This window comes from Parcubacteria group bacterium, assembly GCA_041660065.1.
Lineage (GTDB): Bacteria > Patescibacteriota > Minisyncoccia > Moranbacterales.
Genome location: JBAZXC010000001.1, coordinates 1 through 115,343 on the forward strand (window position 1 = coordinate 1; position 115,343 = coordinate 115,343).

The following is a 115,343-nucleotide window of genomic DNA, read 5'->3' on the forward strand; positions in this document are numbered from 1 at the left end:
TGTGATGATCCAGATCAACTCTACGCCGGTATCCCGCACACCACAACAGACATCATGAGACACACAACCTACAGCAACACCCACACAGACACAGAGATCTGCTACCGCATAAACGTCCCCAGTACACAGCTATCAGGAGAATATGAAGGATCAGTGACGTATACGGCGTCAGGCAGACCATAATAAAATCAAAGATCAAAAATATAAAATCAAAAGTTTCAGTCAAAGGCTGACCAGCCTCGGGCTGGAAAAGTAAAAAGTGAAAAGTGAAAGATCGCAGATCAAGGCTGACCATTGGTAGGCAGTGTGGATTGGTTTAATGGGGTAAGAATAGGGGGTGACTGATACACTGTGGATAACTTGCTATTTACAAAAAAATCATATTCTGTGGTATAATGTTTCAAGAACAATAAGAGACAATGATCCGTATTTAGTTTGATGATTGGTTGCCTATGAAATGCGGGGAGTCGAATGGCAAAACCGGCTTGGATCAAGAAATGTTGATCCTCTGTTTGTTTCTAGGGAAATGGTATAACAAAAAAATAATAAATAATAAAAAACAAAATATGCAAATGAAGAAAATTTTTGCAGTAACAGGCGCAATCGCATTGTCGCTGTCAATGACATCTGTTGCTTTTGCGGCAACTGATACAGATGGAGTAAATCTTTCTGTAACCGTGGGAGAGACAATGACTCTAAATTGTGGAGGTGATGTGGATATTGATGGAGGTGGAGCAAATGTGGTGACGCCGGGAACTCCTGTTTCCAATACGACAACATGTACAGTGACAACAAACGATGCAGAAGGATACAATCTTTCAGTGGCAGATGATCGTGGTGCATCAAATGCGTTATATCATGAGACACTCTCGGGAACGCTTGATGGGCAAATTGCAGACAAGACAGCGTGGGATCCAACTCTAAATGCAGGTGATGGGAATGCAGTAGCATGGAGTAGTACAGGATTGGGATTTGGCGTTCTTTCTTCTACTGCAACTAAGAATACGACATGGTGGGGAACAAGCACAACGTGTGATGATGCTGGTCAACTCTACGCCGGTCTTCCAAGTATAGATACGAACATTATGGAACATACAGCATATTCCAATGCATCAACAGATACCGTTGTATGTTATCGCGTAGATGTACCATCTACTCAGATTGCCGGAGAATATGATGGTTCTGTCACATATACTGCAACAGGTAGGCCGTAGTTTTGTAGGTCATGGATGCTCAGTGATAAGGGATTCGGGATGGCAGAATAAATTGCGATACATCAAGAACCGCTTACAGGCATATGTTAAGCGGTTTTTTGTTTAATATACTATAATTTTGTGCAGTATGGTATGATGATGTAGAGCAGATCCAATTGTAATTATTATAGAAGTTATGAATAAACCATTATTATTTTTGATCTCATTTTTCTTTTTGGTGTCTTGTTGGCACATAGCGAATGCTGGTGATTCACCAGAAGCGGGTGTACAGATATCTCCGATCAGATTTGATTGGATTGTGCGTGAAGGAGAGGAAAAGACGGATAAGATCTATGTACACAATTTTTCGGATATTTCACACGATGTGCATGTGAGCGTAGAGGATTTTTTGGTTTCGGATGATACGATGCAAGCGGAATTTTATGTACCGCAGGAGGAGCATCCTCTCAAAGCGTTTGATGTGATCAATTGGATTGATGCGCCGGATGATTTTACAATTGCTCCTGGGGAAACAAAAGAATTTGAGTTTCACGTAAAAATTCCTGAGGGACAACCGACCAATGGATATTATGGGACAATCTTTTTCAAAACCAGTGCGAGCAATGCGAATGTGGACAATGAGCAGGGTGGGAGCGTGCAATTGGGCGTGAACTATCGTGTAGGTGTCTTGGTCACGCTTGCGGTGCAGGGAGACGAACCGATGCGAACCGATGGTCGTGTTGAGGATTTTTCTCCAACACAAAAAATTTTTTGGGGTGATACGATCGGATTGAGTGCACGTTTGCGTAGCGATGGTAATGTGCACTATAAGGCAGGTGGCCATATGACGATTAAAAAAAATGGAAAGAAATATTCTGTGATAGAGATTGATCCAGAAGTGCTGTATCCAGGCAAAACGAGACTCTTTATTAAAAATACATCGTTTGGACCATGGGATTATGGTGTGTATAGTGCAAACTTGGATATGAAATCGGAAGATGGGTCAGTGATTTTTCAAGGGGAGATTCCTCGGTTCTTTGTCGTTCCGCTCAAGACTACTGTTGCAATTGCCTGTGGGGCGATATTTGGTACAATGGTTCTGTGGTGGTTTAAAAAGAAATTTGCAATTATCAGTAGAGAAAATCTTACAAATATCAAAAAAGACCACAAAAAATAATTTTGCGTCAATCATATGAAAATCACATTATATAATGTCATTATTGCTATTTTTCTCACAATCTCTCTTTTTCCGTCGTTTGTATGTGCAGAAAAGTTAGGCATTGCAGTTAGCGAGAGTAAGATTGCATTTGATATGGATATTGATGAAAATCAAAATTTTAATGTGAAGGTGACAAATGTATCTGATGAAACACAAAAGATCATCGTGGATATAATGGATTATGATATTGGTGATGAAAATTCTATCATTTTGCGAAATGACAGCGATGAGCAGAATGGGATCAAAGAATGGATAAATATACCAGAAAAAGAGTTTGATCTTCCTCCAAACGCGGGAAAGGACGTTTCATTTACAGTGCATGTGCCGGAAAATGCTTCTGTAGGCAGTCATCGTGGAGCAGTGATTTTTCGTATGGTGCCAGTCGGTGATGCTTCTGTAAAAGTTCAGGGTCAGATTGGAGTACACGTGTTGGTTAATGTAAAAGGAAATACACACGCGACGGGGACATTGCACTGGTTTGATGTGCCACTGTTCACAACGCATCAGATAATATATCGGGCGCAATTTGAAAACACGGGCAATATACACTATGTACCGCATGGAGATATTTTTTTGCGCAATATTGTGACAAATAAGAAATCAGCATATGATTTTAATGCGGAAGATCATTTTGTGATGCCAGGAAAGAAATTCACGTTTACATTCATGCAGGATATCCCATCTGTTTTTGGCGTATATTATGCGCGAGCGCGTTTTGTGGATGGTGAGGGCGCAATCAGGCAGAAAAGTGATATTGTGATGGGGTATATGTTTCCGGTGGAGATTGTAAGTGCATTATGTGTAGTATTTTTTGGTATACGGCAAATCAAGACATATAAAAGAAAGCGCATAGCGCATTAGTGCATGTTTGCAATTTTTGAGACTTGTGGCATAATGTGTGAGTTGCCATCTTAGCTCAGCTGGTAGAGCAGCACACTCGTAACGTGCAGGTCGTCGGTTCGAATCCGACAGATGGCTCATTAAATTATTTTTTTATGCGAGAGATCGTTGAAAAGTGTGATGTGATAAAAAATAAACTCCTGCAGCTGCAGGACTCTCTTTGACATTGCAGATAAGAAACATCAGATCGTTCAGCTGGAAATCCTCTGTGCAGAAGAGGGGTTTTGGAATGATCAAGGGCGAGCGCGCGGGATCATGCAGGAATTGGAACAATTGCGTGGTGAAGTCGATCAATTTGACACGCTTTTTCAGAGCGTGAAAGACATTGTGGAATTGTCGGCGATGGTCACTGACAAAAAGGAATGGGATGACATTGCTGTGCAAGTGGAGAATCTTGAAAGATCTGTTGAAAAATTGGATTTCCTTACGCTTTTTGATGGAAAGTATGATGTAAATGGTGCAATCGTAACAATTCATGCTGGCGCAGGCGGTGTGGATGCACAAGATTGGGCGTCGATGCTTCTCAAAATGTATTTGCGATGGGCAGAAAGAAAGAAATATACGGTAAAAATTTTGGATGAGGTGGCGGGTGCGGAAGCGGGGATCAAAAGCGCAACAATTGAAATTGATGGGCGATGGGTCTATGGGCACATGCGTGCAGAAGCCGGTGTACATCGATTGGTGCGTCTCTCGCCTTTTAATGCTGACAATTTGCGGCAAACATCTTTTGCGCGTGTGGAGGCGATGCCGATTCTCAAAGAGATCAAGGAAGTGCAAGTAAAGCCGGACGAATTGCGCATAGACACATATCGATCTTCTGGCGCAGGCGGACAACATGTTAATACGACAGATAGTGCTGTGCGCGTCACACATCTCCCCACAGGACTACAAGCACAATGTCAAAATGAGCGTTCACAAGCGCAAAATAAGGAAAGTGCGATGAAATTACTTATGGCAAAACTGCATAAGAATTTTATTGAAGAGGAGGAGAGGAAGAAAAAAGAATTGCGCGGTGAGATGGTGGAGGCGGGATGGGGCAATCAGATCAGATCATATGTTTTGCATCCGTATAAAATGGTCAAAGATCATCGGACAAAGCATGAAACGGTACAAGTAGAGGATGTCTTGGATGGGAATATTGATGATTTCGTGATCGCATTTCTACGACAGTAGAATTGTGCTATAATACGCAGAGGAAGGAGCGTTAAAGAGTTAGGTAAAAACTAAATGAACATGAAATTAATCAACTTGGAAAGAGTAACGAAAGAATATCCTGATGGTTTTGTCGCGCTCAGTGATGTGGATTTTGCAATTGATCAAGGTGAGTTTGTATCGCTTGTTGGTGCAAGCGGTGCTGGAAAATCAACATTGCTCAAAATGATCTATGCTGATGAGTTTCCAACGGGAGGTGCGGTATATTTTGGCGGGCGAGATATTGCGCAGACGAAACGACGGCTATTGCCATATTTTCGTCGAAATTTTGGCACAGTTTTTCAAGATTTCAAATTATTGCCACAAAAGACTGTTTTTGAGAATATCGCCTATACACTTGAAGTGCATGGCAAATCTGATGCACAGATCTATGATGAGGTGAGCTACATTCTACAGGTTGTAAATATGGGAGACAAGGGACAAAAATATCCCAATCAGCTTAGTGGTGGAGAACAGCAACGCATATCTCTCGCACGAGCAGTGATCCATCGACCGCGCGTGCTTATTGCCGATGAGCCGACAGGTAATCTGGACCCGATCTCTACATTGGAGATCGTGAAATTACTTCTCAAGATCAATGCATTTGGCACAACTGTGATCTTGGCGACCCATGACAAATCAATTGTGGACAAATTGAATCGACGCGTGATCCTAATGGATAGAGGGCGCATTGTCCGTGATGATCTGCGCGGTAAATACATTATTAGTGCACAAAATAATATATGAAAACAATTAAGCTCGCACGAGTTTTTCGTGAAGGTATTCAAAATTTTTATCGTGATAAATGGCTCACTCTTGCAACGGTCATCATTATGTCGCTGGCACTGTATCTCGTAGGCGTTGCTGTTTTTCTCGGTTTTGGAATTTTGCATGTTATTGATTCTGTCGAGGGACGGATCAATGTGAGCATGTATTTTGATTTTACTGTGCCGGAGGAGAAAATTTTGGAGATTAAAAAGCAGATTGAAGATCGATCAATTGAGCAAATTCAATCCATCACATATATTTCTCGTGATCAAGCAATGCAGGATTTTCTTGCACGAGAAGGGGATAGTGAAGAGATCAAAGAGGCATTGGATATGATCGGAGAAAACCCGCTACCGGCATCTCTTGTGATCGTTGCATATGATGCTGCGGCATATGAATCGATCAATGCGTATGCATTTCAGGAATACGCGGACTATATTATGGATACTAGTTTTGCAAAAAATAAGGCGGTAATCGATGAAATTCATAACCTCATTATTCTTGTGCGTAACATTGGATTGATTCTTGGAGGGATCTTTGCTGTAATTGCGATCCTGGTGACACTCAATACCATTCGCATGAGTCTCTATGCGCATCGTCAAGAATTTGAGATCATGCGTCTCGTAGGTGCGTCAAATCTCTATATAAAAATGCCACCGCTTGTAGAAGGCGTGTTGTATGGTTTGACCAGTGCGATCATTAGTTCGATACTTCTTGTAATCACAGTTTTTGCGCTTGCTCCATTTATCAAAAAGATTTTAGATAACGTGGATGTCTCGTCGTTTTATGGAAAAGATATCATACAGGTGGTAATACTTGTTATTATTGGGGGCACTTCTCTCGGACTCGTGAGCAGTTATATTGCCATTCATCGCTATTTGGAGCGATAGGTATGATATAGACGAATCTCAGCAGTTTGGCCCTTGTTTCAAGAAATAGTATATCTACCAGAAGAGTGATGAGACATATATCACTATTTAGTGTTGTTGTATTGGGTGGATTTGCTCATCTTTAGCGCTCATTGTGCAATGACAGACTTCTACACAATACCCTTTTTGTGCTGATAAAGATTGAACAGTGGTTTATTGAGTGTGTCATATTTCAAAAGAGTTTCAACTAATGGGAATGTGACACAGTTATTTGTTGATACGCAAATGTTTCATCTACGCAGATATCAGAAAAACATGAGGAATCAATCATTCAGAAGGTAAATTAAAAGTAAAAAGTCTCAGCTAAAGACCAATTCATGTCTACTGGTTGTACATCGTCAAAGCCTGCCTGTAGGCAGGGCTATGGTCGACAGAGCGCCGGCAGGCGGTCCGGACGGGAGAAGTGTACAAAAAGGATAAGTTTGTAATAATAATAAAAGGACGGTATATTTATAATATAAATAAGGAATAATATATAAAATATGAGAGATATGCAAAATGCGAGAAATACGCGGAATGTACATAGGGGTTCGAGTAAAAAAATGATGTGGCTTACGATATGTATCATTGGGATCATTATTTTGGTTTTTATCATGTGGTTGTGGCGCGGACATGGTGACGGGGTTATAAATGACCAAACAAAAGATGCCAAGTCACAAACAGGATCAATGGAAAGGGTAAAACCGGAAAAAGAGATGATCGAGCTTGATAGTAAAAAAGTTGCTGAAGGCATAAATATTCGTGTTACGTCGCCACATGTCAATGAAACAATTGTCAGCCCGCTTACAATAACAGGCGAGGCGAAGAACTGGTATTTTGAAGCATCTTTTCCTGTAAAATTAGTTGATGAAAAGGGTAATGTCTTAAGTGAGGGCATAGCACAAGCCAAAGGGGATTGGATGGTGGATGATTATGTGCCTTTTGAAGTGGAGCTAAAGTTTGATGCTAACGGAGCTTTGGGTGGCGATCTTGTCTTTCAAAAAAGTAATCCCTCGGGACTACCGGAAAATGCGGGAAGTTTTTCCTTTCCTGTTTTCTTTAAATAGTAAAATAAAAGTCACCCAAACTAAAGCTTGAGTGACGGGGTTGTTGGTACTTTTCATGTTAATGTGGCAGTTTCCTCTTTTTCGATCATGCAATCGAGAATTTCCCAATCCTCTTTGCGAAGTCTTTTGAAACCACGGACGTCGATTCCTGTGGTGCTGAAGAGACTTTTTTCAAGGAGTATTGCATATCGACTGATCGTTTGCGCGGGATCAGCATGAATTTCTTTTGAAAACAATCCTCCCAAGGACGCATCAAGGATGAGGGTATGCTTGGTTGCGCGCCAACGCAAGGGCATTTTTCCGATTACTTCTTCGTTTGGCTCAATGCCTTCCATGATCTCTTCTCTTAATTCTTTCAGTCCATATTCTTTCATCACATACCTCCCTAGTTTTATTGTGGTGAAAAACGTTGATAACAACATGCTATTGTATATCAAAAATGATCTGTTGTCAATCAGGGTAAAATGTGTCATTGATTCATTATAATATTATCATAACACGTAATAATCGAATGTGTTCATAGGAGCTGTGGGCATTTTGATATATACTAAAAAACATGAATACACAAGACATTGCGTTGATCAGGTTGGTCAATCAACAGATCACACGACATGAGTTTTGCACGCCAAAGGAAGTCGTCTCGTGGATGGGCGCGATGCAGGCACAGGATTTTGTTATGGCAAAAACTGCAATTGGCAAGCGTTTGTACAATGTGACTGATGCGATGATCCAATCAGCTTTTGATAATGGTGAGATCCTCAGGACACATGTTTTGCGACCGACATGGCATTTTGTTGTGGCGGAAGATATTTACTGGATGCTGGCACTCTCTGGAAAAAAAATTGAAACATCTCTCAAAAAAAGACATGCACAGCTACATATCACAGAAAAAATGATCACAAAAAGCTCGACGATCATGGCAAAAGTTTTGGCAGGAAATGTCCATATGACGCGTGAGGAATTGATCGGTGAATTTGAAAAGAAAGACGTGTCATGTGACAGTTATCAAATGTATCATATGCTCATGCTTGCGGAGTTGGATGGTGCGATCTGTAGTGGCGTGATGAAGGGGAAAAAACAGACATACGCACTTCTCAAAGAACGAGTGAAAAATCATAAAAAATATTCACGAGAAGAATCACTTGCACTGCTTGCGCAGAGATATTTTACTAGTCATGGACCGGCGACAGTACAAGATTTTGCATGGTGGTCATGGTTATCGCTTACAGATGCAAAAAAATCTATCGCATTGGCAGAAAGATCGTTGAAATCATACAGGGTTGATGATATTACGTATTGGTCTTCTGCCTCGCGAGATCAAATCCTGTCAGGAGATACCGTGCATCTTTTGCCAGCCTTTGATGAGTTTGTGATCAGTTACCGAAATAGGAAAATATTGCTGAAAGAACAAGAAAATAGCAAAGTGATCTCCAGTAATGGCATATTCAAACCGATCGTTGTGGCAAATGGACAAGTGATTGGTGTTTGGTCTCGCTCTGTGAAGAGGGCAAAGATCATTGTAAGGATCGAATTGTTTCGACCCATGAGTCAAAAGATCAAAAATCTCATCGCGCAAGAAGTCGAGGCGTATGGACGATATATGAACAAAATAGTGGAAATGGTGGTTTAATCAATTAAGAGTTTTCATTATGTGTATTATGAAAGAATGCAATTATGAAAAAATGATTATTAAGACTTCCGATTTGGTGCACGAAAAATTCAAAGTGATCTATGCGAAGAAAAACAATGGAACACGGGTAAAGATCACTACAGATCAAGAATGGATCAAATGTCATAAGACAAATCTAGCAGACCTCGCAAAACTTTGTTATGATGAATTGCCCGAAGACTGGAAAAAAGAGCGTTGGTGTGGAAGCAAGGCTGCACTCGATGAGGTTTTAGCGGCAACGAGAGAAGGAAGGGCTTTTGATGAAGAGTTCATTGAAAGGGCAGCATTTGTAGTCCATGAGGATTGGTTGATTCGGAACATAAACAGAGCCGAAAAAGAACACAGATTATCATATCAAGATCTTTCCGAGGATGTAAAAGAAAAAGATCGCATCTTTGTTCACGCAGCGATAGAAATTTTACAGGAAAATTTAACATGACTTTATTGACAAATACACAAAAAAATACTATATTGACTAGTTGTTGATAGATCGATTAGCAGCTACATCGTTGTTTAAAATAGTGTCTATAATAAATAGCCATCCGGTTTTCTATTTTATTGGGAGGAAATATCATGCAAAGAGTTGAATTGATGGGGTTTTATGAAAATAGCGGTATTATTAAAGATAGTATCGTGAGAACGATAAAGAAACATGGCATGTCGAATATTCTCATGTCGGCGTTTCCGAGTGCTGTTGTCAGTCATTTTTCCGATGATGGGAAGGAGAGTCTTATGCCGTATATCAAAATTGTTTCTGCGGAACTGTTACCGGCGCTTAGGATTCTCTCTGTGTTCAGGCGAGAAAATATTCATCAGAGCATGTGTATTATTGCTGGTGATGTGTACGCGCATATTTTTGCAAATGATTTTGGTAAGAATTGTGTGTGTCTGAATGATAAAACACATTTTCTCTGGGATCCCTGTGCGGATTTTATGGAGCTCATGGTTAATATCAGTGTCTATCTGCAGGAACCGGCCTCCATAAATTTCATAGAAATATGGGATGGTCGCATGGTAAAGATTGAGCCAATATCTGAAAAAGGTGATCTGGATTCTCCTCAATTTGGCACATCAAAACAGAACTTAGAGAAGTGTGTGAGAAACCTTCTTAAGGAAAGCAAAGCATTTTGTTGTGAGACACAACAGAGAGTGCACCATGGCGATCTCATAGTTCTCCGCAAGGTCAGCATTTCTGAATAGAGATCAAACATGAACAACGTAAGCCCGCTAGAAAAAGTATTTCTAGCGGGTTTTTAATTTTTTTCGGATAATAAAGATGAATCGATGGTTGGTTCTATCGGAGGAAGTTCGGACTTTTTTATGTACTGAATAGTATTTTTTGAAAAATATTCTTATATTGACACTGCATGTCACATTTCTTGACAACAATATTGTTTCGTGGTATATTTATACGATTTTTGGTTATTTGACAATATAAAAAACTACTCCACGGTGGAGTAAAATATCTGATGATAGGGGGTATGCTATGGGCCTACGATCAAAAATTGCTGTGATGATCATGGGGTTTCTTGTTGTGTTCATCGCTGCGAGCCATATGCTGCTCAACGCGATTTTCCAACCGGCGATCATTGTACATGAAAATGAGCATGTGGAGACAAATGTGCGTCGTATCACGGAGGTGTTCCAAAATGAAATGAAACACCTTGATCAAATGTGTGCGGACTGGTCGTCGTGGGATGCTTCATATGCATTTATGGTCTCACGCGATCAAAAGTACATTGATGAGAACATTGATGATAGCACGTTCACGAATGCCAAGTTGAATCTTCTGCACTTTGTGGACATGGAGCATCAAACGATATTTTCGCGTGTCTATGATTATGTGCAGAAAAGGGAGATCGATATTGATGAATTCTCACGTGACATGGTGAATGTGGATCGCTTTTTGATACCACGTACGCATGATGATCGTGCGCTCGTTGATCAGTATGTGTCCGGCGTCGTTGCAACGAGTCGCGGCATGATGATCGTGTCGAGTCGTTTTATCCTGACAAGTCAAAATCAGGGACCGGCGCGTGGTGTGTTGATCATGGGGCGGTTCATTGAGCCAATGATCGATCGTATCAAAAAACAGATCGATATTGATTTTGATGTTATCGTTGATTATGATCGTTTCTACACACAAGAACAGTTGCGCGCACATCCGTACATGGTCAAAAAAGAGGGTGATGAGATGTTCTCAGTATATCAAGGTGTGCAGGATATACGTGGTGATATTGCATTTGTCGTGCATTTTTTCATACCACGTACATACTATACAGATTCAATGCGACTATTGAAATATGCCCATGTATCAATCGCAGTATTTGCACTGGTGAACTTCTTTAGCGTGTTGTGCATATTGGAGATCTTGTGTTTTCGTCCTTTGTTGCGCCTCAAGAAGAGTATCGAGTATGCACGCGAGAATCGTGAATTTACAACACACATCACGGTCAAGTCACAAGATGAAATCGGATCTCTTACGCGATCGTTCAGTGCCCTCTGTCAGGTCATCGCACGGAACAATGCTGATCTGGAACGCCTTGCACAGACGGACATCTTGACTGGTGTGGCCAATCGTCGCTTTTTGGAAAAGTTTCTCTGTGCGGAGATCCAGAGATCACAAAGAAGGAGTTTGATATTTTCGGTGTTGTTCTTTGACATTGATCATTTCAAGCAGATCAATGACGAGTATGGGCATCTGTGCGGGGATCATGTATTACAAAAATTCGCGCAATTGCTCCAAGAAAATTCGCGCAAAGAAGATTTGGTAGTGCGATATGGTGGTGAAGAGTTCGTCATCGTCCTTCCTGATACTCATAAGGATGATGCGCTGCAACATGCCGAGCGTCTGCGACAATTAATTGCAAACGCATCGATCGCATGGGGCGATCGAACGATCGTCATCACATCAAGTGTTGGGTGTGCAAGTTATCCACAAAATGGCGATACAGCTGAGCGAGTTGTATCAGCTGCGGACAATGCCCTTTATGCGGCAAAAGATCGTGGTCGCAATAGGGTTGTCGTTGCGTGAGCAAGGCAAGAAGCCTCATATACATATACTATGTACATGAGGCTTTTGATTTGAAGAAGTATGTAAAATCTTTTGCTCATATACTCATGAAAAATGGGATTTTTGAATCGTGTTCAATTTTTGGAATTACTTGACATGCAAGTAAATTGCCACAAGACTGTGCTGAATTTTGTTGGCCCTATGTCTGCCTGCCGGTAGGCAGGGGACGACGTTCGAACTTTTAATGGAAAATACCCAATAATATGGGGTTTTTACAATATTGACAAATAATCAAATATATGATATAATATTATTCATACTAATGAAGCACGTAAATGTTGTTTACAAACAAGGAGATTATCATGAAAAAGGTAATGATTAGTTTTTTCGCAGGTTTTTTCGCAGGGATTATTATTCTTGTTGCTATCGCAAATATTTACACAGTGTCTAATGTTTCAGCAACCTCTCAAGTGGGTAAGTCTGCATTTGACATGGGAACCCCGTTGGCGAAGGAGAATGAGGATGGTGTTGTGATTGTGGCTCATTCAAATCCTGGGTATGGAGGAAAACAAGCTCAAGCTATCATCAATCGTCGGGAACTTCTTCATAAAAATGTTGTAGAGATGATGGAGAAGGATGGTTGGAACTCAGTTATTGAAGAAGTAAATCCGTTTGACCATACCAATCCCCGAGTGGTTTTTGCCACTGTAATAAAGATTGACTAGAAAAAAGAAGAGCAATCAACTCAAATGAGTTGGTTGCTTTTAAATTTGTCAAAAAATTGTTGGCCCTATGCCTGCCTGCCGGTAGGCAGGGGAAGAAGTTCGAATACTTTTAATGAAAAATACCCAATAAATACGGGCATTTTAACTATTGACAAATAATCAAATATATGATACAATATTGTCTAGTTATATGATTCAATGGGTGAATCATACTTCAACGCAACGCCACAATGTGGCACCGCAACGGAGGTTTTTACAATGGAAAACATAGCGCAAATTGTTTCAGAGGGAAGTTATTATGAAGTTCATGTGCAATTATCTGATGAATTGATTGGTAATATTGATCAATTAAAGTCATTGCTAAATGAATTTTTAAGTGGATCGTATATACATGCATGCATGTTCCGATACGGCACCATTATCAAATTTAAATCTTCTGGATTTGGTGGGTGGTCCGAACAAACTGCACAGGTAGTTCTGAAAAAAGCATCTGCTTGTTTGCCGGTATATGTGCATGATACAACACTTCAAAAAAGAAAGAGACAAGTACGCGATGCACTCAACAAATGTACTGATCTCGACACCATTGAAAAAATTGGTAATATTTTGAAAGTTTGATAAGACCAGTGACAAACGACCCAATCACATAACTGTGAGGGGGTCGTTTAATTTTATGATAAAAATTTGTTGGGCCGGTAGGATTCGAACCTACGCATCACGGGACCAGAACCCGTTGCCTTACCGCTTGGCTACGGCCCAAAGATATGAATTACTTTATGCATTATACACTATTTTATACTTTTGACAATTATGTACTGGACATCAAGAAATCTGCCTCTGCTGTTGATTTTTATGCAAAAATGTGGTATAATTGGACTTAATATATGATCACAATTTTATGGATGATCACAAAGAAAAAGAGCAGGGAATCGATGAGTTGCAAGGCAAGGTTGCTTATCTACAGAGTTTGACAGAAAAAATCATCGATTCAACGCGGACGATCGACAATCACGCCAATGTGATGGTGGGTCTCAATACGGCGATCTTTGCGCTTGTGATGTCGATGATTTCTGAAGCGGATCATTTGAAATTAACGATGGGTATTGTGGCTCTCTTCTCCTTATTATCAGCGATTGCGGCAGTTTTTGCCATTCGCTTGCCACGTCTTTTTTCACGAAAGAATTATCCGATGAGTCTTTTCCATACGCGGCGGATCGCGCAATTTGATTCTGCCGATCAATATGCGCAAGAACTTCGCACGATCATACAGTCAGATGGGAGTTTGTTTACAGAATATGCGCGTGAGGCATACAATTTGTCAAAATATTATTATACACCAAAGAGGCGTATGCTTACATGGTCTCGCTACTTCTTTCTTTTTGGCGTGATTACCAGCGCTCTCTTCCTTCTCTTGGAAAAGATCAGTTGGTTTACTGTATAAAATAAGTAGTGCGAAAAGCAGTAACTATTAACCTTTTTCCAATAAACAAAGATTGTGAACTTGTTGTTTCCTCGTCTTTGCGAGGAGCGAAGTGAAACGTAGCGACGAAGCAATCTCAGTCAGTGTTCAAGATTGCTTCGTCGTTCCTCCTCGCAATGACAAGAATATTTGTATTTTGCGCATCTTTGACAAGGTGCTTTTTTTGATCTACAATAGCGGACTGTTCGTTAAATGATTTTTTACCAATAAAACTCTTCATATAAGATGGAGGTGAGATATGCCATTGCACAAGATCGAGAAGATGCTCTCGTTTGCAGAAAATGAAAAGACGTTTTTTGAGCGCATTCGGAAATATCATTCGGTGTATTCTCCTGAATATCGTATGATCGAGCGCGCTTATGATAATGCTCTCAATGCTTTTTCGGAAACATATCGTGATGGAGGACAGCCTTACTTTACGCATGTGCGCGCAGTTGCAATTATTCTAATCGAGTATTTGCATATCTATGAACGCGCGGATCTGATATACGCTCCGCATGAATTGCTTATCACGGGAATGTTGCATGACAATCCGGAGGATCGGCCTGATATTTGGCCACTTAGTCGTGTTGCGCGTGATTACAATGAAAATGTTGCACTACTTTCGGATTATATCTCCAAAAGGCCGAAGGCAGAGTTTGGTGGCAATGAAGAAAAGCAACTGGCATTTTATCACAACCGATTCTCGACGGCGCCAAAGGATGTTTTTATTATCAAGCTCTCAGACCGTCTTCATAATCAATTGACGTTGTGGAGCTGTGATGAGCAGAAGATCCGGCGGAAAATGCAGGAAACGCAAGATATCTATCTGCCGTTGGCGCGTAAATGGGGGATATTGGTACATGAGTTGGAAGCGACGATTGATAGTTTTGAAGATCGTCTCAAACAGCATTTGCAAAAATGTGCAATTCTATGAATTATCACAGGCGATTGGAGAAATCCAGTCGCCTTTTTTAATGTAGTATAATGAATATATGGAAAGCAGTGAAGGATTTTATGTGATCAATAAGCCACTCGGGATGAGTTCCCAGCGTGTGGTGCAGGTCGTCAAATATTGGGCGCGAAAAAAAACCGGTAACAAAAAGATCAAAGTGGGGCATGGTGGCACACTTGATCCGCTTGCAACGGGTGTTTTGATCGTGGCAGTGGGACGGGAATATACCAAAAATATCAATGCGATCGTTACCGCGACAAAGGAATACGAAGCGAAGGTTTTTCTGGGAGCAACGAGCACAACAGATGATGCCGAAGGTGAAAAAACGATCCATGATGTTTTGCATGAGCTATCACAAAAGGATATCGAACGGGTGTTGCAAAAATTCATCGGGGACGTTGCACAGACACCGCCGGCATACAGCGCGATCAAGATCGCGGGCAAGGAAGCATATAAGCGCGTAAGGCGGGGCGAGGTTGTGGAAATGCAATCGCGCACCGTGCATATTGATGCGATCGAGATCATGTCATACACATACCCGATCGTGGACATTCGTGTGACATGTGGCAAGGGGACATATATCCGTTCGCTTGCGCGCGATATCGGTGAGTGTCTCGGTACGGGTGCATATATGGCGGGATTGGTGCGTACGCGCATTGGCGAGTTTATGCTTGCTCAAGCGCGATCACTTGAAGACTTTGACTACAAAAAACTATGAAAATTGCCGTACATACCAAAGAATTGGAAAACGCGCGGATCGATGGCACGATGGTGTATATTGCAAATGTTTTGCATGCAATGCAACATATGATCGGCGAGGATGACCTGTATCTCTATCATACGCGGCCATACAATGTACACGTGCCCATTGCGGAGCATCCGCAAATGCATGATCGCACTATGCCACACTGTCCGGTGTGGACGCAGACGCGATTTGCACGCGCGTTGTGGCAGGATAAGTGTGACGTGTTATGGATGCCATTGCACAACATGCCGTACTTGCGTCGCAAAAATATGCGTACCGTTGTGACGATCCATGATCTCGCATTCAAATTTTATCCGCAAACATTTCCTACGAAAGATCGTTTCCTCATCAATTTGTGCACAGATCATGCAGTGCGGGTCGCTGATGCGGTGATCGCTGTTTCGGCATCGACAAAAAAAGACCTCCTCGCGATTTATCCGTCACTGCGAGAGGATCAAATCCATGTCATCCATCATGGTTTTGATCCGCATGTGTGGCAGAAACATGTTTCTGTACATGATGCACATATGACGTTGCAACGTTACGGTGTGCGATCACGTGACTATCTCATTCATGTGGGAGCGATTCAGCCACGCAAAAATCTGACGGTGCTTATTGATGCCTTTGCACAAGTTAAAAAAGAATCTCCGCAACTTAAGCTTGTGCTTGTTGGCGGGGATGGATGGCTTGCACAAGGCATTCACGCACACATTGCGCGCAGTCCCTATAAAGGGGATATCGTTGTCACAGGTAATATTGCTTTTGCCGATGTACACATATTGATGCAAAACGCATCTGTTTGTGTTTTGCCGTCTCTTTATGAAGGTTTTGGCATATCGGGACTGGAGGCGATGGCGGCCGGGGTACCGGTTGTCGCGGCGGACAATTCGTGTTTTGGTGAAGTGCTCGGTGATGGCGCGATATATTTTGATGCAAAAAACGTTGCAAAGTGTGCGGAGGCGATCGCAACGGTTTTGTGTGATCACGACAAAAAGAATATCTTGATCGCGCAAGCGCAAAAAAGAGCCGACATGTTTTCATGGGAAGAATGCGCGCGCAAAACATTGGATGTGTTGCGTGCAAGATAGATAGTGGTCATCTTATGAGCGATGAAGTTCATGCTTGTAAAGCATGGAGAGGGCAAAAAATAGTAGGGTCATGCAAATGATCATCATACTTCCAAAAAATATTCCGTAGCGGAAACACGCGAGGCCAACCAATGCAATGAAAAAAACATATGCGCCCAAGAGGGGAAGCATTTTTGTTTTTTGTATCATATAATAGCGACCTTGTGTGCGAGCCATGTATGCAACGATGATGCAAATGGCAAAGAGTTTTGCATAGAGAAGTACGGGTGAGATGTGATTGCTGATGATGCCTGGAAGAATCGTCTCGCCAATCAGTATAATGGCAATGACGAAAAGACCTGCCCGCATGATATCCATGAGAAACAAAAAAATGAGAGGATGGTGAAAAAATTTATGGATGCGCGTCATGGTGTTGACAGATAAGATTTAGAGAGTTCTTTTTTGATGGATGTGAGGCGTTGTTCCAATGATGTGTGCGTCGGTGCTGTAGAAAGTGTAATACGGGATTTTTCAATGGTAACGTGAGGTACATCGATCATAAATTGATAAATATTTCCGGGGAAAGAAGTAGTCTGCTCAAACGGGATCGTGCAGGTATAGGTATTTTTACGCAAAAGCGCCGGAGATAAAATGCAGGTGTCAAACGCTGTGCGGGACAGCTCATCGACAATGATCGCGTTTTCTTTTGCACGAACAGTTGGTTCGATTTTATTGAGTTGGTCATGATCATAGATGTATGTGCGATCTGCATCTCGTGCATAAAAGATCGTTCCAAACGGATGTGTACTGGAAAGATCGAAAAGGCGCGCTTTTTTATGCAGACCGCGTTCTTCGTTTGTAGACGATCGCACGTTGGCAAAGTTGTATCCGAGAGCGGAAAAAACAAATTCATCCTGGATGGGGTGTTTGGTATCGCCATCAATAACAAATATGCCATCATTCGATTTGACGAGTGTGCCGGACGCAAACCCTTTTTTCTCTTGAGAGACTGTGGCGAGGAGATCAACGGCCGAAGATGCAGGGATAGCAGTGTTTTGCGCAAAAAGGTAGGAATCAAAAACATTCTGGCTAAGGAGGGGGTAGAGTTTTTTGTCAGTGCTGCTGTAGTATGTCCCATCGATTTCATAGGTTGTCACGAGATGATCGATATACTTTGTTGCGCCAACTGGTGCGAGGAATGCACGATAAGAATGGCGGAGAGAAAGGATGGTCTTTTTTGGAAGGCGTGGCGCATCGTCCGGAAGTGTGATCGTGATATGCGCTGTGGTAAATTCGCCGGAAGCGGTCAGATCAAATGTTGTGCCAAATTCTGTAATGTACGGACGAGAGATCGTGTTTGCGAGAGAATCCACAGCAGAGCGAAAATCAAAAACGTATGTCGGGAAAATCATTTCTTTGGCAAAATAACCGCCGATAAGCAAAAGCATGCAAAAAAGACCAATGCGAAAAGCATATAATGTCAAGGTTTGTTTTTTGGTGAGTGATATTTGTGATTGTGATGGTTGCATGCGTTTATTTTATCTCATAGATCATGTCGCGCAGTGTAGACGTTGTCTTTGTGGGATATTTTTGCGGGATATTTTTATCAGAGGCGAGATCAAGTTGTTCAAGTGAAAAATAATATGCGGTGAGAGGATGCATGTGGTCACCAAGTACATCACGATAAAAATTGATATTATCTTGCGGTACGATGAGGAGTATGCGATCAAATGGTGTGCGATCGATCTTTTGGATGTCGTAAGGGTTGAAAATATATACCGCGTGTCTGTTCTCCAAAAGTTGCAGTGGCAAAGTCATCATCGACCACCCATTGCCTGTGGAATTTTTGTCTACGAGGATGAGATCATTCGTGTGGAATCCTTTTGCCAGTGTGTGGACTTGGGGAAGGAGGGTGGTGTTTTCCGCATAGGGAAAAAAGAGGAAAAATGCAGGGAGATTTGCCAAAAGCATGATCATGAGTGCGCTGAAAACAAAGATTTTTTTGATCGTGTGATCAGTGCGGATCTGCGCAATACCAAATATGCCGATGAGGATCGTTGCCGGCACAAGGGCAAAAGCAAAACGACGCAGCATCCACGGATGATCACTGCTGATCTGCGGAAAGAAGTAATACAAAAATAAGGGTAACATGATCACAAATATGAGGAGGATCGGTCGGTATTTTTTGTGTTTTAGGGAGAGAAGTATCGTGCCACCTGTGAGTAAAAGCGGTATGAGTAATCCATACATGGTGTAAATGGAGAGGAGATAATAATACTTGTGGGCGATCTTTGCGGAGAGAGACGGTGCATCGCTGGCAATATCAAAAATGGCATGTGCGATCGTGATAAAAAACGGTTGATTCATGATGAGGATCATAAATCCGACGCACAGAAGTGTCGTTACCGGGAAAACGATATGCCACCATAGATCTTGCATGAGGAATGTGCGTATAGCCTTTTTGCGCAGCGTGAGGTAGGAAAGAATTGCAAAAAACCATATGCCTTCAATGCGCACAAAAGGAAGAAGTGCCAAAACGGCAAAAAATGTATAGTAGGATATTCTATCTTGCTTGTCACGCAGTGATATGTAGAGTGCGATCGCACTCCATAAAAGTGTGCCAGCCAAATTTTCACTCAATGTAAATTTGGCAAACCAACCAATGACAAAAGATGTCAGGAGCATCGCGAGAAATACAAGCACATAGCGATGACGGAAAAAAGATCGTGCGACGCATGTGATCGCAAGGATAAAAAGAAAAAGCAGGATGCTATTTGCAACGATCAATCCCGTTACGCCACAAATGCCAAAAAATCCGCCGAGAAATGCGATGTAGGGGAGAGAAAACTGTGTGATAAGTCCGCCGTCCGGAAGATAATAAAAACCGGGAAAGTTCAGGGCTTTGCCACGGCCGTAAATATCAAAAAATGCCGTACTCTCAGGAGAGTGACTGATGAGTTTTTTGTTTTGCGCCAATTGTATCGCAGCACCGGAAAAAGAGCCTTGGTCACGTCCTGCAAAAAGTGTGGGTACGGTGAAAGAAGCGACTGATAGCGTGAATAGTATTGCGATGATGATGTATAGCATGTACTCGTGTGAGGGATGGGGAAACTGTAGTATTTTCTTGTAAATAAAAAAAATGCATAATGCGATCCATGCGCCAAAAATGCCTACTGGATAAAAAATGCCCAATATTGTTGCCAAAAGTGCGATCCATACATACAAAACAACCATGAGGATGATGGTTTGCAGAAATGTTTTATCATTTTGTATGCAGGTATTTTCCACGTATTTATTATATCTTCTATCACATGTGTTGACAAATGTGGAGGCATCCGTGTCATCCATGTGTGAGAAGTTTGAAATTGTGTATACAAAATGGTAAAATAAAAGAAGAAATAAATATAAAAAGATCATGCATCAAAAAAGTTTTATCCGATGGTATATCGGTGATGGTTCACGGGCGATGTTTTCATTGTGGAAGCAGTTGGTTTTTTTTGTGCCACGGCATTTTTCTATGGCGCTTTTGTTTCGTACGCTTTTTGCGCCATGGCATCGTGACATCTCTCTCAAAACATGGCGCGGATTTAGTCCGTTACGATCTGTTGATCGACTGATATGGAATGTCTTTTCTCGTGTCATTGGTGCGATCGTGCGATTGGGTGTGATCACTTCCGGGTTGGTTTTGTGGGTGATCATTGGGGGCATAGGCTTTGTCACAGCGCTTGTCTATGTTTGCGCGCCGGGCGTTTTGGTTGTTTCTTTCGTATTGTTTTTTAGTGCGTTTCGATTTGTTGCTTTTGGGGTTTTTGTGTTTACTTTGTGTGTGATCTATGGCGCATACATTTTGTTTCGTACAAGTGGGCATATGCTGTATGAACGCATGAGCATGAAACAGTTGCATGAACAAAAATGGTTTTATCGTGTGTATGAACGCATCGGCGTAGAAGCAGAGGATATTCCCTATGATATTCTCAGTGACTTTCCCGCATTTCAAAAATTTCTCCTCACGAAAGACGTCACGGTTGAAGAGTTTGAATTGATCGTTGCATGGGAGATCGAACAACAAAAGCGTCGTGAACAAGATGCAAAACTTTTTTCAGAAGAAAAATTTCTTCGTCTGCGACCGATTGGTCTGCACTGGCATTTCGGATATACGGTGCAACTTGATCATTACGCGGAGGATCTTACAGCGTATGACCATAGTGATTATGCACGGTATCCTTTTCATGGATTTGATCAGGAAATGGGATTGATCGAGGTTGTTCTCGCACGACCACATGAAAACAATATCCTCCTTACCGGACAAGCCGGTCTTGGCCGACATATGATCATTCATGAATTGGCACGCAGGATCCGCACGGGATATTTTGAACGAAGTTTTATGCGGTATATGCGCTTCATGCAATGTGATTTTACAAGCGTCATGGCACAGGCAAAGAGCAAAGGTGAAGATCCGGAATTTATCGTGCACAGTCTGTTTCATGAGGCGGCGTATGCGGGCAATATCATTTTTGTGGTGGATAACTTTGAGCAGTATATTGATACAAATATTAGTCGCGGATTTTCTTTTACGACGATCATTGATGAATATGCGTCGATGGAATCATTTCGCATGATCGCAATTGCGACAGAAGAAGCATTTCATGAAAAAGTTGACGCGGATCAGATCGTGGGGCGGCATTTTGACGTGATCCCTGTGCATGAGATGGATGATGTGCATGCGATGAAAGTACTCTTTACACGCTTTTATGGTGAGACACATACGCCATTTACTTATCAGGCATTGCGACAAGTGATCACGGATGCGCAACGGTACACCAATACCGCGCCATTGCCGACGCGTGCGATCAGTCTGGCGATAGAAGTATTTTTGCAGTGGCAAAAGACAGGGGACGGGTTTATCACGGCACAAACTGTCGATGCATTCATCACACAAAAGACGGGCATCCCTGTGGGGAATATTGCACAGGAGGAACAACAAAAACTTCTTTCATTGGAGGACACTCTTCATAAGATGATCATTGGGCAGAGTGCTGCTGTGCAGACAGTTGCTGCAGCTGTGCGTCGCATGCGTTCCGGTATGGCACGACCCAACAAACCGGCGGGAACATTCTTGTTTTTGGGTCCGACGGGTGTGGGGAAGACGGAAATGGCGAAAGCGATCGCTGCGCAATATTTCGGATCGGATGAAAAAGTTGTGCGTATCGATATGAGCGAATATCAGGGACCGACAGCGGTGGATCGCTTGATCGGATCCAAAGAATTGAATCAAAAAGGCGCGTTTGTCTCTGCTGCGAAAGAGCATCCATATGCATTACTTCTTTTGGATGAGATCGACAAAGCAAATCCACGTGTTTTGGATCTGTTTTTGCAGATCCTTGATGAGGGTTTTGTGCATGATGCTTTCGGGCACAAAATCAGTTTCACATCGATGATCATTATCGCCACATCAAATGCCGGTGCACTCATGATCAAAAAGATGGTGGAAATGGGTATGGACCCGGCACAAGAGGAAGAAAAGATCGTCAATGGTATCATCGAGAGCGGAGTATTTCGTCCGGAGTTCATCAATCGTTTCGATGATGTGGTGATCTTTGGTCCATTGGAAGGAGAAAATGTGCGCACGGTGACACAACTACTTTTGCAAAAATTTGCCACACGTGTTTTGAAAGAACAAAACATCGATGTGACCTTTGCAGATGGCGTAGTGGATAGAATAATTGAAAAAGGATATGATCATGTATTTGGCGCGCGATCGGTCATGCGATACATTGATGACGGCATTGCGGACATCTTTGCCAAAAAATTGATCGCAGGCAACGTCCATCGCGGAGAAACAGTGCATTTTGCGACGAAGGATATGGAAGAGGTGGGCTCTTGATTTTTTGGATTCTTTTGGTATAGTGAGTAGCATTGTGATAGAAAGTTTGTGTTGAAAAATATGCAAAAGTGGAGGGCATTATGTCTATGGGAACACAATGTTTCTTGGCAGAAAGAGGTCTTTCAGCACAGGAAAAAGATAAGAAGCAATTTTTTTGTACGCAGTGTCAACAATTTCACTCAAAGTACAACGTGCGATATATATTCATCGAAGGAGGGAATGCGCACGCATCGTTTTTTGTTCCAGCAATGATCTATCCGATCTGTAGGCAGTGTTACAACAAGGTGAAAAAACAAAGTTCTTTGGCTATGACGTGTGTGTTTTTCGATAGGGAATTTCTGGCGTATCACATCACAATGCGTCGCGGAAGGTATCTTGTGGCAAAATTCGGCCATATGATCGAACTTACCGAAAAACAGGTTATGAAATACAAACAAGCCGCACAAAAGTTTATCACTGCGGCATGAGGGACAATTATATATAATTGTCCCTCTTCGATTTTGTGGTTTTTGAAAAGAAAAAAGTCGTTTCCACGTATATCATTGTGGAAACGACTTTTGGCCATCATCGGATGGCGGCGAACTCGTCGCACTTTTTATGAATTTTGTTGAATGCTTTTGGGTCTGACGTGTCCAGATTTACAATATCAAAAATAATTTTTTGCATGTTTCTGGCGTGAGTGCTGTGGCCGTTTTTGATCATTCTGCAGATAACTGCAAAAATATATCCGATCAATTGGGCAACAGTATCCCGCGTCTCTTTTGAGACATCCTCAGTTATGCTTTGCAACAGGATCATTTGTATTGCTAAGTCATATTCCTCCACATAACTTTTACAGATGTCCCAACCATCACTGGGTTTTACAAATACAGGCTCTAACTGCATGGCATACCTCCCATTGATAATTTGTGTAATGTCGCAGTGATGTAATGTAAAGATGACCACGACAATACGGTAAATTTTAGAGGGTACAATTACAACCGTCCATTATAGCAAAAAAATGCAATTTTGTCAAGAGTGGCGTTTGAGCGGACAATGAATTGTCATAAGGGAGAAAGTGTGATACCGTGAAGGGAGAAAAATAGGATTTTTTGTATTAATTGAGAGATTTTTGTGAAGATTTTAATGATTGCACCGACGCCGTTCTTTTCTCATCGCGGGACGCATATTCGCATACTGGAAGAGGCGCGAGCGCTTGAGTACTTGGGACATGACGTGGCGATCGTCACATATCATAATGGAGATGATATCACGCGGTATATATCCACAAAGATCGATGTGCGTCGGATCCGTCGATGGCTCTTTTGGTACAAAAAAACGGAAGCAGGTGCAGATTGGCAGAAGGTGCTCTTGAATGTATTTCTCATCAAAAAAACGATTTATATGACGCGGACATTTCGACCGGATGTTGTCCATGCGCATTTGCATGAGGGCATATTGATCGGTTGGATCGTCCAGAAGATCTTTTTTTGGCGAAAGTTTTTGCTCGTGGCGGATTTCCATGGAAGCTTGGTCAATGAAATGCGTTCACATGGCTATCTCAGTATGCCACCGCTCGGAACGATTTTCCGCATTGTAGAGAAGTGGATCAATGGTATGGGAGATCGTGCGGTGGTAAGTGGGGAAGAAAATGTGTCACTTATCAAAGACGCGCGAAAAGATCATTGTGCAGAATATGTCTGGGATGGTGTGAATGCGCGTACGTATCAGGGATTGCCAGATAGGAGCACGCTACGCAAGAAGTATCACGTTCCGGTGGATGCATTTATTGTTGTATATACGGGAGCATTGATCCAAAACAAAGGTGTACAACATGTTTTGGATGCGATCGCATCGACACGTGAACGCATTGCAGATGTTCATTTTGTTATCGGTGGGTATCCTGACGAATGGGTGCGTGCATTCATCAAAGAGCACGGATTGAATGACTGTGTGACGGTTATTTCTCCACTTAATTATTTTGCGCTTGCGGAAGTGAATAGTTTGTCCGATGTGGCAATCGATCCCAAAGACGCGCAAGTTCAGCAAGCTAGTGGAAAGATTTTACAATACATGGCAGCACATGTGGGCATTATTTGTGCTGACCGTCCAACCAACCATAAATACCTCTCTCCAGACAGTGCGCAATTTTTGTCGACGGTTGATGCGTATACTCTAACAGAGGCGATTATGCGGTTCTATGTGGATAGAGCGTTTTTGGATGTGTGTGCACAGCATGCATTTCGTGATGTGCAAGAGTTTGATTGGAGTGTGATCGGACGAAAGCTTGATGAAATTTATCACAGTGATGGATTAACATGTAATTTAGGGGCGTGATGTTACACAAAGTTGGCAATGACAACAATAAAGAAAAACAAGGGCAAAAAACGTGGAAAGAAAAATTCGCATTTGTTTTTGGGATTGTTGCAAAAAGTGTTTTTGATCTGGGGCTGGTCGCTTTGGTCGCTTTCTTTACGATTTTTTTATATGTGTATTACACCACGGTGCAACCGGATGCGTTGGTGCAACGAACGATCTCCGAGACGTCGATCATCTATGACAGCACGGGCGAGCACGAATTGTATCGCATGTATGGCGAAGAAAATCGTAAAGTGATCGCGCATGATGATATCCCTGATTTTATGCGCAGCGCGACGATTGCCGCAGAGGACGACAATTTCTATCATCATATGGGTGTGGATGTTTTTGGGATCGTGCGTGCATTGGAAAAGAATTTTATCGCCGGAAGTAAAGCGCAAGGAGGCAGTACGATCACGCAACAATTGGTGCGCAATACATTTCTCTCCAGAGAAAAAACGATCAAACGAAAGTTTATTGAGATCGTTCTCGCGATCAAAATGGAGCGACATTACTCCAAGGCTGAGATTTTGGATTTTTATTTGAATGAGGTGCCATACGGATCGAATGCCTATGGTGTACAGGCGGCGGCACAAAATTTTTTTGGCAAAAATGCGCGCGATCTGACATTGGATGAGGCGGCGCTATTGGCATCATTGCCAAAGGCGACGACGTATTATTCACCATATGGTAATAATATAGATGCGCTTAAAGAACGTCAGCAATCGATCATTGCACGATTGGGAGAACTGAGGTTGTATGATCAAGCGGCGATTGATGAAGCGCTAAAGGCGGACACGCTTGCGAAATTGCAGGAATTTCATGAGGAGATCGATGCACCGCATTTTGTATTTTATGTACGCGAGCAATTGGAGCAGATGTATGGCACGGACGTTGTGCAACGTGGCGGATTGAAAGTGTATACAACGTTGAATTATGATATGCAAAAACGTGCGGAAGAGGATGTGTCAAAATATGCCAGCAAATTACCACAATATAATGCATCCAACGCAGCACTTGTGGCATTGTCACCTAAGACGGGAGATGTGTTGGCGATGGTGGGCAGTGTTGATTATTTTGACAAAAAGAATGATGGTGAGGTCAATGTCGCACTCAGGCCACGTCAGCCGGGTTCATCGTTCAAGCCGATCGTTTATGCCGCGGGTTTTGACAAAGGATATCAACCGGAGACACTGCTCTATGATGTGCAGACAAGTTTTGGCAAGGATGGCAGTGGCAAAGATTATACGCCGCATAATTATGATGGACAAAATCATGGACTCGTTCCTGTTCGTAAGGCGTTGGCAGGGTCGCTCAATGTGCCGGCAGTCAAAATGCTCTATTTGGTAGGCATTGATAACGCAATTGATTTTGCAGAAACGTTGGGCATTACAACGCTTACGGACCGTAAACGCTATGGACTCTCTCTCGTACTTGGCGGTGGTGAAGTGAAGCTTTTGGAGGAAACGGGCGCATTTGCAGTCTTTGGCAATGATGGTGTGCGTGCACCGGTGCATGGGATCAATCGTGTGATCGACGCATCCGGTAAAGAGATCAGTAGTGCTCCACAGTCGGAACGTGTGATCGACGCGGAAGTTGCGCGAAAAATTTCCAGTATTTTATCAGACAATGATGCACGGTCATTCATTTTTGGTTCAAGTAGTGCGGTCTATATTCCCGGAAAAAAGGTGGCGGCAAAAACAGGAACAACACAAGATTATCGTGACGCATGGACGGTAGGATATACGCCGGAGATTGCTGTGGGTGTATGGGTGGGAAATAATGACGGCACGTTGATGCGCGCAGGAAGTGATGGATCATTTGTTGCGGCGCCACTCTGGCATACGTTTATGGCGCGCGAGCTTGAATCGTTGCCTGACACACAGTTTGAGCCATACCAAAAGATCGAATCACATATTCCCATGATCACAGGTAATCGTCCTGATGGTGTAAGTGAAGATGGGGGAAAGATCTATTTTAACAAAAACACCGGTAAGCAGATCTCTGCAGAAAAAGCGAGTAAAATGGATAAAAGTAAATTGGAGGAAAAATATGCGCAGTCGTACGGTGGTCACAGCATTTTGTATTATGTCAATAAAGACAATCCGTTGGATGAAACCGCAAAGCCAAATTATTCTGACCCGATGCTTGCTTTGTGGGATGCGGCATTAAACGGAAGTAATAAAGATGATAATAAGGATTGATTCACAATAAATATATGCCAGAAAAAATGTCTCCTGTCGGTCAATATAAATGGGTAAGAAAACCTTTTGAAGTGACGGAAGAAATGCGTGAGGGTGCACAGAAGTTGGAGGAAGAGGAGTCGATCCGTTCCGGCGACATTGGTCCGATACATGAAACAATGTGCCCGACAAAAAAACAAATTGCGCGTAACGATGCAATTTTGACAGAGGAAGGTAAAATGATAAAATCACACGATCATGAGAACAAATAATTACAATAATAGAAATAATAATAATAATGGCTTCTGGGTGAAAAAAACGGTCTGGTTTTTTGCGATCGTGATCATTATTGGTGGCGGTGTGTGGTGGTATCTGACATCGCACAAAGGCGCGGTTTTGCAAAAGACGATCCAAATGGCGGACAATGTGCTTAAATTGGAGAAATTGGACGATAGTACGCGTGCAAAATTTGGCGTGATCCAAGATATCGCCAATGCGATGCTTGTGCAAGATGATGTGACGCGCAGATATTTGGTGCTCCTTCAGAACAATTTGGAATTGCGTCCGGGCGGTGGGTTTTTGGGTCAATATGCTGTTGTGGAAGTAAAAAATGGCGGAATTCTTTCATATAACATCGAGGATTCCAATGTATTGGACAGCACATACCAATCCGATCGTTTGTTGTCGCTTTCTCTGCAGAGGTATTTGAGTGATACGAAGAAGATGAAATTTCGTGACAGTAATTATTCGCCGAATTTTCCGGAGAATGTGGCAGATGCGTTGCATTTCTATGCGCTTGCAGGGAGAGACGCTAATTTTGACGGTGTGTTTGCTGTGAATGCGTCACTGTTTGAAGACTTCCTTACGATCACCGGTCCGATCACGACGACAGAAAAAAATTATGAGGAGTATGGTGAATTTACGAGTGATGGTGGCTTGATGAAGTTGGAGCGTGTTGCAGAGGAGCCGTTTTTCCGCAGTGATGAGCGCAAAGCGTGTGAGAAAGATTTGCGGGAACGTGGCGTGGATGAAGAGCACATGGATGATCTGTGGAACGCATGTATCTATGATGCAAACGGCAAAAAGAAGAAATTAATGGATCATGGAGAGGAGGTTGCACGCAAAAATATTCTTAATGCAATTGCCAAGGAAATGATGCCAAAACTCATCAAGGTGGATAATATTGAACCGTTCATCATGATGGTGACTAAAAATTTGGCGGACAAAGATATCCAGTTATGGTTTAAAGATGAAAAGTTACAACAATTGGCACGCAATGAGAATTGGACGGGCGAGGTAGATCAGAATTGGGATGGGGATTATGTAATGATCTCGGATGCCAATGTGGGTGCGCTCAAGTCTGATTTTTATATGAAACGGACAATGGAATATAAAGTGGATTTCACCGGCAAAAGTGCGGAAGCAAATGATGCGGCAGTGGGACGTATGGTGCGTTATATTACTGATGATGTAAAGGCGCAAGTCATGGGTGGGACATTTGTGACGGACTTACCTCTTGCCACGGCGCGCATGACATATGAAAATACGGCGACAGAGGCAAGTTATTTCAATATGGATTATCATTCGTTTACGCGTCTGTATGTGCCGGAAGGAAGTAAATGGTATGTGCGCGAATGGTTTGAAGCGCCGGGACTTGATAATAATGTGTTTGGCAATAAACAAGTATACGGATATAAATTTGATGTATTACTCGGACAGACGATCCCGACGATGCTACAGTACACATTGCCAAGCAGGATCACTGAGAACGGATATAAGCTCAAGATTCAAAAACAATCCGGTATTGGCACAATACCGCTTACCGTGACGGTGATCGGATCAGATGGAAAAAAATATACCAAAGATGTGCAGTTTGAGCACGATATGATCTTTGAGCTTAAAGACACGGGTGGTGGCAAAGAATTGGTAGTCGTCGAGTAAAATGTCATTCCGACCGGAGCGGAGGAATCTTGCATCGAAGTTAATCAATGTGACTTTTTTATATGAAACAATATTACGTGTACATATTATCAAGTCGCACAAAGGTCTTATATATTGGCATGACGAGCAATCTCTGTAAGCGTGTGTGGGAACATAAGACAAAATGTGTTGATGGATTTACAAAAAAATATCATATTGATCAATTGGTGTATTTTGAACAAACAGGAGATGTGATCAGTGCTATTGCACGTGAAAAACAACTTAAAAAATGGCGACGAGAGAAAAAGATTTTTCTTATTGAAAAAATGAATCCTATATGGGACGATCTGTATGATAAAATTCAATGTTAAGTTTTTAGATCTCTCGACAAGCTCGAGATGACAAGCAGAGTGTCATTCCGACCGTAGTGTAAACGGAGTGGAGGAATCTCAGGCATGCCACCGAATTGACTGAAACGGAGAAATCTAAAAATGCGATACAAAAGAAAACAGGGATCGTTTCGTAGGAAACGGTCCCTGGTGGATTTTTAGGAGGAAATAGTGACGGGGTCACCCTCATGCGTCCATGTGAATAGCCATGCAGCATCAGACATTAGGAGACGAATGCATCCGTGTGATGCAGGTTTTCCTGGCATATTCTGGTGATGAAAAAATATTCCTCTTTCAGTGAGACGCTGTGCATAGAGCATTGGTGCGCCATATGATTCCGGATCATGGGAAAAATAATTTTTGTGTTTCGCCATGATGTGAAAGTTGCCGGTTTTTGTGGGATGCTTTCCGCCAGATGAAATGGGTCCCCAATGGATCAGCTTGCCATATTCATATGCACCAAAATATTGTGTATTGAGAAATACAAATGCTTTTCGCGCCTCATGCTGTGCATGTGGCATATTTTGTGGGACGGGACAATAATTTGGAATGTTATTGTGGTCTGCCGGGATCAAAATTTCATGACCAATTTGGATATTGGTCGGATCGATCCCGTTGAGTTTCATGATGATCGGCCAAGAGCCTTTTGGCGCGATCTTGCTCAGGGTGTCGCCTTCTTTTGTGACGTACACAACAAATCCTTTCGGTATTTCTCTACAGAAAGCGGATGATGTAAAAAAATCAACCCCAAAACCAGTCCCAAAAACAACATATTTTTCATGGATCCTCCTTTTGATAGAGTGTATTTTTTATTCTGTTTTTAAATAAACAAATTCCAGTCAGTATACGCGAGCATTTACGTTTTGTCAATATTTGTGACTTGGTGTGAGTTATCCACAATCATCGCAATAGTTCATTTTCAGTTCATCTCCATGTTCGTTTTATTTTATTTTTCATATATATAATACAAAACATAAAAAGAAATATATTATCATATGAAAAAGATCCTTTCGCGAGGGGTTTCTGTCATTCTGATCGTTTCCATCATTTTCAGTCCACTCCATATCGCATGTATTGATTTTTTACAGCACTTTGTCCAAGTGACGTATGCTGATGACTTGGAAGATCTCTCCATTACAGAAATGGTCACATGGAACAGTGACACGGATCTCAGTATGTACAATACAATATATGCAGAAACCAACGCAATTATCAATATTGAGCCTGGATCAACGATCAAAATACGCAATCTTATCCTATATGAAAATGCTATTATCAATGCAGTTGGCACATCTGAAAAACCGATCACAATCACGCAGTTGCCGATAAATGCTGTAGCGAATGGAGAATATGATGCAGAATGCATTCAACAACCTGCAGGGACGATTTCTCTTGAACAGGATCCGCTCAGTTTGACTGAATCTATTTTTTCCTATGTAACTTTTGAGAATATGGGCACATACATTGACATGAGCCCCGGTAACTACAATTGTCCTGCCATGGTAAGAAATGATCGCATCTTTCCTTCTCTTGCAAAAACTGCGTACGCGGCAAAACCTGCAGAATATTATGATCCATATGACAATGACCCGATCAAGTCATCGCCAGCCGTTTACTATGAGTCAGGTCGTGTAACCATGACAAATTGCACGTTTAAAAACAATGAATTCGCGGATGTCTTGGTAAATATGGAAATTTATGAAGATGCAGATCGTGACAATCATCTTACGATCAAAAACTCCAATTTTGGAGAAAATAAAAAAAATATCGCTGTACGGTCGCGTGTGGTGGATATGAATCGTTACTACGAATATTTTGATGAGCGTTACGCTCTATGTCTCGCAACATTTCCTCCAGGGTATCAGTGGTGGGAAAAATACGAATACTGCTCTCTTCGCGCAACAGGGGAAGCGGATGATAACGAAATGCTTTTTGATGATGGGAGAGTAACTTTGACGAATAATTGGTACGGTCATGAAAATGGTCCCGACACCTCACATATCGAATGGGGTGGCCAAGGTGACCGTGTGTATGGCAATCTCACATTGGATGGATTTCGTCTAACACCGGACATGGCGTCAAACGTCCTCTTCCTCCCGGGAATCAAAGCGAGTCGATTGTACAAAGAGAGAAGTGTTTTGGGTGTCGATAAATTGTGGCCGCCAAATAATTATGTGGACGTCGATGATCTCATGCTTGATGATGATGGAGAGAGCATGAAAAATGTTTTTACGGAAGATGTCATTGATGAGATTGGCGCGCCTATTGTCGGCGGTAATATTTATAAATCTTTTGTGGGCGATCTGCAGGATATGAAAGATGAGAGTGTTATCGCGGATTTTTCCACATATGCATATGACTGGCGGTATGATATGCAAGATATCGTACAAAATGGCACAGCGTATCCCAGCGATGAGACTAAAAATGTGATCAGTGAAATCGAACGCCTCGCACAGTCATCGATAAGCGGAAAAGTGACGATCGTAGCTCATTCCATGGGCGGTCTTTTGACAAAAGCGGCAATGCAGGAATTGGAAAGGCAGGGAAAATCAGCATTGGTCGATACGATCGTTCTCGTAGATTCTCCGCAAATGGGCACACCACAAGCAATTCCCGCTCTATTGCATGGCTATGATGAGGGATTGCCAATTCCGGGGCTCATGAGTGATTTCCAGGCGCGAAAATTTGCAGAAAATATGTCTAGCGCATATGGGCTCTTGCCATCGAAAGAATATTTTGACCGCACAGAAGAACCGGTCATTGATTTTGATACGGCGTTGGAACCGTATAAGAAGTACAAAGATGCATATGGAAATACGATTGGAAACTTTACGGAATTCAGGGATTTTGCATTGGGGAAAAAGGATGATCGTGAAAAACCGGACGTGGCAGATTTGGTGAGTGCAAACATTCTTAACGAAAAACTTTTTGACAAGGCAGCCGATCTTCATGATCACATTGATGCGTGGACGCCATCAGAAGACATTAAAGTGATCCAAATTGGTGGATGGGGATTGGACACGATGCGTGGTGTGACATATACGACAGTAAAAGAAAAAGTGTGCACCGAAGAATGGTCGCCGTATGTCGGAGAAGGAACGCAGAGAACGTGCGAGATCGTGGATACGCCAAACATCGAACCACAGTTTACCGTGGATGGAGATGCCGTTGTCACGACGCCAAGTTCTCTCATGTTGCCAATTGCGGATAATATTGAGAAATATTGGGTGGATTTATTCGATAAGAACTATGGATTAAGAAAAAACAGGGAGCATAAAGATATTTTGGAGGTGGAATCTGTTAGAGGCTTCATATCTGAAATTATTAAAACTCACAAATCTCCAGAAGTTCTTCCACAGTATATTTCTACAAAACGACCGGATGATTCTGCTATTGATGATGCTAATCCTCGTATTCGCATGTCTCTCTATTCTCCACTTGACATCCATCTCTATGACGAACACGGCAATCACACAGGACCCGTTACGACAACATTGGACGGAGAAGAGATCATCAGTATTGAAGAAAACATCCCCAATAGCTACTATGCGGTATTGGGTGAACATAAATACGTCGGATGGGGGACGGACGATGATGTGCGTGTAGAGTTGGACGGTTATGGCAGCGGGTCATATACGGTAAACGTGCAAGAGATCCATATCACAGACACAGGAGAGCGAGAAGGGGACAGTACTACATTTGAACATCTCCCCACAAGCGCTGACATGATAGTCAGTTTCACTGTGCCGAGAGGAGGCATCGCAGATATGAGCGATTTCACAGCAGACTATGATGGTGACGGTACGATCGATTATACGATCACACCACAAATAAACAGCAGTGCAACGCTGGAAGAGAAGGATCATTCAGAACCAGATGATGACGCGGATGCAGATACAGAAAACACCACAGAAGAGCAACCACAAAAAGCATCGATTGATTCATGGAAAGCGTATCAATACATGACGCAGCGCAAAAGTTGTCCGATCAAACTCATACTCACTCTCAACGGGAAACACTTTGATAAAGATGGTATAATACGCATAGGTGATGTGAAGGGTAAAGATATAAAACGTGATTCGCACAGAAAGATCACTGCAACATTCTGCATGAAAGATCTGCAAAGGGCAAAGACGAACTCTCTCAAAACGATCAGCATAGAAAATCCCGACACAAAACGTGACAAAGCAGATAAAAAGATCGATATCACAAAAATTCCCTGGAAAATCACAGCGGAGGAGATCCGATCTGCGAATGTCTACACTCCAGAAGGGATCATCGTTATACAAAAAGCGTTGAATAGTTTTGGTTATATGAGTGCAGGTCAGATCAATGATAATGATGATGAGGCAGCTCAAAAAGCGATCATGCAATTCCAAAAAGACCATGATCTGCCACAGACAGGATTCTGTGGGGAGATGACAAAAAAGAAAATTATTGAAGATATTAAAAAATGATTATCAATTTATGGTGAAAATAAATATGAAGAAAGTGGGAATATTAACAATAAGTGGAATTATTGCGGTCATCGGCATGGTGTATTATCAATATTTGTGTTCATCAATACATAATAAATTATGTGTAACAACACATTATAGTGCAACTGTTTTTGAACCACTGCTCTTGGCTGTCATTAGTATTTTTTCTGTTTCCATTTTCACTTTCTTTATCTCTGATAAAATCTTCAAAAAATGGACAACGTTTACGATCGTGTGGTTTATTTTTGATGCGATCTTCATTGTTCTTGCACCGACGAGCTCTCCTTATTTTTATGGGGGTCCGGACAAAGAATCCATTTCCATTTGGATGGGGTCTCTCTTTGTTATCATTAGCTTCCTCATGTTTATCATTGTGACGATCAAGGAACGAAGGAAAAAATAGGAAAAAAGATGTCTGTCTCCTTGTCCTTATATCGTTTGGCGTGATACCATGAGAGTGTTTATACATAAAGAAAAACTCGTTAATTCGGAAATGCTCTAATTCGTTAATTGTTTATTGTGAATCTCTATCTGATCAAATTAGGCAAGGCGTGGCAGGTGATCAAACGTGATGGCGTCTGCAGAGGTCTTCAGCGTGTTTTTGGAGCGCTTTTTTCGATGTTTCGCACCGTTGGTAGGGGGGATATCCTTTTTATTTCCGGTGGCATCGGGGACAGTGCACTCTACCGTACTGTGCATGTTGCCGAGGAATTGCGACTCAATGGATTCCGATGTTCAGTGACGATACAAGATAATCCGTTTCTCTCTTCGTATGTAGATAAATTTTCGGTTTTTGTCTTTCATCGTACGCTCTATACGGAGAAAGTAAAAAAAATGATCGATGCGATCAAAGCGCAGGATAAAGTGATCATTTTTGATACTGATGATCTCGTGTATGATCCCAAGTATTTATCTCTCATGGATTATTATCAAAAGATGAATTCTTTGGAAAAAAAGTTATATCAAAACGGTCTCGGAGGGGAGATTCTGCGAGATCAATATGTGAAAGTCGCCACGACGACTACGAGTTTTCTCGCGGAGAAGTTGCGTGCGGAAGGGAAGGAAGTTTTTATTGTGCCAAACAAACTTTCTGTCAAAGATGTGCGAGATGCAGAAAAAGTGTGTAAGATTCCGGATCACCTGCCCGCAGTGCATATGCATACACACGCATTGCAGGCGGGAGTCCGGAATGACAAGGGTATTATTCGATTGGGATATTTTAGCGGTACGATCAGTCACAATAAGGACTTTGCGACGATCACAGATGCATTGATGCGCATAATGGAAAAGTATCCGCATGTTGAATTGTTGCTGGTCGGTCCGCTTGATGTGGAAAGTATCCTTGTGCAAAAATTTAGAGAGAGGATCGTGCAATTGCCATATGCGTTGCGTGCCCAGCATTTTGCAAATGTTGCAAAATGTGACATCAATCTTGCGCCACTGGAGAAAGATAATCCATTCTGCGAAGCAAAGTCAGAGTTGAAGTTTTTTGAAGCGGGTATCGTTTTTGTGCCGACGGTTGCAGTGGCAAATCGGACATTTGCAGAGGCTGTGCAGGATGGTGTGGATGGGTTTGTCGCACATGGAACAGACGAGTGGGTGGAGAAATTATCACAACTTATTGAAAATAAAAAAATGCGCAAGAATATGGGTGAAAGAGCACACCGCACAGCAGTGGAGCGCCACACAACGCAAAATGCAAAAAATTTACAGTACTATGAATATTTGAGAGAAAGGATAGGGAAATAAAATTCCCCTTCATTTCCCTTTACAAAAGGGAAAAATTTTCTCCCTTTTGTAAAGGGAGATGTCCGAAGGACAGAGGGATTTACAACTTTCTATTTTGCAAAGGGAATTGCCTGCCCGCAGTACTTTTGCACGTGCAATGCAGGCGGGGAGGGATTGGGAACTCTCCCTTTCGTAAAGGGAGTTGGAGGGATTTTTGTAAAAACCATATGCTCAAGCATTATAATGCATATCTAAAAAGGAATGCACGAACCCTTCGTAAGAATATGACGAAAGCTGAGGTGATTCTGTGGAGTATAATTCGCAGGAAACAAATCTGCAATGTGCAGTTTTATCGTCAAAAACCTTTGGGAAAATATATTGTGGATTTTTATTGTCCTTCGAGAAATTTGGTCATTGAGATTGATGGAGGACATCATTATGAGGATGGAGAAATTATTGATGATGATCTACAAAGGGAAAAATTTTTAAGAACGGAATTACGTTTAAAAGTTTTACGATTTACAAATGATGATATTTGTAAAAATTTGACTTCTGTGGTCGATAAGATTATTGAGGAGTTGGGTCAGTAGAAAATCCCCCTAACCCCCTTTGCAAAAGGGGGAAATATTAAATCTCCCTCAGTCCCTCTTTACAAAAGAGGGAAGTTCTCAAATCTCCCTCAGTCCCTGCCTACCGGCAGGCAGGCCTCTTTACAAAAGAGGGAAGAAATTCTCCCTTTTGTAAAGGGAGATGTCCGAAGGACAGAGGGATTTACAATTCTCTATTGTACAAAGGGATTAAGAACCCCCCCTTTTTTTTGCAAAAGTGGGTTGCCTGCCTGCCACCTGCCTGCCGGTAGGCAGGGTAGGCAGGGGGGGGGATTGGGAACTCTCCCTTTTGCAAAGGGAGTTGGAGGGATTTTTCTATTCATGCTATAATAAAAATGCCTAAGACAAGGCTTTTTTGGTATGAACTTTAGGAAAAATACATGCATAAAGCACTAAAACAACACGAAAACTATAGGGAGTTGATCTGGATGCTTGCCAAGACGGATTTCAAATTGCGTTATCAGGGATCAATGTTGGGGTATCTTTGGGCGTTATTAAAGCCGCTCCTCACTTTTGCAGTGTTGAATTTTGTTTTTTCTGCCGTGTTTAATCCGCGCAACGCAACGGGCGTGGATACATATTCTCTAGAATTACTTGTGGGACTTATGATGTTTTATTTTTTCTCTGAGGGAACAAGCGCAGGTCTTAGCTCGCTTGTGGCAAAATCACAATTGGTGACAAAAATTTATGTGCCACGATGGACGATCATTCTTGCGTCCACGATCAATGCAACGATGATCTTTGCGATGAATTTATTGGTGATCGTCTTTTTCTTTACATTAAAGGGATTTATGCCGAGCATTGGTTCAATAGCATTATTTCTGGTCTTTGCAGTGTTTATCTATATCATTGTCTTATCATTTTCTCTGATTACGGCACCGCTCTACGTGAAATTTCGGGATCTCTCCATGATCTGGGAGGTGCTTCTCATGATCATCATGTATGCATCGCCGATCATTTATCCGCTTGTGACACTGCCGGCGCAATATCATCCATACATCCTCCTCAATCCACTGGCGTTTATCATTCATTTTACCAAAGAGTCGTTGATCCATGGACATTATGCCGATCCATATCAGTATATGATTTTTATTTTCATTGTTGCCGGAGGATTTGTGTTGAGTATTTTTTCATACAATAAATTTATTACAAATGTTGCGGAGGAGATGTAGAGATCAATTAAAAAATTAACGGGTTAACGATTTTACGAATTGGGGGAATTAAGAACTCCCCCTTTTGCAAAGGGGGTTGGGGGGATTGAGAACTCCCCCTTTTACAAAGGGGGTTGGGGGGATTTTTGATAATATTCAGAAAATCGTTTCATCATTGAAAAATTAGGATTTGATTCGAAATTTAAAATTCCTAATTCAAAATTAAATTTCTTATGAAAATATTGATCACAAACAATGCATTGGCATCTCGATCGGGCAGTGAGCTGTATGTGCAGGAGCTTGCACAGCAGCTCGTTTTGCGTGGGCATGATGTTGCGGCGTTTAGCACGCAAGTTGGCGATTTGGCGCAGGTAATGATGGCACAAGGTGTCGTGGTAGTGGACGATCTCGCCAAAATGCCATGGATGCCGGACATTATCCATGTGCAACATCATCTGGAGACGATGATCGCTTTGGCATATTTTCCACAAACGCCGGCAATCTATGTGTGCCATGGATGGAGACCGTGGCAGGAGACGCCACCATTGCATCCGCGGATCAGAGCGTATTTTGCCGTTGATATGAAGACACGTGACAAAGCGATCAATGAACATCATATTCCTGCTACACAGATCGAATTATTACATAACTTTGTTGATCTGGATCGTTTCGTTTTGTGTAGTCCATTGTCTGCAAAACCACGCAAAGCGCTTGTTTTTAGTAACTATGCATCCCAGGGAAAAATGCTTTTCTATATCCGTCATGCATGCAAAAAAGCAGGAATGTCATTGGATGTGATTGGCAGGTCATCCGGAAATCTTGCGGATAAGCCGGAGGAAATTCTCGGTAATTATGACATCGTTTTTGCTGCCGGTCGCAGTGCGCTTGAGGCAATGGCATCTGGAGCATCTGTGATCGTGTGTGGCGTATGGGGCATGGGTCCGCTGGTGACGCGTGATAATGTAGAGCAATTTCGTGATCAGAATTTTGGGTCCATGACAATAAATCACTCTGATTTAAGCATAGACACAATTTATCGTGAGATTTGCCATTATGATGCCAAGGATGCGGCGTTGGTCACACAATATTTGCGAGAGAGGATTGGAATCGATCAGACAGTTGACCGGCTGGAAAAGATCTACGAACACACGATAGAAGCATTTGAAAGTGTGCAATATGATCCGTCAGAAGAGCATTTTGCGTATGCACAGTATATAAGGAATGTCGCAATATTTCTCAAAAAACGAGACGAACAATTGAATGAAATACATGACAGCATTCAACAAAGAGAACAAAAAATGAAAGGGATACACAAATTGATCTTTTGGAAATGGTGTTGTGGTTGTGCGTGGTTAAAACGTAAAATATGTAAAATCTGATTTATGATGCCAAAAATAAGTATCATCATGCCGACATATAATCGCAAGTATTGTATCAAAAATGCGATTGATTCTCTTTTGGCGCAAACATATCAAGGTTTTGAACTTATTGTTGTTGATGATGGATCACGAGATGGAACAGACAGTTATGTGAAGAGTCTGTATAGTGATGAAGTAAAGAATGGAAAAATTAGATATATCAAATTACCTGAAAATAGAGGACAGTCATTTGCCAAAAATGAAGGTCTGAAGAAAGCGCAATATGATTGGATTGGCTATCTCGATACTGACAACAGGATGCATCCGGATTTCTTGGAGATATTTATGGAGAGTATAGATCGATATCCGGATCGTCAAGTATTTTATGCGCAACACAGAAGAGTATATAGCAAATGTGTTGTTGGCTCACCATTTAATTTGGACCTATTAGTATCGGGAAATTATATTGATATGGGAGTATTTGTGCATTCCAAAACAGTGTATCACGATCTGGGAGGTTTTGATTTCTCTTTGCATTGCCTCGATGATTGGGATTTGATCATTCTTTATACGGAAAAATATCATCCGGTATTTATTGAAAAGGTTTTACTAGATTATTCTGATGATCCTAAAGCTTTACGAGCAACATCGATAGGAAATCATAAAAATGAATATAAAAAAATCATTCTCAAATATTATCAGCGGATCCCAGAGGCGGATTTCATGAGTCGATATCAAAATTTGTTTGTAAAATATACTACAAAAGACAATACGACTAATGATTTGATTGAGACTATTTCTCATATGAAATCATCGAAATTTTGGAAGTTGCGGGAAAGATATATGTCTTTCAAAAAAATGCTCAAAAAACGATTCATTTGAGAAATATTAGTGGATTATTAAGGAAAATCACATAAAATGAAGGCACATCTGGGAAATTATGGGAAAATGGTATACAATTCACTAATGGATAAAATAGTGCTATCGCTGCGTATCTCTCCCTTTTGCAAAGGGAGCTGCCTGCCCGCAGTGCTTTTGCACATGCCGTGCGGGCGGGGAGGGATTGGGAACTCTCCCTTTTACAAAGGGAGTTGGAGGGATTTTAAAATCATTTATACTCGTTAAGAAACTACAACATATGTCAGATATTGCCATTAAAGTTAAAGATATTTCCAAAACCTTTCGTATTCCGCACGAAAAGATCACATCTCTTCGCGGTGCGGCGATTTCCGCATTCAAAAAAAAGACCTACGAAGAATTTAAGGCGTTGGATGGTGTTTCTTTTGAGGTGAAAAAAGGAGAATTTTTTGGCATTATTGGCAGAAATGGCAGTGGCAAATCAACTTTTCTCAAGATTCTTGCGAGTATTTATAAGCCGGACAAAGGAAAATTAAAAATAGATGGCATGATCTCGCCATTTCTTGAATTGGGCATAGGATTTAATCCAGAGTTATCAGGAAGGGATAATGTCTATCTCAATGCCACGGTTCTCGGCATGACCAAAAAACAGATCGATGAAAAATTTGATGATATTATCAAATTTTCTGAGCTGGAGCGATTTGTTGATCAAAAACTCAAAAATTACTCCTCTGGCATGAGTGTACGCTTGGCATTTTCTGTATCGATCCACGCAAATAGAGATATCCTCCTCATGGATGAAGTATTGGCTGTGGGAGATGCAAATTTTCAGAAAAAATGTATCGATATATTTAAAGATTATCACGCGAAAGGAAAGACGGTTATTTTGGTTACGCATGACATTAGTTCAGTGCGAAGATATTGCAGTCGAGCACTTCTTCTTCATGATGGAAAAATCGTGAAGATCGGTGATGTGAATGATGTGTGTGATGCATATATCATAAAAAATGTGACAGCTGATGCAAGAAAGGAATTATTGGAAAATGAAAAAATGCAAAAAATTGAGGATGAGCGAGAAGCAGAATTGAGTTCTAAGAATAAAAAACAATCTTAAAGAGCTGAGGAGCGTGTAGCGTTTATTCGTCCAAAGTAATTGGTTGGAGATTCTTTGTAATCGATCAATAAAATTAAAAATACTGTTGAACATGAATAAAAAAAATAATAACGGTTTGGTGATTTGGCTGACCGGGTTGCCATGTAGCGGAAAAACGACCTTGGCAAAAGAAATTGAAAAATACTTCATAAAAAGAGAAATGCCGGTTCAGCGATTGGATGGTGATGTTGTGCGAGAAACGATCAATAAAGATCTCAGCTATAACAAAGCGGATCGGGACAAAAATATTGAGAGAGTGGCACATGCGATACAAAAAATTTCTGACGATGGGATCAACGTTGTATCGGCTTTTGTGTCGCCGTATCAGAGGATGCGAGACTTCACGCGTTCTTTGTGCAAAAATTACGTTGAAATATATGTAAAGTGCAGTATAGAAGAATGTATGAGGCGGGACACGAAAGGTATGTATAAAAAAGCGATCAACGGAGAAATTAAAGATTTCACAGGGGTGCAGGATCCTTTCGAAATTCCACAAAATCCTGATATTGTGGTCGATACTGAGAATGAAACAGTGGAAGAGAATTTTAAAAAAATTATTGAATATATAGAAAAAACATCTGTCATTGATGTTGATGAAGTTATAAAAATTGTGAGAGACGCCGGTGCTATAGTGATGCGTTTTTATGATGTGGAGTATTCTATAGAAGAAAAAGAAAATAAATCACCGGTCACAGATGCGGATATGGCCAGTCATGATTTTCTTGTGAAAAAATTATCTAAATATGGATATCCTGTTCTTAGTGAAGAAGGTGATCATAATTTTATGCAAAGAAAAAACTCCAAGTATGTGTGGATCATTGATCCGCTTGATGGCACAATGGAATTTATCAAAAAAACGAAAGAATTCTCTCTCATGATCGGCTTGGCAGATAAAGAAGGGGAGTCAATTTTTGGCATAGTATATGCTCCGGCTCTGGATGAACTATATTTTGCTCAGAAGGGCGGGGGAGCATATATGACCAAAAATGACCAAAAAGTAAAATTGCATGTCAGTGATAAGGGAATAAAAAACGGTAAGATTTTGGTCAGCAGAAATCATTTGGGAGAATTTGAGCAAAAATTTGCTCGGAAAAATAACATGCAGCAAGTCCCGATGGGTTCAGCAGGATTAAAGATATGCCGTATTGCCAGAGGTGATGCCGAGTTGTATATCAACTCAAGTGATAAAAGTGGTATGTGGGATATTTGTGCAGCTGATGTTATTTTAAAGGAGGCGGGAGGTAAGTTAACTGATATGAATGAGAAAAAGATCTTTCACAATGTAGAGAATGTTTTTTTGATGGAGGGATATGTCGTTTCAAATAATTGTTTCGATATTCATAATAAATTGTCTGATGAATGATAAAAAAGTAATATGTGTGTTAGGGATGCATAGAAGCGGAACGTCAATGGTTACGCGCATTTTGAATATTTGTGGAGCATGTGTTGGTCCTGAGGAGGAGCTTTTGGGATCTGGAGATGGTAATGATTGCGGGCATTGGGAAAATCGTGAGATTTTAAAGATCAATGACGACATTCTAAGTATTTTTGGCGGCGCATGGAATGATCCTCCAAATTTTCCGTATAATTGGGAGGAGGATCCTCGTCTCGATCATCTTTATGAAGAAGCCAATATATTTGTGAAAAAGATGAATGCGATGGATAAAATATGGGCTTTTAAAGATCCACGCACCTGTTTGACACTTCCTTTTTGGAAAAAAATTATTCCCCATATGCTCTTTGTGATTCCTGTGCGAGACTCTATGGAGGTGGCAATGTCTCTAAGTAAAAGAGATAAATCCTCAATTGAAAGCGGTCTTTTCTTGTGGAAAAAATATTGGATGAGTATTTTGAAAAATACAAAAGGCGAAAATAGAATTTTTACAATTCAAAAGAACTACTTTGCTGATTGGAAAAAAGAACTTCAAAATGTTATAGATTTTATTGATTCCGTTGATATTGATATTATTGGAAACGAAAAGGAAATTAAAAATTTTATTTCCCCAAAGTTAAACAACAATAAGATTGTGGTAAGTAACATTCCCGATGAATTAAATGGTGAAAATATAACAAAGTACATATTGGATGAGGTTAGTGATATCTTTGACAAAATTGATGGTAAGATATTTTCCGAAATTCAAGAAAAAGGCCAAAAAATAACGGATTTATCCAATGAAATAGAAACCATGAAAGCATCAAAATTTTGGAAATTACGTGATCAATATATGCGTATAAAAAATAGTGTAAAATTCGCGCTACTTTCTTTTAGAAAATTTATTAAGAAATATTTAAAGATTTGATCATGTCAAGAGTTATTGTATCTATTCCACTATATAAAGACACAATGAGTGAGTTCGAAAGGATCTCACTGGTTCAATGTTGCAAGATCTTGCATGAGCACGATTTTTCTCTTGTTTGTCCACATGATCTAAGTATTGGGGCATACACAAGCATACTGGATTCTTACAGTATTGTTTATAAGATTGGAAGATTTTCCAATGAATATTTTGAAAGTGTGGGGAAATACAATCGCTTGATGATGGATAGTGATTTTTATAAAAAGTATACAGACTACGATTTTATGCTTGTGTATCAGCTAGACGCGTATGTTTTTAGAGATGAACTCGCATATTGGTGTAAAAAGAATTTTGATTATATTGGTGCGCCGTGGTTTGAAGGATTCAGCCTGAGCAATGACAAGTCCAGATTATTGGATGTGGCAGGAAATGGTGGTTTTTCTTTGAGGAAAGTTAGAAGTTTTATCAATATTCTCAATCATGAGAATGATGTGGAGATGATCATAAAACAATATATGGATGGCAGCCAAAATGAAGATGTATTTTTTAGCAGATATGCAAGGGAGATTGATAAAAAGTTTAAAGTTGCTCCTCCGCATGACGCGATGTTTTTTTCGTTTGAATGTCAGCCACGCAGATTATATAAAATGATGAAAAATAAATTGCCATTTGGGTGTCATGGGTGGGAAAGATATGATTTTGATTTTTGGGAAAAATATATTGATTTGATGGGTGTAGACTTTAAAAGGGAAAATAAATTGAATTTGAAAAAATTATCAAAAATGCGCAGTGCCTTGGATTGTAAAGTTGGTGAATATGAAAGCGTGTATCATAGGATGATTACTGCTGAGAAAGAACTGCGTAGTATAAAAGAGGAGGGCGTCCCTTTAAAAGACGATCTAAAGAAGATAAAAAATGACTTCAACCAGAAGTTCGCGATGGAGGCACAGAAAGTCAATAAAGTTCTTTTTCCAAATGGAACCTTGAGAAAAAAAGTTGTAATTTTTTTTATATATAGAATGAAAGGATTTTTGTGGTCAATATTAAAATTCAAGACCTCTATGCCTTTGAAATCAGATAATGATATACATAGCAATACATTTTTACATGAGAATCCATTGGTAACGGTAGTTACAATCACTTTCAATCTCATGCAAGCCGGCCGAGAGAAATATTTTCGTCAATGTGTCAAATCAGTTCATGATCAGACATATAAAAACATTGAACATATCATTATCGATGGTGCATCAAAAGATGGAACAGTTGAATTGATTAGAGAATTTGCTGATAAGGGGTGGGTTAAATATGTATCAGAGCCTGATAATGGAATATATGATGCGATGAATAAGGGCATTTTGCTTGCCAAAGGTAAATATGTGGTATTCTTAAATTCTGATGATTATTGGCATGGGATAGACGGGGTTATGGAGTCGGTAAAGATATTGGAGGAGAATGGAGCGGATTTTTCTTATGCTCCGGCCAGAATAGAAAAAGAAAACGGGCGTCCGTATAAGGGTAATCATCCATATCGCATGCCTAAAATTTCACACGTTTTTTTCTCAATGCCGTTTTGTCATCAAACCATGTTCACCAAGAAGGATATTTTATTGAAAGAAGCGCTATTCGATACGCGCTTCAGAAGTGCAGGTGATTATGACTTGATTCTAAGAATTTGCCTCAAAGGGTATAAAAGTATTTTGGTGGATAATGAGTTTACAACATTTCGATTGGGTGGATTTTCAGGAACTAATGCACAGGAAGGATTGAATGAAGTTTCTAATTCTTACTTTAATCATTTAAACAGACTAGTGAAAATATCAGAAGAAGATTGTGAAAAAATATTTGGAAATTATTTTAGCGGGATACCAAAAGAGTTGGCTCAAGAGTTAAAAAAATATGAACCCTATTTTGACTTCAGAGAATATGAAAATAGTTTTAAGATGAGAAATAGGATAAAGCGGATGATAAAAATCTTATCAAACAAAATGTGCTTTACTATTTTTTCTCCCAGAAAATTTGTAAAGAAATATGTAATAAAGTTAAGAAAACGAAATGAAAAAAACTAATATGGTTGCGAACATTATTTATAAAAGAGTTCTCATTTGGTTGGTAGTAGCAATTCTTTTTTCTGTTATACAAATACAACACTCTCTCAATCGAGGGCAACTAAGTTTACCGCCCAGTTATGATGATGTTTCTTATTTTAACGATGCCCTTGGTCGACTAAATATATTTTATGAGAAAGATTTTGGAGGTTTATTACTTGACTATGTGAAAAATCCACCCCATTCTCCTATAAGCACATTGTTAGCATTTGTTGGTTTTTTGATATTTGGAATACAGGATTGGGCGCCTGCCCTTATGAATTTTGTTGTTATTTTTGCAGTTTTGCTTTTTGTGGATTATTTGGGTACAGGATTGAATTATGGATGGAAAATTTTCGTTTCTTTATCAGGTCTTATATGGCTTCTCATGGGGCATGCGGTCATAGAATTCAGGCCAGATATATTTTGTGGAATAATAACAGCAATGGGTGTTATCTTGATCGCGGAAAAACCGTGGGTAAATATTTCTAATGTACGTCAAAAAATTATTGGTGCTCTGGTGGGACTTGCTCTTCTTATCAAACCCGTTATTTTTCCCGTTACACTTTTATTGATTTTTGTAGCTATATGTTTGCGAATATTGACTGATAGATTTATTTTAAAAATACCAAGAGATCTAAAAAAACTATTATTAGATAGTAAAGTATTTGTGTTGTATGTCATATTTGTTTCAGCCCCCTATTTTATTTTTGGGTGGAAAGATACGATTGAATACATATATCAAAATCAATTTGTCGACCTGGAAAAGGTGTGGGGAATGCATGCCCTTCCATTTATAGAGCGGATTAACTATTATGTGATGGGTGAGGGTGGTTCGATGATGATGAAAAACGATCTATACGTGTGGGTATGGCTCATTGTAGTTGCCTTCGTCATCATAGCTTACAAAAAAATGTGGAAAGAGATGGTTCATTTGCCTGCTTTGGTGGGCACGATAACTGTTGCATATGCAATAGTAACTATTTCCAGTCATAAGAGTCCTTTTCTGGGAGTTGTTTTTCCTTGTTTTATTTTTTTTACAGGGATGCAAATGTTGATTTTTTCCATAAGAAACGTCGCTATTTTTAATGGTTTTTATAAAAAATGCTTGATAGTTTCCATCATATTTTCTCTCTTGATCTCTTTGCGCTTTTTTGAGTGGCCGGCGTCCAATGATCTCGTTTCGCCAAATCCCAGATCAATTGCAGAAAGGAATTATTACAATGGACTATTAGGTAGGATTTATGATGACATTACGGCTGATGTTCGTTTGCGTATACAAAATGATGATGAATCATCAAAAAAGAAAAAAAATAATAGTAAGAAGAAAATATATTTAAGCTCAATGGCTCATTGGGTACATGAGGGTAGTCTTAAATATTATCAATTCAAGTTGCGTGAAAAAAAATTCGTTATAGATACGGGAACATTATCAGATGATCTGGATAAACAAATAAAAGATATAAACACTTCTGACTATATATTGGCCTTTGGTGTGCCTAGCTTGGACACGCCAAGTTGGCTTCCGAGTGCTAGAATAGAGGATCAAGTCTTGCGGTTTTTAAATGGTTCTCCAAAATTTGTGTTGGTCAATACATATACAAATCCCTATACAGGAGCAAAAATTTTCCTGTATGCTAATATTAATAATAATTAATAAAAATGCAACTTTCTATCATCATCTGCACCTACAATGTCGGACAGCGTTTAAAAAAAACGTTGGATTCGATATTGGCGCAAGGGGAGGATTGTTATGAGGTGATAATCGTTGATGGAGTATCAACAGATGGAACGATAAATGTCATTGAGAGCTATCAGGATAAGTTTGGAAAAAAATTGCTCTGGAGCAGTGAAAAAGACAGTGGAATTTACAATGCTATAAACAAGGGTGTAAAATTAGCTAACGGAGAATATCTCAACATTATTGGCGCAGGGGATTGGATGGAAAAAGATGTGTTGAATAAAGTGTATAAACGCATTTTGCAAAACAATAACCCAGATGTTGTTTACGGAAAGACGAGAGTGTGGAACGCTGAAATGACGACTAGTTATGTAAAACAGACGTTGCCGGAGACCTTGTCAAAAGAACCGATGCAACATCCAGCCATGTTTTACAAAAGAGAATTGCATGAAAGATTTGGTTTGTATGATGAAAGATATAGGATCGCATCTGACTATGCTTTTTGCTTGAAATCTCTCTCTGTTGGAAAAGTTGCTGTAAAAATAGTACCGGAAATTTTTTGTAATTTTGTTACGGATGGCATCAGTTCAAAAAGCAGGTGGCTCTCTTTGAAAGAAGTAACAAAGATCAAACAGGAATGTGGGATAGGGACAAATTTTTTGAAAGAAGTATTTTTATCGACAAGATTAGGGAAACGATTATGCCACAAATAAGTGTTGTGATCCCATGTTATAATCATGGGAAATATTTAGAAGAAGCTGTAATTTCTGTTAAAAAACAGACTTTTAGCGATTATGAGATCATCGTGGTCAATGATGGATCGACAGATGAGGAGACGATAATGGCGTTGGATCAGTTAAAAGAAAAATATACAGACGTGTTGTTTATCGATCAAGAGAATGGTCATCTCGCCAATGCGAGAAACACGGGCATACGGGTTTCTCAGGGAGAATTCTTTCTTCCTTTGGATGCTGATGACAAAATTGATTCTCAGATGTTGGAAAGATGTCTCAGAGAAATACAGAAAGATAATAGATTGGGTTTTGTATATACATATACGCAATTTTTTGGTGATTTTACGGCAATTTTACCAAGGCCACAATATGACTTTTATGAACTGCTGAGGAAGAACTATATTGTGGCGAGTGCTTTGATTCGAAAGAGCGCTTGGCGAGAGATCGGCGGTTATGACGAAAATATGAAAAGTGGCTATGAGGATTGGGAATTCTATATTCGCCTGGCAAAAAATGGATGGTATGGAAAGCTAATCAGAAAGCCACTGTTTTATTATCGTAAACATGGCAAATCCATGATCAGTGATGCAACGATAAAAAATGATATGAATGCAGAATATATCCGGACAAAACATGCTGATATCTACGCTCCGGAAAAACTGCATGCTATAAAAATCGAATGGAAAAAGAAAAACCGTGATCGTTACTGGCATGCCAGTTTTTATACGGAATCATTTTTGATGACCATTTTTATCTTCAAAAGATATGGCTTTGACGGATTGATGTCCAGAATAAAAAAATATCTTACTTTTTGATAGCGTTTTCTTGTTCCAAAAACCATTCATACGTTTTCCGAATGCCGTCTTTTAAGTCCGTCTCGTGTTTCCATCCGAGAGAATGAAGTCTGTCGACATTGAGAAGTTTTCGGGGGGTGCCATCCGGCTTGGATGTGTCGTGGATGATATTGCCGGTATAACCAATGATCTCTTTGATCGTAAGAGCGAGTTCTTTGATCGTGACATCTTCTCCGGTACCGATGTTGATGATCGCACTGTCAGAATACGTGTTCATTAGAAAAACGCAGGCATCAGCCAGATCATCGACAAATAAAAATTCACGCATGGGAAATCCTGTGCCCCACATAATGACTTCCGGATCATTTTTTATTTTTGCATCATGAAATTTGCGCAAGAGAGCGGGGAGGACGTGGGAGTTTTCTAGATTGAAGTTGTCATTGATGCCATAGAGATTTGTCGGCATGACGGAGATAAAATTTGTTTCGTATTGCGCGTTATATGATTGGCACATTTTGATACCTGCGATCTTTGCGACTGCATATGCCTCATTGGTTTTTTCCAATGATCCGGTTAGGAGATATTCTTCTTTGATCGGCTGGGGGCAATTACGCGGATAAATACAAGAGCTCCCGAGGAAGAGGAGTTTTTTTGTTTTGTGCAAATATGCGTTATGAATGATATTATTCTGTATCTGGAGATTTTGATAGATAAAATCGGCAGGGTAGGTTTCATTGGCATGGATGCCACCAACCTTTGCAGCGGCTAAGAACACATAGTCTGGTTTTTCATTTTCAAAAAAATCAAACACATCTCGTTCATTGAGGAGGTTAAGTTCTTGTCGCGTTTTTGCGATCAAATTTGCGTAGCCTTTTTTTGTGAGGTTTCTAACAAGGGCAGATCCAACAAGTCCATTATGCCCAGCGATATAAATTTTTGCATTTCTTTCCATGAGTTTGCTTTTATTTTGTAGCTGTTTCCTTTTTGAGATCAAACTCCATCATGACCTTTACCAATTCTTTGAATTTGGTTTTGGGTTTCCATTTAAGAAGTCCTGCTGCCTTGGATGGATCACCAAGAAGTAGATCGACTTCGGACGGTCGATAGTAGCGCGGATCTATGCGAATGATCACCTTTTTGGTTTTTTTATTGATGCCAACTTCTTTTGCACCTTTGCCTTTCCACCGGAAGTCTATACCGGCAATTGCACATGCCAATTCCACAAATTCACGTACGGAATGTGTTTCACCGGTTGCCAGTACGAAGTCCTCGGCTTTTTTTTGCTGGAGCATGCGCCACATACCCTCTACATAGTCTTTGGCATAACCCCAATCGCGTTTTGCATCGAGATTGCCGAGGTAGAGGCAATCATCTTTACCGGTCAAGATCCTCGCAAGCCCACGTGTGATCTTTCGTGTGACGAATGTTTCACCACGTCGCGGGGATTCATGATTGAAGAGGATGCCATTGCATGCAAAAATATTATAACTTTCGCGATAGTTGACCGTGATCCAATAAGAATACAATTTCGCACAGCCATAGGGAGACCTGGGATGAAAAGGCGTCGTTTCTTTTTGGGGTGTTTCTCGTACAAGTCCGAAAAGCTCACTGGTAGATGCCTGATAAAATTTTGTTTTAAATCCGGAGTCTTTGATCGCATCAAGTATGCGGAGAGTGCCAAGGCCGGTTACATCAGCGGTATATTCAGGGTTATCAAAACTGACCTTTACATGGCTTTGGGCTGCGAGATTATAGATCTCATCCGGTTTGATCTTCTCTATAAGGCGAGAGATGCTGGAGCTATCAGAGAGATCGCCATAATGGAGAAACAACTTCACATTATTGATATGAGGATCTTTGTAAAGGTGATCAATACGTCCCGTATTAAAGGAACTTGATCGGCGGATGATCCCATGTACTTCATAGCCCTTTTCCAGAAGCAATTCTGCCAAATACGAACCATCCTGACCGGTAATGCCAGTGATCAATGCTTTTTTCACTTTTTTAATTTAGGCTAGTTAATAAAAATGCTCTTAGTATTATAGCGTATGCTATATAAATAACAAGAAAACGAAAGAGCTGTAGTTAAGGAGGTGTTCAAAATTTGCAGTATTTTCCATTTACAAAAAATGATGATGTGTTACATTCCTTCCAAAATATCTTCCTGAATGCGACTTTTGCATGTTTTTTTGACGTTGGTGTCGGAAATACTATCGCAAATTGAGATGTCTTTTTTACTGATGGCTTGATCCTTTAGACAGTAATCCTTTGTCAGATCTTTGAGAGAATTGCAGTCGGAGCTGTCGGAAATTGTGTCATCGGATAGGCCACAAACGTTCTGGCAATATTTCAATTCTTTCTCATCATACTGATATGGTTCACATTCTCGCTCACAATCAAGCGGTGTGACGTGAATGTATATATTAGCATTTTCTTCTGTGGCGGAGTTTGTAATCTCTTCTGAATTTTCCTCATCGGATGGATTTCCGACGATGTTTTCCTGCTGGGTGTTGGTATCTTCTTCTATGGTGGATTTTTGAGCATCTTGTGCTGAGGGATCTCCATTTTTTATGAGATCACTTTCACGTTTTGTGAAAATGGTATAGGAAAAGTAGCCAACAATAATAAAGAGAATAATGAATGCTATTAGGAGATATTTTTTCATAAAACAAATTAACGAGTTAAATAGTTAACGGATTAACGAACTGATGACGGAATTTTTACAATAATTCTTTAACGCGTGAACTCGCTAATTCGTTAATTGTGTTTAATATAGTGGGTTTAATGAAATTCCCGTGTAATAATATTTCATGATCTTGTCGTATTTCCAGTCTTTGTCACGAGCGAGAACGAGCGATCCATTGGCGATGAGTCCAACCATGTGATTGCCTTCAGATTCGAGTGTTTTTGTGGATTTGTTGGGGTGTTTGCCATAAGGGTCATCCACGGATTTGCACCATGGGTAATCGGATGATCTCCAGCGTTCTTTGTAGCTACGTGTATGACCATCGCTCCATGAGCTATATGGTGTGAGAGCGATCTCATTTTTGTATTTTGCGATGACTCCACGTGTAGCTTCAGCTGCTTTTTTGATGTTGGGATATTTCTTTTCCCATTCATATCCTCGATAGATCTGCGAGCCGGAATCGCTACGGATCTTGAATCCAAGTGGTGCATATTTGGTCGCGTATTCGATATACCATCGGCCATATGTGCGGAAGATCGTGGTCATGACTTTGGTGTGATCCATATCACCTGTGCCAGTCGTTTCACCCATGCCCCATGTGTATTGCTCAAGTGGGAGAGTATTGATCACCCAGATCTGCGTGACAGTGCTCGAGGTGCCGGCGATGATGTTTTTGCCTTTGTAATAGCGTACGGTGATCTTGCCACGATATTCATCATAGGATGAATCCGGTCGGTGTACATTGAAAATAAGAGAAGCGTTGTCGTTATCAGCTGCATCAAATGTAACTGCAGTCTTTATTTTTTTGGAGGAGATAGAGCCATATACTTTGAGATAACCATCGCTGTCATAGGTAACTTTGGTGTGTGTGTTGCCACCAATCTGCGCTAACACATTGCCATCCTTGTCTTTGATGTTATAGGGTTTATTCGTTTCAATCTCAAATGGATCGTTTTGAATTCCAGATTTGTCATAATACCAGAGACCGACAGCGATATTTGGTCCCATACCGGAAGAGAGGAGATTATTTTTTTCTATCTCGTTAATAGTATAAATTTGATCGGTTCCATTATAAAAGTAGTAGACTGGCAAAGTATTTTCCGCTTGAGAAGGATATGCATAAAATGCGATGCCTTCATACACGTTTGTATTTGATTTTGTTAGTTCATTCTTCTTCTCCTCGTCAGCTGTATAAAAATGATCTCTTGTCTTTTTGTCATAAAAGCGGTAAATGGGAATCAGGTCGTCTGCTTGTGCAGGGTAGGTATAAAACGCGACTCCCTCGTATTTGTAAGTTGTTTTTGGCGTGGCGATGATGGTATTTTTTTCTTTTTCACTTGCAGTGTAGAGGTGGTCGCCGGTAATTCTGTCATAAAATCTATAGACAGGGCTGGAATTTTTTTTAGAGAGGTTGTTTAATTTTGCGGCCTCGAGCTCATCGGCCGTATAAAGGTGATCTCCGTTAGTCTTATTATAGAAACGATAAATATCCGATGTATCTGTTTTTTTTGTAGTGTATGCATAGAATGCGATTTTTTCGTAAGAATAGACTGATGCGAGATTTTTTTGCACGTTGGCCTTTTCTTTTTCATTTGCTGTGTAAAAGTGATCGCCATTTATTTTGTTATAAAATTGATAAACGGGTTGTGAATCGTTAAGTGTTTTTGTATACGCGTAAAATGCTATACCATCATAGGTATACGGGGAATTGGTTTGGTTTATCAAACTGTCTTTTTGTTTTTCATCGGCTGTATAAAAATGATCGCCGGTGGTTATGTTGTGAATACGATAAATAGGAACAGTATCCTCTTGTTGTGTTGTAAATGCATAAAACCCTGTTCCTTCCGGTTGATAGTCCGTTGCGGTGTAGCGATCTTTATACGCGTAGAATGATGTTTTTTCAAGGTTATAACCGGCGTGAGCTGTGGTTACATTTCCCAAAAAACAGACAGTGATGCCCAAGAGAACAAGAAAAAACGATAATATGTGATGATATTTTATTTGCATATATATTTTTATTTACGTGCCACCATTATATCACGGGATATATGGGAAATCAATGAAAAATATTCACGAGTTAAAGGGTTAACGAATTTTAGAGAATTAAAGTGTTCACGGAGTGCAGTTCGTTAACTCGTTAATTCCTTAACTCTTTAATTGTTTCTGCCACTCCCAGGCGTCTCGCATAGCGTCGGCAACGGTTTTTTGTGCCACCCAACCAATTTTAGAATTGATCTTTGTGACATCTGCCCAGCATGCGGAAATATCACCTTTGCGGCGCGGTCCGATCGTGTAGTTGATTTTGAGATCATTTATATCTTCAAATGTTTTAATCAGTTCCATGACGCTGGTACCTGTGCCTGTACCGACATTGAATATGTCAAAGTATGGGGTGGTTTGTGTCATGAGATAGGCGAGTGTGGCAACGTGCGCTTCTGCCAAGTCGGTGACATGGATGAAGTCACGGATGCATGTGCCGTCCGGTGTATCATAATCATCGCCAAAAACCGTGAGAGATTCGCGGATGCCGGCAGCTGTCTGTGTGATATAGGGAACAAGGTTGTTTGGGATGCCACTGGGCAATTCACCAATCAGATGGGAGGAGTGTGCACCGATGGGGTTGAAATAACGCAAGGGTATAGCTGAGATCTGCGCACCACTCCTGACGAGATCCTGCAAAATGTCTTCGGCGATGAGCTTGGTATTGCCATACGGGCAGGTTGCTTTTTTCCGCGGAGAATTTTCTGTAAGTGGGCAGTTATCTGGTTCGCCATAGACTGTTGCAGATGAGGAAAAGACGATGTTTTTTACGTTGTGTTTTTGCATGACCGTGAGCACAGTGAGAAGGGAATTGATGTTATTGTGATAATACATGAGCGGTTTGGCGATCGATTCGCCGACTGCTTTGTGTGCGGCAAAATGGATCACACCGCCGATGCCACGTTCTTTGAGGAAGACGGAATTGACGAATTGCGGGTTGTTGCAATTCCCTTCATAGAGACGGATCTTTTTTTCTGTGATTTGTTCAATGCGATCGATGATCCATTTCTCTGCGTTGGAGAAATTATCAATTATGACGGGCGTGTAACCGGCATCGATCAGTGCGACAGTTGTGTGTGATCCGATAAATCCGGCACCGCCGGTGATGAGAATTTTCATGAGAACAATTAAAGAATTAACGAGTTAATGAGTTAACGGATTAACGAATTATTTTTTGAGAAATTCTTTATTTTCTTTTTTCTTTTGTAAATACACTATGAATCCACCAACTTGTTTTGCGAGATTTTCTAATTTCGCATTCAAAATATCAAATTGTTCTTGCGTAATATATTTTATGATTAGCGCAATATATAATTAATCTCTTACTTCTCCTAGAGATCCCTTTGATATTTTTAGAAATCTGACAAATTCATTATTATTGTTTTTTTCAAAACCTTCAACAATATTTGAACTAATTGATACAATCGCTCGCCTGATCTGATCTTGTAACCCACGATCTTTTACAAAAAATCCTCTTGCCGTAGTTTCATAGATTTCTTTTGTGAGCGTCAAACTTTCTTTCCAAATATTTAATTCTTCGAATTTATTGATTTTCATACAAAATTTTTAACTCATTAATTCTTTAACTCGTTAATTTTTGTGATTATCCCATATTCCTCAGCTCTTTCCGGGTGGCAGAGGAGTTCGGTTTTGGTTGTGCGGAGAATTGTCGGGAGATCTTTTGGGGTGATCCAATCCAAGCTGGTCATATATCGCGTGGTGGAGAGTGTGGGAAAAGAGCGTAATATTCTTTTGTTGCATATATGCAAGATGGACAAGATCATGCTGATCAGTGATGTGCGTGGCGCGGGTCCGTGTGTGCCGCATCGAACAAAAGGGATGTGGTGTTTTTGCGCCAACATACATGATATACGGAAATATGGTGGGAAGAGGTGCGTGTGTTCATGGGAACTGATCCCGTTCGGTATTGTGCCGAATTTTTCGTGAAACAGTGTAATTTGTGACTCCCATTCTTTTGCGATCTTTTGCGGGGAGATGTGTCCGCACAAAAGATGAAAAAGGAAACGGTATCCGCGACGCATGGTTTTATCGTGGAGCTTCAACGTGTAATGTAGTGAGGGGATGTCGAGGTGAATGTCGATTTTAATATTGGCGTTTTTGAGAAGGACGATTTCTTCTGGAGAAATTGTACCTCGGATCATTACGCCAACACGGTCAACTTTGTGTTGTGCAACAAGGGTGAGAATTGCACTGTTGGCAGCGGGACTTGCACCGAGATCATCCGCTGTGATCAGTGATGCCTTTGTGAGAGGTGTCATTTTTTTGAAAGATTATAGAGGCCTTTGATATGATTCCACCGGATGGCAAAAAGTGCCCAAAACATATTGATTGGATCAAAAAAAAGATTGATGTGGCTTTTGCGCGGGTTACAGAGTGTAATGGGAAGTTCTTTGATATGTAGATTGAGTTTGCGCGCCAAAAAGATCACTTCAGAATCAAATGCAAACCGTTTAACGGTGGTTTGTGTAAAAATGCGCATCGCTGCATTGCGACGAAAAACTTTGAAACCGCACTGTGAATCACGTACCTGCCAATCATGAAGGATGATCGCACGTAAAAATCGGAAAACAAACTCCATGATCCTGCGATGAAGTAATATGGGTTCCAAAACATTCAAGCCGGGCACAAAACGCGAAGCGATGGCAATATCAATATCATTTGCATGTATCACATTGATGAACTTCTGCGTTTCTTCAATTGGGATGGCAAGATCGGCATCGAGAAACATGACGAATGTACTGTCGGGACTACTTGCGAGGATGCCTTTTTTTACTGCATCACCTTTGCCTGTATTGATAGGGTTATTGATGATCGTCAGCGGAAAGTCTCTGGTGCAACGTTCCAGCTCTGCAGATGTCTCATCCTTTGAGCCGTCATTGACGGCAATTATTTCAAATTGTGCAAAATGAGATAAGAGATAAGCATGAATTTTTGTGAGATTGCTGTAAATGCTTCGTCCTTCATTGTAGCAGGGAATGACAACGGAGATCTTTTCATTTTCCATAGAAAAATTAACTTCTTACTAACGATTTATTATAACATAAAATTCTATTTATGTTGAAATATGCAATTGATGAAGTATTTATATATACGCATGAAAACGAGTATTTTTTCATTAGGAGAATTGTGCTAGAATAACAGCAATGATTAAAATATCAAATGTGTTTTTTATGGTTCAAAAAAACAATCGAACAGTCTTCATGGCGGTTATCGTGATCTTTTGTGTAGCTTTTTTTCTTCGTTTTTATCATATTGATGTGACACCGCCGGGAATCTACCCTGATGAAGCAGTTAACGGGCAGGATGCGCTCAAGGTGTTGGACGGCGCGCCGTGGCAATGGTTTTATACGGACAATCAGGGGCGAGAAGGGTTATTTATGAATCTTGTGGCAATGAGTTTTGCACTTTTTGGTGTAAGTGTAATGTCACTCAAATTGCCAGCGATCATCTGTGGATCCTTGACCGTTGTGGGTACATTCTTTCTTTCACGGGAGATCTTTCGCAGTGATCGCATTGCACTCGTCGCAATGGCGTTCAATGCAGTTGCTTTTACAGCAGTCAATTTTAGCCGTATCTCATTTCGCGCTAATATGTTGCCACTCGTTTTGGTATGGTCATTTTATTTTCTTTATAAGGGTTTACATTCCCGAAAATATCTCGATTTTGTGATTGCTGGCGCAATCTTTGGAGTGGGAATGCACACATACATCGCATTTCGGATCGCACCGCTTATCCTTATTTTTTTGTTGCCATTTCTCATACTTGCACGTGAGAGTTTTTTGCGAGAGTATTGGCGCTTACTTGGCACATTTATGATGAGCTTTTTGATCGTTACTGCCCCGATGTTCTATACGTTTTGGGCGCATCCGGAATATTTCGATTCACGGGCGGAACACGTTTTTGTGTTTTCATCCGCGGTCAATCAAGGACATCCGATAAAAATATTTATGAGGAGTTTTTTGCTCAGCGTTGCCAAATACACTTTTGTCAGTGATTTGAATTGGCGGAATAATTATCCGCCGTATCCGCTTCTCGATCCAGCAACGGGTGCGTTTTTTCTCGGAGGATTCTTCTATGTGGTTTACAAAAGTGGTCGATCGATTTATCGCCGTGTGAAATATTTTGTGCGAAGTGATGATATGGTCATCTATCCATTTCTTGTATTTTGGTTCTTTGCGATGCTTGCGCCGGAATTTCTTACGTATGAGAGTAATCCACATGCATTGCGATCGATCGGTGCGCTTCCTATGGTGTATATTACTGCAGCATTGTGTACCAGTGTATTGTATGAGCATATGTTGCGTGCATATTCCGGGAAAAAGTTTACCATAAGGAAAGCGTTGTTATATGGTGCAATTGTCTTTGCACTGCTCTTCAATCCGATCAAATATTTCGGATTTTGGGCGTATCATCCGCTTACGGCGATTTATTTTGAAAAGGACATCACGCAATTGGCTCACGATATTCAAAAGGTTCCCACGGATCGTGACGTGGTGGTGATTTTGGGGAATATGCAACGCGTACCTGTGCGCATGTTCAACTGGGGTAGGCCGAATTACACGGACTTTAATCCGTTTGAGCTGGATAAGATCGTCTTATCTGATCCGCACAATACAACATTTTTCTTTTCTGATTTTCACAAGGAGGAGATCCTTGCAAAACTTATGGCGCAGTACCCGTATATGCAATTGCATGAGGTGGTAAATGATATAGGACAGAAGTATTATGTCTTGCAATGATTCTAAGGCGTGATATGCTGGAAGTAGTTAAAGAGTTAACGAATTAGTGAATTAACGAATTTCAGTATTGAGCTGAAAAATATCGATATGGATAACAACAATAGTGTAAAAGTAGATGTTTCTGTGGTGGTGCCACTGTATAATGAAGAGGGTAATGTGCGTGAATTACATAAGAAGATCGTGGATGCATGTAATGCGCTGGGAAAGACGTGTGAGGTCATTTTTGTAGATGATGGATCAAGTGATGGGACGGTTGCGCAGTGCGCAGATCTGTCGCCATTGACATTGATTCGGTTGCGAAAGAATTTTGGTCAGACGGCGGCATTTGATGCAGGATTCAAGCAGGCACAGGGTAGGGTGATCGTAACTATGGATGGTGACCTGCAAAATGATCCGACAGATATTGTAACGATCCTCGCAAAGATGGATGAGGGGTATGATGTTGTCTCAGGATGGCGGTTTGAACGCAAGGATCCACTTAGTAAAAAGATCTTTTCTCGTGGTGCCGACAAACTGCGCAAGATCCTTCTCAAGGATTCAATCCATGATTCCGGTTGCAGTCTCAAAGCATATAATGCCGAGGCACTCAAAAGTGTGGATCTTTTTGGGGAGATGCATCGATTTATTCCAGCACTTTTGGAGTTGGATGGGTACACGGTTGGCGAGGTAAAAGTCAGTCATCATCCGCGCATACACGGAGTGACAAAATATAATTGGAAACGTTCAGTCAAGGGATTGGTGGATATGATCTCGATCTGGTTTTGGCGAAAGTATGCATCGCGACCTCTGCATTTTTTTGGTGGAAGCGGGATCATTTTGATCGGACTTGGCTTTGTAATTCTTATGTGGATGGCTATGGAAAAGATTTTTCTTGATGCGTCGATTTCTGACCGCATTTGGCCACTCATGGGTGTATTTTCCATCATACTTGGTGTGCAATTCTTTGCATTTGGTCTTTTGGCGGATATTGTGATCAAAACGTACTATAAAGCGCGTGGACGCATGAATTACACGGTGCGAAATACGACAACAAAATAGCATTTTGCGCGTTTTTGTGATTTGTTCTATACTGAGCGGAGTTCTTTAAATGACTAAAGATCATGTATATTTTTGTTCTTCATGCGATATATCCATACAAGATAAAGGAGAGAAAAAATGAAGATCGTGATGATAGGAGCGGGATATGTTGGATTGGTGACGGGCGCATGTTTCGCAGAATTTGGCCATGACGTAAAATGTGTGGACACTGATGAGGACAAGATCGCACAGATCTTGCGCGGTGAAATGCCGATCTTTGAGCCGGGATTGGAAGATCTGGTAAAAAAGAATATTGCGCAAAAACGCCTGGGATTTGTTACTGATATGGCGCTTGTCGTGCCGGAAGCTGATGCGGTTTTTATCGCCGTTGGGACGCCGAGTAGTCGTCGTGGCGATGGTCATGCGGATCTGAGTTATGTTTATGATGCGGCGCGCAATATTGCAAAATATCTGCAGGGCTATACGGTTGTTGTTAACAAAAGTACGGTGCCGGTTGGCACAGCGGTGCAAGTAAAGCGGATCATTGGTGAGGTTGCGCCACAAGTACGCTGTGATGTTGCATCAAATCCGGAATTTCTGCGCGAAGGGGCGGCAATCAAGGATTTCATGCATCCTGACAGAATTGTGATCGGTGTGGATTCCGATCAAGCAGAACAATATCTGCGTATGGTCTATAAACCGATCAATTTGACAGAAACCCCTTTATCGGTAGTGGACATTGCCACTGCAGAAATGATCAAGTATTCTGCCAACGCTTTTTTAGCCGTCAAGGTCAGTTTTATCAATGAGATCGCGCGACTGTGTGATGAAGTTGGTGCTGATGTGGTGAAGGTTGCAAAAGGCATCGGCATGGATAGACGGATCGGTAAAAAATTTCTCCATCCCGGACCCGGATATGGTGGATCGTGTTTCCCCAAAGATGCAAAGGCACTTTGTGCTATTGCGCAGGAACATGGTGTGCCCTTGCGGATCGTTGGAGCGGCAATCGAGGCAAATAACTCTCAGAAAGCGCTCATGGTCAAAAAGATCCGTGATGCGCTTGGCGGAAGTGAAGCAGGTAAAAGGATTGCGATCCTTGGATTGGCATTTAAACCGGATACAGATGACATGCGGGACGCACCGGTATTGACGATCATTCCCGCGCTTGTGGAGAAGGGAGCGATCATTTATGCGCATGATCCGCAGGCGATGATAGAGGCAAAAAAGTATCTGCCTTGGGAGGTTGAGTATTATCCGGATCCCTATGAAACATGCAGGGGTGCACATGCTGTTGTGATTATGACCGAGTGGAATGAGTTTCGGGCGTTGGATCTGGAACGTTTACGTTTGTCTATGGAACCGGATCCGGTTTTTATTGACTTGCGTAATGTCTATGTGCCAAACGATGTGCGGATGTATGATTTCCGTTATGTCGGTGTTGGGCGCAATTAAGTGTTTATCCTCTACAATTACCGAGAACTGCAATGGCAGTTTTCGGTAATTTTTTTTTCATGTATAATGTATAATATGAAAAAAGTATTGTTTTTCAATTACGAATACCCGCCTCTTGGCGGTGGTGCGGCCAATGCGACCAAATATATCTTGCGGGAATATGCGCGTAGCAATGATGTGTCGGTTGACCTCATCACATCGTCGATTGGTCGGAAATATCACAGTGAACATATCGGCGGGCAGATCACGATCCATTTTTTGCCGATTGGCAAAAAAGAGGGACAATTGAATTATCAGACCAAATGGCAATTGATCACATATACATGGAGAGCATATTTTTTTGCGCGCAAACTGATGCACAAAAATGTGTATGATCTGACGCATAGTTTTTTCGGTGTGCCATGCGGTGTGATTTCTCTTCTCATTAAAAAGCAATACAAAATTCCTTACGTTGTATCTTTGCGTGGTGCGGATGTGCCGGGGTATAGTGAGCGATTTATGAACTTGTATAGTATTTTGACTCCGGTCATTCATTACGTGTGGCGAGAGGCAAAATATGTAGTGACAAATAGTAGGGGACTTACGGAATTGGCGCGAAAAAGTGCACCAGAGCAAAAATTTCTTCAGATCGCCAATGGTGTTGATACGCATTTCTATACGCCGGGCTTGCGCACTCTCGCTGATCGCAAAAAGGAATTCCGCATCCTTTTAGCGTCGCGGCTCTCTCGGAGAAAGGGGTTTAACTATGCGATTGACGCGTTTGTGGAACTTTTTGATCTGTATCCGCATATCCGCATGCGCATTGCTGGCGGCGAGGGAAATGCCATGGAAGAATTAAAGGCGCAGGTAAAAAAATATCGCTTGGACGGGCGCGTGGTATTTACCGGATTATATACAAAAGATCAATCGCCACAAATTTACTGTGATGCGGATGTATTTGTCATGCCATCGCTTAACGAAGGGATGAGCAATAATTTGCTGGAAGCTCTTGCTGCGGGATTACCTGTTCTGATGACGCCGACAGGCGGGGCGGAGGAGCTGGTACGCGACGGAGAGAACGGCTATCTCATCAAAATGCATGATGTGGCATCAATTGTTGAGAAATTGAAGATCCTTATCGAAAATCCGGAGGTGTGTGACGGATTTGGTCATGCGAGCCGCACAATTGCCGAACAAATGAGTTGGGAACACGTTGCAGAACAATATAAACATCTGTATCACACAATGTCATGAAAAAACGCATCAAAAAATACATAAAGATCATGGGAAAGATTTTTATAACCGGTGTCCTGGTTTATTTCTTGGTGAGAAATGTCGATTGGGCGGAAGTTTGGGGATATTTTCTTTCAATGGATCCGTGGCTTGTTATAGTATCCATAGTCTTTTATATTGGCGGACTTATGATCAGCGCGCAAAAATGGCGCGTTTTGGCCAGACATCTTTCTTTTGAGAAGGACTTTCTTTTTTATATGCAGACATATATATTTGGGACATTTTTGAATAATTTTTTCCCGTCATTCGTAGGGGGTGATACCTATCGAACATTTGCGCTTGGCAAAAAAGAAAAAAGGCTGAAAGCCGCTTCTGCGACCGTTGTTGTTGATCGCATCTCAGGATTATTTGGCACGATCATTCTGGCTGTTTTATGCAGTGCTTTCAGTATGCGAGAGATCATGTATGGTGTCGTCGTTTTTTGGATAGTGTGCGGTTTCAGTGCCTTCTTGGCAGTTAGCGGTTTTTTGATCATTTTTTATCATGCAAAATATGTGCAAGCTGTCATGCGTTGTATGCCACGCTATGTGATCGCGTATGTAAATATTTTGTTACGCTTTCGCAGGCGTCATATTGGAGCGATGTCACTCTTATATGTTTTTGCCTTTGCCTTTGTGGGTGTTGCATGTGCAAATTACACGCTTTTTCTCGCAATGGGCGTACAGTTGTCTTTTGTTAATTTTATAAGCGTTGTTTTTCTTACAAATATTATTGCTGCTGCGCCAATAAGTATCGGCAATATTGGTACGAAGGAGTGGGCATATGTTTTTTTGTTTGGATTGTTTGGTGTTTCCAGCAGTGCGGCAGTCGCTGTTGTGCTTTTGTCTCGTGTGATACAGATGATGATTAGCTTTGCCGGGATTCCATTTTTTTTGCAAGAGAGGAAAAAGATGCAGGAGGGGATTTGACAATTTACGAGAGAAAGCGTACGTTATCGTGTAGCTGTAAGTTCATTTATTATTGTATAACAAAAATCGTAGGTCGGAGATGCTCGTGCGTTGATTCTACAAAAACACACACGGAGGATACTATGGGGAAAAAATAGGCGTTTTTGTGTAGGAGATGTAATTGCAAATGGTGCAGATCCGCGACAGAAGAATTTCTGTTGCGGGAGCATTCGGTCTTTTGCGGATGAGGGCTATTGGGTTACAACGCCAGGCGGTGTTGGAGCTGGTACTGTCAGAGTGACAGACAAGGATGCGATCGATCTTACTGTGATTCTTTTGGAAAATTGTGACGTTGAGATTATCGCAGACATTCGCTATCTCAACAGAGATCATAAATTGTTTTTTGGCGGTGTTGTTGACCAAAAATTTTCCTCTCCTGGTAGAGTTTGTATTGCAAATGCTTATGGGAGTGCATACATTGATCGTGCGCATGCCATTGGAGGACAGGAAGCAATGCATATGATCTTTGGACGATGTCCGCGTTGATTTTTTGTAAATATCAAACCAGTCATAGAAATTGTATGACTGGTTTTTTTGTGATATAATCGTTGTGTAATAAAAAATAATCATTAAACAAAAAAACAATATGAAAAGCGGACACTATATGGCGATCTTTATTGTGATCGTTGTGATCGTTGCCGGCGCGATCATTTTTAATGCGCGAACGATCAATGATATTCCTAATGATGTGGCAACGATAAAGTCGCAACCAGAACAAAATGGGAAAGATGTTGTGGCAGAGCAAAAACCGATCAATGTCATGAAGGATGCTGATATAGAATTTGATGCAGAAGATACAGCTACTGATGAGAGTGTGGATTTCAGCGATGTGGAGAATGTGATGCCAGAAGAAAATGTTGCATTTTAATAGATCATTCAATTATTAAAAAATATTATATGAAAAAAACAATTATCATATCGGGCATTGCATTTTCGGCAATTATTGCAACGCAATCCGTGTATGCTGTTGCCGGCAATGCTGATGATCGTGCCGCTATGCGTGCAGACAAGCAAACAGAAATCGCCGATAAGAAGGCAGACAAGCAAACAGAAATCGCAGACAAGAAAGCGGAAAAGATCTGCAATAGGATCACCGCGCGCGTTGAGAATATGCGAGAAAAAACGGTAAATCGAGAGCAATTGGGATTGGAAAAAGTCACTGAGAAATTGGCACAGGTCAAAGAGCGACGTACCGTACGGCATGAAGAATTGGTACAACGTCGTGCGATGCGCGATGCACAACGCCAAAAATTCTATGACGCACTCATGACACAGGCGACAACTGCAGAGCAAAAAGAAGCGGTGAAGCATTTTGAAACAACGATAGAAGATGCAGTGACAGTGCGTCGTGCCGCAATCGATTTGGCGACCAAAAATATGCAAGATGCTGTGGATGCACTTGTTGTAGAGAAGCAAAATACAATTGAAAAATTGTTTGCAGATTACAAGACATCGGAGGAGGCGGCATTTGCAAAAGCGGAAAGCGCATGCAGCGATACATCGACAGAAACGGATCTCAAATCAATTGCAAAGACATTGAATGCGGAGTTAAAAGACGCACGAGAAACCTTTAAAGCCGGAGTTCGTGAAACACGCACGATGGGTACAGAAATTCAAAAACTTGCAGAGACCAAGAGAGTGGCTGTGCAAACAGCAGTCAACGCATTCAAAGAAGTCGTGCAACAAGCACGCATTGAATTGCAAAAAGTATTTGGCGGAACGATCAATGTGGATACTGATACCGATATGGAAGCAGGTGAATAGATCATTGTGAACAATGCCCAAACCCTTGTCTTTTCAACGGTTTGGGCATTTTGTATTTTATGGGAAATACAGAAAAATATTGTTTTTATAATAAGTATTTTATTTTTTTGCAAAAGGAATGATGATGATGTAGTTGTCCGGACGGTCGTTGATATTTAGTCGCCATGCCGGATGGGCAAATGTTTCCGCGCTGTAATAGAAATCTCGATCAACTTTTTTCTGAGAGTCGGTGGTTGTGATCAAGAATGGTTTGTGGATGACCCCACGGCGCGTAAAGACGAAATAACCAATATCCGTGTGATCCAGGTCGATCGTGATAGGACTGATGCACTTGCCGATAAAGAATTCACAAAGTCCGTCATGGTCAGACCACACGATCAAGTCACGCGCATTGGGCAGTGTATTGAGATACATCGCGGCCTCATATACGCCATATCCCCACGAATCAGTGACGGTGTATTTTTTTGGCAAGAGGATACTTTCGTAATTGAATAAATACGGTGCGCTGCCAAAGAGAGCAATGCTTTGCATGATGATAATGATAGCGAGGAGTATAGGAAATTCTTTTTTATTATGAAATTTTTGCGGTAAGACGTCGTGTAACATATGGGTCAGTATAATTGCAGCAAGGACAGCATAAGGCACATAAAGCATGAGACCATAGCGCACATTGACAAAGATGTCTGATAGTATACCACCACCGACAAATATGATTGTTGCAATAAACGGGAAATATACCATGGGTTGATGCGGAATTTTTTTGTTCCACAAAAGAAAAACGGCTGTACATATGCTTAGCAGAAGAACAAGCGGATGCAAAGAAAAGATCACGTTTTGCATTTGAATTGCAATTGCAAAAAGTGTGTGAAGTGGTTCACTGTATTGTGCCAATTGCGGAAATGATAGTTTTTCAAGTTGTTGTGATGATTCCTTGATGTTTTCAAGAGGAAAAAACGGGGTTCTTGTCCACGCATTGATCAGTGAAATACTGATGATCGCAATGTACAGTACAAGTATTGTCTTGAGGATAATGTGTGTCGTTTTTTTGAAACGTGTGGTGAGCCATGCACCGATGAAAGGAAGGATAATGGTCAAAATTCCAAAAACGATCATTGATAACAGGAAAAGAGGAATTGTGCGAAAATCATCTTTGGCGGTAAAAAAAAGATCGTGTGAATGTGAGAGGGAGATAAAAGGATTGGCGAGTACGGAGAGAACGGGGGAATAAATCGTGCCGTAGAGGAAGTGTGCGGGATTTTGGATCGTTGCCGGCAAAAAGAGTGCATAGAGCAGCCATGACGAAAAAGCAATTGTGGCAATCGCTTTGACATAGGACAGGAAGGAAATTATTTTTTCGCTGTAAAATGTGTGAAGCACAAATATGATCGGATAAAAAACAAAGAGTAAATTCGCAGTGTATTTTGAGAGTAATGCACATCCTGTCGCGACAGCACAGATAAAAACAAATTTCTTTTGTCCGTGTGTGAGAAATGCATAAAAACTGATAAGAGCAATAGCAGAAGTGCCCCAAAGGATCGCGTCAGGGTTGATGATTTGGCTGATCCCAATGAGTATGGGATTGAGCCCGATCAGAAGGATGGAGATCTGCGCAATGCGAATGCCAAAGGCTTTTAGTAGAAGATAAAACAAAAGCGGGAGAAGGATCAGCGCATTAAAAAGGAGGATTGGTGTGCGCAATGCGAAATTGATGCGTTCCGTCTGTTCTGTAAAAGAAACGTCATATAGTTTCACAGAATTTCCATCACTGTCAGTATATCGTGTGGACTCCTCCACTGCGATATTGCTGTGTCCTTGCGGATCCGGCGCAAAGGGTAAACCTAAACCGCTGAGCAGTGCAACGGTGATGCCAGGCTTGTCATTGATGCGGGTTTTTTTCCAATCATTTTTTGTGATGCCGTCGTGGAGTCCCGTGTAATATTTTTGAATGCGATCGTATTTCCAAAAATGTTCGTCAGTTGTTTCAAATTTTGACAAGTGAAAAAATCCAAAGGCAACGAAACCGATCATTGCAACAAAAAGTGGGAGTGTAGCGAAAATTTTTTCTTTATTGAGATGCATTGTTTTTATCTAAAATGACCAGATCATCTCCCGAGATGATGCGAATATAATTTGCGCGTCGATTTCCTGGGGAAATCTCATAGATGCTGTTCGGATAATCGTACAAACGATCCAGCCGGAGAGGATAGGAAGGGTCTGCTTCAAGTCGTTGTTCCGTAATGCGTTTCGTGCCATATTCACTGCCGCGAGAAATGACATAATAGTCATAATCAGTGCCATTTTCATCAAATTCATTGAGATGCACGCGACTATTGCAATAGCCGACAAAAAAGACGCAAACGCCGTTTTTGTCCGACCATATCTTGAGATCGCGTGCATGAGGCAATGTGTTGAGATATTCTGAAATTTCATAACTACCGTCACCCATATCTTTTGGATTGACGATGTATGCATTTGGCAAAAGCATGCTCGTATAGCTAAAATAAAATGGCTTAACTGTCCAAAGTGTGTATAGTGATGTCGCAGCAAACAAAAATGTGACGATGATAAAAAGTGTAGGAAATTTTAACTTAGTCCACATGTAGTGCCATCCATATGCTGCGATGACAAAAAAGAGTGGATAAAGAATGATTTGATAACGTGTTGTTGCCGCGATGAGGCTGATCGCTGAACCGGCATAAAATACAATAATAAAGAGCATCGTATGCCACAAAAAAGTATGATCAAATTTTTTGATCGTGCGATCAAATGATGCGATGATCGCACAAAAGACACCAACAAGTATAATGGGAGATATGGAATAGATCATCGCATAGAATCCGGAAGAAAAAACTGCAAGAATGGAAAATTGGGAAGTGCTCTTGGGTGCTGCGAGGAGTCTTTCAAAGTTTGTCAGAAACATATGTGCACTTGCGTTTACGATGACAGTGATCATGATGATCGCAAAAATCGTGGAAACTGTGTAGAAAAAAAATACACGATATTTTTTGCATAGTGTAATGATCCAAATGAAAATTTGTGAACGAAGAAAAAAGTGATCAGCCAAAAAAATGACACAAAATCCTAAAAATGGTTTCCACACAGGGGTAAATGCCTCGCTCCCGATCGTTGCAAGAAGTAGTCGATTCGGTATGAGCCATGTACCGGGAAAGAGAATATAAAAAGTTGTGAGTGCAAGAAATAATATGATGCCGATGTCAATGATCTTATTGCGGAGATAGGTATATGTGTCAATCGTATCTTTACTGAAGAGAAAACCTGAAAAGATCTCAAGAATAAAAAATACAATAAAAAGATTGGCGATGTATTTGGTGAGGAGGGATAATCCCAACAAAACACCGGTGCTGTAGAGCCATGAACGTGTCCGTTTTTTGAGATATAAAAAATAGCACAAAAAGGTCAATGGCATAAAAACCCAACTGAGTGCATCGGGATTGATGAGGCGTGATATGCCGATGAGAATTGGCGATAAGCCGATCATCAGCGTTGCAAGAGTCGCCGTTTTTTGTCCAAACAGTTTATGAATGAATATGAAAAATAATATGATCATGATCCCACAAAAAATGAGCGTTGGGAGTCGCATGATGTAGAGCATCTGTGCAAGTTTTGGACCGTTGTCAAAATTATGATAAAAATCAGATGGTGTGGTCCATAGTAAGCCAACACCGGAGATCATTGCCAATGTGACGCCGGGCTTGTCGCTTGGACGCGTATTTTTCCAGTCACGTTGTAAAATGTTCGGATAATACTTTTCAATACGGGATTCCTCACCGTATGTCCAGAGTTTTTCATCTACAAAAGATCCTTTGTTCAAACGAAATAGTCCAAAAAAAATGAAACATAACACGATTGCAAGTGTGAATGTTATATTGAATGGTGTGAATATTTTTTCTACATGTTGTTGGGACGGTATGTCAATGTCAGATGTGATCGTGCGATGCGTGTCGATTTGGTAGAGGAGATAACCGATTAGACCAATGAACCAGAGGCCAACAGAAAGATAAAAGATATAATGGATCGCGCCGGTAATAAAAAAAGCAATACAAAATGCACAAATGGATGGTGCAGTGATTGTAAAAAAAAGGAGAATCTTCTTGTGCAATGTGTAATAACAATAAAAAGATATATAGCCAGAAGTGATAAAGAAAAGTGCATAAAAGATCTTGAGTGAGGAAAAAATATGTAATGCACGTAGAGCGTCAACTTTATGCACAATAATGACCAGTGTGATAAAAAATAACAGTGCAGAAAGAACGATTGATCGAGGACTAAACCGTGGGATAGTTTGCATACTTATCCAAAAAAACATATTATTACAATACGTTCAGTATAGATGAAATATGGGTAAAATCAAGGATATCGCAAACAAAGCATCGCAGTATAAATATACATGTGTTTTATTGGGTATTATTTTCGCGATGGGTATTTTCTTGCGTGTTTTCCATTTCAGTGTGTGGATGCCATTTGAGCTTGATCAAGCGCGGGATGTTTTTGTGATCTATGATGCGGTGCACGGAGGTTTCGATCATTTGCCTCTTTTGGGTCCGCAAGCGCGAGGCAGGGAATTGTTTCTCGGGCCGATTTTTTATTATTTCGGATTTTTTGCGAGCATGATCTTTGGCGTGTCGCCGGAAGCCGTGGCTTTGCCTGATCTATTTTTTTCACTATGTGCGATCCCTTTATTTTATTTGTTTGCACGATTGTTCTTTTCTCGTTTTGTCAGTGTATCACTCACGGCAATTGTGGCGACGTCGTTATTTTTGGTGACATATGGGCGTTTTGCATGGAATCCAAACGGGATGTTTTTTTGGTCGCTTGTTACTTTTTATGGGTTATTGCGTGCATATGAGCAAAAAATTTTTCATGCAAAATGGCTTATTGTTTTTATCTGTGGCATAAGCGTGTTGACACAATTGCATTTCATCGGATTTATTGTTGCGCCGCTTGTTGCGATCGTGTATATGGTCATGACAAAAATGCGTATTCCATTCCGTGTGTTCATAATGGCAGTGTGTATCATTTCTCTTTTTTACATGCCGGTCATTATCAGTGAAGTGCATACGCATGGACATAATACGCGCATGTTTTTTTCTTCTGTTGCAATGAGTGAAGATGCGGAATCCGATGCAAATGTCGCATCGGATCTTGAACACGACATTGTGGAAAAAGCTTTTCGTTATATCCAGGAGTCAAGTACGTTTTACTGGAATATTCTCAGTGCGGATAACAATGGAAGAAAAAATATTCGTACAGACAAAAAGAATCACGGGTATTTCCCGTTGGTCTGTGATGCGCAGTGTAAAAAGGCTTTGCCACATCATATTTTTGCGCTAAGTTCTTTCGGTGTGTCGCTTTGTGTTTTTTTCTATACATTATATATTTTTTATCGCAAACCCAAAGAATTTGATGCGGAATATTTAGGAAAAAGAAAACGCCTTCTCCTGGTCTTTCTTTGGCTGATCTTTGGGAGTGCATTTCTTACATTGGTTGCATATCAAATTTCTCCGCGATTCTTTCTTTTTCTCGCGACGCCATTTCTTATCATCCTTGGTGTCCTTTTGGAAGCAGTGCTAGGGTGGGGAAAGTACGGGAGGATGGTTGTTGGCATGATCGTTATTGCTTTTGTTACGACAAATCTGACGATGTCGTGGCGGTATTTTTCCGCGATCGATCAAGCACAGACTATCGCTGATCCGGCAGAATGGCATGATATCGCGATGAATCGTGATGATATCGTGACATTGTCTCAATTGCGTATGGCAGGTGAATTCATTGAGTCTGCTAAGGATGCGCAGGAGTCATTTATGATCGTGGGCGATAATCGTTATGCGCGTGCATTGTATTATATCGTTACGATTGAACAAGGTGATGATCGGGCGTTATGTTACATGAAACGAGGCGGTTTTGATGTGGCGGATACACGCGGTATGACATATTTTGTTTTAGCAAAAATGGGATCTTCTATGCAACTAAACACAGAGATGCTTGCAACACACTCCATACAAAAACAAAAGGATTTTGGCACAATTGCTCTTTATAAACTTGTGCCGCATGAGCGTAGTACGATCGTAAATGATCTTTCTTCGCGATGTTTTGTGCGGTGATAATGCAATTGCAAAAAGGATCAAAAAACCATACAATGGATATATAATCATCTCATTATTTTATGCAAAAGATCATCGAAGAATTGACCGCACATCGTCGATTTTATATAGGGTTGTTTGGTGTGATCATGCTCGCGACGTTTCTGCGTTTATGGGGATTGGGTAATGTGCCATTTGTCGCTGATGAGTTTTTGGACGTGAATGCGACATATGGATATTTCAAGACGGGAGAGTGGCAGGCGTGGGATTTCAATCATGGTGAACCAAGTTTGCGTCTCAATGAGGCAAGTGATGGGCGTGCGTGGATCTATCGATGGCAAGTGGCGCAACTATATCATTATTTGCCACCGACTGAATTTACCATTCGTTTGGTCAGTGCGCTATGGGGAATTCTTACGACGATTATTTTATATTTTGTCACACTCAGTTATACCAAAAATCGGTGGATTGCATTTATAGCAGCATTTCTCTGGGCGGTAAGTGTGCCGGCGATCGAAATCAATCGTAAGATCAGGATGTACAGCATGTTCGCACCAGTCTTTTTGCTTTTTATGTGGAGTCTTTTCCAATTCATTGAATCCACGATCGTGTCCACGGTTCAATCTGGGGCTAGTCGTGGATTTATGCAGTCATTTTTTGCTGTGCGGTGGCCTTATATTGTGCCGGTGATCTTGTTTGGTGCATTGGCGATGCATTTGCATGCATTGACTGGAAACTTCGTTTTGGTAGTTGTTGTATATTTTGTTGTGATGATCTATTGCGGAGGTGAGGGTGTCATGCGACAACGATATATGGCATATGCTGGCGTCATTGGTGTGGGGCTTTTGTTGATAAAATTCGTGCGTCCGGCGGATTGGGTATATTTTATACAAAGTTTGTCCATTACGGAACATGTGAGTTATATGGGACATATTTTGCGCAACTATTGGCATCCCCTTCTTGGTGGAGCGGTAATGATTTTGGGTACATGGGTTTTAGTACGGGATAAAGAACATATGCGCGCGGGCGTGTGGATTGGATGCTCTTTTTTTGTCAGTCTCTTTATGGCGATGTTTTTTTGGTCACGCAATGTGGGGGCGCAATATATCTTTTTTGCACAACCGTTTGGACTCATCCTTGCATCTGCCGGTATCGTATATCTCGCGGAATATGCACAAAAGATCACGCAAAAAAGAAAAGTATTTTTCTTTGTGCTTTTTGCGTGTTGCGTGTTTCTGCCGAATTATGGGTATTTTTTGGAGGAAAACAATACATATCATATTACCGCGCAGGCGGATACGGTGGATTATCGCAAGGTGTTTGATTATGTAAAACGCAACTACACAAGTGGGGAGGTGCTTATTACGCGTAATTTTCGTAATTATTATTGGAGTGGACTTGATGCGCAGGTGTTTGATTTTGGCTCGGAGCGTGCGGAAGAACAATTGGTACAAGAGGGCAAGGTCAAAAAGATCACGTTTGCATACGTGCAAGAGATCGTGCAAAGTCATCCTGCAGGATGGGTGGTCATTGCTGACAACGATGAGACATTTATAGAAAAAGAAGCGCAAGAGTATTTTGATGCAAGCTTTGAGCGTGTAAAGGGCTCATCACTGCTCAATGGTGATGTGCGTGTGTATCGATGGGGTTCTAGGGATTAACGAATTAAAGAATTAAAGGGTTAATGAATTAAGAATTAAAAAATTAAGAATGAAAAATATTTTGTATAATAAAATATTTTGGGTCGTTTTGTTGATCGTGGTTGTAGGCGCGTTTTTGCGTACGTATCATTTTGCTGATTGGATGCATTATCAGTTGGATCAGGCGCGTGATTTTCGCGTGGTGCATGCGGCGATGGAATATGGTCCGGGTGAACTGCCTTTGCAGGGACCGCGAGCCGCGGGATCGTTTTTACGATTAGGTCCGCTGATGTACTATTTGGAATATGGTAGTGCACTTGTGTTTGGCGATACGCCTGCAGGGAGCGTGGCGATCATTCTTATCCTCAATATCTTGGCAATCCCTTTGTTTTATCTTTTTGTGCGACGATTTTTCGATCAAGGACTTTCTGTGGGACTTACCGGGATATTTTCTGTATCGATCTTTCTTATCACATATAGTCGTTTCGGGTGGAATCCGAATTTGATCTTGCCATTCACACTTCTTTTTGCATATGCGCTCTTGCGCACGAGTGGACAGCAAAACAAAAATGCAGGATGGTGGCTTGTAACAGCGAGTATTGCACTTGCATTTATCAGCAGTATGCATTTTGTGGCTTTTGTGACAATGCCTCTGATCGCAATCGTATATTTTACATGGGCGCGACCGTGGATCGCTGTGCGTTATTGGATATTGGCAGTTGCGGTATTCATATTTCTCAATGTGCCCCTTATTATCAATGACATCAAGACAGGTGGAGATAATTTTGTCGCATTTATCGATGTGGCATTAAATCGTAGCGGTGGTGAAGATGTTGAAGAAGGGGCGGAAGAAACGTCAAAGTCGCCGCATACATTATTGGATAAGGTTGTTTATAATATTGGGCAACATACGCAATTTTATTGGATGATTGTGACGGGAGATCAGTTGGCTGCAATTCCGGAACTTGATGGAAGCGATCTGCAGTGTAGTTATGATTGTCGCTATGGACTTGTACGCGGTGTCATTTCATTTATTATGATCTTTTGTGCTTTCGGGTGCTGGGTATTTCTTTATCGCGCAGAAGAAGATCGAGAACGAAAGAATTTTCTCCGTCTCATATTGATATGGTCGGCAGTTTTGTTTCTCGTATATACACCTCTGGCATATGATCTTGCTCCGCGATTTTTCCTTCTTAATGCGCCACTGGCTTTTGTGATCGTTGGGCTATTGCCAAAAGCAATTTCCGCAGAGCATCAAAAATCAGGTCAAATATTTGCTACTATTTTAGTTATGCTGTGTATGGGTGCGAACCTCTATTTTCTCGCGCAGTATTACCATGAATTAGCACGCGCAACAACGGACGCATCTCTCGTAATTGCACATCATGATCGTATTCTCAAAGAAAAAGTGCGTGTGACATATGCACAAATGATCGAGATCGTGGATTGGATGGAGACGAAATATCGTGCGAATGGGGAGCCGCTTTTTGTGCACGCGCAACCGGAGTACAAAAGAGCGTTTTGGGAACGTGTGGATTATCGTGATATTCCGCGTGATCATATTCCCGAAGATCTGAAGCCACTTTTCCGACAAGGTAATTATTTTATTATTATCCGTGCGCAATCAGAACAAAAAGATTTCTTGGAAAAATTTTTAGTGGGGTTGGATGTGGTTGAAACCAAAAATTTTGGGACGTTGACCGGATATTATTTGCGTGCGAAACCGGAATTTGTCACGGATGAAAAAAAAGTATTTCGTGAGAATGATAGGGATCCTGTGTTTGCAGATGGCGTACAAAAACGATATCTCTGGCGACAGATATTTGAAAAATAGCGATGTGGATGGGTAACGATATGTTGTGAGGGTAATCCGGAGATGTTATAATTGTGGATAATTAAATACATAACAAAAAAAATATGGAAAGATTGAAGAAATACCTCGTTATTCTTGTTGTGGCAATTGTCGTGTTAGCGGCGATTATTACAGCATTGCGTATGACGAGCAATTCTCGTCCATCCAATAATACTGTGGGAGTTACAAAGGGATTTGGTGCGCCAGGTGTCACGCGATCATCCGCACCGATGGACACAGTGATGTCTGCTACGAGTGGTAGGGATTCTATGGAGGGCATAGCTGTAGGGGAAATGGCACCAATGGCTGATGTGGAAAGTGTTCCCATAGAGAAAAAAGAGATCAAAAATGGCAGTTTGACGATGCGCGTCAATGATGTGGATCGTGCGGTAGAACAAATGACTGCAGTTGCTACAGAACACAAAGGTGAGGTCTATTCGTCAAATTTTTATCAAGATACGCAGGATATCAAAAGTGGAACCGTAGAGGTGCGTGTGCCGGTTGATCAATTTGGCAGTACGTTTGAGGCGCTCAAAAAAGTAGCGACGGTTGTGGTGGGCGAATCAACCTCTGGGCAAGATGTCACGCTGGCATATCGTGATTTGCAAGCACGGCTCAAGAATAAACAAGCTGAAGAACAATCTTTTCTCAAAATTCTTGAACAATCCGGTAAATTGTCAGATGTGATCGATGTAACGCGAGAGGTATCGCGTGTGCGCGGAGAGATCGAGCAATTACAAGCGCAGATCACATATATGGAATCACAAACAGACTATGCCACGATCACAATCTCTGTGACAGAGGATGAGAATGTGACTTTTTCCGATCAATGGCGACCATTGCAGGTGGCAAAAGAAACGATCAATGGACTACTGAGTGATATGCAGGGATTTGTAAATTTTGTGATCGTTTTGGTCATTCGTGTGATCCCGATCATGATCCTCTATGGATTTATCGCATGGGTTTTTTATGTTGTTGTCAAAAAGATCATTCACGCACTGAGGGGTAAGAAAAATGATGTAAGTGTAAACAATCAATAATATAAGTTTTTTTCTATGGATTTCTCCCAAATGAATGAAGAGATCATTGCAACGGCGCAGGGATATTGTGACACGTATAGTATTGAACCGAGCAAAGAATTTGCCGTACTTAAGCTTTATGAAGAAGTGGGGGAGTTTGCACAGGCGTTTTTGATCCATGAGCGCATGAGTCGTCCGGAAAAATTCATGGACGAGAAGGATTCGCGGGAACGTATGGCGCAAGAGTTGGCTGATGTTGTCGGCATGTCACTTTTTGTGGCACATGTGCTGGGCATTGATATGGAGAAAGCGCTCCAAAAGAAATGGACCAACCGGGTTTGATTTATCAAAATGTAATTTATTAAACGAAAAAATATGGACATCAAGTCGACCACTATTACCAATATATGCTTGATCGCGATCGTCATCTGTGTGGCATATATGATCTTTGCGGGAAAAAATATCACCGTGGATATGAACCAGTCTTCTCTTGAGCACACGATCTCTGTCGATGGTAAGGCAGAAACATTTGTAAAGCCGGATACGGCAAAAGTGTCATTTGGTGTAACGTCAAAAAATATATCAACTGATGTGGCGACAAAATCTGTCAATGAACGGATGAATACACTGGTGGGGGAGTTAGCAAAAAATGGTGTAGAGGAAAAAGATATCAAAACGGTCAACTATGAGATCTCTCCGGAATATTCATATAATGACGGTGTACAGAGATTTGAGGGATATCGCGTGTCACAGCGTGTAGAAGTGATCATGCGCGATTTGGAGAAGGTTTCCGATGTGTTGGGTGTTGTAAATAGTGCTGATCTCGATAATGTGTCACAACTGACATTCTTTGTGGATGACGATGAATCGATCAAAAAGGAATTGCGTGAGCAAGCAATTGCTGATGCTGAAGAAAACGCACAGAAAATTGCAAAGAATCTCGGTGTGCAGATCGAAAGTGTGGTGAGTTTTTATGACTATAGTAACGATACGCCACCGTCGGAGCCTATGTATGCGATGGAAAAATCCGGTATGGGTGGCAGTGACGTGGCATCTGCGCCGGTTGTGCCGGAGGGAGAAAATCAATTTGTGTCAAAAATTTCTGTAACGTATAAGATCAAATAGTATTTTTGGGTGATAGACAGATCATACGTAAACAAAAAGCCACTTTTTTTAAGTGGTTTTTTGTTGCAACCGAATTGTATTGACTAGCATCGTGGCGATTGCCGCAAGGAGAAATGTCCATTGCAAACCAACAAATATGGCCATGACCATCGCTGTAGCATAAAGGAAAATCCTTCCGATGTTTATAGCCATTTCTTTGATGACGGTAAATTCATCCACATAATGTCCTTGATCGGCTGAGAGATCATAGGTGATCGCGTCAAGGGAATTTTGTGAGAGAGCTTTGGTGAGTTTGTGGTAGGTATCTGCAAGAAAAATGTGAAAGCCGGTGATAATGAATATTTTGACGAGCCATCCGAGTGCATAAAGGATGGAATTGATCTTTAGCATTTTTTTCCTTTTGTGGTGGGTATCGGCGTATCTACCGATGAACATTTCCAATAGCACTGTAACCCCGATCGTGAGTGCTGAAATCATTCCAATCGACATATAATCGCCATTGAGAAGATTGAAAATAAATATTGGCCAAATGATCGTACCGACAGAAGATTCTGCACTATCGGCAACATATGCGATCATCGCAGGGCGATACTTTTTCGCGCAGAGGTTTCTCCATGTTTGCATATATGTCCATGAAAATTTTTCATGAACATTGGAAAGCGAGAGAAGAGGAATGAGTGACGTGGCATAAACGATTATGCCAACGATAAAGAGTAGTTGATAGGATGCATATGCAAGGATCACACCCGCGATCAGTGGTGCAATGATGCCAATGATATGCATAGTTGCCATAAATGTGCTGACCTCACGCATGCGGTTGTTTTGATCGGAGAATGTAGCAAACATGGTGTGATACGGCAGCCAGTATAATAAGCGAAATGCAGTGATAAAAAATAAGGCGATGCCGATCGTCTGGTGGATGTTTTGAGGTGTGGTGATGCCGAGAATGAGAAGAAAAAGGATGTCCGCGATCGTTGCAATATAGAGAGAGCCTTTTAAACTGAATTTCTCAATATATTTTGTGGTAAGTGGCAAAGGAAGCAGATAGAGAAAAGAGCCAATGAGATAGAATAATAGTACTTTTTGGATATTGTGTCCAAGCATTTCATACAAGAAAATTGGCACAAAGATCGCAAAAAATCCATTTGAGAAAAAAACAATGGTGCGGCTAATATAAAGATATGTGAGGTCATGAGAAATTTTTCCGGTAAAATATTTGAAATTCATTTTTGTTTTTTTATTGCGCGTAGTAAATTATATGGATGTCACATTCTTTTTTTGCGCTTCAGGAACAGTGCGATATCATGATCTGTAAGTTGTCCCGATATGCGTAGTGTCCCAAAATAGATCACACACAGAATAATGCTGGAAATGATGAAAGTAAAAGTGCCTGCAGGGAGAAATATGGAGAAAAAGATCATTAGGATCGCGGCAATGATCGACATGATCCACAGCATGATCGGCATGTGCACGGCAAAGTGTTTTTTGATATAGATGAGTGATCCAATCATAAGGAAAAGTGAGGTAACAACAACGGAAAATGATGCACCGATGAGTTCAAATTGTGGGATCAATATAAAGTTTAGCGTAACATTGAGAATAAGTCCCCACAGTGTGAGCCACATAGGGATCTTGACCAATCCGGCGCCGTTCAAAACAAAGCTAAGCACATAAAAAACCGTGAGAAATCCGGCACCGATCACATAAAGACTCATGGGGTACACCGCCTCAAGGTAGTCTTTGCCATAAATGAGGAGAATGGTTTGTCTGCTGTAGAGTGCGAGAAGTGTGACAAGCGGAAAAAGAACAAAAAGCATCAGGCGGAGAGATTTATTGATTAGGCTGGAGGTCTCTGTTTCTTTACGTTCGGCTGTTGTTTTGGAGATTGCCGGTAAAAGGATGATGGTAAGCGCGTAGAAGAGAAAATACGGGATCCGTCCGGCGGTGAGTGCGGCATTGTAAATACCGGTCAAGTGGTCGCTGTGAAGGAGTGATTTGACGAAGTAGAGATCAATTGTCGAAATGAGTTCATAGAAAAGCAAAAAGAGAGTTAATGGCCATGCGTAGTTGAGGATTGTCTTGGCAGAAAATGTTTTTGCTGTGCTCATGGGATGATCTTTGATCGCGGGAAAATAGCGATGTGTGATGATGATGTCGCAAATGATCGCAACGGAAAAAACAAAAAGTGGCGCGACGATATAACCTGAAATCGCACCCTTCACGCCAAAGAAATATGCGAGACCGATGATAAAAATCACGCGACTGGTTGCGCGCACAGTCTTGAGTATGGATTGCAGACGAAAGAAATGCAATCCGGTGTAAAAATAAAAATAAAAGGATGCTGCGGCGAAAGCGGGAATGATGAGGGCGGAGAGTTGAAAAAGCGGTGTGAGTGATGAATCGCCAAGGAGATAGGCAATGACCGGTGCGAGGATAAAAAATACAACAGTGACACTTGCCATGAGAAGTGCTTGCATTTTCATGCTTTTGCGTTTGATCGGTCGAATCTGTTCCGGATCGCTTTCGATGATCTCGCTTAAATATTTTGACATGGCGGTGGGGATGCCATTGCCAATCAAAATCACGATCATAGTGGTGAGTGTGATCACGAGACTGTAGCGACCATAATCATCCGGCTCAAGGATGCGTCCAAGTGCGCTGTGGATGACATAACCGGCAGCGTTAAAAATGATTTCCGATATGGTGAGCCAGACGAGTGAACGGGAAAAATTTTTCATAAAACAGAATGTCAATCAATTACTTTTGTGTAAAACAGTTTCCAAAATTTGTGTGGCAATGACGGAACGATCGCGATCGCCGTCCAGGGACACAAAATGGAAAAGATCATTGTATGTGTTGTATAAATTGTTTTTGTCGATAAGGTATGACACGCCTTGCGCAGGCGCAATATTGCGTTGCATGATCTTGTAGGGATCAACAGCGAGATAAAATGCATGGTCTGGCATGATCAGCATATTTTGAAAAAATGGGATGTATTTTTTACGGGAAAGATATGCGATGTTGACGATCATATCAAAAAAGTATCGGTCGGATAAAATATAGTCATACTTTTGCCGAGAAAGTCGTGTGACCAATAAGCGAAAGCGCATCAGATCGATCACGAGTGCGATCTTGCGCATGCAGATCGCGATCCATGACGCATGTGAGACATCATACGTCTTACCGTCGGACGATCTTTTTTTACCTGCGTTGAGGATATTGGCAACAGAAAAGGTGATCGCATGGAAATAAAAAACCTTATGACCGCGATTCTCAAGTTCTTTTTGCAATAGATCGATTTGGGTGGATTTTCCTGATCCGTCAAGGCCGGAAATTGAGATGATTTGCATGAGAAAATGGTAATGATTATGCGGATTTTTCTGTACTCAAGTGTAGCACAAAATAGCATGAAATGGTAGTAATTTTACTGTGTTGATTATTATTCTTCAAGCAGGTATTATTATGGTAGGTTTGCAGATTGTTCTTTGGCAAAAAGGCCGTGTTTGTTTTTTTATGCTTTTTTGAGAGGTGATCTATGGAAAGTGTAGGGTGGGTCGTTCTTTGTGTGGCTGTTGTGATATTCACATTGCGTAAGAGAATTTATGAGAAGGTACAGTATTTGCTGTATAGACTTGGCTTTTGAAAATCTGATGATCGGGAGATCCACATACGGATCTCCCGGAATTTTTTAAATAGTGTATCAAAGATATATGGCAGATGAACGTATAGATATTTGCGATGAGACTAATCATCTGACAGGTTTTCAACGGATGAAAAGTGAAGCGCATGAAAACGGTTTATGGCACAGAGTGGCGCATGTGTGGATTTATAATACAAAGGGAGATATCCTCATACAATTACGCGCAAAGGAGAAATTGCTGTATCCGAATAGGTGGGATGTATCGGTTGCAGGACATGTGGGTGCGGGGGAAGAACCTCTTGCATCGGCACTGCGAGAAGTACAAGAAGAGATCGGACTCACGGTCAAAGAAGATGATCTGCAATTTTTTATGATCAGGAAAGTCGCTATGGTCTATGAAAATATACACAACAATGAATTTTATTACGTGTATTTCTTACCATTTGATGGAGATATTGCACAGGTGAAACTGCAAAAGGAAGAAGTGCAAGAAATTCGATTTGTCTCTACGCGGTGGATCACAGCAGATCTAAAAAATAATCCCGATAGATATGTGCGGCATGGCAAATACTGGAATGATGCAATAGATGGAATTGAAAGTATTTTGCATAAGAAATAAATAATTTTGTGAAAAAATCAATCGTAAAAAGAGATTAAATCATTATCGAATACACATGGACGAAATTCAAACACGAGATATTATCAAAAAAGCACGTGAGATTTTTTATGTGATGGTTGATAATTTTGGATCAGATCCATACGGATTGCTTTCTCATGTGCCAGAAATGGAAAAATGGGCACATTTTATGTTACGACGATATCCAAATGCTGATGCAGAAGTAGTGTTATTGGCAGTGTGGTTGCATGATATCGGACATTACCCGGTACCAACAGAAGAGGATCACGCAGTGCGTGGAGAAATACGGGCGCGCGATTTTTTTGAAAAAGAAAATTATGCGACAGATCGTATGCACGCAGTATTGCATTGCGTGCGGGCGCATCGCTGTCGCGATGTTATGCCGGAAACCGTGGAAGCAAAGGTCGTCGCATTTATTGATTCTGCCAGTCACATGACAGATGCAATGTACTTCAATATGATGAAAGAAGATAAAGAAAAAAATGCACAGTTCAGGGTATACGCAAAAATGGAACGGGACTATCGAGACCTGGGTTTCTTTCCAGAGATGCAAGAGGAATTGAGAGGTATGCATGATGCGTGGAAGAACTTATTGCAAGAATATGAAAAAATTGACGTGTAGGAAATGTGATTGCACAGCATGTGGTATATAAATGTTAATGAAATGTTATGAGTAGAAGCACCCTGATCATTGTATCCGGTCTTCCCGGGACGGGAAAAACAACTTTGTCCAAAAGGATCTCTGATCAATTCGTCTTGCCTTTGGTTAGTATGGATGCAGTCAAAGAAACGATGTGGGATACCATGGGACATAAATTTGATTTTGAATTCAGTGACAAGATCGGTCGAACGGCATTTGAATTGGTGTTTTATTATATCAATGAAGCTTTGTCTAAGGGCGTCTCTTTGGTGGTCGAGGCACATTTTAGTCCGAAAAGAAATAATGAAAGAATAAACAAATTAAAAGAAATGTATGATGTCAATCTCTTGCAGATCCATTGTGACTGCGAAACAGAACCTTTGCGAAAAAGATTCAAAGAACGAATGAAAAAGGACAGCTATCATAAAGGACATAAGCACACCATAGATCTTTATGGGGAAGAGAGAATCTTGCATAGTTTGGGAATAAAAGACAAACGATTGGATATCAATGGCGTTACGTATGACCTTGACACTACAAATCCGGAAGCAATCAATTATGAGAAATTATTTGGGTTTATAAAAGAACATATAAAATAGACAAAATTAGTATGACAAGATTATGCAGTGCCTGCTTACTTGGTGTGCCGTGTCGCTATAATGGTGCGAGTAAGCCAAATGAAAAAATTTTAGTATTGGCAAAAAATGAAATGCTAATTCCCGTATGTCCGGAACAACTTGGTGGTTTGTCTACCCCACGCAAACCGGCAGAACGGTGTGGCAAATGTGTTGTTGCACGTGACGGAGAAGATGTGACAGAGCAATTTATGCGTGGAGCACAAGAGGTTTTGAAAATCGCAAAACTTTATGATATAAAAAGTGCAATTTTCAAACAATGCAGCCCGTCATGTGGGTGCGGACAGATCTATGATGGCAGTTTCACAGGAAGGATCATTAAAGGGGATGGCATTACCACGCAATTATTAAAAGAAAATGGTACAGAAGTTTTAAGCGATGAGGATGTGTGATAACACAAGTATTTTTTGAACGAACCTTTACATCTTTTCATTTTTTTGTTAGACTTGGCACAATAAATTTTTTGCTCTTTAAACATCAATGAAATCGTAATTTTAGATTGTAAAAAAATTAGAATCTGGAGGTGTGCTTATGGGCTGTCCATTTTGTGATGTAGTCAATATTAGTAAAATTGTGCTTTTCCAGACGGATTTTGCAATTGCGATCATGAATCTTTACCCTGTGACACGAGGACATTTGCTCGTAGTGCCGAAGTTGCATGTGAGTTCTCTATCTGAATTGGGATATTCCTCTTGTTGTGATTTGATCACATCAATACAAAAGGTGACAAATATCGTTAAAATGCATTTAAAACCTGAGGGTGTAAATGTTTTTTTGAACGAAGGGAAAATCGCCGGACAAACTCTCGAGCATTTACATGTCCATGTTGTTCCAAGATATATTGATGATAATCTAAGAAATTTTGAGAGAATGAATTCTGAGCGCATCCTATTGTCAGAAAATGATAGTGCTAGGCTTAGAGAGATTTTTGGTCAATAATCATTTTGCAATTAATATGCAGATGTATCTAGGAGCTCGATCAATATTGCATTGGGCTCTTTTTGTAACCAATGTATCCGAGTATAAAATAGTATTTTTTGAAAAATCAGTTATTATATATAGCAAGTTTCATTAATAGTAAATTTTGGATAAAATATGATTTTTTTAGAAAAAGGCGAGATTTTGAAAAATAGAGAGTTCTATATTAATGAAATAAAGAATGGCAAGGTTTTTATATATCCTACTGATACGTTGTTAGGACTTGGGGCTGATGCTACAAATAAGAAAAGTGTGCAGAGGATTTTTTCTATCAAAAATCGCCGGAAAAAACCATTACTTGTTATTGCGCCGTCATTTCAGTGGATCAAAGATTCCTGTGTTATTTCATCATCCAATCTTTTGATGTTGAAAGAAAAACTTCCTGGGCCATATTCTTTTATTTTGACACTGAAAAATAATAATGCTATTGATGCGTTGGTAAACGCTGGGAAAGATAGTATAGGGATCAGGATGCCGGACTGTTGGTTTACGGATCTCGTTTGTCAATCAGGTGTTCCGTTCGTGACAACTTCTGTAAATGTATCCGGACAAGTTTCCATGCTAAAAATAGCTGATATTCCACAGTCTATGGTGGATCAGGTTGATTATGTAGTTGATGATGAAGCATCATTAAGCGGGGTGGCTAGTACGATCATTGATATAAGAGGAGAGGAAAAAGTGTTGCGCTAAGTTAGTCCAATATAGTACAAAAAAATAATATAGAAATGTTAAAAAATTGGAATGCAAAATGTGCTATAATACAAACATAATTTTTTCTTGAAACATCTATGCAGATCAAAGAATTATTGAATCAAGGGCGTGATATATGGGGTGATCAAAAATTAACACTTTCGCAGGTCATTGTGCGTATGGGCAAAGTTTTTGGTGATCTGTGTCGATGGGAGCGTAATGCTAGTAAAGATCGGCAAATGCATACGGATGAAGAAATCAAAAAAGAACTTGGCAATATCATCTTTTCAACTATTCGCTGGTGTGACGATCTGGGATACGATCCGGAAGAATGTGTGCAGATCGCAATCGATTGTCAGAAGAAATTTCCTAAATTATAATAGACCATTTAATTTCTATGTCATCCTGAACTTGTTTCAGGATCTCGCAATTATATCTTGTATAGATGCTGAAACAAGTTCAGCATGACAAAATCCTGTTTCAACTATTTCTTGAGTAAAAAGAAAAAATGACATTTATATTACCTAACTATTAAGTGGTTACTATGAAACATCGTATTCGTGCTGCAGCGATCATTATAGATGAAGAAAAGATCTTACTCATAAAACATGTACATCCCGTGACTCAATTTACCTGGTGGGTCCCGCCAGGTGGCGGTGTTGAATTGGAAGACGCATCAATTATTGATTGTGTGAAACGTGAAGTATTTGAAGAAACAGGATTGCAAGTGGATGTAGAATCAGATCTCAGATTTATACGAGAATTTTTTGATAAGACGTATGATACGCTCAATATAGAAATCTTTTTTGACGCACGCGTCGTCGGTGGCAATTTATCGATGGAACATATCGCAGGAAATGGCGTTGATGAAGACTTTATCAAGGATGTAAAATGGTGCACGATCGCAGATTTGCAAAACGTCATTGTTTATCCCGAAATTCTCAAAGACAATTTTGGCAGAAATGCAAAAAATATTTATCTTGGCAGACAAAGGGGTTAGCTTTTTTAGGGAGAGAGGTGTGAATATTATTGATTGATCTGCAGTTTGATCGATTTTGCGTAGTCGAGAAGGTGTGAAGAGAATGTTGCTGTCGTGGCATTCTTTTTTTTGTGTTTGTCCAGAGCGAGGTTGATGAGTTTTTGCAATAGCGTGTGAATATCTGTACCGCTTGCTTTCCATAAATGATGATACAATGTGCCGGGCATCGTGTTGATCTCATTTGCATACAATGTCGCATTTTTTTTGTCGTAGAGAAAATCAACGCGTGCGATGCCACTACATCCGAATAGTTTGTAAATTTCTACAGCCATATCTTGTACGGTTTTGGTCGTTTGCTTGTCGATGCGCGCAGGGATCACGATACTGCTTTGATCGTTGCCGAGCTGTGCGCCACCGTTTTCGAGATATTTTGCTTCATAACTGAAGTGTTCTCCGGCAAATGTGGATTCTTGTACGAGAGAGGGAACTGGTTGTGCATTTCCGAGAACCGCACAGGTGATATCCATGAGATTTTCCACGCTTTCCTCCACAATGATGCGTGTGTCATAATGTAGTGCGACTTCGCATGCATTGAGCAATTCTGCATCATCATGTGCTTTTGCAATACCGATGGACGAGCCAAGTCGTGCGGGCTTGATAAATACCGGCCAGTGTAAATTTTTGATCTGTGCAAGCACGTGATCTCTGTCGGCGTCCCAATCATCCTGTGTAAAATATGTAAATGCTGTTGTGGGGATCTGTGCGCTTTTGTAGAGTTGCTTGGTGATGATCTTGTCCATGGTCATCGCGGAACTTGCGACATCGCAGCCGACGTAGGGGACATTGCTCAATTCAAAGAGGCCTTGGATCGTGCCGTCCTCGCCATTCATGCCGTGAAAAGCCGGAAAGGCCAGATCAATGACTGTTTCTTTGGAGAAAAGACTTTTGGTTTTGATGATTAGGGTATTGTTCTTTGCATTGCAGAGAATCTCGCATGGAGGCATGTTTTTCAGCGTATCGGTAAAATCTTTCTGCGTAAAAAATTTGAGCGAACCGATATCGTCATGAGAAAACCATGTGCCGTCCTTGTCTATATAGACAGGCACGACAGTATAGTTGAGTTTTTTGAGTTCGGCAATGATCATTTGCCCGGTGATGATGGATACATCATGCTCGGGGTTTCTACTGCCAAAAAATACGCCAATTGTTAAATTTTGAGACATAGTGTGTATGATTAAAAATAATTATCAGTGAGGTCATTTTGAAAAATGATCGTGTCGCCACGACGGAGCACATTTTGCAGGTCATCGTGGGCGGCCTGTGTTGTGGGATATATTTTGTAATTTGTAAATCCGTTTTTTTTCAAACTGTCGATGATGTATTGTGTTGCTGTGTTTTCGATCAGCAGTACGAGGTCGACATTTTTTGCATAAAGCTCTCCAATAGTATTATGCACTGTTTTGGCATACGAGCCAAGCTCGACAAGTCCCGGCGTCAACACCACTTTTCTCCCAGTTGCTCTGCCCAAAACAGCAATTCCGCTCTGGATGCCATTGATATTTCCATTGTAACTGTCATCGATAACCATGATATCGGTTGTGGTGTTGTGGATCGGTTGCAATCTGTGAGGAATGTGTTCGATCTTGGATACACCGCGTTGCATATCTTCGAGTGATAGTGAGAGTTCTTGCGCGAGATGGAGGCATAAAAGGATCAACGTGACGTTGTGTTCTGCGAGGAGGATTGTGTGAAATGGCGTACCATGCCACGAGAAATTCCAACCGCCAAAGTTTTCTTTTGCGCAAATGTTTTGTGCTTCTGTAAGGGAAACGGTGAGAGTATTTTTGAGAGAAAAGCGTTGAACGTTTTGTTTTATGATCGCATCATCAATGTTTAGCACGGAGAGACCGCTCGTGTTTTGTGGTAACTCGAATTTCGTTTGAGTGATCTTTTCGATACTGCCAAATCGTTCGATGTGGGATTGATTGATGCCGGTGAGAATAGAATATTGCGGTTGGACTATGTGGCAGATCGTCGCAATTTCTCCAGTGTGATGCGCTCCCATCTCGATGACAAACACATCGTATTTTGCGAGAGCGTCTTTGTTTTTTATGATAAAGTCGGCAATCCCGATGTCGGTATTGATATTTTCCGGTGTTTTCAATACGGTGTATTTTTCTGCAAGGATCGTTGATAGAATTTCTTTTGTGCTGGTTTTGCCATAGCTTCCTGTGATGCCGATCGTGATGAGATTGCTTCGTGCAATGATGCGCTTTGCCTTGTTTTTTCTTGCATATTTCACTAGTGTGTCACATGGCTTCATGACAAAAAGTGCCATGCAAAGAATGATCGGCAGTATGATGATGAGAATGGGGAGGATAAAAAGCCATTGCAGTGCGTAAATGTATAGTGGCATGATGAATACACCCCAAAAGAGCATGACTGTTATGATCCACAAAACAGAGGCTTTTGTCGTCCAAACGATTTTTTGTCTTTTTTCCAACTGCCACCACAATGGATGTGTGTATGCAAAATTCAAAAACCGCTTACAGTCGTAGTTTTCGCTTTGGAGGATGTAAATGAGGTTTTTGAGGATCATACAATTGCAGTTAAAAATAGATCGTCAAAAGCGTCAGAATTGTCGATAAACACATAATGCCCTGCATGAGGAATGACGTGCAATTGAGAATTTTTGATCAGTCGCTCCATCAATTTGCCGTTTTCGAGCGGTGTTTCCGTGTCATTTTCTCCCCAGATCAGCACTGTGGGTACAGTGATCTTTTGCAGGCGTTGTGTCAGGTCGTCAGTAATAATTTTTTGATATGTTTCGGTCAGTACGCCTGCGTGCAGATAATCCTCGGAGTCAATTTTTTTGTAAAACCATTTTCTCACGGAGTTTCTTAGTGTGCGCATACCCGGCAATGCAAATGGGATCTTGAAAATTTTTGCGATGATATAGAATCCGTATTTTTTTATATTTTTTTTGCGGATGCCGGCACTGCCGATCAAGATCAGCTTCTTGACGAGATTGCCGCGCGCGCAGTAGACGATGCCGATACTGCCGCCAAAAGAATGTCCGGCGATGATGGGATTTGTGATCTGCAATTTCTCTATGAAATGTGCAACAAAATCGACATAGTCATCCAGCGACCATGCTGTGGATGGCGTGTCACTCTCGCCAAATCCCGGCAGATCGACTGCGATCGCATTGGGACATTTTTGGAGCGTCTTGGCGAAGTGTGATGCTTGTGATTGCCACCCATGGAGAAAGAGCAATGTATCTTGCGGATCAAAGTTTTCTGTGTGATAGTAGGTTGCACACATACCATTAATGATGATTTGTCGCTTGTTAAGCATGATCGTAATGATTTATAAGCTCTCTTCATGATGCCATAATTTGTTGTGCGGGTCAAAAGAAAAAAATGTAAATAATCATCTTTCTCTAAAAAACACCTTTAAGATTTCGTCGTTTTTCCTCGCAAAGACGTGTATTTTGTGAGATAGCTGATTGGCTTTTGGAAAAAAGTGAATAATTACAAAAAAATTCTCCCACAAAATGCTTTTTGTGGGAGAATGTGATGAATGATCTGATCATTCCGGGGAGCCGTTCGGATCATGCTTTTTGTAAAAGATTGCAATGACGATATCTCCATCGGCGCTCCTTCTTGTCATGAGTCTCTGTGTGACATAGATTTTGTTGCCCATTTTTTTGAGCCAAATGTTGATATCTGACATAAGATTAAGCAAACTACCATTTTCAAAAATCATCATTTGTTCCATGAAAGAACTCCTTTTTAGTGTTGGAAGAGTATTTACATACAATCTCCGCAGAATGGTTCGAGGATGTGCAGAGGTACCAATTCCAATGTAACGGGTTTTTCATCCGTAAGGGGATAGAGCATGGGACCAAAACAGCCGGATTGAGAAATGGTCGTAATGCATTTTGCGCCGTCTTCGTGTTCAAAATATACTGCGAGGCGATCTGTAGTATCCTCGATCCTAATTGGTCTGCATATACGCAATCCTTTTTCCAATGTACCGCTGCATACGATGAGTGATTCATTATAATCCGTGAGCATCATGAACAAATCATCCGTCTTGGGATGTTTCGCCAAGAATGCACAGATTAGTTCCGGATCCAATTCTTTTTGCAACACGTAGACCCCGTGCTCGCTCTGTGTGAGAGGGTATACTTTATTAAAAAGATCATTAGGCATAGAGACCTCCTTATTATTGAGTGAATGGATGAGATATAACGTTGTTAAAGAATCACTGTACTGTACTACAAAACTATGGATTTGGTCAAGGTTTTTTTATATATAAAATAAAAGGAGCAGATTATAAATCTGCTCCTGCAAAATTCTCTAGCCGTCTAATACACGATCACGCTCACCGGTTGCATCTTGGCGACGACGTGTGCGATGCCGTTTGCTTCGACGCCTTCGATGACGCGATTGATGTTTTTGTACCGTGCGGAGTCCTGGTTGACGACGATGGATGATTTGGCGTTATAGAGGCGTACGCCTTTTTCTTCCATTTTGGCAAAGAGCTCTTCTTTGTTGGTGATGGATTTTTCATTGATATTTTTGCCTTTGCCGGTTCCGTGCGGTGCGGAATAAAAACTTTCTGCATTACGGTCTGTGCCGACGCATATGTACGCATCAGTGCTCATGGACGAAGGGATAAATACCGGCTCGCCTGTGTCACGGTAGACGGGATGGTGTTGCATTTTGCTCGGACCATAGGCGCGGGATGTATTGTTGCGGTGTACCCATACGTCTTTGTCAAAGTGGTTTTCACGCGTGATCGAAATGTGAGGGAGATCATAGATGAGATCCATCTGTGGATCACGGTTGAGCGTTTTTTTGATCGTTTGGGAAATATTGTGCGCAATCACGGCACGGTTTGCCGTGCCAAAGTTTGATGCGGCGGCGCGTGCATTCATATAAAGCTCGCCGTCAGGTCCACATGCATCATAGGTGAGCAATGATTGGTCGCCGGACATGTGTCGTGCGACTTTCTTTTGCATCTTTCGGTAGATCTCTTTTTTGGTCGAGTTGAATGTCATGCGACCGAGTGCGACCATGATCGCTTGTGAGAGATGTTCGCGTTTTTTTGCGGTGTGGGTGTACATGGTGTATTGACCCAAGATGCCGGAACCCGTATGGATCATAAAAAGATATTGTCCTTTGGCGATGCCGAATTTTTCTGCGATTGTTGGGTCGATGATGTCGGTCACTTTCATGAGATCGAGGAAATGATTGCCGGCGGCGCCGAGAATACCGAGGCGATATTGCGCAAAATGTAAATAGAGGCGGGGAATCGCGTCAAAAATATCTTGTGCCGTCATTTCTCTATCAAAGAAATTCCCGCCACTTTGTGTATTGGACAATTCATTTCGTGTGGTGATGCCAAAGTGATCGATCGCAACCGATGTGCCCTTGCGGCAGATGTCCACGATCGTATCAAATGGCGCATATGTGCCAACGAGTTTTTTGGTAGGGACTGTCTCAACGAGCTGTTCAAATAGCATCCGTATCTCTTCCGGTGATATATTGTCTTCGGTAAGAGATGTCTTGAGCAGGCGCATGCCACAGTTTGGGTCGGAGTCATTGACTTGTGGGAGGATATATTTATCCGATACGATCGTTGTGCCGGAAGCGTTCTTGCGCCCGGGCTTGGAGCACACATCAGGCAGTGCGACTGTGTAACGGAAGAATATGTCTTTATTTGATGCGATGTTTTCGACTTGAATAAATGTTTGTTCTTCCGGCAAAATATCTTCGCTCATGAAAAATTGCGCCGGAACGGACATTTTTTCTGTCTTGAATTCGTGTAAATGTTCGGATTTTTTAGTGCAATGTGTTGACATGATTTTAATTTTATGATAAAAATATTCATTGGCTTCTTTATGAGATTTATGGTATCACAATCATAGCGAAAAACCAATGACAGATGATCATTTTTCACAAAATTTTATAGGAGAAATTTATGAAAAAATCATTTTTTGTTCTTTTTTTCCTTCTCAACCTCTTATTCTCTCAGGTGTGCGTGGTCACGGCAGAAGAGATCCCTCTCGGTAAAACGGGGGCGTTTCAGATCAATGATGAAACGTGGCGCGTTCATTTCAAAAAAATGGAAGGCCGTGTCTGCCGTGTCGATCTGCAAAAAATCGATGGGGAGGCAGTTGTTTTTTCTGAACCTGTCACATTTGATTTTGCGAGAGAGGAACGATATATCTGGAAGTCGGGCGTCAAGCTCACGATCTTCTATGTCCAAAAAGGGGTGATCGTTCTCGTGAATGGGGAAGAAGTGTGATGTATGAACAAGAGGATGTTTTCCGGCAGTATCGGAAACATCCTCTTTTAGTTTATAAAGTTGAAAGTCTGTGAAGTCCATAAAGTAGAAAGTCCATAAAGTCAAAAGTCCGTAAAGGTAAAAGTTTGTAAAGTAGAAAGTCCATAAAGTCCGTAAAGTTATAAAGTTTTTTCGCAATAGGTAAATAGGTCTTGCTTTACGCGTGGTGAAGTTGTTCGATAGACTGAAAAATTCTTGTCATTCCCGTGAAAACGGGAATCCAAAACCATTCTATTTACAGTGTATTATAGAGTGTGATGTATTCTTGGGCGGATTTTTGGATGTTGAAGTTTTGGTGTGCGTATGCGGAAGCGTTTTTGCCGAGCGTTTCTCTTTTTTCTTTGTTCTCGTACAGGTCAATGATGGCAGTAGTCAATGCTTTTGGAGAGTTTTTTGGGATCATGACAGAATTTTTATCATTGGAAAACTCTTGTAGGATCGGCAGATCGGAAATAATGACCGGCTTGCCACAGGCCATTGCCTCGATCACTGCCAGAGGGATATCGAATTTACCGCGCATGTCTGAGACCGGGAATACGCTTATGTCCGACAAGTTATAGATGTCACTCATCTTATATATGCCACTGTCATGAAATGACACCTTGTGGAGGAGGTTGTTTTCTTTGAGTTTTGCGATCACCCTTTTTTTCTTTTGGGCATCTCTTTCGTTCTTTACGCGGACAGCGAGGGAGAGGCGGGCGGAGGGGATCTTTTGCGCTACGCTGATAAAGCTCGTGATCACCGTGTCCATCGCGCCGAGGCGGATGTATTCTCCGGTAAAATTGATGATGAAATCATCTTTCGTAAAACCGGAACTTTCCAGCAAAGTGTGATCTTTTTCTCGCGGTTGATAGTCGGTGAGATCTATGCCCGGGTAGATTTTGTGGACATTGACCAGTCCCAGCGCTTTTAGTTTATTTTTCGCATAGTCCGAATATGTGGTGATGATATCGCCAAACATCATTTCTTTCATTTCCATATCGCTAAACAAGTCTTCGCGGAGCGTGGCGACGGTTTGGATGGTTTTGGATCGGCCTTTCAACAAATTTTTGATGACCCATGAATTGCTCTTTGTGGGGGTAAAGAAATAGTGTGTGATGTCAAAGGTATTTTTGTGGAAAAATTGAAAAAACAACGAGCGTATCTTGTCGGAAAGTTTAAAGTCTTTTTGTGAGTATTTGTAGATCCTCTCTTGGATGACAGTGGCGGGTAGTTCCGGCAGTTGTTTTGCTGTTATGAGATGGATTTCTGTGGCGGGTGAAACAGTGCCGATCTCTCTGGACAAAGCATAGGCAAAATTCTTGCTCGCCTCATCCCACGGGGGCGTGATCGGGCGGGAAACATAGAGGATTTTTCTAGGGTTTTGGGTCATTGACATGTGATTAAATTTATGCTATAATAAACAGTTGTTCGTTAATATATTTGAAAAGATCAATTGAATCCATTATAGCACATAGAGTGTGCAAGGGAGGGATTATGTTTATACCTTATGCTATATTAAATCTGATAATGTTCATTGTTTTTACGGTCACTGGAAATTGTATTATTATTCTCTTAAACTTCGTTGTCGTTGTATTCGGTTATAGAGAACTTCCGTACGAATATCTCAGTTCTTATGTCACTTCTATTGCACTCTGTTTGATAATGGCGGTGGATTGTGTTCTCATGAGCCGCTCCGTGAAACCTGCCATAAGAAGTGGAAATTTAAAGAATGAAGAAAGCTTCTAATTAGACTTTCTTCAAGAACGACCTTATATTCATATATGAGGTCGTTTTTATTTTTTCTCGAGTCGTTGCAGGAGCAGGTTTTACAACCTGTTCCTTTTGTTTATGCAAAACAAATAGGAGGAGCGCAGTACAACTGTGCTCCTGCGAATTCGTTTTTATTTTTTCTCGATCATTTTTTCTTTGCCATCTTTTGTGACAGTGATCGTGATGGGATTTGTTGTTTTTTCCACGGTGATGATCTGGTGATTATCTTTTGTGATGAAAACATCTTCAGAAACAAGTGTGATTTCACCAGCGATTGCAGTATAGTGAAATGTTGCGTCGGCGGAGTGATTGTCGATCGCGAATGAGTGATTGTCCTGAGCAAACGGATCGACAAAGTAAATGCTCCAGAAATTCTCATCGTGTTCACGTTGGGTTTTTTCGGTGTATGCCAAGAACAGTATGCTTGCGCTGAGGCAGATGAGGATGGTTGCGATGATCATGATCTGATTTTTCATAATAGAGAGTTTATAAAGTTATAAAGTCTCAGCCAAAGGCTGACCCGCCTCGGGCGGGATAAAGTTGAAAGTTTTTAAGGTTATTGTTTTCTGATGAATAGGCTGAGTTTGTCATTTTGGTAGATGCGGGAGAATTGATCGTTGTGGAGGAACTGTCCGGCATCTTGTTCTGTGGAGACCAGTACTGCGCCAATGTGGAGGTTGTCATAGCATTGCACTGCCGTGGAGGAGTCCGGTGCGGTGATCATATCCAGTGTGCATGTCTCGCGATCCGGATTGGTTTCATAGCGTGCAAGGAGTGCGCGGGAGAGAGGATACGAGTAATCATAGGCGAAAAAGATCTTGAGCCACGTGTCTGCGGTGATGTAGTTGTGATCTTTGATCATCCAAAAATCGTTTTGGACAAGTTTGCTCTTGAAAACGGTGCTGGCGTATTCACCGGCGTGAAAGGTTTGGAGTGCATCGTTGGTCTGCGGCGCGTTGTTCATCGATGTCGCGTTGTCGCGCAGTCCTGTGGTGCAGATGAATGTGAGGATGAGCAGGCATGTGGCTGAGAGCATCCACTGGGGTACAGCGAGAGAGTCTTTGTTGATCAGTCTGTCAAAAAGCCATGTAACGGCAAAAGCAGTGAGAATTGCGAGAGGAAAAATATTGTACGTGGCGATACGGCTGGAGATGATATTGATGTAAAGCGTCTGCGGTGCGAGACTCATGAGAAGTATGGATGCTCCCCATCCGATAAAAAAAGCACAACCAAAAATATTGATACGCACAGCATCATGTCGCACTTTTGCGCTAAAGAGATATTTCCTGCCAGCAATCGCTGTGAGGAGAAATAATCCGATCACGCCAAAGACGAAGCGTGCTTCGCCGGTCATGGCAAGTAAGTCTGCGAATGGTGTGCCGGTGCGTGATGACTTGCTCGGTGCACCGACAGAATCAGCAATGACGGAGCTGTCGAGATATGCGGGTGGTGCGATCACAAAGAGCATCGTTGCGGCAATGATGATGAGGGGAATGATGTAATAGTTTTTGAGAAGTCCAAAGATCTTTGTATAATCCGACCAGCGATTTCTTTGCAAAATGATAAAAGTGAGCAAACTAAAGATAAATACATAACCAAAAATGAGTGTGCTCAAGTGATGTGTATACGCAAGTGCGGTGGTGAGGATCACAGCGGGCACAAGAAGAAGGGCTCTCTTTTCGGTGAAAGCACGATAAAAGAAATAGATGATCGCAGGAATGAGGAGATTGCCGAGGAGATTGCCGATCACACCGCCACTGACAAATTTTGCCTGCGCTCCGCTGATCGCCCAGAGCGGTCCGATCACGAGGAGGGTGACGATGGCGATCAATGCGCCACGGGGATGTTTTTTACATACTCTGCGTACGAGGACAAACATCATAAGTGCTGTGAAAATATTGATCACGAGGAGAAACAGTGATGGGAATGTGCTGATGACGGATAGATGGGTGAGAATTGCGATCACGCCGAGAAAGATATGCTCGCCGACGATAAAGTCTGCAATTTTATGTGGTGCTGTAAGTTGGGCTGGATCGGAACTCGTGTCAATCTCGATCTTTTGATAATCAGGCAATGATTTGTCAACGGCAATTTTTTCTACCCAATAGAGATGATGACCGAGGTCGGTCGCTGTGGGGAAGATCGCATTGATGAGAAAGATCGATTTTATGCAGATCATGAAAAAAATGAGAAACGCGATCACAAAGGTTTGTGTGTGAGAAAATGTGAAGATGTCGGTGTGTGTCTGTGTCGTTTTTCTGTGTAAAAATAATGATGCAATGAGAAGCGGGACAATGATGCTCGCAAAGAGTGTCAAGAGATGTGCGGGCGTGAGGGATATGTTGAAATGATCGATGCCGATCACGGACAATGTGATGAGCGCAAAACCGATCGGCACGCTGAGCACGAATTTTTCCAACAATGCGAATTGGTTGCGTGCAAAGAATGCACGAAGAAAAAGCCATCCCGGCACGATCAGTAATCCAAGTGTTACGCTGATAAACAGGATCTGCTGTACGAAAAAATCATCTATGGACATAAGAGGTCAATTAATTCTTCTCCCATTAGCATAACATAATAGTGTATTATAAAACAGATGCGTTTTGATGAAGAAAAAATCATCGCTTGCGATTTGTATGTGTATCAGTGGCAACTGTTGCAGGATCACAGTTAAGTGGTGCTTTATGTGTAAAAAATGAAAGAAGCAGGTTGTAAACCTGCTCCTGCAAGAGGACTACTTATTTAAATTCACCCGTTGTTCATTGTCTAAGAAAAAGCTATACTGACAATATATTTTTATATCAGGAGATAATAGCTCTATGAAGTTTAACATTGCTGTTGTACAATTTGAAACCATACGAAAATCTCCAAAAGAAAATTTGCAAAAAGCGGAGCAATTTATAAAAAAAGCAGCATCGTCACATGCAAATATTATCGTCTTTCCTGAGAATTTCATCGCTGGATCAATGGAAGAACAATTCAAATATTTCTCCGATTCACGTGAATATTGCACGTATTTTCAACGTCTTGCCAAAAAATATGCAATTGATATCGTTCCGGGTTCACTTGCCGAAAAAAGCATGTCCAATCTTTATAATACTGCCTATTACATTGACGCAGAGGGAAAGATACGATCACGATATCGAAAGATCCACCTTTGGCATCCCGAAAAACCGGTCTTTCGTTCGGGAAAAAAAGTTTTTGTTTTTGATACAAGGTACGGAAAAGTCGGGCTTATCATTTGTTGGGATCTATTTTTTCCTGAAATGTTCAGGAAAATGTTAAAAATGGGGGTTTCGACCGTTATTTGTCCGAGTTATTGGAGTTATGGAGATGCTGGGAAAGGCTTGAAGTATAACAAAAATTCTGAGGCTACACTAATTGATTCGCTTTGTATTGGTAGGGCATTTGAAAATGAAATTATTTTTGTGTATTGTGGCGCTGTTGGAAAAATAGATACAAATAAAAAACAAGATCTATTGATAGGACATTCTCAGATAACAGTACCATTCAAAGGAGTTTTAAAGAAGTTTGACCACAATCGAGAACAGATGTTCGTTCAAGAAGTGGACACTGCTATCCTTGATGATGCTGAACATGTGTATAGGGTTAAGACTGATCTATCTTAAAGCTGATATGAGGTTGATAAAAAAATAGCTATCATTCGTTTATGTAAACGAATGATAGCGATCGTAGTGTGAACGGGAATCTATTGCAGGATCACAGCTATACCGTGCTTTATGTTTTTGTTATGTGTAGAAAAACGAAAGAAGCAGGTTGTAAACCTGCTCCTGCAAGGTCTGAAAATTCTCTCTTAAGAGGAGAAGGTGTAATGAGGTTTATAAATTTTTCAGAACATCGAGATATTTTTGGGCGATCTTTTCCCAGCTAAAATGTTCAATGGTATAGAGACGTGCATTTTTGCCAAAAGACTCTCGATCGAAATCATCTGAGAGAACTTCGATGATCTTTTTAATCCACATCTGCGCATTCTCGTGTTCGATGAGAAAGCCGTTTTTGCCATCGTGGACGGCATCTTTGAGTCCTTGAAAATTTGATGCGATGACGACACGTTCGCATGTGGCGGTTTCGACGGCATTGATGCCAAAGCCTTCCATAGATCCCGGGATGTCAATATTGGGAGAGATGACGAGATCGACGGTGTTGAAGAGGATGATCTTCTCCGCGTCTGGACGATTGGGGAGGAGAAAGACGCGATCATGGAGGTTGTGCTTTTCTACCATTTTTTGCGCAAGCGGGAGGACATTGTCATCGCCGGCGGTTGTGTTTGATACAGCGCCACCCATTGCGACAAAGATGATATCTCGCGGGAGAAATGGCATCACCTGATCCAAAAACCATGCAACGCCTTTGTGTGGCACAAAACGACCCATGCGCAAGATCACTTTTTTGTCTGTGAGGTCGGTATGTAATAATTGTGCCAATTCTTCGCGCGTATGGGTGAAGAAATACTCCTGTGGGTCAATGCCGTTTGGGATGAATGTGCATCTGTCTCTGTCGATCTCAAATCGTACAGCCTCCGTGATCGTGTGCGTGCCGACGGCGATCAGTTTGTCCATGTGGCGCAATGCGGGGATGTTGACGGTGCGATAGACTTTGCCGAGGAGAGAGTTCTTTTGCGCATAGGTGATATCAAGTCCGTGCACGATGGAGATAAATTTTTTGTGCGGATAAAATATGTGTGCGATGCGACCGAGCGGGGATAATACACCATCGCCAAAAAGCACCGCGTCATGTCGTGGCAGGAGAAAAAGCATTTTGCACAGTGCATACGGCAAAAAGAATGGCAAAAATTTCTTGCCTTTTGTGTTGGCGAGGATCGTGGTCGGCGTGATATCCTTTAATGCGTGCGCGATGCCGTAGTTTTGATTTTCGATCCCGCCAAATACCGGTGGATACGCGCGTGAGATGAATAAGATGCGCAAATCCTTATCGGATAATGTAGACATGGTTTTATAAAATTACTTTGAAGTTATATTTTTGTTTACGCATACGGTACATGGTTTCCTCTGTGAGTTGGCGGTTGGTCTTGATCATATCGGCGATGAGTGCAAAAACGAGAAATTGCATTCCGACAAAAAACAGTACGATTGATACGAGGAGATAGTTGCGGTAGGGTGTGATCTGGAGTTCGGGGAGATAGAGCGCGAGGAATAAGATAAACACGAGCACTGATAAAAGGACGACAAAAAGTCCCGGGATGCCAAAAAACTTCATCGGACGCACATCGCGTATGGCTTTGATGATGATCTTTGCGCTGTTGTTGACAAAATTCCACACACCTAAAACGACGCGCGATTTGCGACCTTCAAAATATTGGACGGTTACGGGGACCCATGTGAGTTTGAGATTTTTGCCGATGGCATCGATGATCGTTTCTTGGGTATAAGTAAAGCCAATCACAGTATTGAGTCGCAAGAGCGCTTCGCGATTATGTGCGCGGAATCCACACGTGAGATCGTGGATCTCGACATTGAGAAATGCGCCAACAAGCTTTGCGGCGAATTTGTTGAGAACTTTTTTGATCAGAGGGATACCGTTTGCTTTACCGGCTTTGAATCGATCGCCAATCGTCATGTCTGCATCTCCATCCAGAATTGGTTTGAGCATGGCGCCGATCTGTTGGGGATCGAACTGACCATCTGCGTCAATGTTGACCATGATGTCAGCGCCGTTCTCCAGTGCACTGCGTACGGCGGAGTTAAATGCAATGCCGAGACGGCGGTTGGTCTTGTGGACGACAACAATATCTGCGCCGGCTTCTCTGGCGGCATCTGCCGTGCCATCGCGTGATCCGTCATCGACCACTTGGATAAGTACCTCGGAAATGCCGTCAAAAGAGCGGGGGATTGCGCGAATCGTTTTGCCAATGGATTTTGCTTCGTTGTATGCCGGCATGTTGATGATCAATTTCATAATGTTTTATCAGCGTTAGTATTTAGGATAATACATGATATATGTTTCCGTGAGATTTGTCTATATTATACACTATAGGACGTCCTCTTGACAAAAAAACATTTTTCCCCTATAATCACCTTAATATTTAAACCAGTTCCTTAATTGAAAAAGTGTGTGGTGACCGCCTACGGCAACACCTCCATGTCAATGCTTCCCGCTCGCGATACACCTCCTTTCTCTTCGCGCACAAGACCGTATTTTTATGGTTGCCACACACTTTTTCTTCTTTTGCAGCTTCGATCATTCGAGGCTGTTTTTTTATGACTTTTTGCCATAATTGTAAAAGTGTGCAAGAATACGCGGTTGAATGTCTGTGTGTGCGGGTGTATAATGATTGCATACAAAAAAACATTCATTGATCAATGGAAAGTATATAAATATTTTTGGTAAGGGGCATTATATATGAATATTGGTATCAACGCATCGTTCATGCGAAAGCCCGGTACGGGCATTGGACAGGTGACGACGCATTTTCTTCATGAGCTCATTCGACGGTCACATACTGATCGATCGTTCAAAAATCATAAATTCTTCATCTATAGTGAAGAGCTGATCGATATGGATTTCCCCAAGAATTTTACGTGCAGACATTTCTTGCCACATTACTATCGACGGGATGATCTTTTCCGCAGACTGTTGTGGGAGAAATTTTCTTTACCGTGCTGTGCGCATCGGGATAAATGTGATGTGCTCATCAGTTTGTATCAGTCGGCGACTGTGATCAAGTACACGGACATGCGTCACATCATGGTGGTACATGATGTGATCCCGCATATTTTTGCAGAGTATTTGGACAATATGCGGAAGAAAATTTATTGGAAATATGTTGAAAAAGGGATGTATGGATCACATAAGATCATCGCTGTATCCGAGTATACAAAGATCGATCTTGCAACGCGACTCAATATCAAAGAACAAAAGATTACCGTTGCGCCAATTGCTGTGGATCCGATTTTTAGCAATATCGTGTCACAAGAAGAGATGGATCGTGTGATGGATGTATATAAACTTGAAAGTAAGAAGTACATATATACAGGTGGCGGTTTGGAGTTGCGCAAATGTGCGGATCGTACATTGCGTGCATACAAGATGTTGCGTGAACGGATACCTGATGCGCCGACCCTTGTCATTTCAGGAAAACTGATGCCGGAGCTTGCCCCGCTTATTGTTGATGTGGAACAAATCGTTTATGATCTGGGACTTGTGGATCACGTGCGCATCATCGGATTTGTACCGCAGGCAGATCTGCCGGCACTTTATAAAGGCGCAGTTTGTTTTGTCTTTCCGTCATTGTACGAAGGTTTTGGCATGCCGGTACTGGAGGCAATGAATATTGGCACACCGGTGATCACGTCAAGGGATTCCAGTTTGTCGGAAGTTGGTGGTGATGCGGTTGTGTATGCCGAGCATGATGATGAAGCGTTGTGTGAAAAAATGCGCGAGGTGATCCTCGATCACACATTACAAGAAATGATCAGTGCAAAAGAAAAAGAACAAGCACAAAAATTTTCTTGGCAATCTTTTGTTGAAAAGATTTGGGAAACGGTTACAATGTAGATATGAAAAGTCTTTTGGAGAATACGAAGATACTTGCTGTGGTCACTGCACTTTTTGGTGTGTGTATGATCATGATTGGTCGTGCGGATTTTTTTGCCTCGATGCCACTTTTTGTTGTGGGTGGCGTTTTTTGCGTTGCAGTCGGCATTGCTATTTTTCGTCCGGCATTTGGCTTTGCGTTGTTTATTTCTGCATTGCCTTTTGAGATCATAAGCGTCTTGCCCGAGAATGTCGGATTGTCTGTCCGTCCGTATCAACTATTGGGTGTGGCATTGTGCTGTGCGATCCTGTGGATCTATGTGCGCAGAGATGTGACTATTACGGATGTGCGAGCATCCATTATGGATTTTTTGGTCGGTATTTTTCTTTTAGTGAGTTTTATGACTGTGCGATGGGCTGTCGATCCGTCGCTGGCATTGCAACAGACGATCATTCTTGCGTCTTTTGTTGTGTTGTATTTTGTGTCGCGATTTTTCGTCACGGATGTGCATCGAGTGATTGCGGTCTTGCCGATCATTGTTGTAAGCGGAGGTGTAATGAGTGTCTATGCGATCGTACAAAATATTCTTTTTTTGCAAGGAGGCGATCATCAAGAATTTATGCCGGGACGTCCAAATGCGTTTTTTGCGGAGCCGGATTGGCTGGGAGTATATTTCGTCTTTGTCTTTGCGGCATGCATTGCATACCTTTATTACAACGCGCATCACAAACATGTGTGGCGGTTTTTCGATGTGTCTTTGTGGAGCGTAACGACTACAGTTGCGGTTGCGATGATCCTGACGGTTGCGCGGAGTGCATGGGTGGGCGTTGCGTCTGTGAGTGCTGTATATTTGCTCGTTGTTTTTCTCTCGCGGAAGTATAAAATGTTTGCACGGCATGCTCTGTGGCTTGGGAGTGTCGCGGTTGTCAGCATGGGGGTCGTGCTGTATGCACCTGTGACGAATTTTGAATTGGACAATCGTATCCAAAGCACAACTACGGGATTGCAAGAAATTACCGTGTCATGCACACAAGAGAGTGCGGGTGCACAACTCAGTGCACAAAAAGAAATTGATGATGTTGCGGAACTTTCTGCATATGGCTGTCGTCATATTGATCTCGAAGAAATTGAGAAGGAAAAAATGACGGGGCATACGGTTGTAAAGGTTTTGCGCAATGATCCCAATGTCGCTGTGCGTGCAAAGACTTATGATCATGTGATCCAGCTTGTCCGTGCGCGTCCGTTTACCGGTTATGGGTGGGGGAGCAGCGGTGATTTGCTTGGCAATGATGAACAGGGCACACCACTCAATGCGAGTAATATCTTTTTGGAGACGGCGTTGTCGATCGGTGTGATCGGTCTGGGAGTGTTGGTATTGTTTTTTGGTGCAATTGGTGTCCGTGCGCTTCATGTGATGTATTGCGCGCATGATGAAGTGACGCGGAGCGTGGCTGTGTTTAGCGTGATCGGACTTGTGGCGATCATCGTACCAAATCTTTTTAATGCGGGATTGTTTTTGGGTTTTGTGTGGGTGTATTTTGCACTGGTTGCACCTTTGTTCAAAAAGATATAATATCTATTTGAATGAGTTGCATGATCGATCAATATCAGAATAAAGGAGAAAAAAGCATGGCAGAGAAGATCAATATGTTACACGGCAAAAAAGTCATCGTGGCTTCCTGTGACGACAATGGCGATCGTCAATGTACGATTCGATCGGGATGTGAAAAACCACATCCATTTGAAGCTGTTGATGATAAAAGTGGCACTGTAGTACACGCATTTCCGGCGTATGTCGCCAAAGAGTTGCGCGAGAAAGGATGCACATCAAATATGATGCTTGTATAACACAGCGCATCATCAATCCAAACAGGATCGTTGCGACGATCCTGCTTTTCTTTTTTTTGTAAAAGCTGGTATGATGGATGATATAAATATTTGTATGTATGAAATTTGTATTTTCGTATGAAAATCGCGATCGACATTCGTAATATTGGCAAAGGGCGCACCGGTGATGAAGTGGTGTTTTTTGAACTTGTGCGGCATCTCGCGCAGATCGATGCACAAAACGAGTATCATCTTTTGATCGATATGCGTGCAGATGATGCATTGCGTCGCATTGAAACGCAATTGGACATCACGGGCAAAGAGAATTTCCAATTGGTTCCATGTGGAACGGGTAACAAATTTGTCTGGAACGCGATTACAGCGTCGCGATATTGTCGCCGGAAGAAAATCGATATCTATCACACACAATATATCATTCCATTTTTTATGCCGTCATGGACAAAGATTGTGACGCATATCCATGATGTGTCATTTTGTGCCCATAAAGAATTGATCAAAAAGAGTGATGCTTTTTTCTTGAATATCCTAATCCCCCGCGCGATCAAAAAATCGCATGCGGTGGTCGCTGTGTCGCAATTTACTAAAGACGAGATCGTGCGATATTATCATTGTCCGCAGGAGAAGGTGTGTGTCATACCCAATGCGGTGAGTATGTACTGTGATCCGCTTTTGCGCGCAGAGGATGTGCGTGCAAAATATCATGTGCCGGAGATGTTTATCATGGCGCTTGGGACAATGCAACCGCGCAAAAATATTTCTTTTCTTATTGAAGTGTTTGTCTCTCTTGCACAGGAGCGTGGCGATGTGTCTTTGGTTTTGGTGGGTAAAAAAGATCACAATTTTGATCTGATGATCCAACGTGTGCTTGGGAGTTATCCACAGGTCGCAGATCGTGTGATTTTTACCGGATATGTGTCGGATGCGGAAAAATGTTGTTTGTACAAAATGGCACGTGTTTTCGCTTTCCCGTCAATTTACGAGGGTTTTGGCATCCCAATCCTTGAGGCTTTTTCTGTCGGGACGCCGGTTGTTGCCAGTGATATTTTGCCACATAGAGAGGTGGCGGGAGAGGGCGCTTTGTACTGTGATCCACAGAGTATTGACCAATGGAAAAAAATGTTGTATGATGTTTTGGATAATGATAAAATGCGGAAAGATTTACAAAAAGGATCACAAGAACAGATAATAAAATTTTCATGGAAAGAATCAGCTCAAAAACTCGTATCACTCTATAAGTCCCTTTGTGGATGATAATTATGATAAAGAATGGTTGGAGCACAAGGGGGATTTTTGTTTTATATAACTAATTTTAAGATATGATGAGAAACAACATGACGTCGCGACAATCTGTCGATAATAATCCTGTGGCAAAAAAGAGAAGCAAGAAAAAGGTTGTAATTGCTATAGCTGTTGCTGTGCTTTTATTAGGTGGGTGCGCATTCGCTGCAAACACAGTACTTAACAAGGTTGCGCCAAATAGCAATATTTTGAGGAGTTTGGTCAAAAATTTACCTTTGGTGGAAGATAGATTGGATGGCGAGTCTGATGGACGCATCAACATCGTTCTTTTAGGCATGCGTGGCAAAGGTGTCACGGGCGGGGGCACGCTTGCTGATACGATCATGGTGTTGAGTATTCGTATCGCAGAAAATGCAGAAGGAAATAAAGAATACAAAGCATCAATGATCTCAGTGCCACGTGATCTTTATGTGACGATTCCCGGCACAACAACCAACACGAAGATCAATGGTGTGTATGCATATGGAGAAGAGAAAGGAAAGGGTCGGGGCATGGAGGCGATGAAGCAGATATTGCAGGATATTTCCGGTCAGCCGATGCAATATGCAGTGGAAATCAATTTTGAAGGGTTCAAGCAGGTTGTTGATGCGCTTGGTGGCGTGGAAGTGAATCTCGCACAAGACTTTATCGAGCCGGTGCAATTTCATGAGGCTAAAGTGTGTGATCCAAATGTGTTTACGGTGAAAAGCGGACAATATGAGACAAAGATCGATAAGGATCATGGAGGTAAGATTGTAGCGCAATATCCGCTTTGTTACAATGCACATGAAGAATGTGGTGGAGTGTTCAAGGTGCCGGCCGGCGTGTCTATTCTCGATGGAGAAAGAGCGTTATGTTATGTACGCGCACGCTATACATCCAGTGATTTTGATCGCGCGCGTCGTCAGCAGGAAGTGATCGGTCAGATCAAACAGAAAGCTCTTTCTATGGGTGTATTGACTGATTTTGGCAAAGTACAAGGAATCTATAGTGCCTTGAGTGATAATGTCAATACGGATATGGAACTCTGGGAGATGCAACGATTTTTTGATCTGTATAAAAAGATGGGTGACGATGTGGTGATCACACACAAGGTCTTGGATAACTCGGAAGAAGGATTGTTATATTCTCATGAAGGCGATGAGCGTGGATACATTTTGATTCCGCGCGGTGATACATATGATCGCATCCGAGAATTATTTGCAAACATTATCTAGGGAGTAGGTGGTGGGGAGTAGGTTGTAGAAAACAAGCATTCCACATCCTGCATTCTCTAGTCTAAATTTCATGCCAAAAGTTTCTATTGCTGTACAAAGTTACAAAAATCCCGAGATGCTCTCGTTGTGTTTGCGTTCTGTTCGTGAACATTGCGCGCAGATCGATTACGAGCTTATTGTTGCGGATTGTGCAACGGAAGAGGTGACGATCGCGATGATGCGTGAGGATTTCCCCGAGGCAACATTCATTCCGCATGAGGAGAATGTCGGTTTTGGTGCAATGGTCAATGCGTGTATTGATCATGCACAAGGAGAATATATTTTCTTTATCAACCCGGACACGATCTTGGAGACGGAAACTGTTCCGCGGCTGATCACATTTATGGATGCGCATGCACAAGTTGCATTGTGTGGTCCGCGACAAAAGAATTTCAATGGAAAAATAGAAAATACACGGTTTCGGTTTTATCAACCGATGACGATCGTTTATCGGCGTACGTTTCTCAAAAAGTTTGCATTTGCCAAAAAACATCTTGCACACTTTGAGATGAAAGATGTTGAGCGAAATGAACCATATCCTGTGGAATGGGTGATTGGCAGTGCGATGTTCGTGCGTCGCAGTGCGATGGAAGAGGTTGGCAAGATGGACTCGCGGTTTTTTATGTATATGGAGGATGTGGATTGGTGTCGACGATTTTGGGAGAAGGGGTATGTCGTGTGCTATAATCCACAAGTGACGATGTATCATTTCTATGGTAAGGGTAGTGCAAAAGGCGGATTTTTTAGAGGATTGCTTTTTAATCGCTTGACGTGGATTCATATCGCAAGTGGGATCAAATATTTTCGTAAATATCGCAATCGTCCGTTACCGGATATTGCACAAAAAATTTAACAAAAAAATTCATGAATGAAGAAATAATCATTGGGGCTGAAAAGGATGTAAAAAAACAAAACAAAATCATTATGCGTGTCATGACAATTTTTGTTGCGTTGTTTTTTTCTGCGATCTTTTTTATTTTTGGATATGGAGTTGGGCGTGATCATCGCGTGAAGGATGTGCCATTTGATTTTGCCACGATAGAAAATAAAACAGGCGAGGAAAGTGTTGATTTCTCGTTGTTTTGGGATGTGTGGGATCTTGTAAGGGAAAAATACGTCGATCATGACAATCTTAAAGCGCAAGATATGATCTATGGTGCGATCAACGGTATGCTTGCGGCAACAGGTGATCCGTACACAGTATTCCTCAATCCGGAAGATAATGCGGCACTTAATGAAGAATTAAGTGGTAGCTTTGAGGGCATTGGTGCGGAAGTGGGCATAAAGGATAGTATTGTGACGATTGTGGCACCGCTGGAAGATTCACCGGCACAAAAAGCGGGACTTCGCGCGGGAGATAAGATTGTGGAAATTGAGGGACAGACGACAGCGGAGATGACGATCGATGATGCGGTAAAACTGATGCGTGGACCAAAAGGTACAGAATTACATCTTAAAATTTTCCGCGTGGGTGATGGAAATAACACGGATACACAGGACATTGTTGTTGTGCGCGATACAATTCATCTCGACAGCGTGCGTGTGGATTTCTTGGAAAATGACAGTATTGCACATATCAAGATCTTGCAATTTGGGGATGATACGATCCGTGAGTTCAATCAGGTCGTTTCCGATGTGATGAATAAGCATGTGAGCGGCATCATTGTGGACGTGCGTAATGATCCCGGAGGAATTCTTCATACAGCTACGGTGGTTGCGAGCAAGTTTTTGCCAAGTAACGCCGTTGTGGTGATCGAGGAGGATGCACAGGACAAGCGTACCAATCTCTACACAACAGGGGCGCATCCTTTTTTGGATGTGCCGGTAGTCGTGCTTATCAATGAGGGGAGCGCAAGCGCATCGGAAATTTTAGCTGGAGCATTGCGTGATAATCGCAGTGATGTCGTTTTGGTTGGAAAGAAATCGTTTGGCAAAGGATCTGTTCAAGAGTTGATCCCGACAAGTGATACGACAGCGGCAAAGATCACTGTGGCAAAGTGGCTTACACCAAAGGGTGACCAAATAAATCAAAAGGGCATTACGCCTGATGAAGTAGTTGAATATACAGAAGAGGATTATAAGAATGATCGGGATCCGCAACTCGATAAGGCGATCGAGATCATGAAAATAAAAATTCAGCAAACAAAAAGGTAGGTGTGTACAAAGGTGATTTTTTCTGCAGATATTCGAAATAATGTTTTGGTGATTAGCACTGTACTTGACCGAGTGCTAATTATTGATATAATGAGAGAGGATCATACGTAAAATGTTATCAGTAAATTGTAAATACTATGAGTACGAAAATTACACCACTTGGTGAGAATGTTTTGATCAAAATGGCCACGCCAGAAACAAAAACAGCATCGGGAATTTTTATTCCGGAATCGGTAAAAAATGAACGATCGCAAAAAGGTACTGTAATTGCAGTGGGAGAAAGCAAAAAGATCACAGTAAAAAAAGGACAGGTTGTCATGTTCAAAAAATATGGTGGCGAAGAAATAACTGTTGATGGGGTGGATCATGTAATCGTGAAGGCAGAAGAAATCATCGCAGTTGTAGCATAAACAACATATGACAGAAAACCCGAATACATGTATTCGGGTTTTGATGTGTAAATTCAATATTAAACAGTTGCATTGTAAAAAATCTGTGATTGTTTAAGCAGTTTTTGTTATATGGATGTAAAAAACAGTGGGTGTACAATATTTGCATAGAGGGCTAAAACGTGGTATGATAATCACGTTTTATGAATTAATCTATATTATATCTACAAAAACCGCGTAGTCTTGGACATGTAGGATAGGAGCGGTGTATGCGGATGATTTTTAAGAGACACAAAAAAATATGATTGAACAAAAGGAGCAGGAAAGCATGAAAGATTTTATCATCGAAGTGGTCAAGATGTTTTTTTTGGCACTTGTGATCATTGTGCCGGTGCGCATGTTTCTCGTACAGCCGTTTATCGTGCGTGGAGCAAGTATGGAGCCGAATTTCCATGAAAAGGAATATTTGATCATCAATGAATTTGGTTATAAAAATACACCAATCAATATTTTGGGAAAAGAGATCGTGACGGTAAAGCCACATAAAGACTTTGATCGTTTGGATGTGATCGTCTTTCGCGCACCACACGATGAGAAACAATTTTATATCAAGCGCGTTGTAGGGTTGCCGGGTGAGACGGTTTTGGTTGATAATGGTGATGTAACAATTATTAATGTGGAACATCCGGAGGGATTTACTCTTTCTGAGGGAGCATATCTTCCGGAAGGACGAAAAACAAATGGTTCGCAGAAAGTCGTTTTGAAAGAAAATGAATATTATGTATTGGGAGATAATCGCCCGGCAAGTAGTGATTCGCGTGTTTTTGGTCCGCTTAATAAGGATGCAATAATCGGCAGAGTATTACTTCGCGCATGGCCGGTCAGCCAAATTACGATGTTTTAAATGCGGTGACACAAAAAATACAAAGTATCACATAGTTTCTAAAATCATTTATTTATAATAATTATGACTCGACAAGTATCGGCAAAAAAGACGGTAAAAAAACGCGAAACAACAAAGGCGGAAGAGCAATTGGTGTTGCAAACAGTGCGCGGCATGCGTGATATTTTGCCCGGAGACCAGCCATATTGGCAGCAAATCAGGAAAGTGTTGGAAAAGCGATCGATCGAGTACGGGTTTTCTCGTATTGATACGCCGTTGGTGGAGTTTGAAAACATTTTTACACGTCCGATCGGTGAGGGTACGGATATTGTCGATAAGGAGATGTACACATTTCGTACGAAGGGTGGAGATCAGGTGTCGTTGCGTCCGGAATTGACGGCGTCGATCTGTCGCGCATACATTCAGCACGGCATGTCTATTTTGCCAAAACCAATCAAGTTGTTTTCTCTGGGACCGGTATATCGATATGATCGACCGCAAGAGGGGCGATATCGTGAATTTTATCAAACAGAGTTTGATATTTTTGGAGAGATTGATCCGATCTTGGATGCACAGGTGATGCAAATCGCACACCGTGTTCTCAAGAGTCTTGGCATCAACAATGTGCAATTTAGTGTGAATTCTATCGGAACAGTAGAGTCACGCAAAGAATATTTGCGTTTGCTCAAGGCGTATTTTCGATCAAAAAAAGCCAAGCTTCCGACGCGATTTCGTGATATGATCGAAACAAATCCATTGCGCATTTTTGATGCAAAAGATGATAAATGTATGCAGGTATGTGCTGGTGCACCACAGGCGATTGATCATTTGGACAAAGAATCACGTGATCATTTCAAGCATTTATTGGAATATTTGGATGAACTGGATCTGCCATACACTATTGATCCGCAATTGGTGCGGGGGTTGGATTATTATACGCGAACAGTTTTCGAAATTTATGCAAATGACGGTGAAGGTAAGCGCCATGCTCTTGGGGGTGGCGGACGATTTGATGGTTTGATCGATTTGTTTGGTGGAGAATCGACGCCGGCAATTGGTTTTGCTTTTGGTATTGATCGATTAATCATGGAGATGAAACGTGTAAAAGCAAAAAAGTATCAAACGCCTCAGCCGCATGTCTTTATGGCGCAATTGGGTGATTTGGCAAAGAAAAAAAGCCTTAAATTGTTTGCAGAGATCGAACAGGCAGGCATTCTGGTTGCGGAAAGTTTTGGACGCGGCAGTCTCAAGACGCAATTGCGTCATGCGGGGAAATTGGGTGTGGATCTTACATTGATCATCGGGCAGCAGGAGGCATTGGACGAGACTGTCATTGTCAAAAATATGATGACAGGGACACAAGAGACGGTTTCTCAAAAGAAGATCGTTAATTTTGTCAAAAAGAATTTGAAAGAATCTGCAAAACTTGTAAAATCAAGGTAATCATGGTACCATGGAAGACTGTATTTTTTGTAAAATTGCACATAAGGATATTCCCACAAAATTTTTGTATGAGTCGGAGCGTGTTGTGGCATTTCGGGATACTCATCCGATTGCGCCGGTGCATGTTTTGGTCATACCAAAAAGGCATATTCCTTCAATGAATGATGTGACCAAGGATAATGCGGAATTATTGGGGGAATTATTGCTTGTCGTACAAAGTGTTGCAAAAGATCTGGATATTGCACAAAGTGGATATAAAACACTTATCCGCACAGGGAAGCACGGTGGACAAGAAGTGCCCCATATCCATGTGCATCTCATTGGCGGTGCGCGACTATCGGAAAATATTCGTCCGATTGCGTAAAAGTGATGACGTAGAGCAAATTCAACACAGCGTTTGTTCTATCGTCCACATTTTTGTGGAGGCATTAGTAGAAAGGAGAGTGACCTTATGGTTTACGTATACAAGAAAAATGATCGTGAAACAACTGAAAATTTGATTAAACGCTTTACGCGACGTGTGCAGCAAAGCGGTGTTTTGATGCATGTGCGAAGGAACCGTTTTGCTTCTGATGAAAAAAGCAAGATCGAACGCCGACAAGAAGCATTGTATAAGAATAAGATGCGTAAAGAAGTTGGAAAACTTAAAAAACTTGGACGTTTTGACGAAGATTCTTTTAAAGAATTGAAGAAAAAAATTAAAGGTTAAAAAAGACGTCGTGGTGTTTCATGCACAAAATATTTTTGTGCATGTATACAGATTATGTCTTGAATATATATAAAATTTAAAAAAAGCATATGTTGCTACGCAAACAAATCCTTGAAGATCTCAAAACTGCGATGAAAAATGGAGAAACCGATATTCGTGATACATTGCGCGTTATCGATAGTATGATCAAAAATGAAGAAATCGCACAAAAGAAACGAGAGGATGGTTTGGATGATGCAAATACGATTGCGATTGTAAAGCGTGCAATCAAGCAAAGAAAAGATAGTGCGCAACAATTCCGCCAAGGTGGCAGAGAGGATCTTGCGCAAAAAGAAGAACGCGAGATCGCGATCGTTGAAAAATATTTGCCACTGCAGATGGGTGAAGAAGAGGTGCGTGTAGTCGTCAAGAAGATCATTGAAACCGTTGGTGCGTCTTCAAAGGCCGATATGGGTAAAGTGATGGGGCCAGTGATGAAAGAAATTGGCGATACGGCAGATGGTGCTGTCGTGCGAACAATCGTGGAAGAATTTTTGTCATAAGCAGCAGTTGTTTTATGGGAATCAAAGTCGAACTTAACGCTGGTGAATATACACGTTGCTATAGTCGGAAATTATTGCAATGCATTGCACGTAAGACGGTTGATGCATCACAGAAAGTGAATAGCAAACTCAAAAATATCACTATTAGTGTTGCAATTGTAGATGAAGATGAAATTCAGCGTGTCAATAGAGAATTTCGTGGTAAAGATCGTGTAACGGACGTGATTTCTGTCGGAGATTATAGCGATGATCGTGATATAACATCAGAAAGGGAAAAAGAGATTTTTCTCGGGGAGGTGATTTTGTGCTATAATTACATTATTAGATCTGCGCAAGAGAACGGTGTTTCTGCAGATGAGGAGTTTTTTTCTGTCTATACACATGGTATACTACATTTACTCGGTTTTGTGCATGGAAAAAAGATGTTTCTATTGCAGGATGCGATTGTGGGAGATGTTAACTCATGTTTAGTGTCTTTATGAAAGGATATACAATTGTAGGGAGTATAAAAGCCGCTATGCGAGGATTGATTTATGCCTTTCAACGTGAAAGGAATTTCCGTGTAGAAACATATGTTGCTGTGGTTATTATTGGTGCGCTTTTTGGCTTGCATGCGTCATTGATACATTCAACAATTATTGTCACAATGATTTTTTTGGTTTTTATGATAGAATTGATGAATACTGCTATCGAGCGTGTTGTGGATATTTTAAAACCGCAGAAACATCCATATGCGGGTGTAATTAAAGACGTGTCAGCTGCCTCCGTGCTTGTTCTCAGTATTGGTGCAAGTATCGTTGGCGTTATGATCTTTGTGCCACTGATTATTGCGGCAATAAAGTAAAAAAACAGTATTATGAAAACAAACATCATTACAAGTATTGATCTCGGATCATCAACAGTGCGATGTGTCGTTGCGGATGTGTCGCAGGATGATGGACAGGTGCGTGTCTTGGGTGCCGGTATTGTGCCATCTGCCGGTATGCGACGAGGTGCAGTTGTAGACATCAATGATGCAGCGGATGCAATTGCTTCTGCAGTGGAAAAAGCAGAGCAGATGAGTGGAGAAAAAGTGAGAAATGCTATTGTGAGCATTGGTGGTGTTGGTATTATCGTTAAGGAAACACAAGGCGTCATCGCAATTGGACGTGCTGATGGAGAAGTGAATGAGGATGATGTTGTCCGTGTGATCGATGCTGCACAAGCGATTTCTATCCCAACAAACAATGAGATCATCCACGTCATTCCCCGATCTTTCCGTCTTGATGATCAGAGAGACATAAAAGACCCTGTAGGATTGAGGGGCGTGCGTTTGGAAGTTGATGCGGTAATTGTGGAAGCGCCTGGCAATCATGTAAAAAATCTTACAAGCGCAATGGAGCGTGCGGCTGTCGGCGTGGAGGACTTTATCATTGAGCCGCTTGCAGCTGCTGAAGCGACGTTGACAAAAAAACAAAAGGAGCTTGGCGTTGTCATGATCAACTTGGGAGCGAGCACGACATCACTCGCTGTATACGAGGAGGGAGAGTTGATTCACACATCAGTTTTGCCCGTTGGGTCTGATTTTATTACACATGATATTGCTATTGGATTGCGCACAGAAATTGATATTGCTGAAAGGGTGAAATTTGAGTTTGGGAGTGCTGACATCAATAGTGTTGACAAAAAGAGTATGATCGATCTCTCGCATTTTGATGATCGGGAGAAAGATCTGGTGTACCATCAACATGTTCTAGAGATCATCCAAGCACGTCTTGATGAAATTTTTGATCTTGTCGTGAAAGAATTGGAAAAAATTGGCAAAGACCAGTTGCTTCCGGCGGGCGCGGTACTGACAGGTGGGGGAGCGCACTTGCCGCATATCGTTGACTTCGCAAAAGAAAAATTACGGTTACCCGTATCAATTGGGCAGCCGGCACATTTACTTGGTGTCGTGGATCATGTAGATGATTCATCGTACGCGACAGTCGTAGGCCTTTTATTGTGGGCTTTGCATGAAGGAAATCATGGTGGCTCACATTTTGGAACAGGCGCAATCAGTTCACTTGGCGGAAAAATCAACGACATGTCGGCGAAATTGCGTAGCACTTTTGGCAAATTTTTGCCATAATGTACAAGCTGTGTATATTGTTCATATTGACAGTAGTCTTACACGCATGGTACAGTGAAAAACTGTAGGATATAGTTAATTTTTTGTGGACTTTCTAACTACTATAATTAATGTTATGGCGGAAGTAAAAACGGATATAGAAACATTTTCACGAATTAAGGTGATTGGTGTCGGTGGAGGTGGTGGAAACGCGATCACGCGCATGATTGATGCAAATCTTAAGGGTGTGGAGTTTGTTGCGATCAATACCGATACACAAGCATTGCATCACTCTCGTGCGGAAGAAAAGGTGCATATCGGCAAGAGTCTTACAAAGGGATTGGGTGCCGGAATGAATCCTGAAGTTGGAAGACAGGCTGCAGAAGAAAGTCGAGAAGAAATTCAAAATGTGCTCAAGGGTGCAGATATGGTTTTCGTGACGTGTGGCCTTGGTGGTGGCACAGGAACAGGTGCGGCACCAGTGGTTGCGGAAACGGCAAAAGAACTTGGTATTCTTACTGTTGCAGTTGTGACAAAACCATTTTCTTTCGAAGGGTCGCGCAGACGGGCGATTGCAGAAGAAGGTCTTGCTGCGTTGAAAAAAAGAGTTGATACGATCATCACAATTCAAAATGACAAGATTCTCTCGATCATCGATAAGAAGACAAGTCTCGTGAATTCTTTCCGTATTGTTGATGATGTTTTGCGACAAGGTGTGCAGGGGATCTCGGATATTATTTGCAATAGTAGTTCGGAAAGCGTTAATGTGGATTTTAAAGATGTGGAGACAACGATGTCAAATAGCGGAGATGCCCTTATGGGTATTGGGATTGCTACGGGAGAAAATCGTGCTTCTGAAGCAGCAAGAGCTGCTGTGAACAGCCCTTTGCTTGACCTCTCAATTGATGGAGCAAAGCGCGTGCTTTTCAACATCACAGGAAGTAGTGATATCACAATGTTTGAGGTTGAAGAAGCATCAAACGTTATCACAGAATCAGTGGATCCTGATGCGCGTATCATTTTTGGTACGGTTATTGATGATAATTTACCAAAGGGTGAGATACAAATCACTGTCGTGGCTACAGGTTTTGACGATGATGATGGATTTCAAGAAGATGCGGAGATAAAAAAGAAAGAAGATGTGGCAAGTACTAGAACTCGTGGTTTTGGCGTTACTGGTCGTGCTGCTGTTGCGGCGGGTAATGAAGAATACGATGGGTCATATGAGACAAAAGGGGACTATGATCAGGAGTCTCGCTATAGGGAGCCTGTACGAGCCTCATTCAATGGCACAAGACGAGGCGTTGGGAGCGTCAATAGTGATATGCGGTCCAAGATAACGAATGATATCGATATTGCGTCACAAAATTCCATGAAGCCAAAGATGATCATTGAGGAACCGATCAATATATCGCCACGTGCAATGACGCCTTCTATAAAAAACATTATTGCAGAGGATGACACGGATTTTGACATACCAGCATTTATCAGAAAAAAAATGAAAAAAAATTAATGATCTTTTTTACACTCGCAATACCAGCGAGTGTTTTTTATTTAGCTTTTTTTAACATGTTGACACAAGCATTAATCTTTTTGGAAGGTGAAAAAACTCTTAAAATGCACAAAACCTCCGGATCGCTGCCGGAGGTTTTGTGTTAAGAAGGTACGCATGATATTTTAGATATGCATTTTTTGTAAAATCGGCTATAAACCGGTCACATGTTGTGCATATGTGTTGAGATGCTCAAGTTGTCTATCGTTGAGCGTTCGCGCTTTCATGATCGCATCGTTGATTGATGTATTGGAGAATGAAAGGGATGTTTCAGGATGAATTCTCTGGGTCGTTTGTATGCGACGCAAGTAGTCTTCGATATAGATTTTGTGCGCAGGGGTGAGGTCGGTAATATTGTTTTGTGCAATATGTTGTGCGACAGCCTTGCGCGCAAGTGTCGTTACGCTATCTCCTGGTACTGCTGTAACCGTAATAACACCATCTTTGCTTTGGGATTCAATGACTTCTTGCACGACATCTTTTGCTGATTTCTTTTCTGGTTCTTGTGATGTCGCTGGTTCCTCAGTGCTTTGTTGCTCCGCGGCAATTTCATTTTTTGTTGTTTCTTGCGCATCAGGTATGACTGCGGCGGAATTTTCTTCCTGCACTGGCGTGTCCTTGCCTACGGACATGGCGGTTGTATCGCTGGTAGATTTTTGTTTTTCTTCATCCTTTATTTCATCAATGATCTCATTGACCTCACTATTTTTTTCCGTACCTATGGCAACGTCTTTTAGCTGAGAGTCGTCAATTACAACATTGGAATGAGAATTTCTTTTTGAATAAGAATAAATTGCAAAAACCAATAGTATTACAATGCCGATACTTATGATAATGCGGAGATTGTCTTGAATCCAGTGGGACATATTGTTATCTTCAGTCATTGGATATAACACCATCCTTTCTAGTTTTAAATTGTTAAATAGCTTGCGTTGAAGCCGTCCGCCATAGGCGGACAACGAAATTCTTTATTAATTGTACAGTCATTATCAGTAGCGTCAACATAGACAAACAGTAGTTAATTTGGTCTAATAAGGAGATGGTAACATAGTGATAATTATTCGTTTATGTCAATATCTGCGATTTTGCTGTTTATTATGGTCGTTGTGTTTTTTATTGTGGGTCTTTTGGGTATTTTTCTTCCGGTTATTCCAAGTTTGCCTGTGGTGTGGTGTGGTATTTTTT

General features: G+C 41.4%; 111 protein-coding genes, 2 tRNA genes and 1 pseudogene (1 of these 114 running past the window's edge). 82 read left to right on the top strand and 32 right to left on the bottom strand.

Annotated features, from left to right (window positions below; genetic code table 11):
- From WC819_00005 to WC819_00045, 9 genes are all read left to right on the top strand, one after another.
- Nucleotides 1-183, top strand: a 183-nt coding sequence (locus WC819_00005; protein ID MFA5985714.1) for a hypothetical protein, incomplete at its 5' end; no start/stop codon positions are given.
- Nucleotides 184-566: 383 nt separating this feature from the next.
- Nucleotides 567-1,214, top strand: a complete 648-nt coding sequence (locus WC819_00010) for a hypothetical protein (GenBank protein ID MFA5985715.1) — start codon at nucleotides 567-569, stop codon at nucleotides 1,212-1,214.
- A 175-nt stretch (nucleotides 1,215-1,389) separates the two neighbouring features.
- Nucleotides 1,390-2,370, top strand: a complete 981-nt coding sequence (locus WC819_00015) for a hypothetical protein (GenBank protein ID MFA5985716.1) — start codon at nucleotides 1,390-1,392, stop codon at nucleotides 2,368-2,370.
- Nucleotides 2,371-2,385: 15 nt separating this feature from the next.
- Nucleotides 2,386-3,273, top strand: coding sequence for a DUF916 domain-containing protein (locus tag WC819_00020; GenBank protein MFA5985717.1), 888 nt, complete (start codon nucleotides 2,386-2,388; stop codon nucleotides 3,271-3,273).
- Between the two features lie 44 nt (nucleotides 3,274-3,317).
- Nucleotides 3,318-3,390, top strand: a tRNA-Thr gene (locus WC819_00025).
- 17 nt (nucleotides 3,391-3,407) lie between these two features.
- Nucleotides 3,408-4,485, top strand: a protein-coding gene (prfB, locus tag WC819_00030) for a peptide chain release factor 2 (protein MFA5985718.1) whose coding sequence is annotated in 2 segments (ribosomal slippage) — nucleotides 3,408-3,473 and nucleotides 3,475-4,485 — 1,077 coding nt in all. Because the reading frame shifts where the segments join, the coding sequence is not laid out codon by codon here.
- A gap of 60 nt (nucleotides 4,486-4,545) precedes the next feature.
- Entirely contained in the window at nucleotides 4,546-5,250 is a 705-nt protein-coding gene (gene ftsE / locus WC819_00035; GenBank protein MFA5985719.1) for a cell division ATP-binding protein FtsE, read from the top strand.
- Complete coding sequence (locus WC819_00040; protein MFA5985720.1) at nucleotides 5,247-6,161, top strand: permease-like cell division protein FtsX; 915 nt, start codon at nucleotides 5,247-5,249, stop codon at nucleotides 6,159-6,161. The genes ftsE and WC819_00040 overlap by 4 nt, the downstream gene beginning before the upstream one ends.
- Nucleotides 6,162-6,691: 530 nt before the next feature.
- A complete protein-coding gene (locus WC819_00045) occupies nucleotides 6,692-7,246 on the top strand; it encodes a Gmad2 immunoglobulin-like domain-containing protein (protein ID MFA5985721.1) in 555 nt (184 codons plus the stop codon).
- Nucleotides 7,247-7,299: 53 nt separating this feature from the next.
- Here the strand turns inward: WC819_00045 and WC819_00050 are convergent, their stop codons facing one another.
- Nucleotides 7,300-7,620, bottom strand: a complete 321-nt coding sequence (locus WC819_00050) for a hypothetical protein (GenBank protein ID MFA5985722.1) — start codon at nucleotides 7,618-7,620, stop codon at nucleotides 7,300-7,302.
- A 182-nt stretch (nucleotides 7,621-7,802) separates the two neighbouring features.
- On the opposite strand from WC819_00050, the gene WC819_00055 reads away from it, so the two are divergent.
- The 6 genes from WC819_00055 (at nucleotide 7,803) to WC819_00080 (ending at nucleotide 13,271) form a co-directional block, all read left to right on the top strand.
- Nucleotides 7,803-8,876 carry a winged helix DNA-binding domain-containing protein gene (locus tag WC819_00055; protein MFA5985723.1) on the top strand — a complete coding sequence of 358 codons (1,074 nt, stop codon included), beginning with the start codon at nucleotides 7,803-7,805 and terminating at the stop codon, nucleotides 8,874-8,876.
- Between the two features lie 28 nt (nucleotides 8,877-8,904).
- Nucleotides 8,905-9,354 carry a hypothetical protein gene (locus WC819_00060; protein MFA5985724.1) on the top strand — a complete coding sequence of 150 codons (450 nt, stop codon included), beginning with the start codon at nucleotides 8,905-8,907 and terminating at the stop codon, nucleotides 9,352-9,354.
- Nucleotides 9,355-9,488: 134 nt separating this feature from the next.
- Complete coding sequence (locus WC819_00065; GenBank protein MFA5985725.1) at nucleotides 9,489-10,115, top strand: hypothetical protein; 627 nt, start codon at nucleotides 9,489-9,491, stop codon at nucleotides 10,113-10,115.
- Between the two features lie 286 nt (nucleotides 10,116-10,401).
- Complete coding sequence (locus WC819_00070) at nucleotides 10,402-11,949, top strand: diguanylate cyclase (protein ID MFA5985726.1); 1,548 nt, start codon at nucleotides 10,402-10,404, stop codon at nucleotides 11,947-11,949.
- Between the two features lie 341 nt (nucleotides 11,950-12,290).
- On the top strand, nucleotides 12,291-12,653 hold the full coding sequence (locus WC819_00075; GenBank protein ID MFA5985727.1) for a hypothetical protein: 363 nt from the start codon (nucleotides 12,291-12,293) through the stop codon (nucleotides 12,651-12,653).
- A 198-nt stretch (nucleotides 12,654-12,851) separates the two neighbouring features.
- A complete protein-coding gene (locus WC819_00080; protein MFA5985728.1) occupies nucleotides 12,852-13,271 on the top strand; it encodes a hypothetical protein in 420 nt (139 codons plus the stop codon).
- 69 nt (nucleotides 13,272-13,340) lie between these two features.
- On the opposite strand, the gene WC819_00085 is transcribed toward WC819_00080, so the two are convergent.
- Nucleotides 13,341-13,412 (bottom strand) — tRNA-Gln (locus WC819_00085).
- A gap of 139 nt (nucleotides 13,413-13,551) precedes the next feature.
- On the opposite strand from WC819_00085, the gene WC819_00090 reads away from it, so the two are divergent.
- The 4 genes from WC819_00090 to WC819_00105 all read left to right on the top strand — a co-directional run bounded on the left by WC819_00090 (nucleotide 13,552) and on the right by WC819_00105 (nucleotide 16,900).
- A complete protein-coding gene (locus WC819_00090; protein MFA5985729.1) occupies nucleotides 13,552-14,094 on the top strand; it encodes a Pycsar system effector family protein in 543 nt (180 codons plus the stop codon).
- A 277-nt stretch (nucleotides 14,095-14,371) separates the two neighbouring features.
- Nucleotides 14,372-15,049 carry an HD domain-containing protein gene (locus tag WC819_00095; protein MFA5985730.1) on the top strand — a complete coding sequence of 226 codons (678 nt, stop codon included), beginning with the start codon at nucleotides 14,372-14,374 and terminating at the stop codon, nucleotides 15,047-15,049.
- Nucleotides 15,050-15,107: 58 nt separating this feature from the next.
- Entirely contained in the window at nucleotides 15,108-15,785 is a 678-nt protein-coding gene (gene truB / locus WC819_00100; protein MFA5985731.1) for a tRNA pseudouridine(55) synthase TruB, read from the top strand.
- Nucleotides 15,782-16,900, top strand: coding sequence for a glycosyltransferase family 1 protein (locus WC819_00105; protein MFA5985732.1), 1,119 nt, complete (start codon nucleotides 15,782-15,784; stop codon nucleotides 16,898-16,900). Before truB ends, WC819_00105 begins: the two co-directional genes overlap by 4 nt.
- A 12-nt stretch (nucleotides 16,901-16,912) precedes the next feature.
- On the opposite strand, the gene WC819_00110 is transcribed toward WC819_00105, so the two are convergent.
- The 3 genes from WC819_00110 to WC819_00120 are packed head-to-tail and all read right to left on the bottom strand — an operon-like array spanning nucleotide 16,913 to nucleotide 20,227.
- Nucleotides 16,913-17,257: a hypothetical protein gene (locus WC819_00110; GenBank protein ID MFA5985733.1), complete on the bottom strand. Its 345-nt coding sequence runs from the start codon at nucleotides 17,255-17,257 to the stop codon at nucleotides 16,913-16,915.
- 47 nt (nucleotides 17,258-17,304) lie between these two features.
- A complete protein-coding gene (locus WC819_00115) occupies nucleotides 17,305-18,408 on the bottom strand; it encodes a hypothetical protein (protein ID MFA5985734.1) in 1,104 nt (367 codons plus the stop codon).
- A 4-nt stretch (nucleotides 18,409-18,412) separates the two neighbouring features.
- Complete coding sequence (locus WC819_00120) at nucleotides 18,413-20,227, bottom strand: hypothetical protein (GenBank protein MFA5985735.1); 1,815 nt, start codon at nucleotides 20,225-20,227, stop codon at nucleotides 18,413-18,415.
- A 67-nt stretch (nucleotides 20,228-20,294) separates the two neighbouring features.
- On the opposite strand from WC819_00120, the gene WC819_00125 reads away from it, so the two are divergent.
- Both WC819_00125 and WC819_00130 read left to right on the top strand, forming a co-directional pair.
- Complete coding sequence (locus tag WC819_00125; GenBank protein ID MFA5985736.1) at nucleotides 20,295-22,763, top strand: AAA family ATPase; 2,469 nt, start codon at nucleotides 20,295-20,297, stop codon at nucleotides 22,761-22,763.
- 86 nt (nucleotides 22,764-22,849) lie between these two features.
- Nucleotides 22,850-23,230 (top strand): hypothetical protein, encoded by a 381-nt coding sequence (locus WC819_00130; protein MFA5985737.1) that lies wholly within the window; start codon nucleotides 22,850-22,852, stop codon nucleotides 23,228-23,230.
- Between the two features lie 97 nt (nucleotides 23,231-23,327).
- Here the strand turns inward: WC819_00130 and WC819_00135 are convergent, their stop codons facing one another.
- Entirely contained in the window at nucleotides 23,328-23,648 is a 321-nt protein-coding gene (locus tag WC819_00135; GenBank protein ID MFA5985738.1) for a hypothetical protein, read from the bottom strand.
- Nucleotides 23,649-23,876: 228 nt separating this feature from the next.
- Here WC819_00135 and WC819_00140 point away from each other — a divergent pair, with 228 nt between their 5' ends.
- The 5 genes from WC819_00140 to WC819_00160 all read left to right on the top strand — a co-directional run bounded on the left by WC819_00140 (nucleotide 23,877) and on the right by WC819_00160 (nucleotide 29,574).
- Nucleotides 23,877-25,079 (top strand): glycosyltransferase, encoded by a 1,203-nt coding sequence (locus WC819_00140; GenBank protein MFA5985739.1) that lies wholly within the window; start codon nucleotides 23,877-23,879, stop codon nucleotides 25,077-25,079.
- Nucleotides 25,079-27,304 (top strand): PBP1A family penicillin-binding protein, encoded by a 2,226-nt coding sequence (locus WC819_00145; protein MFA5985740.1) that lies wholly within the window; start codon nucleotides 25,079-25,081, stop codon nucleotides 27,302-27,304. The genes WC819_00140 and WC819_00145 overlap by 1 nt, the downstream gene beginning before the upstream one ends.
- A 14-nt stretch (nucleotides 27,305-27,318) precedes the next feature.
- A complete protein-coding gene (locus WC819_00150) occupies nucleotides 27,319-27,555 on the top strand; it encodes a hypothetical protein (GenBank protein MFA5985741.1) in 237 nt (78 codons plus the stop codon).
- Nucleotides 27,542-29,224: a DUF4012 domain-containing protein gene (locus WC819_00155; GenBank protein MFA5985742.1), complete on the top strand. Its 1,683-nt coding sequence runs from the start codon at nucleotides 27,542-27,544 to the stop codon at nucleotides 29,222-29,224. Before WC819_00150 ends, WC819_00155 begins: the two co-directional genes overlap by 14 nt.
- Nucleotides 29,225-29,286: 62 nt before the next feature.
- Nucleotides 29,287-29,574, top strand: a complete 288-nt coding sequence (locus WC819_00160) for a GIY-YIG nuclease family protein (protein MFA5985743.1) — start codon at nucleotides 29,287-29,289, stop codon at nucleotides 29,572-29,574.
- 176 nt (nucleotides 29,575-29,750) lie between these two features.
- Here the strand turns inward: WC819_00160 and WC819_00165 are convergent, their stop codons facing one another.
- Nucleotides 29,751-30,284, bottom strand: a complete 534-nt coding sequence (locus tag WC819_00165) for a L,D-transpeptidase family protein (protein MFA5985744.1) — start codon at nucleotides 30,282-30,284, stop codon at nucleotides 29,751-29,753.
- Nucleotides 30,285-30,587: 303 nt separating this feature from the next.
- On the opposite strand from WC819_00165, the gene WC819_00170 reads away from it, so the two are divergent.
- The 14 genes from WC819_00170 (at nucleotide 30,588) to WC819_00235 (ending at nucleotide 48,537) form a co-directional block, all read left to right on the top strand.
- A complete protein-coding gene (locus WC819_00170) occupies nucleotides 30,588-34,049 on the top strand; it encodes a peptidoglycan-binding protein (GenBank protein MFA5985745.1) in 3,462 nt (1,153 codons plus the stop codon).
- Between the two features lie 25 nt (nucleotides 34,050-34,074).
- Complete coding sequence (locus WC819_00175; GenBank protein ID MFA5985746.1) at nucleotides 34,075-34,473, top strand: hypothetical protein; 399 nt, start codon at nucleotides 34,075-34,077, stop codon at nucleotides 34,471-34,473.
- A 116-nt stretch (nucleotides 34,474-34,589) separates the two neighbouring features.
- Nucleotides 34,590-35,819 (top strand): glycosyltransferase, encoded by a 1,230-nt coding sequence (locus WC819_00180; protein MFA5985747.1) that lies wholly within the window; start codon nucleotides 34,590-34,592, stop codon nucleotides 35,817-35,819.
- Nucleotides 35,820-36,025: 206 nt separating this feature from the next.
- On the top strand, nucleotides 36,026-36,388 hold the full coding sequence (locus tag WC819_00185) for an endonuclease domain-containing protein (GenBank protein ID MFA5985748.1): 363 nt from the start codon (nucleotides 36,026-36,028) through the stop codon (nucleotides 36,386-36,388).
- 398 nt (nucleotides 36,389-36,786) lie between these two features.
- On the top strand, nucleotides 36,787-37,578 hold the full coding sequence (locus WC819_00190; GenBank protein ID MFA5985749.1) for an ABC transporter permease: 792 nt from the start codon (nucleotides 36,787-36,789) through the stop codon (nucleotides 37,576-37,578).
- 212 nt (nucleotides 37,579-37,790) lie between these two features.
- Nucleotides 37,791-38,936, top strand: coding sequence for a glycosyltransferase (locus WC819_00195; GenBank protein MFA5985750.1), 1,146 nt, complete (start codon nucleotides 37,791-37,793; stop codon nucleotides 38,934-38,936).
- Nucleotides 38,937-38,939: 3 nt separating this feature from the next.
- Nucleotides 38,940-39,797 (top strand): glycosyltransferase family 2 protein, encoded by an 858-nt coding sequence (locus WC819_00200; GenBank protein ID MFA5985751.1) that lies wholly within the window; start codon nucleotides 38,940-38,942, stop codon nucleotides 39,795-39,797.
- A 256-nt stretch (nucleotides 39,798-40,053) separates the two neighbouring features.
- Complete coding sequence (locus WC819_00205; protein MFA5985752.1) at nucleotides 40,054-40,887, top strand: ABC transporter ATP-binding protein; 834 nt, start codon at nucleotides 40,054-40,056, stop codon at nucleotides 40,885-40,887.
- A gap of 91 nt (nucleotides 40,888-40,978) precedes the next feature.
- Entirely contained in the window at nucleotides 40,979-42,289 is a 1,311-nt protein-coding gene (gene cysC, locus WC819_00210; protein ID MFA5985753.1) for an adenylyl-sulfate kinase, read from the top strand.
- A complete protein-coding gene (locus WC819_00215; GenBank protein ID MFA5985754.1) occupies nucleotides 42,282-43,226 on the top strand; it encodes a sulfotransferase in 945 nt (314 codons plus the stop codon). The genes cysC and WC819_00215 overlap by 8 nt, the downstream gene beginning before the upstream one ends.
- Nucleotides 43,227-43,270: 44 nt before the next feature.
- Nucleotides 43,271-45,289, top strand: a complete 2,019-nt coding sequence (locus tag WC819_00220; protein MFA5985755.1) for a DUF5672 family protein — start codon at nucleotides 43,271-43,273, stop codon at nucleotides 45,287-45,289.
- On the top strand, nucleotides 45,276-46,964 hold the full coding sequence (locus WC819_00225; GenBank protein MFA5985756.1) for a hypothetical protein: 1,689 nt from the start codon (nucleotides 45,276-45,278) through the stop codon (nucleotides 46,962-46,964). The genes WC819_00220 and WC819_00225 overlap by 14 nt, the downstream gene beginning before the upstream one ends.
- Before the next feature lie 5 nt (nucleotides 46,965-46,969).
- Entirely contained in the window at nucleotides 46,970-47,701 is a 732-nt protein-coding gene (locus tag WC819_00230) for a glycosyltransferase family 2 protein (GenBank protein MFA5985757.1), read from the top strand.
- Nucleotides 47,689-48,537, top strand: a complete 849-nt coding sequence (locus tag WC819_00235; protein ID MFA5985758.1) for a glycosyltransferase family A protein — start codon at nucleotides 47,689-47,691, stop codon at nucleotides 48,535-48,537. The genes WC819_00230 and WC819_00235 overlap by 13 nt, the downstream gene beginning before the upstream one ends.
- Here WC819_00235 and WC819_00240 read toward each other — a convergent pair.
- The 8 genes from WC819_00240 to WC819_00275 all read right to left on the bottom strand — a co-directional run bounded on the left by WC819_00240 (nucleotide 48,527) and on the right by WC819_00275 (nucleotide 56,267).
- A complete protein-coding gene (locus tag WC819_00240; GenBank protein MFA5985759.1) occupies nucleotides 48,527-49,468 on the bottom strand; it encodes a GDP-L-fucose synthase in 942 nt (313 codons plus the stop codon). The two genes, WC819_00235 and WC819_00240, sit on opposite strands and share 11 nt — an antisense overlap.
- 10 nt (nucleotides 49,469-49,478) lie before the next feature.
- Nucleotides 49,479-50,516 (bottom strand): GDP-mannose 4,6-dehydratase, encoded by a 1,038-nt coding sequence (gene gmd, locus WC819_00245; protein ID MFA5985760.1) that lies wholly within the window; start codon nucleotides 50,514-50,516, stop codon nucleotides 49,479-49,481.
- Between the two features lie 140 nt (nucleotides 50,517-50,656).
- Nucleotides 50,657-51,181 (bottom strand): hypothetical protein, encoded by a 525-nt coding sequence (locus WC819_00250; protein MFA5985761.1) that lies wholly within the window; start codon nucleotides 51,179-51,181, stop codon nucleotides 50,657-50,659.
- Between the two features lie 102 nt (nucleotides 51,182-51,283).
- Nucleotides 51,284-53,209: a SpoIID/LytB domain-containing protein gene (locus WC819_00255; GenBank protein MFA5985762.1), complete on the bottom strand. Its 1,926-nt coding sequence runs from the start codon at nucleotides 53,207-53,209 to the stop codon at nucleotides 51,284-51,286.
- Nucleotides 53,210-53,347: 138 nt separating this feature from the next.
- A complete protein-coding gene (gene galE, locus WC819_00260; GenBank protein MFA5985763.1) occupies nucleotides 53,348-54,361 on the bottom strand; it encodes a UDP-glucose 4-epimerase GalE in 1,014 nt (337 codons plus the stop codon).
- 195 nt (nucleotides 54,362-54,556) lie between these two features.
- Complete coding sequence (locus WC819_00265; protein ID MFA5985764.1) at nucleotides 54,557-54,799, bottom strand: four helix bundle protein; 243 nt, start codon at nucleotides 54,797-54,799, stop codon at nucleotides 54,557-54,559.
- A gap of 17 nt (nucleotides 54,800-54,816) precedes the next feature.
- Nucleotides 54,817-55,521: a ChbG/HpnK family deacetylase gene (locus WC819_00270; GenBank protein ID MFA5985765.1), complete on the bottom strand. Its 705-nt coding sequence runs from the start codon at nucleotides 55,519-55,521 to the stop codon at nucleotides 54,817-54,819.
- Nucleotides 55,518-56,267 (bottom strand): glycosyltransferase, encoded by a 750-nt coding sequence (locus WC819_00275; protein ID MFA5985766.1) that lies wholly within the window; start codon nucleotides 56,265-56,267, stop codon nucleotides 55,518-55,520. The genes WC819_00270 and WC819_00275 overlap by 4 nt, the downstream gene beginning before the upstream one ends.
- Nucleotides 56,268-56,433: 166 nt before the next feature.
- Between WC819_00275 and WC819_00280 the strand changes: the two genes are divergently transcribed.
- The 8 genes from WC819_00280 (at nucleotide 56,434) to WC819_00315 (ending at nucleotide 64,454) form a co-directional block, all read left to right on the top strand.
- Entirely contained in the window at nucleotides 56,434-58,002 is a 1,569-nt protein-coding gene (locus WC819_00280) for a glycosyltransferase family 39 protein (protein MFA5985767.1), read from the top strand.
- A gap of 87 nt (nucleotides 58,003-58,089) precedes the next feature.
- Complete coding sequence (locus WC819_00285; protein ID MFA5985768.1) at nucleotides 58,090-59,040, top strand: glycosyltransferase family 2 protein; 951 nt, start codon at nucleotides 58,090-58,092, stop codon at nucleotides 59,038-59,040.
- A 117-nt stretch (nucleotides 59,041-59,157) separates the two neighbouring features.
- Nucleotides 59,158-60,471: a UDP-glucose/GDP-mannose dehydrogenase family protein gene (locus WC819_00290; protein ID MFA5985769.1), complete on the top strand. Its 1,314-nt coding sequence runs from the start codon at nucleotides 59,158-59,160 to the stop codon at nucleotides 60,469-60,471.
- 75 nt (nucleotides 60,472-60,546) lie between these two features.
- Complete coding sequence (locus WC819_00295) at nucleotides 60,547-61,704, top strand: glycosyltransferase family 4 protein (protein MFA5985770.1); 1,158 nt, start codon at nucleotides 60,547-60,549, stop codon at nucleotides 61,702-61,704.
- Complete coding sequence (locus WC819_00300; protein ID MFA5985771.1) at nucleotides 61,701-62,651, top strand: lysylphosphatidylglycerol synthase transmembrane domain-containing protein; 951 nt, start codon at nucleotides 61,701-61,703, stop codon at nucleotides 62,649-62,651. Before WC819_00295 ends, WC819_00300 begins: the two co-directional genes overlap by 4 nt.
- A 90-nt stretch (nucleotides 62,652-62,741) precedes the next feature.
- On the top strand, nucleotides 62,742-63,176 hold the full coding sequence (locus tag WC819_00305) for a hypothetical protein (GenBank protein MFA5985772.1): 435 nt from the start codon (nucleotides 62,742-62,744) through the stop codon (nucleotides 63,174-63,176).
- Nucleotides 63,177-63,276: 100 nt separating this feature from the next.
- Nucleotides 63,277-63,558 (top strand): hypothetical protein, encoded by a 282-nt coding sequence (locus WC819_00310; protein MFA5985773.1) that lies wholly within the window; start codon nucleotides 63,277-63,279, stop codon nucleotides 63,556-63,558.
- A 29-nt stretch (nucleotides 63,559-63,587) separates the two neighbouring features.
- Nucleotides 63,588-64,454, top strand: a complete 867-nt coding sequence (locus WC819_00315; protein MFA5985774.1) for a hypothetical protein — start codon at nucleotides 63,588-63,590, stop codon at nucleotides 64,452-64,454.
- A 99-nt stretch (nucleotides 64,455-64,553) separates the two neighbouring features.
- Here WC819_00315 and WC819_00320 read toward each other — a convergent pair whose 3' ends face one another.
- Complete coding sequence (locus WC819_00320; GenBank protein MFA5985775.1) at nucleotides 64,554-66,533, bottom strand: glycosyltransferase family 39 protein; 1,980 nt, start codon at nucleotides 66,531-66,533, stop codon at nucleotides 64,554-64,556.
- The gene (locus WC819_00325; protein ID MFA5985776.1) at nucleotides 66,520-68,763 is read right to left on the bottom strand and encodes a glycosyltransferase family 39 protein; all 2,244 of its coding nucleotides are present in this window, start codon (nucleotides 68,761-68,763) and stop codon (nucleotides 66,520-66,522) included. Before WC819_00325 ends, WC819_00320 begins: the two co-directional genes overlap by 14 nt.
- A 49-nt stretch (nucleotides 68,764-68,812) precedes the next feature.
- Between WC819_00325 and WC819_00330 the strand changes: the two genes are divergently transcribed.
- The 6 genes from WC819_00330 to WC819_00355 all read left to right on the top strand — a co-directional run bounded on the left by WC819_00330 (nucleotide 68,813) and on the right by WC819_00355 (nucleotide 76,191).
- Complete coding sequence (locus tag WC819_00330) at nucleotides 68,813-70,576, top strand: hypothetical protein (GenBank protein MFA5985777.1); 1,764 nt, start codon at nucleotides 68,813-68,815, stop codon at nucleotides 70,574-70,576.
- Between the two features lie 62 nt (nucleotides 70,577-70,638).
- Nucleotides 70,639-72,216 (top strand): hypothetical protein, encoded by a 1,578-nt coding sequence (locus WC819_00335; GenBank protein MFA5985778.1) that lies wholly within the window; start codon nucleotides 70,639-70,641, stop codon nucleotides 72,214-72,216.
- A gap of 49 nt (nucleotides 72,217-72,265) precedes the next feature.
- Complete coding sequence (locus tag WC819_00340; protein MFA5985779.1) at nucleotides 72,266-74,029, top strand: glycosyltransferase family 39 protein; 1,764 nt, start codon at nucleotides 72,266-72,268, stop codon at nucleotides 74,027-74,029.
- A gap of 83 nt (nucleotides 74,030-74,112) precedes the next feature.
- On the top strand, nucleotides 74,113-75,087 hold the full coding sequence (locus WC819_00345) for a DUF4349 domain-containing protein (GenBank protein MFA5985780.1): 975 nt from the start codon (nucleotides 74,113-74,115) through the stop codon (nucleotides 75,085-75,087).
- A 15-nt stretch (nucleotides 75,088-75,102) separates the two neighbouring features.
- Nucleotides 75,103-75,408, top strand: coding sequence for a MazG-like family protein (locus WC819_00350; protein ID MFA5985781.1), 306 nt, complete (start codon nucleotides 75,103-75,105; stop codon nucleotides 75,406-75,408).
- A gap of 33 nt (nucleotides 75,409-75,441) precedes the next feature.
- Entirely contained in the window at nucleotides 75,442-76,191 is a 750-nt protein-coding gene (locus tag WC819_00355) for an SIMPL domain-containing protein (protein MFA5985782.1), read from the top strand.
- A gap of 48 nt (nucleotides 76,192-76,239) precedes the next feature.
- Here the strand turns inward: WC819_00355 and WC819_00360 are convergent, their stop codons facing one another.
- From WC819_00360 to WC819_00370, 3 genes are read right to left on the bottom strand one after another with little or no spacing between them, the layout of a single operon-like run.
- Nucleotides 76,240-77,418, bottom strand: coding sequence for a hypothetical protein (locus WC819_00360; GenBank protein MFA5985783.1), 1,179 nt, complete (start codon nucleotides 77,416-77,418; stop codon nucleotides 76,240-76,242).
- Between the two features lie 38 nt (nucleotides 77,419-77,456).
- Nucleotides 77,457-78,929: a flippase gene (locus tag WC819_00365; GenBank protein ID MFA5985784.1), complete on the bottom strand. Its 1,473-nt coding sequence runs from the start codon at nucleotides 78,927-78,929 to the stop codon at nucleotides 77,457-77,459.
- Nucleotides 78,930-78,944: 15 nt separating this feature from the next.
- Entirely contained in the window at nucleotides 78,945-79,541 is a 597-nt protein-coding gene (locus tag WC819_00370; GenBank protein ID MFA5985785.1) for a hypothetical protein, read from the bottom strand.
- Nucleotides 79,542-79,901: 360 nt separating this feature from the next.
- Here WC819_00370 and WC819_00375 point away from each other — a divergent pair, with 360 nt between their 5' ends.
- From WC819_00375 to WC819_00410, 8 genes are all read left to right on the top strand, one after another.
- On the top strand, nucleotides 79,902-80,450 hold the full coding sequence (locus WC819_00375; protein MFA5985786.1) for an NUDIX domain-containing protein: 549 nt from the start codon (nucleotides 79,902-79,904) through the stop codon (nucleotides 80,448-80,450).
- Nucleotides 80,451-80,505: 55 nt separating this feature from the next.
- Nucleotides 80,506-81,090, top strand: a complete 585-nt coding sequence (locus WC819_00380) for an HD domain-containing protein (protein ID MFA5985787.1) — start codon at nucleotides 80,506-80,508, stop codon at nucleotides 81,088-81,090.
- 47 nt (nucleotides 81,091-81,137) lie between these two features.
- Nucleotides 81,138-81,707 carry an AAA family ATPase gene (locus WC819_00385; GenBank protein MFA5985788.1) on the top strand — a complete coding sequence of 190 codons (570 nt, stop codon included), beginning with the start codon at nucleotides 81,138-81,140 and terminating at the stop codon, nucleotides 81,705-81,707.
- An 11-nt stretch (nucleotides 81,708-81,718) separates the two neighbouring features.
- The gene (locus WC819_00390) at nucleotides 81,719-82,135 is read left to right on the top strand and encodes a DUF523 domain-containing protein (GenBank protein ID MFA5985789.1); all 417 of its coding nucleotides are present in this window, start codon (nucleotides 81,719-81,721) and stop codon (nucleotides 82,133-82,135) included.
- Between the two features lie 139 nt (nucleotides 82,136-82,274).
- Entirely contained in the window at nucleotides 82,275-82,682 is a 408-nt protein-coding gene (locus WC819_00395; protein ID MFA5985790.1) for an HIT domain-containing protein, read from the top strand.
- 156 nt (nucleotides 82,683-82,838) lie between these two features.
- Nucleotides 82,839-83,411 carry an L-threonylcarbamoyladenylate synthase gene (locus WC819_00400; GenBank protein MFA5985791.1) on the top strand — a complete coding sequence of 191 codons (573 nt, stop codon included), beginning with the start codon at nucleotides 82,839-82,841 and terminating at the stop codon, nucleotides 83,409-83,411.
- A gap of 98 nt (nucleotides 83,412-83,509) precedes the next feature.
- Nucleotides 83,510-83,791 (top strand): hypothetical protein, encoded by a 282-nt coding sequence (locus tag WC819_00405; protein MFA5985792.1) that lies wholly within the window; start codon nucleotides 83,510-83,512, stop codon nucleotides 83,789-83,791.
- A 164-nt stretch (nucleotides 83,792-83,955) separates the two neighbouring features.
- On the top strand, nucleotides 83,956-84,411 hold the full coding sequence (locus WC819_00410; GenBank protein MFA5985793.1) for an NUDIX hydrolase: 456 nt from the start codon (nucleotides 83,956-83,958) through the stop codon (nucleotides 84,409-84,411).
- Nucleotides 84,412-84,437: 26 nt separating this feature from the next.
- Here WC819_00410 and WC819_00415 read toward each other — a convergent pair whose 3' ends face one another.
- From WC819_00415 to WC819_00440, 6 genes are all read right to left on the bottom strand, one after another.
- The gene (locus WC819_00415; protein ID MFA5985794.1) at nucleotides 84,438-85,613 is read right to left on the bottom strand and encodes a D-alanine--D-alanine ligase family protein; all 1,176 of its coding nucleotides are present in this window, start codon (nucleotides 85,611-85,613) and stop codon (nucleotides 84,438-84,440) included.
- 11 nt (nucleotides 85,614-85,624) lie between these two features.
- On the bottom strand, nucleotides 85,625-86,989 hold the full coding sequence (murF, locus tag WC819_00420) for a UDP-N-acetylmuramoyl-tripeptide--D-alanyl-D-alanine ligase (protein MFA5985795.1): 1,365 nt from the start codon (nucleotides 86,987-86,989) through the stop codon (nucleotides 85,625-85,627).
- The gene (locus WC819_00425; GenBank protein MFA5985796.1) at nucleotides 86,986-87,747 is read right to left on the bottom strand and encodes an alpha/beta hydrolase; all 762 of its coding nucleotides are present in this window, start codon (nucleotides 87,745-87,747) and stop codon (nucleotides 86,986-86,988) included. The genes murF and WC819_00425 overlap by 4 nt, the downstream gene beginning before the upstream one ends.
- A gap of 234 nt (nucleotides 87,748-87,981) precedes the next feature.
- Nucleotides 87,982-88,170 (bottom strand): hypothetical protein, encoded by a 189-nt coding sequence (locus tag WC819_00430; protein ID MFA5985797.1) that lies wholly within the window; start codon nucleotides 88,168-88,170, stop codon nucleotides 87,982-87,984.
- Between the two features lie 32 nt (nucleotides 88,171-88,202).
- A complete protein-coding gene (locus WC819_00435; protein ID MFA5985798.1) occupies nucleotides 88,203-88,607 on the bottom strand; it encodes a hypothetical protein in 405 nt (134 codons plus the stop codon).
- Between the two features lie 155 nt (nucleotides 88,608-88,762).
- Nucleotides 88,763-90,181, bottom strand: a complete 1,419-nt coding sequence (locus tag WC819_00440; GenBank protein ID MFA5985799.1) for an RtcB family protein — start codon at nucleotides 90,179-90,181, stop codon at nucleotides 88,763-88,765.
- A 200-nt stretch (nucleotides 90,182-90,381) separates the two neighbouring features.
- Here WC819_00440 and WC819_00445 point away from each other — a divergent pair, with 200 nt between their 5' ends.
- The gene (locus tag WC819_00445; GenBank protein MFA5985800.1) at nucleotides 90,382-90,708 is read left to right on the top strand and encodes a hypothetical protein; all 327 of its coding nucleotides are present in this window, start codon (nucleotides 90,382-90,384) and stop codon (nucleotides 90,706-90,708) included.
- Between the two features lie 274 nt (nucleotides 90,709-90,982).
- On the opposite strand, the gene WC819_00450 is transcribed toward WC819_00445, so the two are convergent.
- The 3 genes from WC819_00450 to WC819_00460 all read right to left on the bottom strand — a co-directional run bounded on the left by WC819_00450 (nucleotide 90,983) and on the right by WC819_00460 (nucleotide 95,038).
- The gene (locus WC819_00450) at nucleotides 90,983-92,119 is read right to left on the bottom strand and encodes a glycosyltransferase family 4 protein (protein MFA5985801.1); all 1,137 of its coding nucleotides are present in this window, start codon (nucleotides 92,117-92,119) and stop codon (nucleotides 90,983-90,985) included.
- A 511-nt stretch (nucleotides 92,120-92,630) separates the two neighbouring features.
- Entirely contained in the window at nucleotides 92,631-92,975 is a 345-nt protein-coding gene (locus WC819_00455) for a hypothetical protein (GenBank protein ID MFA5985802.1), read from the bottom strand.
- Between the two features lie 80 nt (nucleotides 92,976-93,055).
- Complete coding sequence (locus tag WC819_00460; GenBank protein ID MFA5985803.1) at nucleotides 93,056-95,038, bottom strand: hypothetical protein; 1,983 nt, start codon at nucleotides 95,036-95,038, stop codon at nucleotides 93,056-93,058.
- Nucleotides 95,039-95,318: 280 nt separating this feature from the next.
- On the opposite strand from WC819_00460, the gene WC819_00465 reads away from it, so the two are divergent.
- Nucleotides 95,319-96,128, top strand: coding sequence for a carbon-nitrogen hydrolase family protein (locus WC819_00465; GenBank protein ID MFA5985804.1), 810 nt, complete (start codon nucleotides 95,319-95,321; stop codon nucleotides 96,126-96,128).
- 210 nt (nucleotides 96,129-96,338) lie between these two features.
- On the opposite strand, the gene WC819_00470 is transcribed toward WC819_00465, so the two are convergent.
- Both WC819_00470 and WC819_00475 read right to left on the bottom strand, forming a co-directional pair.
- On the bottom strand, nucleotides 96,339-97,469 hold the full coding sequence (locus WC819_00470; protein MFA5985805.1) for a glycosyltransferase family 4 protein: 1,131 nt from the start codon (nucleotides 97,467-97,469) through the stop codon (nucleotides 96,339-96,341).
- Nucleotides 97,470-97,473: 4 nt separating this feature from the next.
- Nucleotides 97,474-98,436 carry a glycosyltransferase family 2 protein gene (locus tag WC819_00475; protein MFA5985806.1) on the bottom strand — a complete coding sequence of 321 codons (963 nt, stop codon included), beginning with the start codon at nucleotides 98,434-98,436 and terminating at the stop codon, nucleotides 97,474-97,476.
- 444 nt (nucleotides 98,437-98,880) lie between these two features.
- Here WC819_00475 and WC819_00480 point away from each other — a divergent pair, with 444 nt between their 5' ends.
- The 17 genes and pseudogenes from WC819_00480 (at nucleotide 98,881) to ftsZ (ending at nucleotide 113,747) form a co-directional block, all read left to right on the top strand.
- Nucleotides 98,881-100,035, top strand: coding sequence for a glycosyltransferase family 1 protein (locus tag WC819_00480; GenBank protein MFA5985807.1), 1,155 nt, complete (start codon nucleotides 98,881-98,883; stop codon nucleotides 100,033-100,035).
- A 2-nt stretch (nucleotides 100,036-100,037) separates the two neighbouring features.
- Nucleotides 100,038-101,588 carry an O-antigen ligase family protein gene (locus WC819_00485; protein MFA5985808.1) on the top strand — a complete coding sequence of 517 codons (1,551 nt, stop codon included), beginning with the start codon at nucleotides 100,038-100,040 and terminating at the stop codon, nucleotides 101,586-101,588.
- Nucleotides 101,589-101,644: 56 nt separating this feature from the next.
- Entirely contained in the window at nucleotides 101,645-101,863 is a 219-nt protein-coding gene (locus WC819_00490) for a hypothetical protein (GenBank protein ID MFA5985809.1), read from the top strand.
- A gap of 117 nt (nucleotides 101,864-101,980) precedes the next feature.
- Complete coding sequence (locus WC819_00495) at nucleotides 101,981-103,114, top strand: glycosyltransferase family 1 protein (GenBank protein ID MFA5985810.1); 1,134 nt, start codon at nucleotides 101,981-101,983, stop codon at nucleotides 103,112-103,114.
- Between the two features lie 80 nt (nucleotides 103,115-103,194).
- Nucleotides 103,195-104,358: an LCP family protein gene (locus WC819_00500; protein MFA5985811.1), complete on the top strand. Its 1,164-nt coding sequence runs from the start codon at nucleotides 103,195-103,197 to the stop codon at nucleotides 104,356-104,358.
- A 70-nt stretch (nucleotides 104,359-104,428) separates the two neighbouring features.
- Nucleotides 104,429-105,250, top strand: coding sequence for a glycosyltransferase family 2 protein (locus WC819_00505; protein ID MFA5985812.1), 822 nt, complete (start codon nucleotides 104,429-104,431; stop codon nucleotides 105,248-105,250).
- A gap of 11 nt (nucleotides 105,251-105,261) precedes the next feature.
- Entirely contained in the window at nucleotides 105,262-106,551 is a 1,290-nt protein-coding gene (locus tag WC819_00510) for a S41 family peptidase (protein MFA5985813.1), read from the top strand.
- A 137-nt stretch (nucleotides 106,552-106,688) separates the two neighbouring features.
- Complete coding sequence (locus WC819_00515) at nucleotides 106,689-106,961, top strand: co-chaperone GroES (GenBank protein MFA5985814.1); 273 nt, start codon at nucleotides 106,689-106,691, stop codon at nucleotides 106,959-106,961.
- A 280-nt stretch (nucleotides 106,962-107,241) separates the two neighbouring features.
- Complete coding sequence (gene lepB / locus WC819_00520; protein MFA5985815.1) at nucleotides 107,242-107,844, top strand: signal peptidase I; 603 nt, start codon at nucleotides 107,242-107,244, stop codon at nucleotides 107,842-107,844.
- Nucleotides 107,845-107,907: 63 nt separating this feature from the next.
- The gene (hisS, locus tag WC819_00525; GenBank protein MFA5985816.1) at nucleotides 107,908-109,266 is read left to right on the top strand and encodes a histidine--tRNA ligase; all 1,359 of its coding nucleotides are present in this window, start codon (nucleotides 107,908-107,910) and stop codon (nucleotides 109,264-109,266) included.
- Nucleotides 109,267-109,276: 10 nt separating this feature from the next.
- Nucleotides 109,277-109,630, top strand: a complete 354-nt coding sequence (locus WC819_00530; GenBank protein MFA5985817.1) for a histidine triad nucleotide-binding protein — start codon at nucleotides 109,277-109,279, stop codon at nucleotides 109,628-109,630.
- An 87-nt stretch (nucleotides 109,631-109,717) separates the two neighbouring features.
- Entirely contained in the window at nucleotides 109,718-109,975 is a 258-nt protein-coding gene (locus tag WC819_00535) for a hypothetical protein (GenBank protein MFA5985818.1), read from the top strand.
- Nucleotides 109,976-110,064: 89 nt separating this feature from the next.
- A complete protein-coding gene (locus WC819_00540; protein MFA5985819.1) occupies nucleotides 110,065-110,517 on the top strand; it encodes a GatB/YqeY domain-containing protein in 453 nt (150 codons plus the stop codon).
- Nucleotides 110,518-110,531: 14 nt separating this feature from the next.
- Nucleotides 110,532-110,999 carry an rRNA maturation RNase YbeY gene (ybeY, locus tag WC819_00545; protein ID MFA5985820.1) on the top strand — a complete coding sequence of 156 codons (468 nt, stop codon included), beginning with the start codon at nucleotides 110,532-110,534 and terminating at the stop codon, nucleotides 110,997-110,999.
- On the top strand, nucleotides 110,996-111,361 hold the full coding sequence (locus WC819_00550) for a diacylglycerol kinase (GenBank protein MFA5985821.1): 366 nt from the start codon (nucleotides 110,996-110,998) through the stop codon (nucleotides 111,359-111,361). The genes ybeY and WC819_00550 overlap by 4 nt, the downstream gene beginning before the upstream one ends.
- Nucleotides 111,362-111,373: 12 nt before the next feature.
- Nucleotides 111,374-112,627, top strand: coding sequence for a cell division protein FtsA (gene ftsA / locus WC819_00555; protein ID MFA5985822.1), 1,254 nt, complete (start codon nucleotides 111,374-111,376; stop codon nucleotides 112,625-112,627).
- A 115-nt stretch (nucleotides 112,628-112,742) separates the two neighbouring features.
- Nucleotides 112,743-113,747 (top strand): annotated as a pseudogene (gene ftsZ, locus WC819_00560) (cell division protein FtsZ).
- Between the two features lie 563 nt (nucleotides 113,748-114,310).
- Here the strand turns inward: ftsZ and WC819_00565 are convergent.
- The gene (locus tag WC819_00565; protein ID MFA5985823.1) at nucleotides 114,311-115,024 is read right to left on the bottom strand and encodes a hypothetical protein; all 714 of its coding nucleotides are present in this window, start codon (nucleotides 115,022-115,024) and stop codon (nucleotides 114,311-114,313) included.
- Nucleotides 115,025-115,225: 201 nt separating this feature from the next.
- Between WC819_00565 and WC819_00570 the strand changes: the two genes are divergently transcribed.
- A protein-coding gene (locus WC819_00570) for a DUF456 domain-containing protein (protein MFA5985824.1) crosses the window boundary here: on the top strand, nucleotides 115,226-115,343 show its 5' portion. The gene runs 371 nt beyond the window's last position; the window shows 118 of its 489 coding nt (coding positions 1-118); it begins with the start codon at nucleotides 115,226-115,228; its stop codon lies beyond the right edge, outside the window.

Coding starts and splice junctions, on each gene's coding strand:
- WC819_00150 (MFA5985741.1), top strand. CDS start 27,319: ATGCCAGAAAAAATGTCTCCTGTCGGTCAATATAAATGGGTAAGAAAA.
- WC819_00290 (MFA5985769.1), top strand. CDS start 59,158: ATGAAGATCGTGATGATAGGAGCGGGATATGTTGGATTGGTGACGGGC.
- WC819_00375 (MFA5985786.1), top strand. CDS start 79,902: ATGGCAGATGAACGTATAGATATTTGCGATGAGACTAATCATCTGACA.
- WC819_00465 (MFA5985804.1), top strand. CDS start 95,319: ATGAAGTTTAACATTGCTGTTGTACAATTTGAAACCATACGAAAATCT.
- WC819_00540 (MFA5985819.1), top strand. CDS start 110,065: ATGTTGCTACGCAAACAAATCCTTGAAGATCTCAAAACTGCGATGAAA.
- WC819_00325 (MFA5985776.1), bottom strand. CDS start 68,763: ATGCAAACTATCCCACGGTTTAGTCCTCGATCAATCGTTCTTTCTGCA.
- WC819_00155 (MFA5985742.1), top strand. CDS start 27,542: ATGAGAACAAATAATTACAATAATAGAAATAATAATAATAATGGCTTC.
- WC819_00015 (MFA5985716.1), top strand. CDS start 1,390: ATGAATAAACCATTATTATTTTTGATCTCATTTTTCTTTTTGGTGTCT.
- WC819_00160 (MFA5985743.1), top strand. CDS start 29,287: ATGAAACAATATTACGTGTACATATTATCAAGTCGCACAAAGGTCTTA.
- WC819_00185 (MFA5985748.1), top strand. CDS start 36,026: ATGCTCAAGCATTATAATGCATATCTAAAAAGGAATGCACGAACCCTT.
- WC819_00445 (MFA5985800.1), top strand. CDS start 90,382: ATGAAAAAATCATTTTTTGTTCTTTTTTTCCTTCTCAACCTCTTATTC.
- WC819_00205 (MFA5985752.1), top strand. CDS start 40,054: ATGTCAGATATTGCCATTAAAGTTAAAGATATTTCCAAAACCTTTCGT.
- WC819_00485 (MFA5985808.1), top strand. CDS start 100,038: ATGAAAAGTCTTTTGGAGAATACGAAGATACTTGCTGTGGTCACTGCA.
- WC819_00020 (MFA5985717.1), top strand. CDS start 2,386: ATGAAAATCACATTATATAATGTCATTATTGCTATTTTTCTCACAATC.
- WC819_00440 (MFA5985799.1), bottom strand. CDS start 90,181: ATGAGCGAAGATATTTTGCCGGAAGAACAAACATTTATTCAAGTCGAA.
- WC819_00495 (MFA5985810.1), top strand. CDS start 101,981: ATGAAAATCGCGATCGACATTCGTAATATTGGCAAAGGGCGCACCGGT.
- WC819_00355 (MFA5985782.1), top strand. CDS start 75,442: ATGGACATCAAGTCGACCACTATTACCAATATATGCTTGATCGCGATC.
- WC819_00220 (MFA5985755.1), top strand. CDS start 43,271: ATGAGTGAGTTCGAAAGGATCTCACTGGTTCAATGTTGCAAGATCTTG.
- WC819_00475 (MFA5985806.1), bottom strand. CDS start 98,436: ATGAAATTGATCATCAACATGCCGGCATACAACGAAGCAAAATCCATT.
- WC819_00340 (MFA5985779.1), top strand. CDS start 72,266: ATGAAAAATATTTTGTATAATAAAATATTTTGGGTCGTTTTGTTGATC.
- hisS (MFA5985816.1), top strand. CDS start 107,908: ATGACTCGACAAGTATCGGCAAAAAAGACGGTAAAAAAACGCGAAACA.
- truB (MFA5985731.1), top strand. CDS start 15,108: ATGGAAAGCAGTGAAGGATTTTATGTGATCAATAAGCCACTCGGGATG.
- WC819_00125 (MFA5985736.1), top strand. CDS start 20,295: ATGCATCAAAAAAGTTTTATCCGATGGTATATCGGTGATGGTTCACGG.
- WC819_00395 (MFA5985790.1), top strand. CDS start 82,275: ATGGGCTGTCCATTTTGTGATGTAGTCAATATTAGTAAAATTGTGCTT.
- WC819_00055 (MFA5985723.1), top strand. CDS start 7,803: ATGAATACACAAGACATTGCGTTGATCAGGTTGGTCAATCAACAGATC.
- WC819_00105 (MFA5985732.1), top strand. CDS start 15,782: ATGAAAATTGCCGTACATACCAAAGAATTGGAAAACGCGCGGATCGAT.
- WC819_00295 (MFA5985770.1), top strand. CDS start 60,547: ATGAAAAAAGTATTGTTTTTCAATTACGAATACCCGCCTCTTGGCGGT.
- cysC (MFA5985753.1), top strand. CDS start 40,979: ATGAATAAAAAAAATAATAACGGTTTGGTGATTTGGCTGACCGGGTTG.
- WC819_00120 (MFA5985735.1), bottom strand. CDS start 20,227: ATGGATGACACGGATGCCTCCACATTTGTCAACACATGTGATAGAAGA.
- WC819_00335 (MFA5985778.1), top strand. CDS start 70,639: ATGCAAAAGATCATCGAAGAATTGACCGCACATCGTCGATTTTATATA.
- WC819_00315 (MFA5985774.1), top strand. CDS start 63,588: ATGAAAAAAACAATTATCATATCGGGCATTGCATTTTCGGCAATTATT.
- WC819_00470 (MFA5985805.1), bottom strand. CDS start 97,469: ATGTCTACATTATCCGATAAGGATTTGCGCATCTTATTCATCTCACGC.
- WC819_00045 (MFA5985721.1), top strand. CDS start 6,692: ATGCAAAATGCGAGAAATACGCGGAATGTACATAGGGGTTCGAGTAAA.
- WC819_00425 (MFA5985796.1), bottom strand. CDS start 87,747: ATGCTTAACAAGCGACAAATCATCATTAATGGTATGTGTGCAACCTAC.
- WC819_00405 (MFA5985792.1), top strand. CDS start 83,510: ATGCAGATCAAAGAATTATTGAATCAAGGGCGTGATATATGGGGTGAT.
- WC819_00255 (MFA5985762.1), bottom strand. CDS start 53,209: ATGCAAATAAAATATCATCACATATTATCGTTTTTTCTTGTTCTCTTG.
- WC819_00565 (MFA5985823.1), bottom strand. CDS start 115,024: ATGTCCCACTGGATTCAAGACAATCTCCGCATTATCATAAGTATCGGC.
- WC819_00410 (MFA5985793.1), top strand. CDS start 83,956: ATGAAACATCGTATTCGTGCTGCAGCGATCATTATAGATGAAGAAAAG.
- WC819_00110 (MFA5985733.1), bottom strand. CDS start 17,257: ATGGATATCATGCGGGCAGGTCTTTTCGTCATTGCCATTATACTGATT.
- WC819_00225 (MFA5985756.1), top strand. CDS start 45,276: ATGAAAAAAACTAATATGGTTGCGAACATTATTTATAAAAGAGTTCTC.
- WC819_00145 (MFA5985740.1), top strand. CDS start 25,079: ATGTTACACAAAGTTGGCAATGACAACAATAAAGAAAAACAAGGGCAA.
- WC819_00360 (MFA5985783.1), bottom strand. CDS start 77,418: ATGAATTTCAAATATTTTACCGGAAAAATTTCTCATGACCTCACATAT.
- WC819_00240 (MFA5985759.1), bottom strand. CDS start 49,468: ATGGAAAGAAATGCAAAAATTTATATCGCTGGGCATAATGGACTTGTT.
- WC819_00060 (MFA5985724.1), top strand. CDS start 8,905: ATGAAAGAATGCAATTATGAAAAAATGATTATTAAGACTTCCGATTTG.
- WC819_00170 (MFA5985745.1), top strand. CDS start 30,588: ATGAAAAAGATCCTTTCGCGAGGGGTTTCTGTCATTCTGATCGTTTCC.
- WC819_00065 (MFA5985725.1), top strand. CDS start 9,489: ATGCAAAGAGTTGAATTGATGGGGTTTTATGAAAATAGCGGTATTATT.
- WC819_00550 (MFA5985821.1), top strand. CDS start 110,996: ATGAAAGGATATACAATTGTAGGGAGTATAAAAGCCGCTATGCGAGGA.
- WC819_00450 (MFA5985801.1), bottom strand. CDS start 92,119: ATGACCCAAAACCCTAGAAAAATCCTCTATGTTTCCCGCCCGATCACG.
- murF (MFA5985795.1), bottom strand. CDS start 86,989: ATGATCCTCAAAAACCTCATTTACATCCTCCAAAGCGAAAACTACGAC.
- WC819_00265 (MFA5985764.1), bottom strand. CDS start 54,799: ATGAAAATCAATAAATTCGAAGAATTAAATATTTGGAAAGAAAGTTTG.
- WC819_00080 (MFA5985728.1), top strand. CDS start 12,852: ATGGGTGAATCATACTTCAACGCAACGCCACAATGTGGCACCGCAACG.
- WC819_00270 (MFA5985765.1), bottom strand. CDS start 55,521: ATGACACCTCTCACAAAGGCATCACTGATCACAGCGGATGATCTCGGT.
- WC819_00250 (MFA5985761.1), bottom strand. CDS start 51,181: ATGAAAAAATATCTCCTAATAGCATTCATTATTCTCTTTATTATTGTT.
- WC819_00050 (MFA5985722.1), bottom strand. CDS start 7,620: ATGAAAGAATATGGACTGAAAGAATTAAGAGAAGAGATCATGGAAGGC.
- WC819_00115 (MFA5985734.1), bottom strand. CDS start 18,408: ATGCAACCATCACAATCACAAATATCACTCACCAAAAAACAAACCTTG.
- WC819_00215 (MFA5985754.1), top strand. CDS start 42,282: ATGAATGATAAAAAAGTAATATGTGTGTTAGGGATGCATAGAAGCGGA.
- galE (MFA5985763.1), bottom strand. CDS start 54,361: ATGAAAATTCTCATCACCGGCGGTGCCGGATTTATCGGATCACACACA.
- WC819_00300 (MFA5985771.1), top strand. CDS start 61,701: ATGAAAAAACGCATCAAAAAATACATAAAGATCATGGGAAAGATTTTT.
- WC819_00400 (MFA5985791.1), top strand. CDS start 82,839: ATGATTTTTTTAGAAAAAGGCGAGATTTTGAAAAATAGAGAGTTCTAT.
- ybeY (MFA5985820.1), top strand. CDS start 110,532: ATGGGAATCAAAGTCGAACTTAACGCTGGTGAATATACACGTTGCTAT.
- WC819_00010 (MFA5985715.1), top strand. CDS start 567: ATGCAAATGAAGAAAATTTTTGCAGTAACAGGCGCAATCGCATTGTCG.
- WC819_00370 (MFA5985785.1), bottom strand. CDS start 79,541: ATGCAAATCATCTCAATTTCCGGCCTTGACGGATCAGGAAAATCCACC.
- WC819_00480 (MFA5985807.1), top strand. CDS start 98,881: ATGAATATTGGTATCAACGCATCGTTCATGCGAAAGCCCGGTACGGGC.
- WC819_00235 (MFA5985758.1), top strand. CDS start 47,689: ATGCCACAAATAAGTGTTGTGATCCCATGTTATAATCATGGGAAATAT.
- WC819_00130 (MFA5985737.1), top strand. CDS start 22,850: ATGGGAACACAATGTTTCTTGGCAGAAAGAGGTCTTTCAGCACAGGAA.
- WC819_00070 (MFA5985726.1), top strand. CDS start 10,402: ATGGGCCTACGATCAAAAATTGCTGTGATGATCATGGGGTTTCTTGTT.
- WC819_00285 (MFA5985768.1), top strand. CDS start 58,090: ATGGATAACAACAATAGTGTAAAAGTAGATGTTTCTGTGGTGGTGCCA.
- WC819_00505 (MFA5985812.1), top strand. CDS start 104,429: ATGCCAAAAGTTTCTATTGCTGTACAAAGTTACAAAAATCCCGAGATG.
- WC819_00040 (MFA5985720.1), top strand. CDS start 5,247: ATGAAAACAATTAAGCTCGCACGAGTTTTTCGTGAAGGTATTCAAAAT.
- ftsE (MFA5985719.1), top strand. CDS start 4,546: ATGAAATTAATCAACTTGGAAAGAGTAACGAAAGAATATCCTGATGGT.
- WC819_00510 (MFA5985813.1), top strand. CDS start 105,262: ATGAATGAAGAAATAATCATTGGGGCTGAAAAGGATGTAAAAAAACAA.
- WC819_00500 (MFA5985811.1), top strand. CDS start 103,195: ATGACGTCGCGACAATCTGTCGATAATAATCCTGTGGCAAAAAAGAGA.
- WC819_00345 (MFA5985780.1), top strand. CDS start 74,113: ATGGAAAGATTGAAGAAATACCTCGTTATTCTTGTTGTGGCAATTGTC.
- WC819_00455 (MFA5985802.1), bottom strand. CDS start 92,975: ATGAAAAATCAGATCATGATCATCGCAACCATCCTCATCTGCCTCAGC.
- ftsA (MFA5985822.1), top strand. CDS start 111,374: ATGAAAACAAACATCATTACAAGTATTGATCTCGGATCATCAACAGTG.
- WC819_00200 (MFA5985751.1), top strand. CDS start 38,940: ATGATGCCAAAAATAAGTATCATCATGCCGACATATAATCGCAAGTAT.
- WC819_00195 (MFA5985750.1), top strand. CDS start 37,791: ATGAAAATATTGATCACAAACAATGCATTGGCATCTCGATCGGGCAGT.
- WC819_00230 (MFA5985757.1), top strand. CDS start 46,970: ATGCAACTTTCTATCATCATCTGCACCTACAATGTCGGACAGCGTTTA.
- WC819_00530 (MFA5985817.1), top strand. CDS start 109,277: ATGGAAGACTGTATTTTTTGTAAAATTGCACATAAGGATATTCCCACA.
- WC819_00075 (MFA5985727.1), top strand. CDS start 12,291: ATGAAAAAGGTAATGATTAGTTTTTTCGCAGGTTTTTTCGCAGGGATT.
- WC819_00415 (MFA5985794.1), bottom strand. CDS start 85,613: ATGTCTCAAAATTTAACAATTGGCGTATTTTTTGGCAGTAGAAACCCC.
- WC819_00380 (MFA5985787.1), top strand. CDS start 80,506: ATGGACGAAATTCAAACACGAGATATTATCAAAAAAGCACGTGAGATT.
- WC819_00280 (MFA5985767.1), top strand. CDS start 56,434: ATGGTTCAAAAAAACAATCGAACAGTCTTCATGGCGGTTATCGTGATC.
- WC819_00365 (MFA5985784.1), bottom strand. CDS start 78,929: ATGAAAAATTTTTCCCGTTCACTCGTCTGGCTCACCATATCGGAAATC.
- WC819_00330 (MFA5985777.1), top strand. CDS start 68,813: ATGGGTAAAATCAAGGATATCGCAAACAAAGCATCGCAGTATAAATAT.
- WC819_00430 (MFA5985797.1), bottom strand. CDS start 88,170: ATGGAACAAATGATGATTTTTGAAAATGGTAGTTTGCTTAATCTTATG.
- WC819_00435 (MFA5985798.1), bottom strand. CDS start 88,607: ATGCCTAATGATCTTTTTAATAAAGTATACCCTCTCACACAGAGCGAG.
- WC819_00460 (MFA5985803.1), bottom strand. CDS start 95,038: ATGTCCATAGATGATTTTTTCGTACAGCAGATCCTGTTTATCAGCGTA.
- WC819_00515 (MFA5985814.1), top strand. CDS start 106,689: ATGAGTACGAAAATTACACCACTTGGTGAGAATGTTTTGATCAAAATG.
- WC819_00320 (MFA5985775.1), bottom strand. CDS start 66,533: ATGCATCTCAATAAAGAAAAAATTTTCGCTACACTCCCACTTTTTGTT.
- WC819_00275 (MFA5985766.1), bottom strand. CDS start 56,267: ATGGAAAATGAAAAGATCTCCGTTGTCATTCCCTGCTACAATGAAGGA.
- WC819_00490 (MFA5985809.1), top strand. CDS start 101,645: ATGGCAGAGAAGATCAATATGTTACACGGCAAAAAAGTCATCGTGGCT.
- WC819_00535 (MFA5985818.1), top strand. CDS start 109,718: ATGGTTTACGTATACAAGAAAAATGATCGTGAAACAACTGAAAATTTG.
- WC819_00310 (MFA5985773.1), top strand. CDS start 63,277: ATGAAAAGCGGACACTATATGGCGATCTTTATTGTGATCGTTGTGATC.
- WC819_00350 (MFA5985781.1), top strand. CDS start 75,103: ATGGATTTCTCCCAAATGAATGAAGAGATCATTGCAACGGCGCAGGGA.
- WC819_00190 (MFA5985749.1), top strand. CDS start 36,787: ATGCATAAAGCACTAAAACAACACGAAAACTATAGGGAGTTGATCTGG.
- WC819_00175 (MFA5985746.1), top strand. CDS start 34,075: ATGAAGAAAGTGGGAATATTAACAATAAGTGGAATTATTGCGGTCATC.
- lepB (MFA5985815.1), top strand. CDS start 107,242: ATGATTGAACAAAAGGAGCAGGAAAGCATGAAAGATTTTATCATCGAA.
- WC819_00135 (MFA5985738.1), bottom strand. CDS start 23,648: ATGCAGTTAGAGCCTGTATTTGTAAAACCCAGTGATGGTTGGGACATC.
- WC819_00385 (MFA5985788.1), top strand. CDS start 81,138: ATGAGTAGAAGCACCCTGATCATTGTATCCGGTCTTCCCGGGACGGGA.
- WC819_00095 (MFA5985730.1), top strand. CDS start 14,372: ATGCCATTGCACAAGATCGAGAAGATGCTCTCGTTTGCAGAAAATGAA.
- WC819_00090 (MFA5985729.1), top strand. CDS start 13,552: ATGGATGATCACAAAGAAAAAGAGCAGGGAATCGATGAGTTGCAAGGC.
- WC819_00390 (MFA5985789.1), top strand. CDS start 81,719: ATGACAAGATTATGCAGTGCCTGCTTACTTGGTGTGCCGTGTCGCTAT.